At 65.9% G+C, this 104,452-nt stretch carries 90 protein-coding genes, 1 other RNA gene and 1 pseudogene (1 of these 92 cut by a window edge); 38 read left to right on the forward strand and 54 right to left on the reverse strand.

The features are described 5' to 3' along the window. Positions 1-100, reverse strand: partial view of a 50S ribosomal protein L13 gene (rplM, locus tag AC1DQ3_RS10805; RefSeq protein WP_017226025.1) — the 5' portion only. Its footprint begins 329 nt before the window's first position; the window shows 100 of its 429 coding nt (coding positions 1-100); it begins with the start codon at positions 98-100; its stop codon lies beyond the left edge, outside the window. A 726-nt stretch (positions 101-826) separates the two neighbouring features. Between rplM and AC1DQ3_RS10810 the strand changes: the two genes are divergently transcribed. After that, complete coding sequence (locus AC1DQ3_RS10810; RefSeq protein WP_441629166.1) at positions 827-1,249, forward strand: OsmC family protein; 423 nt, start codon at positions 827-829, stop codon at positions 1,247-1,249. A gap of 83 nt (positions 1,250-1,332) precedes the next feature. On the opposite strand, the gene rnpB is transcribed toward AC1DQ3_RS10810, so the two are convergent. From rnpB to AC1DQ3_RS10835, 5 genes and pseudogenes are all read right to left on the reverse strand, one after another. Next, positions 1,333-1,676, reverse strand: an RNA gene (rnpB, locus tag AC1DQ3_RS10815) — RNase P RNA component class A. Between the two features lie 82 nt (positions 1,677-1,758). Continuing rightward, positions 1,759-2,577: pseudogene (locus tag AC1DQ3_RS10820) on the reverse strand (DUF3025 domain-containing protein); the annotation flags it as partial. A gap of 77 nt (positions 2,578-2,654) precedes the next feature. Continuing rightward, positions 2,655-3,689, reverse strand: coding sequence for a dihydroorotase (pyrC, locus tag AC1DQ3_RS10825; RefSeq protein ID WP_477120183.1), 1,035 nt, complete (start codon positions 3,687-3,689; stop codon positions 2,655-2,657). 51 nt (positions 3,690-3,740) lie between these two features. Next, positions 3,741-5,081, reverse strand: coding sequence for a glycerate kinase type-2 family protein (locus AC1DQ3_RS10830; RefSeq protein WP_477120184.1), 1,341 nt, complete (start codon positions 5,079-5,081; stop codon positions 3,741-3,743). Next, positions 5,078-6,166 carry a tartrate dehydrogenase gene (locus AC1DQ3_RS10835; RefSeq protein ID WP_477120185.1) on the reverse strand — a complete coding sequence of 363 codons (1,089 nt, stop codon included), beginning with the start codon at positions 6,164-6,166 and terminating at the stop codon, positions 5,078-5,080. The genes AC1DQ3_RS10830 and AC1DQ3_RS10835 overlap by 4 nt, the downstream gene beginning before the upstream one ends. Before the next feature lie 143 nt (positions 6,167-6,309). Between AC1DQ3_RS10835 and AC1DQ3_RS10840 the strand changes: the two genes are divergently transcribed. From AC1DQ3_RS10840 to AC1DQ3_RS10850, 3 genes are all read left to right on the forward strand, one after another. Then, the gene (locus tag AC1DQ3_RS10840) at positions 6,310-7,140 is read left to right on the forward strand and encodes a class II glutamine amidotransferase (RefSeq protein ID WP_477120270.1); all 831 of its coding nucleotides are present in this window, start codon (positions 6,310-6,312) and stop codon (positions 7,138-7,140) included. Between the two features lie 123 nt (positions 7,141-7,263). Further along, positions 7,264-7,626 carry a DUF4160 domain-containing protein gene (locus AC1DQ3_RS10845; RefSeq protein WP_477120186.1) on the forward strand — a complete coding sequence of 121 codons (363 nt, stop codon included), beginning with the start codon at positions 7,264-7,266 and terminating at the stop codon, positions 7,624-7,626. Then, the gene (locus tag AC1DQ3_RS10850) at positions 7,613-8,035 is read left to right on the forward strand and encodes a DUF2442 domain-containing protein (RefSeq protein WP_477120187.1); all 423 of its coding nucleotides are present in this window, start codon (positions 7,613-7,615) and stop codon (positions 8,033-8,035) included. The genes AC1DQ3_RS10845 and AC1DQ3_RS10850 overlap by 14 nt, the downstream gene beginning before the upstream one ends. A gap of 177 nt (positions 8,036-8,212) precedes the next feature. Here AC1DQ3_RS10850 and AC1DQ3_RS10855 read toward each other — a convergent pair whose 3' ends face one another. The 6 genes from AC1DQ3_RS10855 to AC1DQ3_RS10880 all read right to left on the reverse strand — a co-directional run bounded on the left by AC1DQ3_RS10855 (position 8,213) and on the right by AC1DQ3_RS10880 (position 14,167). Continuing rightward, on the reverse strand, positions 8,213-8,947 hold the full coding sequence (locus tag AC1DQ3_RS10855; RefSeq protein ID WP_477120188.1) for an amino acid ABC transporter ATP-binding protein: 735 nt from the start codon (positions 8,945-8,947) through the stop codon (positions 8,213-8,215). After that, positions 8,944-9,627: a glutamate/aspartate ABC transporter permease GltK gene (gene gltK / locus AC1DQ3_RS10860; RefSeq protein WP_477120189.1), complete on the reverse strand. Its 684-nt coding sequence runs from the start codon at positions 9,625-9,627 to the stop codon at positions 8,944-8,946. The genes AC1DQ3_RS10855 and gltK overlap by 4 nt, the downstream gene beginning before the upstream one ends. An 11-nt stretch (positions 9,628-9,638) precedes the next feature. Next, entirely contained in the window at positions 9,639-10,367 is a 729-nt protein-coding gene (locus AC1DQ3_RS10865; protein WP_477120190.1) for an amino acid ABC transporter permease, read from the reverse strand. A 62-nt stretch (positions 10,368-10,429) separates the two neighbouring features. Further along, positions 10,430-11,329, reverse strand: a complete 900-nt coding sequence (locus tag AC1DQ3_RS10870) for a glutamate/aspartate ABC transporter substrate-binding protein (RefSeq protein ID WP_477120191.1) — start codon at positions 11,327-11,329, stop codon at positions 10,430-10,432. A 393-nt stretch (positions 11,330-11,722) separates the two neighbouring features. Next, the gene (locus tag AC1DQ3_RS10875; protein ID WP_477120192.1) at positions 11,723-13,054 is read right to left on the reverse strand and encodes a Glu/Leu/Phe/Val family dehydrogenase; all 1,332 of its coding nucleotides are present in this window, start codon (positions 13,052-13,054) and stop codon (positions 11,723-11,725) included. A gap of 141 nt (positions 13,055-13,195) precedes the next feature. Next, positions 13,196-14,167 carry a LysR family transcriptional regulator gene (locus AC1DQ3_RS10880; RefSeq protein WP_477120193.1) on the reverse strand — a complete coding sequence of 324 codons (972 nt, stop codon included), beginning with the start codon at positions 14,165-14,167 and terminating at the stop codon, positions 13,196-13,198. Between the two features lie 174 nt (positions 14,168-14,341). On the opposite strand from AC1DQ3_RS10880, the gene AC1DQ3_RS10885 reads away from it, so the two are divergent. Together AC1DQ3_RS10885 and AC1DQ3_RS10890 are read left to right on the forward strand one after the other, a co-directional pair. Then, the gene (locus AC1DQ3_RS10885) at positions 14,342-14,938 is read left to right on the forward strand and encodes a cysteine dioxygenase family protein (protein WP_477120194.1); all 597 of its coding nucleotides are present in this window, start codon (positions 14,342-14,344) and stop codon (positions 14,936-14,938) included. Positions 14,939-14,995: 57 nt separating this feature from the next. Next, positions 14,996-15,454 carry an Lrp/AsnC family transcriptional regulator gene (locus tag AC1DQ3_RS10890; protein ID WP_477120195.1) on the forward strand — a complete coding sequence of 153 codons (459 nt, stop codon included), beginning with the start codon at positions 14,996-14,998 and terminating at the stop codon, positions 15,452-15,454. 139 nt (positions 15,455-15,593) lie between these two features. On the opposite strand, the gene AC1DQ3_RS10895 is transcribed toward AC1DQ3_RS10890, so the two are convergent. Continuing rightward, on the reverse strand, positions 15,594-17,489 hold the full coding sequence (locus AC1DQ3_RS10895) for an ABCB family ABC transporter ATP-binding protein/permease (RefSeq protein ID WP_477120196.1): 1,896 nt from the start codon (positions 17,487-17,489) through the stop codon (positions 15,594-15,596). A gap of 200 nt (positions 17,490-17,689) precedes the next feature. Here AC1DQ3_RS10895 and AC1DQ3_RS10900 point away from each other — a divergent pair, with 200 nt between their 5' ends. Then, positions 17,690-18,109 (forward strand): acyl-CoA thioesterase, encoded by a 420-nt coding sequence (locus AC1DQ3_RS10900; RefSeq protein WP_477120197.1) that lies wholly within the window; start codon positions 17,690-17,692, stop codon positions 18,107-18,109. Positions 18,110-18,270: 161 nt separating this feature from the next. On the opposite strand, the gene AC1DQ3_RS10905 is transcribed toward AC1DQ3_RS10900, so the two are convergent. The 7 genes from AC1DQ3_RS10905 to clsB all read right to left on the reverse strand — a co-directional run bounded on the left by AC1DQ3_RS10905 (position 18,271) and on the right by clsB (position 28,214). Beyond that, positions 18,271-19,047, reverse strand: a complete 777-nt coding sequence (locus AC1DQ3_RS10905) for an enoyl-CoA hydratase (protein WP_477120198.1) — start codon at positions 19,045-19,047, stop codon at positions 18,271-18,273. A gap of 66 nt (positions 19,048-19,113) precedes the next feature. Continuing rightward, positions 19,114-20,070 carry a DegV family protein gene (locus AC1DQ3_RS10910; protein WP_477120199.1) on the reverse strand — a complete coding sequence of 319 codons (957 nt, stop codon included), beginning with the start codon at positions 20,068-20,070 and terminating at the stop codon, positions 19,114-19,116. Positions 20,071-20,305: 235 nt separating this feature from the next. Continuing rightward, positions 20,306-21,505 carry an acetyl-CoA C-acyltransferase gene (locus AC1DQ3_RS10915; protein ID WP_477120271.1) on the reverse strand — a complete coding sequence of 400 codons (1,200 nt, stop codon included), beginning with the start codon at positions 21,503-21,505 and terminating at the stop codon, positions 20,306-20,308. A gap of 18 nt (positions 21,506-21,523) precedes the next feature. Beyond that, entirely contained in the window at positions 21,524-23,950 is a 2,427-nt protein-coding gene (locus tag AC1DQ3_RS10920) for a 3-hydroxyacyl-CoA dehydrogenase/enoyl-CoA hydratase family protein (RefSeq protein WP_477120200.1), read from the reverse strand. A gap of 101 nt (positions 23,951-24,051) precedes the next feature. After that, positions 24,052-25,839, reverse strand: coding sequence for an acyl-CoA dehydrogenase C-terminal domain-containing protein (locus AC1DQ3_RS10925; RefSeq protein WP_477120201.1), 1,788 nt, complete (start codon positions 25,837-25,839; stop codon positions 24,052-24,054). 73 nt (positions 25,840-25,912) lie between these two features. Further along, on the reverse strand, positions 25,913-26,503 hold the full coding sequence (locus AC1DQ3_RS10930) for a TetR/AcrR family transcriptional regulator (protein WP_477120272.1): 591 nt from the start codon (positions 26,501-26,503) through the stop codon (positions 25,913-25,915). Between the two features lie 373 nt (positions 26,504-26,876). Then, positions 26,877-28,214 (reverse strand): cardiolipin synthase ClsB, encoded by a 1,338-nt coding sequence (clsB, locus tag AC1DQ3_RS10935; RefSeq protein WP_477120202.1) that lies wholly within the window; start codon positions 28,212-28,214, stop codon positions 26,877-26,879. Between the two features lie 125 nt (positions 28,215-28,339). Here clsB and mobB point away from each other — a divergent pair, with 125 nt between their 5' ends. After that, positions 28,340-28,915, forward strand: coding sequence for a molybdopterin-guanine dinucleotide biosynthesis protein B (gene mobB, locus AC1DQ3_RS10940; protein WP_477120203.1), 576 nt, complete (start codon positions 28,340-28,342; stop codon positions 28,913-28,915). Between the two features lie 87 nt (positions 28,916-29,002). Here the strand turns inward: mobB and AC1DQ3_RS10945 are convergent, their stop codons facing one another. The 17 genes from AC1DQ3_RS10945 to AC1DQ3_RS11025 form a co-directional block, all read right to left on the reverse strand. Continuing rightward, positions 29,003-29,791 (reverse strand): endonuclease/exonuclease/phosphatase family protein, encoded by a 789-nt coding sequence (locus AC1DQ3_RS10945; RefSeq protein WP_477120204.1) that lies wholly within the window; start codon positions 29,789-29,791, stop codon positions 29,003-29,005. Further along, positions 29,788-30,261, reverse strand: coding sequence for a dihydroneopterin triphosphate diphosphatase (gene nudB / locus AC1DQ3_RS10950; protein WP_477120205.1), 474 nt, complete (start codon positions 30,259-30,261; stop codon positions 29,788-29,790). The genes AC1DQ3_RS10945 and nudB overlap by 4 nt, the downstream gene beginning before the upstream one ends. 168 nt (positions 30,262-30,429) lie before the next feature. After that, positions 30,430-31,344, reverse strand: a complete 915-nt coding sequence (locus AC1DQ3_RS10955; RefSeq protein ID WP_477120206.1) for a hypothetical protein — start codon at positions 31,342-31,344, stop codon at positions 30,430-30,432. Between the two features lie 239 nt (positions 31,345-31,583). Further along, positions 31,584-33,389 (reverse strand): aspartate--tRNA ligase, encoded by a 1,806-nt coding sequence (aspS, locus tag AC1DQ3_RS10960; protein ID WP_477120207.1) that lies wholly within the window; start codon positions 33,387-33,389, stop codon positions 31,584-31,586. A gap of 42 nt (positions 33,390-33,431) precedes the next feature. Beyond that, complete coding sequence (locus AC1DQ3_RS10965) at positions 33,432-34,130, reverse strand: DUF502 domain-containing protein (RefSeq protein ID WP_477120208.1); 699 nt, start codon at positions 34,128-34,130, stop codon at positions 33,432-33,434. A gap of 14 nt (positions 34,131-34,144) precedes the next feature. After that, complete coding sequence (locus tag AC1DQ3_RS10970) at positions 34,145-34,483, reverse strand: FmdB family zinc ribbon protein (protein WP_477120209.1); 339 nt, start codon at positions 34,481-34,483, stop codon at positions 34,145-34,147. A gap of 196 nt (positions 34,484-34,679) precedes the next feature. After that, a complete protein-coding gene (locus tag AC1DQ3_RS10975; RefSeq protein ID WP_477120210.1) occupies positions 34,680-36,116 on the reverse strand; it encodes a high affinity choline transporter 1 in 1,437 nt (478 codons plus the stop codon). 321 nt (positions 36,117-36,437) lie between these two features. Next, entirely contained in the window at positions 36,438-37,073 is a 636-nt protein-coding gene (locus tag AC1DQ3_RS10980) for a methyltransferase domain-containing protein (protein ID WP_477120211.1), read from the reverse strand. 69 nt (positions 37,074-37,142) lie between these two features. Next, positions 37,143-38,720: a ubiquinone biosynthesis regulatory protein kinase UbiB gene (ubiB, locus tag AC1DQ3_RS10985; RefSeq protein WP_477120212.1), complete on the reverse strand. Its 1,578-nt coding sequence runs from the start codon at positions 38,718-38,720 to the stop codon at positions 37,143-37,145. A gap of 73 nt (positions 38,721-38,793) precedes the next feature. Then, positions 38,794-39,498, reverse strand: coding sequence for a ubiquinone biosynthesis accessory factor UbiJ (locus tag AC1DQ3_RS10990; protein WP_477120213.1), 705 nt, complete (start codon positions 39,496-39,498; stop codon positions 38,794-38,796). Positions 39,499-39,784: 286 nt separating this feature from the next. Then, a complete protein-coding gene (locus tag AC1DQ3_RS10995) occupies positions 39,785-40,789 on the reverse strand; it encodes a Tim44 domain-containing protein (protein ID WP_477120214.1) in 1,005 nt (334 codons plus the stop codon). Positions 40,790-40,840: 51 nt separating this feature from the next. Continuing rightward, entirely contained in the window at positions 40,841-41,572 is a 732-nt protein-coding gene (ubiE, locus tag AC1DQ3_RS11000) for a bifunctional demethylmenaquinone methyltransferase/2-methoxy-6-polyprenyl-1,4-benzoquinol methylase UbiE (RefSeq protein WP_477120215.1), read from the reverse strand. Between the two features lie 37 nt (positions 41,573-41,609). Beyond that, positions 41,610-42,023, reverse strand: coding sequence for a gamma-butyrobetaine hydroxylase family protein (locus tag AC1DQ3_RS11005; RefSeq protein ID WP_477120216.1), 414 nt, complete (start codon positions 42,021-42,023; stop codon positions 41,610-41,612). A 52-nt stretch (positions 42,024-42,075) separates the two neighbouring features. Next, positions 42,076-43,941 (reverse strand): ABC transporter ATP-binding protein/permease, encoded by a 1,866-nt coding sequence (locus AC1DQ3_RS11010; protein ID WP_477120217.1) that lies wholly within the window; start codon positions 43,939-43,941, stop codon positions 42,076-42,078. Positions 43,942-44,100: 159 nt separating this feature from the next. After that, positions 44,101-44,535: an HIT family protein gene (locus AC1DQ3_RS11015; protein ID WP_477120218.1), complete on the reverse strand. Its 435-nt coding sequence runs from the start codon at positions 44,533-44,535 to the stop codon at positions 44,101-44,103. 67 nt (positions 44,536-44,602) lie between these two features. Further along, on the reverse strand, positions 44,603-48,577 hold the full coding sequence (locus tag AC1DQ3_RS11020) for a DUF3683 domain-containing protein (protein WP_477120219.1): 3,975 nt from the start codon (positions 48,575-48,577) through the stop codon (positions 44,603-44,605). A gap of 157 nt (positions 48,578-48,734) precedes the next feature. Continuing rightward, positions 48,735-49,313: a YqaA family protein gene (locus AC1DQ3_RS11025; RefSeq protein ID WP_477120273.1), complete on the reverse strand. Its 579-nt coding sequence runs from the start codon at positions 49,311-49,313 to the stop codon at positions 48,735-48,737. A 326-nt stretch (positions 49,314-49,639) separates the two neighbouring features. On the opposite strand from AC1DQ3_RS11025, the gene AC1DQ3_RS11030 reads away from it, so the two are divergent. From AC1DQ3_RS11030 to AC1DQ3_RS11065, 8 genes are all read left to right on the forward strand, one after another. Next, entirely contained in the window at positions 49,640-50,122 is a 483-nt protein-coding gene (locus tag AC1DQ3_RS11030; RefSeq protein ID WP_477120220.1) for a (2Fe-2S)-binding protein, read from the forward strand. Positions 50,123-50,133: 11 nt separating this feature from the next. Continuing rightward, on the forward strand, positions 50,134-52,515 hold the full coding sequence (locus tag AC1DQ3_RS11035) for a xanthine dehydrogenase family protein molybdopterin-binding subunit (protein WP_477120221.1): 2,382 nt from the start codon (positions 50,134-50,136) through the stop codon (positions 52,513-52,515). A 15-nt stretch (positions 52,516-52,530) separates the two neighbouring features. Continuing rightward, positions 52,531-53,331 carry an FAD binding domain-containing protein gene (locus tag AC1DQ3_RS11040; protein WP_477120222.1) on the forward strand — a complete coding sequence of 267 codons (801 nt, stop codon included), beginning with the start codon at positions 52,531-52,533 and terminating at the stop codon, positions 53,329-53,331. A gap of 91 nt (positions 53,332-53,422) precedes the next feature. Then, positions 53,423-54,319, forward strand: coding sequence for an AAA family ATPase (locus tag AC1DQ3_RS11045; RefSeq protein WP_477120223.1), 897 nt, complete (start codon positions 53,423-53,425; stop codon positions 54,317-54,319). Positions 54,320-54,322: 3 nt separating this feature from the next. Continuing rightward, positions 54,323-55,618 (forward strand): vWA domain-containing protein, encoded by a 1,296-nt coding sequence (locus AC1DQ3_RS11050; protein WP_477120224.1) that lies wholly within the window; start codon positions 54,323-54,325, stop codon positions 55,616-55,618. Further along, positions 55,609-56,190: a CoxG family protein gene (locus tag AC1DQ3_RS11055; RefSeq protein ID WP_477120225.1), complete on the forward strand. Its 582-nt coding sequence runs from the start codon at positions 55,609-55,611 to the stop codon at positions 56,188-56,190. Before AC1DQ3_RS11050 ends, AC1DQ3_RS11055 begins: the two co-directional genes overlap by 10 nt. Continuing rightward, positions 56,163-57,191: an XdhC family protein gene (locus AC1DQ3_RS11060; RefSeq protein WP_477120226.1), complete on the forward strand. Its 1,029-nt coding sequence runs from the start codon at positions 56,163-56,165 to the stop codon at positions 57,189-57,191. The genes AC1DQ3_RS11055 and AC1DQ3_RS11060 overlap by 28 nt, the downstream gene beginning before the upstream one ends. Next, positions 57,188-57,805 carry a nucleotidyltransferase family protein gene (locus tag AC1DQ3_RS11065; RefSeq protein WP_477120227.1) on the forward strand — a complete coding sequence of 206 codons (618 nt, stop codon included), beginning with the start codon at positions 57,188-57,190 and terminating at the stop codon, positions 57,803-57,805. Before AC1DQ3_RS11060 ends, AC1DQ3_RS11065 begins: the two co-directional genes overlap by 4 nt. Positions 57,806-58,124: 319 nt before the next feature. On the opposite strand, the gene AC1DQ3_RS11070 is transcribed toward AC1DQ3_RS11065, so the two are convergent. From AC1DQ3_RS11070 to otsB, 5 genes are all read right to left on the reverse strand, one after another. Next, the gene (locus AC1DQ3_RS11070; RefSeq protein WP_477120228.1) at positions 58,125-58,445 is read right to left on the reverse strand and encodes a type II toxin-antitoxin system PemK/MazF family toxin; all 321 of its coding nucleotides are present in this window, start codon (positions 58,443-58,445) and stop codon (positions 58,125-58,127) included. Beyond that, positions 58,439-58,687 carry an AbrB/MazE/SpoVT family DNA-binding domain-containing protein gene (locus AC1DQ3_RS11075; protein ID WP_477120229.1) on the reverse strand — a complete coding sequence of 83 codons (249 nt, stop codon included), beginning with the start codon at positions 58,685-58,687 and terminating at the stop codon, positions 58,439-58,441. The genes AC1DQ3_RS11070 and AC1DQ3_RS11075 overlap by 7 nt, the downstream gene beginning before the upstream one ends. 132 nt (positions 58,688-58,819) lie before the next feature. Continuing rightward, positions 58,820-60,211, reverse strand: coding sequence for an alpha,alpha-trehalose-phosphate synthase (UDP-forming) (gene otsA, locus AC1DQ3_RS11080; RefSeq protein WP_477120230.1), 1,392 nt, complete (start codon positions 60,209-60,211; stop codon positions 58,820-58,822). A gap of 46 nt (positions 60,212-60,257) precedes the next feature. After that, on the reverse strand, positions 60,258-62,096 hold the full coding sequence (locus AC1DQ3_RS11085) for a glycoside hydrolase family 15 protein (protein WP_477120231.1): 1,839 nt from the start codon (positions 62,094-62,096) through the stop codon (positions 60,258-60,260). A gap of 12 nt (positions 62,097-62,108) precedes the next feature. After that, positions 62,109-62,900, reverse strand: a complete 792-nt coding sequence (gene otsB, locus AC1DQ3_RS11090; protein ID WP_477120232.1) for a trehalose-phosphatase — start codon at positions 62,898-62,900, stop codon at positions 62,109-62,111. Positions 62,901-63,121: 221 nt separating this feature from the next. Between otsB and ilvA the strand changes: the two genes are divergently transcribed. Then, positions 63,122-64,648, forward strand: a complete 1,527-nt coding sequence (ilvA, locus tag AC1DQ3_RS11095; protein WP_477120233.1) for a threonine ammonia-lyase, biosynthetic — start codon at positions 63,122-63,124, stop codon at positions 64,646-64,648. 55 nt (positions 64,649-64,703) lie between these two features. Beyond that, on the forward strand, positions 64,704-65,537 hold the full coding sequence (gene queF, locus AC1DQ3_RS11100) for an NADPH-dependent 7-cyano-7-deazaguanine reductase QueF (RefSeq protein ID WP_477120234.1): 834 nt from the start codon (positions 64,704-64,706) through the stop codon (positions 65,535-65,537). Between the two features lie 77 nt (positions 65,538-65,614). Here queF and AC1DQ3_RS11105 read toward each other — a convergent pair whose 3' ends face one another. Further along, on the reverse strand, positions 65,615-67,024 hold the full coding sequence (locus tag AC1DQ3_RS11105; RefSeq protein ID WP_477120235.1) for a carbohydrate porin: 1,410 nt from the start codon (positions 67,022-67,024) through the stop codon (positions 65,615-65,617). 210 nt (positions 67,025-67,234) lie between these two features. Between AC1DQ3_RS11105 and AC1DQ3_RS11110 the strand changes: the two genes are divergently transcribed. The 5 genes from AC1DQ3_RS11110 (at position 67,235) to AC1DQ3_RS11130 (ending at position 72,659) form a co-directional block, all read left to right on the forward strand. Beyond that, positions 67,235-67,933, forward strand: coding sequence for a TetR/AcrR family transcriptional regulator (locus AC1DQ3_RS11110; RefSeq protein WP_477120236.1), 699 nt, complete (start codon positions 67,235-67,237; stop codon positions 67,931-67,933). A gap of 100 nt (positions 67,934-68,033) precedes the next feature. After that, a complete protein-coding gene (locus tag AC1DQ3_RS11115; protein WP_477120237.1) occupies positions 68,034-68,972 on the forward strand; it encodes an HlyD family secretion protein in 939 nt (312 codons plus the stop codon). Continuing rightward, positions 68,969-69,976 (forward strand): ABC transporter ATP-binding protein, encoded by a 1,008-nt coding sequence (locus tag AC1DQ3_RS11120; RefSeq protein ID WP_477120238.1) that lies wholly within the window; start codon positions 68,969-68,971, stop codon positions 69,974-69,976. Before AC1DQ3_RS11115 ends, AC1DQ3_RS11120 begins: the two co-directional genes overlap by 4 nt. Continuing rightward, complete coding sequence (locus AC1DQ3_RS11125; protein WP_477120239.1) at positions 69,973-71,151, forward strand: ABC transporter permease; 1,179 nt, start codon at positions 69,973-69,975, stop codon at positions 71,149-71,151. The genes AC1DQ3_RS11120 and AC1DQ3_RS11125 overlap by 4 nt, the downstream gene beginning before the upstream one ends. A gap of 11 nt (positions 71,152-71,162) precedes the next feature. After that, on the forward strand, positions 71,163-72,659 hold the full coding sequence (locus AC1DQ3_RS11130) for an efflux transporter outer membrane subunit (protein WP_477120240.1): 1,497 nt from the start codon (positions 71,163-71,165) through the stop codon (positions 72,657-72,659). A 13-nt stretch (positions 72,660-72,672) separates the two neighbouring features. Here the strand turns inward: AC1DQ3_RS11130 and AC1DQ3_RS11135 are convergent, their stop codons facing one another. The 6 genes from AC1DQ3_RS11135 to AC1DQ3_RS11160 form a co-directional block, all read right to left on the reverse strand. Next, the gene (locus AC1DQ3_RS11135; RefSeq protein ID WP_477120274.1) at positions 72,673-73,818 is read right to left on the reverse strand and encodes a pyridoxal phosphate-dependent aminotransferase; all 1,146 of its coding nucleotides are present in this window, start codon (positions 73,816-73,818) and stop codon (positions 72,673-72,675) included. Positions 73,819-73,925: 107 nt separating this feature from the next. Beyond that, positions 73,926-74,444, reverse strand: coding sequence for a GNAT family N-acetyltransferase (locus tag AC1DQ3_RS11140; RefSeq protein ID WP_477120241.1), 519 nt, complete (start codon positions 74,442-74,444; stop codon positions 73,926-73,928). Next, positions 74,410-74,745 carry a type II toxin-antitoxin system TacA family antitoxin gene (locus tag AC1DQ3_RS11145; RefSeq protein WP_477120242.1) on the reverse strand — a complete coding sequence of 112 codons (336 nt, stop codon included), beginning with the start codon at positions 74,743-74,745 and terminating at the stop codon, positions 74,410-74,412. The genes AC1DQ3_RS11140 and AC1DQ3_RS11145 overlap by 35 nt, the downstream gene beginning before the upstream one ends. A 219-nt stretch (positions 74,746-74,964) precedes the next feature. Next, positions 74,965-75,258: a hypothetical protein gene (locus tag AC1DQ3_RS11150; protein WP_477120243.1), complete on the reverse strand. Its 294-nt coding sequence runs from the start codon at positions 75,256-75,258 to the stop codon at positions 74,965-74,967. Positions 75,259-75,454: 196 nt separating this feature from the next. Then, positions 75,455-81,313 carry an excinuclease ABC subunit UvrA gene (gene uvrA / locus AC1DQ3_RS11155; protein WP_477120244.1) on the reverse strand — a complete coding sequence of 1,953 codons (5,859 nt, stop codon included), beginning with the start codon at positions 81,311-81,313 and terminating at the stop codon, positions 75,455-75,457. Between the two features lie 278 nt (positions 81,314-81,591). Beyond that, positions 81,592-82,941, reverse strand: coding sequence for a cytochrome-c peroxidase (locus AC1DQ3_RS11160; RefSeq protein WP_477120245.1), 1,350 nt, complete (start codon positions 82,939-82,941; stop codon positions 81,592-81,594). A gap of 227 nt (positions 82,942-83,168) precedes the next feature. On the opposite strand from AC1DQ3_RS11160, the gene acpA reads away from it, so the two are divergent. Further along, positions 83,169-85,316 carry an acid phosphatase gene (gene acpA / locus AC1DQ3_RS11165; RefSeq protein ID WP_477120246.1) on the forward strand — a complete coding sequence of 716 codons (2,148 nt, stop codon included), beginning with the start codon at positions 83,169-83,171 and terminating at the stop codon, positions 85,314-85,316. A 403-nt stretch (positions 85,317-85,719) separates the two neighbouring features. Here acpA and AC1DQ3_RS11170 read toward each other — a convergent pair whose 3' ends face one another. Then, a complete protein-coding gene (locus tag AC1DQ3_RS11170) occupies positions 85,720-86,478 on the reverse strand; it encodes a GntR family transcriptional regulator (protein WP_477120247.1) in 759 nt (252 codons plus the stop codon). A gap of 173 nt (positions 86,479-86,651) precedes the next feature. Here AC1DQ3_RS11170 and AC1DQ3_RS11175 point away from each other — a divergent pair, with 173 nt between their 5' ends. Genes AC1DQ3_RS11175 through AC1DQ3_RS11195 form a run of 5 tightly spaced genes read left to right on the forward strand, consistent with a single transcriptional unit; the run spans position 86,652 to position 91,138 of the window. Beyond that, positions 86,652-86,933 (forward strand): UxaA family hydrolase, encoded by a 282-nt coding sequence (locus AC1DQ3_RS11175; protein WP_477120248.1) that lies wholly within the window; start codon positions 86,652-86,654, stop codon positions 86,931-86,933. Between the two features lie 46 nt (positions 86,934-86,979). Beyond that, positions 86,980-88,155, forward strand: a complete 1,176-nt coding sequence (locus tag AC1DQ3_RS11180; protein WP_477120249.1) for a UxaA family hydrolase — start codon at positions 86,980-86,982, stop codon at positions 88,153-88,155. Continuing rightward, complete coding sequence (locus AC1DQ3_RS11185; RefSeq protein ID WP_477120250.1) at positions 88,155-89,090, forward strand: hydroxyacid dehydrogenase; 936 nt, start codon at positions 88,155-88,157, stop codon at positions 89,088-89,090. Before AC1DQ3_RS11180 ends, AC1DQ3_RS11185 begins: the two co-directional genes overlap by 1 nt. Next, complete coding sequence (locus AC1DQ3_RS11190) at positions 89,087-90,094, forward strand: Ldh family oxidoreductase (RefSeq protein WP_477120251.1); 1,008 nt, start codon at positions 89,087-89,089, stop codon at positions 90,092-90,094. The genes AC1DQ3_RS11185 and AC1DQ3_RS11190 overlap by 4 nt, the downstream gene beginning before the upstream one ends. Positions 90,095-90,154: 60 nt before the next feature. Next, positions 90,155-91,138: a tripartite tricarboxylate transporter substrate binding protein gene (locus AC1DQ3_RS11195; protein ID WP_477120252.1), complete on the forward strand. Its 984-nt coding sequence runs from the start codon at positions 90,155-90,157 to the stop codon at positions 91,136-91,138. 48 nt (positions 91,139-91,186) lie between these two features. Here the strand turns inward: AC1DQ3_RS11195 and AC1DQ3_RS11200 are convergent, their stop codons facing one another. Further along, a complete protein-coding gene (locus tag AC1DQ3_RS11200) occupies positions 91,187-92,119 on the reverse strand; it encodes a LysR family transcriptional regulator (protein ID WP_477120253.1) in 933 nt (310 codons plus the stop codon). A 210-nt stretch (positions 92,120-92,329) separates the two neighbouring features. Here AC1DQ3_RS11200 and AC1DQ3_RS11205 point away from each other — a divergent pair, with 210 nt between their 5' ends. The 4 genes from AC1DQ3_RS11205 to AC1DQ3_RS11220 all read left to right on the forward strand — a co-directional run bounded on the left by AC1DQ3_RS11205 (position 92,330) and on the right by AC1DQ3_RS11220 (position 94,803). Then, positions 92,330-93,043 (forward strand): succinate dehydrogenase/fumarate reductase iron-sulfur subunit, encoded by a 714-nt coding sequence (locus AC1DQ3_RS11205; protein ID WP_477120254.1) that lies wholly within the window; start codon positions 92,330-92,332, stop codon positions 93,041-93,043. Then, the gene (locus tag AC1DQ3_RS11210; protein ID WP_477120255.1) at positions 93,040-93,393 is read left to right on the forward strand and encodes a succinate dehydrogenase/fumarate reductase transmembrane subunit; all 354 of its coding nucleotides are present in this window, start codon (positions 93,040-93,042) and stop codon (positions 93,391-93,393) included. The genes AC1DQ3_RS11205 and AC1DQ3_RS11210 overlap by 4 nt, the downstream gene beginning before the upstream one ends. Beyond that, positions 93,390-93,743 carry a succinate dehydrogenase, cytochrome b556 subunit gene (gene sdhC, locus AC1DQ3_RS11215; RefSeq protein ID WP_477120256.1) on the forward strand — a complete coding sequence of 118 codons (354 nt, stop codon included), beginning with the start codon at positions 93,390-93,392 and terminating at the stop codon, positions 93,741-93,743. The genes AC1DQ3_RS11210 and sdhC overlap by 4 nt, the downstream gene beginning before the upstream one ends. A 64-nt stretch (positions 93,744-93,807) precedes the next feature. Then, a complete protein-coding gene (locus AC1DQ3_RS11220) occupies positions 93,808-94,803 on the forward strand; it encodes a Bug family tripartite tricarboxylate transporter substrate binding protein (protein ID WP_477120257.1) in 996 nt (331 codons plus the stop codon). Between the two features lie 105 nt (positions 94,804-94,908). Here the strand turns inward: AC1DQ3_RS11220 and AC1DQ3_RS11225 are convergent, their stop codons facing one another. Further along, the gene (locus AC1DQ3_RS11225; RefSeq protein ID WP_477120258.1) at positions 94,909-96,042 is read right to left on the reverse strand and encodes an RNA-guided endonuclease InsQ/TnpB family protein; all 1,134 of its coding nucleotides are present in this window, start codon (positions 96,040-96,042) and stop codon (positions 94,909-94,911) included. A gap of 113 nt (positions 96,043-96,155) precedes the next feature. Between AC1DQ3_RS11225 and AC1DQ3_RS11230 the strand changes: the two genes are divergently transcribed. The 5 genes from AC1DQ3_RS11230 to AC1DQ3_RS11250 are packed head-to-tail and all read left to right on the forward strand — an operon-like array spanning position 96,156 to position 102,030. Further along, entirely contained in the window at positions 96,156-97,031 is an 876-nt protein-coding gene (locus AC1DQ3_RS11230; RefSeq protein ID WP_477120259.1) for a fumarate hydratase, read from the forward strand. A 2-nt stretch (positions 97,032-97,033) separates the two neighbouring features. Then, positions 97,034-97,648, forward strand: coding sequence for a FumA C-terminus/TtdB family hydratase beta subunit (locus tag AC1DQ3_RS11235; RefSeq protein WP_477120260.1), 615 nt, complete (start codon positions 97,034-97,036; stop codon positions 97,646-97,648). After that, on the forward strand, positions 97,645-99,372 hold the full coding sequence (locus AC1DQ3_RS11240; RefSeq protein WP_477120261.1) for an L-aspartate oxidase: 1,728 nt from the start codon (positions 97,645-97,647) through the stop codon (positions 99,370-99,372). The genes AC1DQ3_RS11235 and AC1DQ3_RS11240 overlap by 4 nt, the downstream gene beginning before the upstream one ends. Positions 99,373-99,397: 25 nt before the next feature. Next, the gene (locus tag AC1DQ3_RS11245; protein WP_477120262.1) at positions 99,398-100,396 is read left to right on the forward strand and encodes a Bug family tripartite tricarboxylate transporter substrate binding protein; all 999 of its coding nucleotides are present in this window, start codon (positions 99,398-99,400) and stop codon (positions 100,394-100,396) included. Positions 100,397-100,404: 8 nt separating this feature from the next. Beyond that, a complete protein-coding gene (locus tag AC1DQ3_RS11250) occupies positions 100,405-102,030 on the forward strand; it encodes a thiamine pyrophosphate-binding protein (protein WP_477120263.1) in 1,626 nt (541 codons plus the stop codon). 21 nt (positions 102,031-102,051) lie between these two features. On the opposite strand, the gene AC1DQ3_RS11255 is transcribed toward AC1DQ3_RS11250, so the two are convergent. Both AC1DQ3_RS11255 and AC1DQ3_RS11260 read right to left on the reverse strand, forming a co-directional pair. Next, on the reverse strand, positions 102,052-102,843 hold the full coding sequence (locus AC1DQ3_RS11255; protein ID WP_477120264.1) for a sulfite exporter TauE/SafE family protein: 792 nt from the start codon (positions 102,841-102,843) through the stop codon (positions 102,052-102,054). Between the two features lie 153 nt (positions 102,844-102,996). Next, complete coding sequence (locus AC1DQ3_RS11260) at positions 102,997-104,289, reverse strand: MFS transporter (RefSeq protein ID WP_477120265.1); 1,293 nt, start codon at positions 104,287-104,289, stop codon at positions 102,997-102,999. Positions 104,290-104,452 lie beyond the last annotated feature (163 nt).

Consider the following 104,452-nt stretch of genomic DNA (forward strand, 5'->3'; position numbering starts at 1 on the left):
GTGCCACTTCGCTGGCAACACGGCCGAGGACTTTGTCCGTCGCGTCAATCACGTACCAGTCGCGCTTAACCTCTGCAGGCTTTGCGGAAAAGGTCTTCATGATTTTTCCTGAGACTTTGTAGAACCTGCCCGAAACATGACTTGCGTCGTCGGTCGACCCTTAGGATCTGACCTTCCTGCTTGTATATGCAGGCTCTCCCTGAATTCTTTCTCCGCGGGCATGACGGAAAAGCCGACGAGTATACTGCGGATTCCGGCACATGTACAAGCAAAGTTGGGGAAGGACACCAAGATGGTGACGCCGTTCGCATGGCTTGCCCGCCCGCGGCTGTCGAAAGCTGCACATGACGCACTCGACTGGCGCTTGGAAGGGGCTCCGCGCGGGCGCGGGATAAAAAAAACCCAAGCTATTGAGCTTGGGTTTGAATCCACCAAAGGAGGAGGTGGAGGAGACACTGGGAGATCGACGGGGCTGCATCGTGGTGCGGTTCGATTTCGCACTCTGCGACGCCTTGTGCGCCGTCGTTCAATGATTGAAATTATACACGAGCGCCTTCGCAGCGCAAGGGAATTTGCAGTGCGAAATGCCATCCCGCATTGTAAAAAATGACAGTGACATTTGGCGAGATTTTTTATGATTAAAAATCAGACACTTAGGATGAAAGTGCACTATCGCCGTGCCGTCATTTTAGAGGAAAGCTTCAGTTTTCGGCAAAATGGCCGATCCGCGGCGCCTCCTTGCAAGTGCCCTATACTCAAAAAGCAAGTTTTGAAATCGCGTGTTCTTGATTGAATGCGCACTCACCAGAACACAGGAACGAACAAAATGGAATGCAAAGTGACATGGATGGGCACCGACGGCATGAGCTTCGTGGCCGAGACGGGCAGCGGCCATATCGTGGCCATGGACGGCGCGCCCGAGGGCGGCGGCCACAACCTGGCGCCGCGTCCGATGGAAATGGTACTGCTGGGAACCGGGGGTTGCACCGCCTATGACGTGGTGCTGATCCTGAAGCGCGGCAGGCAAGACGTGCGCGGCTGCAGCGTGAAGCTGGAAGCCGAGCGCGCCGGCGAGGATCCGAAGGTGTTCACCCGGATCAATTTCCATTTCACGGTCAGCGGCAAGAACCTCAACCCCGCCACCGTCGAGCGCGCCATCCAGCTGTCGCACGACAAGTATTGCTCGGCCTCGATCATGCTGGCCAAGACGGCGGAAATCACGCACACGATGGAAATCGTCGAGGCGTAAGCCCCGTACGCTAGCCCCGGACAGCCGGCCCGGCCAGTGCGCGCCCATGCGGATGGGCGGCTGGCCATGCCGGGAAATTCGAGAAGCAAAGCAGGCCGATAAGCCGGATTCTGTGCGCACCGGGTTCCTTGCGGTCGCCGGCACGTGACAATCATTCCTCTAGGCCGGCCGTTACCGACCGGCTCAAGCTCCCTACCCGCAGGCTCAGCGGGCCGCCTCAATGCCTGCCTATTTGGGATTGCTCCGGGTGGAGGTTACCGCGTTTCACCCTTCCCATCGGGCGAACCCGATGGCAAGACTCGTCTCTGTGGCCCTATTCCGCACGTTACCGTGGATGGTCATTAGCCAACACCCTGCCCTGTGGAGTCCGGACTTTCCTCCCCTTGCACACCTTGCGGGTGCAAGCAGCGATTGTCTGGCCTGCTTTGCGGCCCGCAGTCTAACACCGATTTCACACCGATTGGCAGGGAAACGGCCACCCGCATGCGTGTTGCCCGCCAGGCGGCCTGGGCGCGGCGTCCGCGGCGGAACACGCTGGTATCCGCGTAGTAGGCCGGATCGCGATTGGCTTCGCACCAGCCCGGAATGCCCAGCACCGGCAGGGGCGCAAAGCGGCCGCTGTGCAGTTCGGCGGCCTCGAGCGACGCGCACACGGCGTCGTCCAGCGAGCCCGGCAGCGCCGCGCCGGCTTCCGGCGGCACAGCCAGCGGCCAGGCGTGCGCGGTCAGGGCTTTGTAGGGCCGCACCAGTTTTTCCAGCAAGGCGTGCCCGAACGGCACCACGGTGCAGCGGGCGCCCTCCCCCTCGCCGCCCGTCTCTGCGCCACCCACCCAGACCGAACGCCGGGCCACGAACAGATGCTCCCAGCCAAAACCACGCAGCACGGATTCCAGGCCGCTGTCGGCACTCAGGAACAGGATGGCGTTTTCGTCGAACAAGGTAGCGGCGTCGCGCAGGCTGCCGCGCCGGCTTTGCACGCCCGTCGCGGCGATGGCGTGGGCCTGCAGCCGGTTCAGTACCCGCTTGGAGCGGGGGAAATGCAGCCAGACCAGCGCATTGAAGAAGTCGTGCAAGTTGTCACGCGTCGRCACGGCGCCGGTGGCGAAGATATGCGACTCATACGCGGTGCCGGCTGGCAGTTCGGCCTGCGGCACGAAGCGCAAGGGCACGCCGCAGGCGTTGCGCAAGGCGAGCCGCGCGGCCATGTCACCGAGGCTGGCGCGCAAGTCGGCGCCACCCTGCAGTGCCGCGGCGAGGGCCGTGCCGTACGGGGCGAACGGGCGGAACCAGGGCTGCGCCCAGTCGATTTCCGCCACCGAAGCGGCCAGCCGTGTCCCGGTTGCCGCATCATGCGAAACTGGCACAATCCGGCCCTTTTTGCTGACTTCCACTACGCCAGCGCGGCTTAGCGAGCCTTCCAGCGCAGCGTCTCGCCGCCGCGCAGCGGTACCAGGGTGGTATCGCCGAAGGGCAGTTCGGCCGGCAGTTCCCAGTCCTCGCGGCTCAGGGTCAGCGTGCCGCTGTTGCGCGGCAGGTTGTAGAAAGCCGGGCCGTTGAAGCTGGCAAAGGCTTCCAGCTTGTCCAGCGCGCCGGCAGCTTCGAAAGCCTCGGCATACAGCTCCATGGCGTGCAGCCCGGTGTAGCAACCGGCGCAGCCGCAAGCGTGCTCCTTCAGGCCGCGCGCGTGCGGGGCGCTGTCGGTGCCGAGGAAAAAGCGCGGGCTGCCCGATACCGCCGCGGCCACCAGGGCCTCGCGGTGGGTTTCGCGCTTGAGCACCGGCAGGCAGTAGTAGTGCGGGCGGATGCCGCCGGTGAAGATGGCGTTGCGGTTGTAGAGCAGGTGGTGGGCGGTGATGGTGGCGGCGACCGGGCCTTCGGCGTCGCGCACATAATCGGCGGCGTCCCTGGTGGTGATGTGCTCGAACACCACCTTGAGGGCCGGGAAGTCGCGGCGCAGCGGGGCCATCACCTGGTCGATGAAGACCGCTTCGCGATCGAAGATGTCGATCGCCGGGTCGGTCACTTCGCCGTGCACCAGCAGCGGCATGCCCACGCGCTGCATGGCTTCCAGCGCGGCGGCGCAGTGGCGCAGGTCGGTCACGCCGGCGTCGCTATTGGTGGTGGCGCCCGCCGGATACAGCTTGACCCCATGCACGAAGCCGCTGGCCTTGGCCGCAACGATTTCCTCGGCGCTGGTCTTGTCGGTCAGGTAGAGCGTCATCAGCGGCTCGAACGCCAGTCCCGCCGGCAGCGCCGCCAGGATGCGGTCGCGATAGCCCGCGGCCTGCGCCACCGTGGTCACGGGCGGCTTCAGGTTGGGCATGATGATGGCGCGGGAGAACTGGCGGGCGGTGTCGGGCAGCACGGCGGCCAGGGCGGTGCCGTCGCGCAGGTGCAGGTGCCAGTCGTCCGGGCGGGTGATGGTGAGGGTCTGGGTCATGGCTTTCGGGGGGAGCCAGCCGGCGGTTGCGGCTGGCTCTTTGCTTGAAGATTACAGAATCAGGATGGCGCGGTAGTCGTTCACATTGGTGCGCGTGGGACCGGTCACCACGAGATCGCCCGCGGCGTCGAAGAAGCCCCAGGCGTCGTGCGCGTCGAGCCGGGCCCGTGCCGGGGCACCGGCGGCCTGCGCACGGGCCAGCGTGGACGGGTCCAGCAAGGCGCCGGCATTGTCCTCGGAGCCGTCGATGCCGTCGGTGTCGGCCGCGATGGCATACACATTGTCCGCGCCGTCCAGCTCAAGCGCCAGCGAAAGCAGGAACTCCGAACAACGCCCGCCACGGGGCTTTGCCGCCGCCGCGCCACCGCCCTGCGGCAGCGTGACGGTGCATTCACCGCCGGAAATCAACGCCACCGGGGCCGCGAACGGCGCATTGTACGCGCGAATCTCGCGCACCAGCGCAGCGTAGACCCGCGCCACTTCCTGTGCTTCGCCGGTCACAGTGTCGCCCAGCACCACCGGCTGGATGCCCCGGGCGCGGAAGTGATCCGCAGCCGCCACCAGGCTGCCGTGGGCGGTGGCGATGACGCGGTTCTCGACCCGTGCGAACAGCGGATCGCCGGGCTTGGGCGTTTCCGCCACTTCGCCGCGGGCGCCGCGTTCGAGGTAATCCTGCACTACCGGCGGCACCACCGCACCGTAGCGGCGCAGGATAGCCAGCGCATCCCCATAGGTGCTCGGATCCGGCACGGTGGGGCCGGAAGCGATCGCGCTAGGGTCATCCCCCGCCACGTCCGATACGATCAGCGTGGTCACTGGCGCGCGGCTGGCCTGGGCAAGGCGTCCGCCCTGGATGCGCGACAGGTGCTTGCGCACGATATTCATATCCGTGATGGGGGCGCCGCAGCGCAGCAGTTCTTTCGTCGTTGCCTTGAGATCGGCCATGGCAATGCCTTCGGCGGGCAGCGACAGCAGGCTGGAACCGCCGCCCGATACCAGCACGACCAGCCTGTCGTCCGGGCCCAGTTCGCTGACCCGCGCCAGGATCCCGGCGGCGGCGCGCTCACCGGACTCGTCCGGCACCGGATGGCCGGCCTCGATCACGCGGACGTGTTTGGTCGGCAGGCCATGGGCGTAGCGCGTGACCACCAGGCCTTCGATCGCATGGCTGGGGTCAAGGCGCGCATAGGCTTGCTCCACGGCCAGGGCCATCGAGGCCGCCGCCTTGCCGGCACCAACCACCAGGGTGCGGCCGCCCGGCTGCGGCGGCGGCAGGTGCTCCGCCACGATGCACAGCGGATCGGCCGCCGCCACGGCGGCGTGGAAGGTATCCAGCAGCAAGGCGCGTGCTTCGGCAGCGCTGGCCGGAATCGTTGCTGTGGCCTGCCTCATAGGGCCTCCGCAATGGCTTGTCCGAGCTCGGCCGTACCGGCCGTGCCGCCGATATCGCGCGTCAGCGGGGCGTGTTCCGGCCCCGCCGCCAGCACTTTTTCGATGGCGCCGAGCACGGCCGCGCCGGCTTCCGGCTGGCCCAGGTGCTCCAGCATCATGGCGCCGCACCAGATCTGGCCGATCGGGTTGGCGACCCCGCGCCCCGCGATGTCCGGCGCGGAGCCGTGCACCGGCTCGAACAGGCTGGGGAAGGTACGGTCCGGATTGATATTGCCCGAGGGCGCGATGCCGATGGTGCCGGTGCAGGCCGGACCCAGGTCCGACAGGATGTCGCCGAACAGGTTGCTGGCAACCACCACGTCGAACCAGTCGGGATGCTGCACGAAGTGCGCGGTCAGGATGTCGATATGGTACTTGTCGACCTTCACGCCGGGGTAATTCGCGGCCATGGCCTCCACGCGCTCGTCCCAGTACGGCATGGTGATGGAGATGCCGTTGGACTTGGTGGCCGAGGTCAGATGCTTGCCCGGCCGCTTTTGCGCCAGCTCGAAGGCGAATTTGAGGATGCGGTCCACGCCGGTGCGGGTCATCACCGTCTCCTGGATCACCACCTCGCGGTCGGTGCCGGGGAACATGCGCCCGCCGATGCTGGAGTACTCGCCTTCGGTGTTTTCGCGCACCACGTAGAAATCGATGTCGCCGGGCTTGCGCGCATTGCCGTTGCGGTCCACCAGCGGGCTGCGGATACCGGGCATCAGCCGCACCGGGCGCAGGTTGACGTATTGGTCGAAGGAGCGGCGGAATTGCAGCAGCGAGCCCCACAGCGAGACATGATCGGGCACGGCGTCGGGCCAGCCCACCGCGCCGAAGTAGATGGCATCGTACCTGACCAGGGTGTCGAACCAGTCGTCCGGCAACATCTTGCCGTGGCGGGCGTAGTAGTCGCAGCTGGAGAAGTCGAAGTGATCGAATTGCATGTCGACGCCGAACCGGCGCGCGGCGGCGTCCATCACCCGCAGGCCCTCGGGCATCACTTCGGTGCCGATGCCATCGCCGGGGATGACTGCGATCTTGTATTTATTCATGTCTCGGAGACCCGCTGAACAGGTATTGAAATCGGGGGAACGCACACTGCAAGACGCGATGCGCTTGGCAGATAACCCGGGCAGGCCGGATAATGGAATATTCTATTGCAATCCGGCAGCCTGCTGCCGGTCCGGTGCCCGCCATGTGCCAGCTGCTCGGCATGAACTGCGCCACGCCGACCGACGTGACGTTCTCCTTTACCGGCTTCGCCGCCCGCGGCGGCGTCACGGATCACCATGCCGACGGTTTCGGCGTGGCGTTCTTCGAGGACAAGGCCTGCCGCCTGTTTATCGACAACCAGTCCGCCGGCACCTCGCCGGTCGCCGAGCTGATCAAGCGCTATCCGATCAAGTCCAAGAACGTCATCTCGCATATCCGCAAGGCGACGCAGGGCACGGTGCTGCTGGAGAACTGCCATCCCTTCATGCGCGAGCTGTGGGGCCGGCACTGGATCTTCGCCCACAACGGCGACCTGAAGAATTTCTCGCCCTTCCTGTCCGGGGTCTACCAGCCGGTCGGCGACACCGATAGCGAACTCGCCTTCTGCACGCTGATGCAGGGGCTGCGCAAGCGCTTCCCCGGCTCGCAGCCGCCGCTCAACGAGCTGTGCCACGCGCTGGCGGACATCACGCGCGAGATTACGCTGCATGGCGTATTCAACTACCTGCTGTGCAACGGGCAGGCGCTGTTCGCCCACTGCTCCACTCGCCTGTACTACATCGTGCGCCAGTGGCCATTCTCCACCGCCCACCTGATCGACGCCGACCTGTCGATCGATTTCGCCCAGGTCACCACGCCCGACGACCGCGTGGCGGTGATCGCCACCGCGCCGCTGACCGACAACGAGACCTGGACCGCCTTTGCCCCGGGCGAGCTGATGATGTTCGAGGAAGGCCGCTCGGTGATGATGCTGACCGTGCCGATCCCGCCGGAAATCCAGGCCAGGAACGCGGCCAATAGCGCCTGCACCTGAGCGCAGGCGCGCGGGATGGAAAAAGGGACGCCAGGCGTGCTGAATGCCCTGTCACCGGATCAGGGGCATTTTTTCATGGCCACGATCTCTCTCCCACAAGTTCGGGCATGCTAGCCGCCGCGCTTGCTCCGTCTGATGACTGCTGGGGGCATCCTGTCGCACCTGGTCGCGCCTGACGGAGCCTTGTATGATTCGATGGGACTAAATAACCCAAGCCGCTTAGGTTTGCTACAATCGATGCCGACAGTCCTGTCGATTTTTGGCCTGCGCGTGGTGATCTACCCCAACGACCATCGTCCGGCCCACGTGCATGTGATGGGCAAAGGCTGCGAGGCGGTGTCCATTCTGCATTGCCCGAGCGGTCCACCCGAGTTACGCGAAAACTATGGGTTTTCGGCCAAGGATCTGACGCGGATTGCCGGCGAACTGATCGCCAACCTGGCGGCGCTGTGCAGCGACTGGAGAGGCATTCATGGAAATTACTGACGACGTGCTGGCCGCCGCGAATCAGCGGGGGGCCGCCAGGAAGGCCGACTTTCCGGCGGTCGTGTCGGTACGCTATGATCGACGCGTCGCCCGTATCGTGATCGCGCTGGCGTCCGGGCTCGAGCTGGCTTTTTCGCCCAAGCATGCGCAGGGACTCGAGCGCGCGCATCCGGCCGATCTCGCTGACGCGGAAATCAGCCCATCGGGTCTGGGCATCCATTTCCCGCACCTGGACGCCGACCTGTATTTGCCGGCGCTGCTCGAGGGCTTGCTCGGATCGAAGCGGTGGATGGCGGCCGCGTTGGGCAAGCGCGGTGGCGCTGTATCGAGCGAGGCCAAGGCATCGGCCGCACGCCAGAACGGCAGGCTGGGTGGGCGCCCAAGAAAGCCGAAGGATCTGATCGCCTGAATAGGGCGTGGGAGCATGGTTTCGACCGCCTCCGGTCTGCTCGCACCCGCTTTCAAAGCAAATGTAGGGAAGCAGCAACATCAGGCTTGACCTGTGAGGTCCTCCGAACACGAATGCTGCCGGCGAATTCGCCGGCAGCCTCGGAGGAGAGACCGTGCCGCCCGAAGGCGGACTGCCTCAGTGATGCAGGATTTTCGACAGGAACTGGCGGGCACGCTCGGAGCGCGCCTCCAGATTGCCGAAGAACTGCTCCTTCTCGCAATCCTCGACGATCTTGCCCTGGTCCATGAAGATCACGCGGTTGGCGACCTTGCGGGCGAAACCCATTTCGTGGGTCACGCACATCATGGTCATGCCTTCCTGCGCCAGCTGCACCATCACGTCCAGCACTTCATTGACCATTTCCGGGTCSAGGGCCGAGGTCGGTTCGTCGAACAGCATGCAGATCGGATCCATCGACAGCGCGCGGGCAATCGCCACGCGCTGCTGCTGGCCGCCGGACAACTGGCCCGGATACTTGGCCGCCTGGGCCTTCAGGCCCACCCGGTCCAGGTACTTCAGGCCCTTGGCGGTGGCTTCCTCCTTCGAGCGGCCGAGCACCTTCATCTGCGCGATGGTCAGGTTCTCGGTGATCGACAGGTGCGGAAACAGCTCGAAGTTCTGGAACACCATGCCCACGCGCGAACGCAGCTTCGGCAGGTTGGTCTTGGGCGAACCCACCGAGGTGCCATCCACCGTGATGTCGCCCTTCTGGAACGGCTCGAGGGCATTGACGGTCTTGATCAGCGTCGACTTGCCGGAACCCGACGGGCCGCACACCACCACCACCTCGCCCTTGGCGACCTTGGTGGTGCAATCGGTCAGCACCTGGAAGGCGCCGTACCACTTGGAGACGTTGTTGATTTCGATCATACGGCCACCTTTTTCTGGTAACGCTTAACCAGCAGCGATGCGGAGAAACAGATTAGGAAATACACCAGGCCGGCAAACAGCAGCATCTCCACGATGCGGCCATCGCGCTCGCCGATGCCGTAGGCCTGGCCAAAGAAGTCCGCCAGCGCGCTCACGTACACCAGCGACGTATCCTGGAACAGGATGATGCCCTGGGTCAGCAGCAGCGGCACCATGTTGCGGAAGGCCTGCGGCAGGATCACCAGCCGCATCGCCTGCCCGTATGTCATGCCCATGGCCTGCGCGGCGAACATCTGCCCGCGCGACACGCTCTGGATACCGGCGCGGATGATCTCGGAGTAATACGCCGCCTCGAACAGGGCGAAGGCGATCAGCGCCGAGGTCATGCGCAGGTCCGAAGCCTGCGACAGGTTGAACGTCTTCTGCAGGACCTGCGGGATGATCAGGAAGAACCACAGCAGCACCATCACCAGCGGGATCGACCGGAAGATGGTGACATAGCCTTGCGCAAACCAGTTCAGCGGCTTGACGGAAGACAGCCGCATCATTGCCAGGATGGTGCCCCAGACGATGCCGACCACCACCGCGGTGACGGTGATCTTGAGCGAGACCAGCATGCCCTCGCCCAGCACTTCCAGCGTGGTCGGGTTGATCGAGCTGAAATCGAATGAATATGCCATGACGGGTTCCCTTACTTGCTGCCGATGAAGCCGGGCACGCGGGTGCGTCCTTCGACCCAGCGCATGATCAGCATGACGATGATATTGATCAGCGCGTACATCAACGTCACCGCAATGAAGGACTCATACGGGCGCGCCGTGTAGTCCACCAGCTGGCGCCCCTGTGCGGCCAGCTCCAGCAGCCCGATGGTCGAGGCCACCGCGGAGTTCTTGAAGATATTCAGGAACTCGGAGGTCAGCGGCGGCACGATGACGCGGAACGACATCGGCAGCAGCACGTAACGGTAAGTCTGGGCCAGCGTGAAGCCCATCGCCAGGCCGGCGTTGCGCTGGCCGGGCGGCAGCGAGTTGATCCCCGAGCGCACCTGCTCGCAAACCCGGGCCGCGGTGAAGGTGCCCAGGCAGAACATGGCTGCCAGGAACTGCTGGGCGAAGGGGTTCATCTGCTTGATGGTCTCGCCGCCGGGCAACAGCTCGGGCATGACGAAATACCAGATGAACAGCTGCACCAGCAGCGGAATATTACGGAAGATCTCGACGTAGGTGGCGGCCAGGCCGGACAGCCACTTGTTGGGCACCGTGCGCAGCACGCCGAGTACCGAGCCGATGACGAGCGCGATGATCCACGACGTGAGGCCGAGTGCAATGGTGACCTTCAGGCCGGAGATCATCCAGTCCAGGTAGGTCTCGTTCTGGGCCGCCTGCTCGAGGAATACACCCCAATGCCAACTGTAGTTCATGATGTGTCCTAAAAAGAAACGGAAGGACATGCCTTCCGTTTCACACAACCGGAATCCCAGTATCAGTCAAGCGCCTTGTCGTTCGGCGTCTTGAACAGCGCCTTCATGTCTTCCGACAGCGGGAAGTCCAGGTTCAGGCCCTTGGGAGGAACCGGTTGCTGGAACCACTTGGTGTACAGCGTGTTGATCGAGCCATCCTTCATCATGCCGGTGATGACATGGTCGGCCAGCTTCTTGAACGGTGCATCGTCCTTGCGGATCATGCAGCCATAAGACTCGCGCGATTGCGGCTTGCCCACCACGATCCAGTCGGCCGGGCTCTTGGCCTTGGCGCGCTCGCCGTACAGCAGCGCGTCGTCCATCATGAAGGCGACGGCGCGGCCCGATTCCAGCGTCAGGAACGACTGGCCATGGTCCTTGGTGCTGATGATGTTCATGCCCAGTTTCTGGTCATCGTTCATCTTGCGCAGCAGGCGTTCCGAGGTGGTGCCGGCGGTGGTCACCACATTCTTGCCCTTCAGGTCGGCCCAGTCCTTGATGCCGCCATCCTTCTTCACCATGATGCGGGTGCCGATGATGAAGATGCTGGTGGTGAACGATGCCTGCTTCTGGCGCTCGAGATTATTGGTGGTGGAACCACACTCGATGTCGATGGTGCCGTTCTGCAGCAGGGTGATACGGTTCTGCGAGGTAATCGGGATTTCCTTGACCTGCAGGTTAGGCAGCTTCAATTGATCCTTGACGGCTTCCACGATCTTGATGTTGATGTCGTAGGAATAGCCGACCTGGCGCACGCCGCCGAGGTTGTAATTGAACGGAATCGACGACTCGCGCACGCCAAGCGTAATCACACCGGTGTCTTTGATCTTCTGCAGCGTGCCCGTCAATTGCTCGGCCGCCTGTGCGGTTCCGCACAGCACGCCAGCAGCAATCATCAGGGAAGCCAACTTGGCAACATTCATAAACATCTCCTTGACCATGAAGAGAAAGGCGGGACTCTAACAAAAAACAGCCCGCCGACGAAATAGTATTGCGCACGCAAGCACTCAAGACAACGGGTTTTTCCCCTAACAGCGCCAATCAAGGCATGGTTTGCGGGATAAACCAAGGCATCCATCCATTCCCGCAAGGCCCTGGTTCCGCCGTGCCGCGGCGCCCTTCCGCAATGCCGCGCCAGGCGCGGAACCCCCTCCGGCACTCTCGCGCACTCTCTCGCACTCTCCGGCACAAAGGACGAGCACATACGACAACGCGGCTGCCGGGAGACCCGGCAGCCGCGTTACCAATGCTGAATCGTCTTACTGCACTGCAGCATCGCTATTCGGCGATGCCAAGTCCGCAAGCCGCGCCTGGCATCAGGGATAGAGGCCACGCATTTCGCGCGCCTGCAGAATCCGCGTGCAGGCCACGATAAACGCGGCCGTGCGCAAGGTAACCTTATTGTCCTGGGCGACCTGCCAGATCGCACGGAATGCCTCTTGCATGATTCGTACCAGGCGCTGGTTGATTTCCTCTTCGGTCCAGAAAAAGCTGGAAAAATCCTGTACCCACTCGAAATAGGAAACCGTCACGCCGCCGGCATTGGCGATGACGTCCGGCGCCACCAGGATATTGCGCTCGCGCAGGATGTCGTCGGCCTCGGGCGTGGTCGGGCCGTTCGCACCTTCGATGACCATGCGTGCCTTGATGTGGGGCGCGTTCTGGGCGGTGATCTGCCCTTCCAGCGCGGCCGGGATCAGGATTTCGCAATCCACCTGCCAGAATTGCTCGGCGGAAATGGTTTCGCCCTGGAAGCCTTCGATGGTGCCGCTATGCGAGGCATATTCCATCATGGCGGGCACGTCCAGGCCAGCCGGGTTGTACAGCGCGGTGCGGTGGTCCTGCACCGCCACCACCTTGGCGCCTGCCTCATGGAACAGCTTGGCGGCCACGGCGCCCACATTGCCGAAGCCCTGCACCACCACGCGCGCGCCCTTGATCTCCAGGCCCAGGTTGCGGGCAGCTTCCGAGCCCACCACGAAGACGCCGCGGCCGGTTGCCTCGCGCCGTCCCAGCGAGCCGCCCAGCGAGATCGGCTTGCCGGTGACCACGCCGGTGGAGGTGCTGCCGGAATTCATGGAGTAAGTGTCCATCATCCACGCCATCACCTGCTCGTTGGTGTTGACGTCGGGCGCCGGGATGTCCTTGTTGGGCCCGATGATGATGTTGATCTCGCTGGTGTAGCGGCGCGTCACGCGCTCCAGCTCCGAGCGCGAGAGGGAGCGCGGGTCGACACGGATGCCGCCCTTGGCGCCGCCGTAGGGCACGTTGACCGCGGCGTTCTTGACCGACATCCAGGCCGACAGGGCCATCACCTCGGACAAGGTCACGTCCTGGTGGAAGCGCACGCCGCCCTTGCCCGGGCCGCGCGACAGGTTGTGCTGCACGCGATAGCCTTCGAAGTGGGCAATGGTGCCGTTGTCCATCTCGATCGGCACGTCCACCACCAGCGCACGCTTGGGGCGCTTCAGGGTCTCGACCCAGCGGGCCAGCGAACCCAGGTAGGGCGTGACGCGATCGACCTGCTGCAGGTAGATGCCCCACGGCCCGAGCGCTTCGGGGTTCAGGTAGGACGGCAGGATATGGGACGAAGCGGGGGACGAAGCGGGGGACGGGCTGGCGGGCTTGAACGCTGCTACGGAAGACATCGTTTGGTTCCGGTGTGAAGGTGCCGCCAGCTTAGGGGAGGCGGCACTGCCGAAGCCAATGCCGTTTGATCATCCCGTTATGCACAGATTGCATAACCTTGTCGGCAGCGTTGTGCCTGCCTTCGCGGGAGAAGCGGGGCGTCAGGTGCCTGGTTGCGCGGGCAGGCCCTGGGCCGCGAGCGACGACCAGACGCGGTCCACCAGCTGGCGTTTGCTGCGCACCTGCGCGCTACGCCGCTCGCTGATGGCTTCGCCCGGCTTCTCGCGGTAAAGGCGGATTTCCATATCGATCGACAGCGGCACCCCGCGTGCCGCCTCCGCCCGCACCAGCCGGTGCTGCGCCAGCTCCTCGCGCACCGCGCTCTCCGGCAGGAAGGCCATGCCGTGCCCGGCGAGCGCCATCACCTTGAGCGCCTCCGCCATATCGGTCTCGTAGCATTTGTCCAGCTTGAGCGCGTCCGTGGTTTCCGACAGCAGCATGTCGACCATGCGGCCAAGGAAGGCGTTGGGCGTGTAGCTGAGGAAAGGCACCGGCTTCTTGTCGGTTCCCGGCAGGCGGTACAGCGGTTTGCCGGCGGCGTCCGGCACGCTGTAGGGCGACAGCCGCTCGGTGCCGAGCACCAGCATGTCGTAGTGCGCCGGGTCGAGCTGAATGGCCTGGCGGGCGTGGTGGTAGACCATCACCAGGTCGCAGCCTCCGTCCACCAGCGCCAGCACCGCGTCGTGCACGTTGAGCGCGCGCAGGCGGCATGGCAGCGTACCGATCTCGCGCTCCACCGCCTTGAGCCATTCCGGGAAGAAGGTCAGCGACAGCGTATGCGGCACGGCAAATTCCAGCACCTGGGCATTGGCCGAGCGCTGTCCGCGCATCAGCGCCCGGGTTTCGCTGACCTGGGCCAGCATGGCCAGCGCCTGCTCGTAGAACACCTTGCCCGCCGGCGTCAGGCTGGTGGGATAGGTGGAGCGGTCGATCAGCTCCGTGCCCACCCAGGACTCCAGCGACTGGATCCGGCGCGAGAACGCAGGCTGCGTTACATGACGCTGCTCGGCGGAGCGCGAGAAGCTGTGCGTCTCTGCCAGGCTGACGAAGTCTTCAAGCCACTTGATTTCCATGAGGCGGCATTATCCACCGCCTTCCCGCGTTTTCGCCACCGTCAGGAATGAAATTCCACTATCTTGCTATTTATTGGAATCAGATTACACTTCGAGTCAGATTTGCACGACAAAACGCACGCGTTTGCTAGAGGCTGGAAGCTATGATGGTCGCAGACCAACAAGGAGCCCCTCATGGCCACCCAGCAAGCCAGCGCCGCCGATATAGCCAGCCATGCGCGTCGCGCTACCGTCCTTGGCACTCTCGACGCGATCGATGGCCAGCCGGACCTCTTCGCCCAGTTCTCCGACGGCATGTCGTCGGCCTTTGCCGCGAGCGCGCGCATGGTGGCGCAAGGCATCGAGGCCGGCCTGCCGGATGCGGCCAGGCTGCTGGCGCTACTGCCCGAAGCATTGCGCGAGGGCTCGGCCCAGGGCTATGTGCGCCATCTGGTGCACGCCGATCCGCTGGCACGCTACTCCGCCATGCTGATCGTCTGGCGGCCTGGCCAGCACAGCCCGGTGCACGGGCACCAGACCTGGTGTGCCTACCGGGTGCTGCGCGGCACGCTGCATGAGCGCCACTACCGCTGGGACGCACAGGACCGGCAGGCGCGGCCGTGTGGCGAGATCACGCGCACGGCGGGAGATACCTTCAGCGTGCCGGCCGGGTTGGGCCATATCCATGCGCTCGGCAACGACGGCGACGACGTGGCAGTGTCGCTGCATATCTACGGGGTGGACCAGGAACACATCCGCAGCGGTGTGAACCTGCTGGTAGACGCGGCCTGAGTTTGCGAGGCGTGCGGCCAGCCACTGGAAACACGCTGCGCGCTACAGGATTCAGCCATGGACCGTTACGACCGCCAGATACTTGCCGCACTTCAGGAAGACGCTACCGTGCCGGTGGCCGAGCTGGGCGAGCGGGTGGGGCTCACGTCCACGCCATGCTGGCGGCGTGTGCAGAAGCTGGAGGAAAGCGGCGTGATACGCAAGCGCGTGGCGTTGCTGGATCCCGTGCTGCTGAATGTGGGGGTGACGGTGTTTGTTTCGGTTCGCACCAGCCAGCATAGCGTCAAGTGGCTGAAGACCTTCCACGATCTTGTCGCATCGATTCCCGAGGTCACGGAGTTCTACCGGATGGCGGGCGATACCGACTACTTGCTGCGCGTGGTGGTGCCGGATATCGCCGCCTATGACGGCGTGTACAAGAAGCTGATCCAGGGCGCCGAACTGGCCGACGTGAGTTCGAGCTTTGCGATGGAGCAGATCAAGTACACGACGGCGTTGCCGTTGCATTACGTGTAGGTGGCTATTACATCACCTATTGTTGGCTGGAATATTGCTGGCTGAAATCTTCGCAACCGGATCTGCCGGAGCCGATTGCCGGCGCAAAATTGCCAACGATTTATCCGGGCGCCCGTGCAATCGAACCCGGTAGCGCGGGTCAGGCGTCCTGCGTGGCGTCGCCTGCCTCGATGGCCAGCGAGGCATCTTCAACCGGCGCCTCGCCCTCGGCCGCGCTGCGCGCCTGGATGCGCCACATCTCGGCGTAGCGGCCATCCAGCCGCATCAGGTCGGCATGGGTGCCGCGCTCGACGATGCGGCCATGATCCATCACCAGGATCTGGCCGGCATGCACCACGGTGGAAAGCCGGTGCGCGATCAGCAGCGTGGTGCGGTTCTGCGCCAGCCGCATCAGCTCGGCCTGGATGGCCTGTTCGGTGCGCGAGTCCAGCGCCGAGGTGGCTTCGTCGAAGACCAGGATCGGCGGGTTCTTCAGCAGCGTGCGCGCGATCGCCACGCGCTGCTTTTCGCCGCCCGAGAGCTTGAGGCCGCGCTCGCCCACGGGCGTGTCGTAGCCCTGCGGCAACTCGCGGATGAAGGCGTCGATCTGGGCCGCGCGCGCCGCCTCGATGACCTCGTCGCGGCTGGCGTCGGGACGGCCGTAGGCGATGTTGTAGTAGATGCTGTCGTTGAACAGCACGGTGTCCTGCGGCACGATGCCGATGGCGCGGCGCAGGCTGTCCTGCGTGATCGAGCGGATATCCTGGCCGTCGATCTCGATGCCGCCGCTGCTCACGTCGTAGAAGCGGAACAGCAGACGCGCCAGCGTGGACTTGCCCGAGCCGCTGTGGCCCACCACGGCGGTGGTGGTGCCGGCGGCGATGGTGAAGTCCACATCGTCCAGGATCACGCGGTTGCTCTCGTAGCCGAAGCCCACATGGGCAAAGCGAACCTCGGCGCCGCCCACGCGCAAGGCAGCCGCGCCCGGCGCATCTGCGACTTCGCGGTTGGTGCCCAGCAGCACGAACATGCGGTCCATATCGGTGGTGGCCTGCTTGATCTCGCGGTAGATCACGCCGAGGAAGTTCAGCGGAATGTACAGCTGGATCATCAGCGTGTTCACCAGCACCAGGTCGCCCAGCGTGAGCTTGCCGGCCGCCACGCCCACCGTGGCACGCCACAGGATCAGGATCAGCCCGGTGGCGATAATGGCCTGCTGGCCGAAGTTCAGGAACGACAGCGAGTTTTGCGAGCGGATCGCCGCGGTGCGGTACTTGCGCAGGTTCTCGTCATAGCGGCCGGCCTCGTACTCTTCGTTGCCGAAGTACTTGACGGTCTCGAAGTTGAGCAGGGAGTCGATCGCCTTCTGGTTGGCGCGCGAATCCAGGTCGTTCATCTTGCGCCGGAAGTGCGTGCGCCACTCGGTCACCACGATGGTGAAGATGATGTAGCTCACCAGCGCGCAGCCCGTGATGGCGGCGAACCAGATGTCGTAGTGCAGGATGAAGAAGCCCATCACCAGCCCCATCTCGACCAGGGTCGGCAGGATGCTGTAGAGCGAGTACGAGATCAGCGACTGGATACCGCGCGTGCCGCGCTCGATGTCGCGGCTCATGCCGCCGGTCTGCCGCTCCAGGTGAAAGCGCAGCGACAGCGCGTGCAGGTGGCGGAACACCTGCAAGGCGATCTCGCGCACTGCGCTCTGCGTGACCTTGGAGAACAGGATCTCGCGCAGCTCGGTGAACAAGGTGCCCGACAGCCGCAAGACCCCATAGGCCAGGATCAGCCCGACCGGCACCACCAGCAGCGCGGTGGCGCTGCCGGCGGGCACGTTCATGTTGTCCACCAGCTTCTTCATCAGCACCGGCACGCCCAGGTTGGCCACCTTGGCCGCCACCAGGCACACCAGCGCCAGCATCACGCGCCATTTGTAGTGCCAGACATAGGGCAACAGGTTGCGCACGGTCTGCCAGTCGCTGCGGGGAACGTTGGACTTGCCGAAGAGGGAATTTGGCTGGGCGGGGGACGGCTCGGCCGACGTGGAGTAGCGTCGCATACGTTAGAATTCGCTCGAATATGCGATTGTGGCAGAGATCGGCTTTGTTAGCCGGCGCCATAGCGCCTATCCTCGTCACGGAGCCTTCGCGACGCCCCGGACCGCGCGGCGGCAAGGTCACTCCGGCAAGCGCCTGGCCGCGCCGGCACCCTGCCGCGGCCCTGGCTACCCGCCCCAACCCTATCCAGCATCAAGCGATCATGAATCAAGCCGAAGTCCTCCCCTGCCTGCCCGCTGGCAAGAATCCCGCCTTGCGCGTCGTCCCCATGCCGGCGGACGCCAATGTGCACGGCGACGTCTTCGGCGGCTGGATCATGGCCCAGGTGGATATTGCCGGCTCGATCCCGGCGGTGGAGCGCGCCCAGGGCCGCGTGGCCACCGTGGCGGTGAACTCGTTCCTGTTCAAGCATCCGGTCTTTGTCGGCGACCTGGTGAGCTTCTACGCCGATATCGAGAAGACGGGCCGTACCTCGATCACCGTGTCGGTGGAGGTCTACGCGCAGCGCATGCGCCACAGCCACGAGATCGTCAAGGTGACCGAAGCCACCCTGACCTATGTCGCCACGGACGATTCGCGCCAACCGCGCGTGCTGCCGCAGGAAAAGGACGCGCGTTGTTAGTATCCTGAATCACAAATTCGTTGAATAAGTGTGCCGAGAAGACGCGCGATCCGTCGTCACAAATGCTCGCAAGGCTCCAGCCTTGCTGCGCTTCGTTCCTAGGCTCGCACGCCTTCTCGGCACACTTATTTTCTCAACGAATTTCAGATTCAGGATACTAATTAATTGAACTGCGAGAAGTCCGGGCGGCGCTTCTCGAAGAATGCCGTGAAGGCTTCCCTGGCTTCCGGCGCCTGCAGCATGCGCCGGAACACTTCGCCCTCCTCCGCCATCTTCGCCTGCACGGCAGCCTTGTCGCTGCCCTTTATCAGCCGCTTGGTCTCACGCAGCGACGAAGCCGGCAGCGCGGCCAGCTTGCGCGCCTGTTGCAGCACGAATTCGTGCAACTCCGCCACCGGCAGCACGCGCGTGACCAGGCCGATCTGCAGCGCTTCCTGCGCACCGAAGGCCTCGCCCAGCAGCAGCTTCTCGGCAGCACGCTGGTGGCCCAGCAGGCGCGGCAACAGCATGCTCGATGCCGCTTCGGGGCACAGGCCCAACTGCACGAACGGCAGCGACAGCTTCGCTGTCTCGGAGGCATACACCATGTCGCAATGCAGCAGCATCGTCGTGCCCACGCCGACCGCCGGACCGCTCACCGCCGCCACCAACGGCTTGCTGGCCTGGCTGATCTGCTGCAGGAACTGGAACACCGGCGGGGGGTGATCGCCCTCGCCCGCAGTGGGCGGGCGCTGCATGAAATCCTCAAGGTCATTGCCCGCGGTGAACACTTCCGGCTTGCCGCGGATCACGATCACGCGCACGGCGGGGTCGCTATCGGCGGCGCGCAGCGTATCGGCCATGGCCTGGTACATCGCCGCGGTGATGGCGTTCTTCTTGTCGAGACGATCGAACTCGATGGTCAGGATGCCTTGTTCGAGGGTGGTCAGGATGCTCATGAAATGGTCTTCTCCTTACTGCCTGGTTGACTTGTCTGCCTTCCCCTGCACGGGAACATAAGCCGGCTATTCGAGCAGCGGCGGATCTTCGCAAAGGTAGCTCATCCCGAACGCCTTCGCTCCGACGTTGAGCGCCACCGTCAGGCTCATCGGCGCCAGCATCAGTTCCACGTCATGCTGCCGCGCCGTGCGCGCGAGCGACTGGAAAGCCGGCAAGGCCTGTATCAACTCCGGTGGTCCCGCGTAGCTCAGCGACACCGCCGGGCTCAGCAATCGCCCGCTGCGGATGCATTGCTCCGCGTGCGCCATCACCCGGCGCATGCCTTCGTCCGCGCCGCGTACCTTGGCCGCCGGCTCGGTCCGGCCGCGATGCATATGCACGATGGGGCGGATATTGAAGGCGCTGCCGAGCATATAGCGGCCCCAGGTGATGCTGTTCTCACCCTTGTGCCTTGCGCGCGTGTACATGTAGAGCAACTCGTCGGGCACCAGGAACATGTGCGCGGCGTCGCGCAGACGCGTCTCGACGGCCTCCACCACCGCCTGCGCGCCGGCGCCGCCATTGAGCATGCGGGCGGCCTCGCGCACGATCAACGCCTGGCCCGGACCGATCGCGCCGGTATCGATCACCGTCAGTTCGAACAGTCCCGTGCGGCCCGCGTCCTTGCGCGGCTTGAAGCTCTTGGCCACGGTGCCGACCACCGCGCCGCTGGCATGCGCGTACAGCTTGCTGCGGCTGCTGGCGATGGTGAGCAGCAGCGCGCGGTCGCATGAAGTCACCACATGCTTGAGCATATGGTCTTCGATCTCGCGCTCGAGCAACGGAATGGATTCGGCGTAGTGGTCCTGCTTGCCGACCAGGTATTGCTCGTATAGCGACGGCAACGCCGGCTCGTCGCGCACATCCGCCACGAAGCGGTCGCCCGCGCGGATGCGGAACGGCACCGTGTGTATCCCGAGTTCGGCCATCAGCGCGCGCGGCATATCGCACGCGGCGTCGGCCAGAATGACTGTCTCCTGCATGTTGCTGTCTCCTCCGTGTCAGGTGGGCCGCGTCGGGGCGGCAGCTGTCTCCTTGTCATGGCGCTGCTTTCTTCACCTGATAGAGGGTCGGGGGATGTCAGGGTGCCGGCGCTTTCCTGATGCCCGCCCTCTCCCCCGCCCCTTCCCCGCAAGCGAGCGCAGCGGAGGAGGGGAGCAAGACGTCGACAAACGAGCCGTATCGCTGTCGTGACGTTGCTTGCTTTTTGTGGCGCGTTCAGACGCGCTCGAAGATACCTGCCGCGCCCATGCCCGTACCGACGCACATGGTCACCATGCCATACTTCAGGTTGTTACGGCGCAGCGCGTGCACCACGGTGGCCGAACGGATCGCGCCGGTGGCGCCCAGCGGGTGGCCCAGGGCAATGGCGCCGCCCATCGGGTTGACCTTGGCCGGGTCCAGCTGCAGGTCGCGCATCACCGCCAGCGACTGCGCGGCGAAGGCTTCGTTGAGTTCGATCCAGTCGATCTGGTCCTGCGTCAGGCCGGCTGCCTTCAGCGCCGCGGGAATCGCCTCCTTGGGGCCGATGCCCATGATCTCGGGCGGCACGCCGCGCACCGCGAACGACACGAAGCGCGCCAGCGGCACCAGGTTGAACTGCTTGAGGATCTTTTCCGAAACCAGGATCAGCGCGCCGGCGCCGTCGGAGGTCTGCGAGCTGTTGCCGGCGGTGACGCTGCCCTTGTTGGCGAACACCGGGCGCAGCTTGCCCAGGCCTTCGATGGAGGTCTGCGGACGCGGGCCTTCGTCGAGCGAGATCGTGCGCGTCTTCACGTCGACCTGGCCGCTGGCCAGGTTGGGGAACTTCTCGACGATGTCCACCGGGGTGATCTCGTCCTTGAACTCGCCGGCCTGCTGCGCGCGGATGGCCTTCTGGTGCGAGGCCAGCGAGAAGGCGTCCTGGTCTTCACGGCTGACCTGCCATTGCTGCGCGACCTTCTCCGCGGTCAGGCCCATGCCGTAGGCAATGCCAATGTTCTCGTCGCGCTCGAAGATCGACGGCGACATCGACGGCGAGTTGCCCATCATCGGCACCATGCTCATCGATTCCACGCCGGCGGCGATCATCACGTCGGACTCGCCCACGCGGATGCGGTCGGCCGCCATCGCCACCGCCGACACGCCGGAGGCGCAGAAGCGGTTGACGGTGATGCCGCCCACGGTGTTCGGCAGGCCCGACAGCAGCGCGCCGATACGTGCCACGTTCAAGCCTTGCTGGGCTTCGGGAATCGCGCAGCCCACGATGGCGTCTTCGATCAGCCTCGGATCGAGATTCGGCACCTGCGCCACGGCCGCACGCAGGATGGTGGCCAGCAGGTCGTCCGGACGGGTGTTCTTGTACGCGCCCTTGGGGGCCTTGCCGATCGGCGTGCGGGTCGCGGCAACGATGTATGCGTCTTGCAGTTGTTTCATGATGTCGGTTCCTCGCCTGCCTTAGTTGCGCACCGGCTTGCCGGTCTGCAGCATGCCCATGATGCGTTCCTGGGTCTTGCCCGTGCCGAGCAGGTCGACAAAGGCCTGGCGCTCCAGCGCCAGCAGCCACTCCTCGCTGACCAGCGAGCCGGCTTCCACGTCGCCGCCGCACACTACCTCGGCAATGCGGCTGGCGATCAGGAAGTCGTGCGCGGAGATAAAGCCGCCGTCGCGCAGATTGGCCAGCGAAGCCTTGATGGTGGCAATGCCCGAACGGCCCGCCACCGGCACCAGCGTGCCCGGCACCGGCGCGCGGTAGCCGGCGTTGGCCAGCGCGCGCACTTCATTCCGGGCGACATAAAGCAACTCATGCACGTTGAACACGATGATGTCCGACGGTTGCAGGTAACCCATCTTCTGCGCGTCCAGCGCCGAAGCCGAGACCTTGGCCATGGCCGCGGCCTGGAAGCGGTTGGTGAGGAACTGCAGGTAGTTGGTGCTGCCCGCGGCTTGTGCCGCGCGTGCTGCTGCCAGCGCGGCTTCCTTCAGGCCGCCGCCCGCCGGCACCAGGCCCACGCCCACTTCCACCAGGCCGATATAGGTTTCCAGCGCGGCCACRCGCYTGGCCGAATGSAGCATGAGTTCGCAGCCGCCGCCCAGCGCAATGCCGGACGCCGCCGACACCACCGGCACGGCTGAGTACTTAACGCGCATCATGCCGTCCTGGAACTTCTTGACGAAGGGCTCGATGCCCTTGGCGCCGCCCATCATGAAGGCCGGCATCGCGGCTTCCAGGTTGGCGCCCGCGGAGAACGGACCGCCCGGCGCGCCCAGTCGCAGCGAGGTGGGCTGCCATACCACCAGGCCCTTGTACCCGGCTTGCGCCAGGTCGATGGCTCGCGTCAGGCCGTCGATCACGTCCGGCCCGATGGTGTTCATCTTGCTCTTGAACGAGACCACCAGCACATCGTCCTGGCCTTCGCCCACCCAGATGCGCACGGCATCGTTTTCTTCCACGGTGCGGCCGGCCTTGCGCGGGTCGGCAGCCGCCGTGCCCTTGACCGCGGCGCGGAACACCTGGCGCTCGTACACCGGCAGCGCGTTGCGCTGCACGAACGCCTGCGCGGCCGGCGACCACGAACCCTGCTCGCCATGTACGCCCTGGTTCGTTGCAACCGGGCCTTCGAACACCCACGCCGGCAGCGCTGCGTTTGACAACGCCTTGCCTGCATCGATGTCTTCCTTCACCCACTCGGCCACCTGCTTCCAGCCTGCGGATTGCCAGTCCTCGAAGGGACCGGAATTCCAGCCGAAGCCCCAGCGGATCGCCAGGTCAATGTCGGCTGCCGAGCCGGCGATCTGCTCGAGGTAGACGCCGATGTAATGGAATACGTCGCGGAACACCGCCCACAGGAACTGCGCCTGCGGGTTGCTGGATTCGCGCAGCAGCTTGATGCGTTCGGCCGGCTCCTTCTTCAGCATGCGCACCACGATCTCGTCGGCCTTCTTGCCGGATTCGACGTACTGGCCCGTCTTCGGGTCCAGCACCTTGATCGCCTTGCCTTCCTTTCTGTAAAAGCCGGCGCCGGTCTTCTGGCCGAGCGCACCTGCGTCCACCAGGCCCTTGAGCACCGCGGGCGTCTTGTACACCGGCGCGAACGGATCGTCCTGCAGCGTGTCCTGCATGGTCTTGATCACATGGGCCATGGTGTCCAGGCCCACCACGTCGGCGGTGCGGAAGGTGGCGGATTTGGCGCGGCCCAGCTTGGAGCCGGTCAGGTCATCGACCACGTCAAAGGGGATGCCGTACTTCCCGGCCTCGGCGAACACCGCCAGGATCGAGAAGATGCCAACACGGTTGGCGATGAAGTTGGGCGTATCCCTGGCCCGCACCACGCCCTTGCCGAGCGTGGAGGTCAGGAAGGTTTCCAGCCGGTCCAGGATCGCTGGCTGCGTGGTGGCGGTCGGGATCAGTTCCACCAGGTGCATGTAGCGCGGCGGGTTGAAGAAGTGCACGCCGCAGAAGCGCGACTTCAGATCCGCATCGAAGCCATCCGATAGCGCGGTGATCGACAGGCCCGAGGTGTTGGTGGCGAAGATGGTGTGCGAAGCCAGGTGCGGCGCGACCTTCTTGTACAGGTCGTGCTTCMAGTCCATGCGCTCGGCAATTGCCTCGATCACCACGTCGCACTCCCTGAGCAGCGCGAGGTCGTCTTCGTAGTTGGCGGCCTGGATCAGGCCGGCTTCGTCCTTGATGCTAAGCGGCGCCGGCGAGAGCTTCTTCAGGTTCTCGATGGCACCCAGCGAGATGCCGTTCTTGGGGCCTTCCTTGGCGGGGAGGTCGAACAGGACCACAGGCACGCGGGCATTGACGAGGTGGGCCGCGATCTGCGCGCCCATGACGCCGGCGCCCAGTACCGCGACCTTCTTGACGATGAAATTGGACATGCGCGCTCCCAGGAAAATGAGCGTTGAGATGAGGTGGGTTGGCTGCGCGCCGGCGCACGGCGCCAGCGCGAAGACAACCGTATGAAGTCAGAACCGCTGCGTCAGAACAGATCCGCGTCCAGCGCCATCAATGTCGCCGAACCGGCACGCGCCATGCGGATCTGCGATGCGGTCTCCGGCAGCAGCCTGGCAAAATAGAAGCGCGCGGTAGCCAGCTTGGTGGTGTAGAACTTGTCGCCGCCGGCTTCCTTCTCCAGCGCGATCCTGGCCATGCGGGCCCAGAAGTACGAGAACACCAGGTGGCCCACCACGCGCAGGTAAGGCACCGCGGCAGCGCCGACTTCGTCGGGGTTGGCCATGGCCTTCATGCCGATTTCCATGGTGAGCTTCTGCACCTTGTCGCCCAGGTCGGCCAACGGATTGACGAACTCCTGCATGGCTTCGTTGGTGCCCTCTTCCTCGACGAACGCCTGCACGATCTTGCCGAAGGCCTTCATCTTGGCGCCCATGTCGCCCAGGATCTTGCGGCCCAGCAGGTCCAGCGCCTGGATGGTGTTGGTGCCTTCGTAGATCATGTTGATGCGCGCGTCGCGCACGTACTGCTCCATGCCCCACTCGGCGATGTAGCCGTGGCCGCCGAACACCTGCATGCCTTCGTTGGTGGCAGTGAACGCGTTGTCGGTCAGGAAGGCCTTGATCACCGGCGTCAGCAGCGCGACTAGGTCGCCCGCTTCCTTGCGCACGGCTTCGTCCGGATGCGACAGCTCACGGTCGATCTGCAGCGCGGTCCAGTAGCTGAACGCGCGGCCGCCTTCGGCGAAAGCCTTCTGCGTCAGCAGCATGCGGCGCACGTCCGGGTGCACGATGATCGGGTCAGCCGGCTTGTCCGGTGCCTTCGGGCCGGTCAGCGCGCGCATCTGCAGGCGGTCCTTGGCGTAGGCCAGGGAGTTCTGGTAGGCCACTTCGGTCAGGCCCAGGCCCTGCATGCCCACGCCCAGGCGGGCGGCGTTCATCATCACGAACATGGCGTTCAGGCCCTTGTTGGGCTCGCCCACCATCCAGCCGCGCGCGCCGTCCAGGTTCATCACGCAGGTGGCGTTGCCGTGGATGCCCATCTTGTGCTCGATCGAGCCGCACTTGATGCCGTTGCGCTGGCCCGGGTTGCCGTTGGCATCGGGGACGAACTTCGGCACCACGAACAGCGAGATGCCCTTGGTGCCCTGTGGCGCGTCCGGCAGGCGCGCCAGTACCAGGTGAATGATGTTGGCGGACAGATCGTGCTCGCCGGCCGAGATAAAGATCTTGGTGCCGCTGATGCTGTAGGAGCCGTCGCCCTGCGGCTCGGCCTTGCTGCGCAGGATGCCCAGGTCGGTGCCGCAATGCGGCTCGGTGAGGCACATGGTGCCGGTCCATTCGCCGGACACCAGCTTGGGCAGGTACAGCTTCTGCAGCTCGGGCGTGCCGTGCGCGTGCAGTGCTTCGTACGCGCCGTGCGACAGGCCGGGGTACATGGTCCACGCCTGGTTGGCCGAGTTCAGCATCTCGTACAAGGCGTTGTTGACCAGGATGGGCAGGCCCTGGCCGCCGAATTCCGGGTCGCAGCCCAGTGCCGGCCAGCCGGCTTGCACATACTGCTGGTAGGCTTCCTTGAAGCCCTTGGGCGCGGTCACCACGCCGTCGCCGACGTAGGTGCAGCCTTCGCGGTCGCCGCTCTGGTTGAGCGGGAATACCACCTCGGAGCAGAACTTGCCGGCTTCCTCGAGCACCTGGTTGATGGTGTCCGCGTCGATGTCGGCGTGCTTCGGCAGCGCCTTGAGTTCGGCTTCCACGCCGAGCAATTCATGGAGCACGAACTGCATGTCGCGCAACGGTGCGGTGTACTGGCCCATCAAAGACTCCTTGGAGGTTTGCAAAGCCGCTACGCCGCCCGTGCACGATCCGGCACGGGACGCCACGGCGGCATCAGGTACGGTAGGACTGAATCAACTTGTTTAGCGCGACCATGGCCAGCTCCGCACTGGCGGGCAGGCGCAGGAAACGGGCGTCATGATGCAAGCCTAGTTCAAGGCTGTACATTTCAAACAGCATCAGGCGCGGATCGCAATCCGCGCGCAGGTGCCCCTCGTCCTTGGCCTGGTCGATGGCACGGTGCAACGCGGAGCGCCAGATGGTGACGCTCTTGACGAGTTCGTCACGCACCGGGCTTTCCGCGCGGTCGTCGTACTCCACGGCCCCGCTGATGTAGATGCATCCCGTGGTCACTTCCTGGATGCGCTTTTCCATCCAGCGGCGCACCATGGACTGCAGGCGTGGCAAGCCGCGCGGTTCGTGCAGCGAAGGATAGAACACCTCCTGCTCGAATCGGCGGTGGTACTCGCGCACCACTTCCACCTGCAGATCCTCGCGCGAACCGAAATGCGCGAACACGCCGCTTTTGCTCATCTGCATACGTTCCGCCAACAAGCCGATGGTCAAGCCTTCGAGCCCGTCGCGGGACGACAGCTCCAGCGCGGCATCCAGAATCGCCACGCGCGTCATTTCCCCCTTGCGCATGGGCGCGGGGGACGCGGATGTGGCGGATTCGAGACGAGCTGAATGGTGTCGCATGATTTTTTCTCCGTTCTTCGCCGCGCGATCCTGATCGCGCGGCGTTTGACCCTGACCTGATGCTTTTTCGCTGCCTGACTGCCTTGCTGTGACCACCCGGCAGACGCGAATTCACGCAGTCTAAGTCAAAAAAGAACGATCGTTCAGATTATTGTGATGACGACCGCCGGCAGCAAGCTTTTTATTAGATCGGGGTTTCTAAACGCGGTGGCCGCGCCTCTTGCGCTGCAACATGCCACCGCGCAGCGCGACAGCGATATTTTCCGCCTCTCGTGCCGCATAGCAGCATGGCCGCGCGCCCCGGCGCATTGTCCCGCGGTCAGTAGCGCCCTGTCACGCCCGCGATGATCACGCCCACGCGCATCACCATGTACGCGGCCCAGCTCCCCATCCGGCGCAACGCCGAGCGCCGCGCATGGGTGGCGGCCTTGACCTCCTTGCTGCGCGAGGCAATGGCAAGCTCCAGTTCCTGGCGCAGTTCGGCGCAAAAGCCGCCATCGTAGACCACCACATTGGCCTCGCGCGCCAGCAGCAGGCTGAACGGATCCATATTGCTGGAGCCGACCGTGGCCCAGGCATCGTCGACCACCGCCACCTTGGCGTGCAGGAAACTCTCCGCGTATTCGTAGATCTCCACGCCGGCGTCGAGCAAGGCCGCATAGAGCGCATGCGTCGCGTAGTGCTGCAAGCGGTACTCGACCATGCCCTGCAGCAGCAGCCGCACGCGCACGCCGCGCTTGCGGCACGCCAGCAAGGCGCGGCGCATCTTGTGCCCGGGCAGGAAATACGCATTGGCGATGATGACCTCCCGCCGCGCGCCGCCCAGCGCCTGCAGATACTGGCGCTCGATGGCACGGCGGTTGCGCAGGTTGTCGCGCAGCAGCAGCGCGGCGCGCATGCCGCCGGCGTGGTCCTGGCGCGGCAGCGGCAGATCGGTGATCAGCGGGAATTCCGCCGCCACGCCCGCCAGGCCGACGCTGCGCATCTCGCCGCGCAGGGACAGCTGCCACCACAGGCGTTCGGCGCTCAGCGCGACCTGGTTGACCAGCGGGCCCCGCACCTCCACGGCGAAGTCATAGCGCGGGCCCAGCCCCTCGCTCTCGAACGGCCCGTGGTTGTGGTCGTCGATGATATTGATGCCGCCGACGAAGCCGATCTGCTGGTCGATCACCGCCAGCTTCCGGTGCAGCCTGCGCAGGTTGCGCCGCGCCAGGCTGAAGCCGTGCAAGGGACGGAATATCCTRAGGCATACCCCGCCCTCGCGCAGACGCTCGGCAAGCGCGGCCGGCATGTCGCCGGCGCCGAAGCCATCCACGACCAGATGCACGGTCACGCCACGACTGGCGGCGCGGATCAGGGCCTCGCTCACTGCCGTGCCGACCTCATCGTCGGCATAGATGTAGGTTTCCAGCGAAACCGAAAACCCCGCCTGGTCGATGGCGGCGATCAGTGCCGGGAAAAATTCCTTGCCGCCGCGCAGCAAGCGGACGGCGTTGCCTCCCGTGGGCTTGCCGCGGCGCCATTCGGAACGCAGCGGGCCTGCATGCCGTGGCGCGTGCGGGGTCGCCGATGCGTCGGCATCGTCGGCATCGGCGCGCGAAGCGGCGATGCCGACATGTGGCGCGTATGGCTGGCGTAGGAACGGATTCAGCGTCATGAGGCACATTATCAGCCACGTCGCCGGCCTGTGCGTGCATCCGGCGACGCTCGCGGCGCACCGGTCCGGCCTTTACCGCCGTTCTTCTGCTATCGTCGGCGCTTTATCCCCTCATTCCGCACATCGTGAAGGTCTTCGGCATCTCAGGCTCGTCCGGCAGCGGCAAGACCACGCTGCTGGATCAATTGATCCCGCGTTTCGTCGCCGCCGGGCTGCGCGTGGCAGGCGTCAAGCACACCCACCACGGCTTCGACCCCGACACCCCCGGCAAGGATTCGTGGCGCATGCGCCAGGCCGGCTGCGCCAATGTGGTGCTGGTGGGCGCGCGCCACCTGACGTTGATGCGGCACTACCCCGAGTCCGAGGCCTCGCCCGAACTGGCCGACGCGCTCGCCGTGCTGCCAGCCGACACGGACCTGGTGCTGGTGGAAGGCTACAAGCGCAGCGATTTCCCCAAGCTGGAGGTGTTCCGGCCGGACTTGGGCATGCCGCCGCTATGGCCCGAGGTGCAAAGCATCGTGGCCGTTGCCAGCGACAAGCCGGACGCGGTGGCCGCGCTCACCACCCTGCCTGTGCTGGACCTGTCCGACCTCGACGCCCTCTGCCAACTGGTCCGCGATGGCGCGCTCGCACTCACGCCGGCGCTGGCCGTCAACCTGGCGCAGCCTCGCCAGCCTCGCCAGCCTCGCCAGGCGCGATAGACGCGATAGACGCGATCGACGCGATCGACGTGGCCGCTACGCGGTCCACGTTGCTGCGCAGGCCGCGCTCCAGTTCCGGCGCCGCGCTCAGGAAGATATATCGGCGTTGACCTTGCGGGCCACCGGCCGTTCCGGGACGGAAATGCGGGCCAGTTCGGCCATCAACGGCACGTGGTCCGAGCGCTGCGCCCAGTCGCGGCCCGTGAGCGCGCTGGCGCGCTCGATCTCGAAACCACGCACATAGATGCGGTCGAGTTGCCACCACGGCATGTGGCTGGGAAAAGTGTGCAGTCGCGCGCCGCCCACGTGTGAGACTTCCGTCGCCCCCAGTGTGTTGCAGATCAGGTTGTCGAGGCGGTGGTTCCAGTCGTTGAAGTCGCCGGCGATCACCAGCGGCGCGTCGGCCGGCACCACGTCGCACACGCGCTTGACCAGCGCATCGGCCTGCCGCGCCCGGCTGCGCGCGAATAACCCGAAATGCACGCAGATCAGGTGGGCCTCGACGCCGTTCATATCGGCCACCGCGTGCAGCAGGCCGCGCTGCTCGAAGCGGTGATCGGAGATGTCGAGGTTTTCCGACATCAGGATCGGATGGCGCGAGAGGATGGCATTGCCGTGATGCCCGTGGTCGTACACCGCGTTGCGCCCATACACCGAATGCGGATAGGCATCGGTGGCCAGGTAGTTGAGCTGGGTATAGTCCGGGTCGAACAAGGCGGCTGCCACCAGGCGGTCATTGCGGTCCTGCACTTCCTGCAGGAAGACGATGTCGGCATTGACAACGTGCAAGCCGTCGCGCACGTTATGGATGCGCGACGTGCCCTTGATCCCGGTCACGCCCTTGTGGATGTTGTAGGTAACGACGCGCAATCTCATGAGCCGGCTCCGCAGGCCGAGCGCTGTCCCTGCACGCGCCAGTCCAGTTGCAGCACCGCCTCGGCATTGCTCGACGAGAAGCAGAGCGCGGCGGCCTCGCGCCACGGCAGCCATTGGTATTGCAAGTGCTCGCGTGGCGCCAGCGTCACCGGCACCGGACGCACCACCCGCAGGCCGAACCAGTGCTCGGTATTGCGCGTCACGCCGGGCGCATAGCGGTGGCGCCACTGCGGGTAGATTTCGTAATCGATGGCGTGCTGCCAGTCGTCCAGCCGGTGCTCGGCGGCGATGATGCCGGTTTCCTCGGCCACCTCGCGAGCGGCCGTCAGGGGCAGCGGCTCGTCGGGCGTGTCCAGGCTCCCGGTGACGGACTGCCAGTAACCCGGCCGGTCGGCGCGTTCAATCAACAGCACTTGCAGGTCCGGCGTGTGGATCACGACCAGGACGGATTCGGGAATTTTGTAGGACATGGGAATAGGACAAACGGCGTCCCCAAGCTTACCGCAGATGTGCCCGGCCGCCATGGGAAACATGGTCGGCGGCACGGTCTCGCGGCCTGCATGCATGATGATTGGGGCGGCTTCGGTTCGGCTGGGTTCTGGCGACGCCTTCCGCGGTTGCCGGCGCCGAAACGACACTCAGGCAGCGTGCACGCTGGATTGCACCGGCGCCTCGCGCAGCCAGGTCTCGAAGACGCCGGGAGAGTCGCCATGGCCCCAGGCGGCACGCAGTTGCTGCATCAGCGGCGTGAGCGCCTCGGTGTACTCGCGCGAGGCCGCGTGCGCATGCGCGGCAAGGCGGTCGGCGCATTCCCGGACCTGCGCCTGCAACTGCGCACGTTCCTGCGCGATCTCCTTTTCGCGCACGCCGAGCGCGTTGTACTTCTGGATCAGGAAGCGCTGGTAATCGCTCCCTTCCACGCCCTGGGCCGCTTGCGCGTTGACTTGTTCGAAGCGCATCACGATGCTGCCGGTTTCCTGCTCGATATGCGTGGCCTCCGCCACCAGTGCCTGCAGCCCGTCCTGGAGGCGCAGGGCCTCGCGCCGCTCATCGCGCAAGCGCGCCGCGTGCTCGCCGAAGGTCCGCTGGGCTGTCAGGTAAGCCTGTACCACCGGCTGAGGCGCGACGACAAGCAGCGGGTCCGCGCCGCCGGCGCGGCTGCCCTGCACCAGGGCGTCGTCGGCCAGGCGCAGATTGCCCAGGTCTTCCAGCCAGCGTCCGCGCGCCATCACAGTGCCCACTGTATCCAGCGCCACCCGGCGCAGGGCCTCGGCACGCTGTGTCTCGACCGGCTCCAGCAACGGCACGGCGCCATTGCCGCCATTGCCGCCATGGCCGCCATGGCCGGTCTGCGCCGCATGCGCGATATCCGGCACGCAAGCCGCCACCGTGGTTGCCACGGATTCCGACATGGCCACCGCCGAGCGGCGCACCGCGCGCCGCAGTTCGAAACGCGCCAGCAGCATCATCACCAGCCCGGCCACCAGCCAGGTGACGATGGTTTCGGCATGGGCCAGTAAAAACTGGCGAATCAGTTCTACATCGAGGGACACGGCAAATTTCTCCCGCGCGGCCGACGTGCCTTCGAAATGGGCTTGCGGCTTGGCGCTATAAAGGGAGAAGACTGGACGGGAGGGAGCTTCGTTCCGCGATGTAACAATTGGAAACCAGACCCTGTGCCGAGTGGCACACTTGGCGCGCGCAAGGGACCGCGGCGAGCGTTCAAGGCCACCCGTAAAACAAAAAGGCCGCGCTCGCGCGCGGCCCTTCTTCAAGCTGGCAAGAAACCGGCTCAGGCGGTCTTCTGCTCCGCAGCGCGCAGTCGAATATGCAACTCGCGCAGCTGCTTCTCATCCACCGTGCTCGGCGCCTGCGTCAGCAAGTCCTGCGCGCGCTGGGTCTTCGGGAAGGCGATCACGTCGCGGATCGAATCGGCGCCGGCCATCATGGTGACGATGCGGTCCAGGCCAAAGGCCAGGCCGCCGTGCGGGGGCGCGCCGTACTGCAGTGCGTCCAGCAGGTAGCCGAACTTGGCACGTGCTTCTTCCTCGCCGATCTTCAGGGCGCGGAACACCTTGCTCTGCACGTCCTCGCGGAAGATCCGCACCGAGCCACCGCCCATTTCCCAACCGTTCAGGACCATGTCGTAGGCCTTGGCAATGCACTTGCCCGGATCCGTCTCCAGGTATTGCAGGTGCTCGTCCTTGGGGCTGGTGAACGGGTGGTGCATGGCAACCCAGCGGGCATCGTCTTCGTCGTACTCGAACATCGGGAAATCGACCACCCACAGCGGCTTCCACACGTCCTCGAACAGGCCGTGGGTCTTGCCGAACTCGGAGTGGCCGATCTTCAGGCGCAGGCCGCCGATGGCGTCGTTGACGACCTTGGCCTTGTCCGCGCCGAAGAAGATGATGTCGCCGTCCTTGGCGCCGGTGCGCTTCAGGATCTCGGCAATGGCCGCGTCGTGCAGATTCTTGACGATCGGCGATTGCAGGCCGTCGCGGCCCTTGGCCACTTCGTTGACCTTGATCCAGGCCAGGCCCTTGGCACCGTAGATGGCGACGAACTGGGTGTAAGCGTCGATCTCGCTGCGCGAGATGGCGGCGCCGCCCGGCACGCACAGGCCGACCACGCGGCCGTTCTCACTGTTGGCGGGGCCGGAGAACACCTTGAAGTCGACGTCCTTCATGGCGTCGGTCAGTTCGGTGAATTCCAGGTTGACGCGCAGGTCAGGCTTGTCCGAACCGAAGCGGGCCATGGCCTCGCGGAATTCCATCACCGGGAAGCTGGCGTCCAGGTCGACGCCGATGGCGTTCTTGAACACCGTGCGCATCATGTCCTCGAACAGGTCGCGGATCTCCTGCTCGTTCAGGAACGAGGTTTCGCAGTCGATCTGCGTGAACTCCGGCTGACGGTCAGCGCGCAGGTCCTCGTCGCGGAAACACTTGGTGATCTGGTAGTAGCGGTCGAAGCCCGACACCATCAGCATCTGCTTGAAAATCTGCGGCGACTGCGGCAGCGCGAAGAAGTGGCCCGGATTGGTCCGCGAGGGCACCAGGTAGTCGCGCGCGCCTTCAGGCGTGCTCTTGCCCAGCATCGGGGTCTCGATGTCGATGAAGCCTTGCGCGTCCAGGTACTTGCGCACTTCCATGGCCACCTTGTAGCGCAGGCGCAGGTTGTACTGCATCTGCGGGCGGCGCAGGTCCAGCACGCGGTGCGTCAGGCGGGTGGTCTCGGAAAGGTTGTCGTCGTCGAGCTGGAACGGGGGCGTGACCGACGGGTTGAGCACGGTCAGCTCATGGCACAGCACCTCRATCTTGCCGGAGGTCAGGTTGGCGTTCTCGGTGCCTGCAGGGCGGGCGCGGACCTTGCCCGTGACGCGGATGCAGAACTCGTTGCGGATCTCTTCCGCGGCCTTGAACATCTCGGGGCGATCGGGATCGCACACCACCTGCACCAGTCCTTCGCGGTCGCGCAGGTCGATGAAGATCACGCCACCGTGATCGCGGCGGCGCTGCACCCAGCCGGTCAGGGCCACTTCCTGGCCCGTCAGTTGTTCGGTCACGAGACCGCAGTAGTGAGTACGCATGGAGGACATAGGAGAATTCCAGGAATAACGCGGCCGCCGATGCGGCCGCGCTCAATTTGAATGCGAGGAGTCCGCGGACTCGGCGAGGGCTTGGGAATCCGCATCGCCGGCGCGCACCTGACCGCTCTTGCGCGGCAGCTCGGTGGGCGCCACCACGCCCATCGAGACGATGTACTTCAGCGCCGCGTCGACGGTCATGTCGAGTTCGATGGTATCGGCCTTGGGCATCATCAGGAAGAAGCCCGAGGTCGGATTGGGCGTGGTCGGTACATAGACGCTGACGTACTCGCCCTGCAAGTGATTCTGCACGTCGCCGCCGGGCCGGCCGGTCAGGAAGGCGATGGTCCACGAGCCCTCACGCGGATACTGCACCAGCAAGGCCTTGCGAAAGGCATTGCCGGACGAGGACAGCAGCGTGTCGGAGACCTGCTTGACGCTGGTATAGATCGGCCCCACCACCGGGATGTGGCGCAACAGCGCTTCCCACCACCGCACCAGCCGCTGGCCGATGAAGTTGTGGGCCAGCAGCCCGACCAGCAGGATGAACAGCAGCGTCAGGATGGCACCCAGGCCCGGGATGCGTACCTTGAACAGTTGGACCGGCTGCCAGGCTTCCGGCAACAGTGCCAGGCTCTGGTCCATGGTGCCGATGATGAGATTCAGCACCCAGAGCGTAATGCCCAGCGGCACCAACACCAGCAGGCCGGTCAGGAACCAGGTCTTGAGGGCGGACGATTTCTTCGCTGCCACGATGCGTTCTGCTTTCAATGGCTGGCGCAAGCACTGCCGCAAGCGCCGGCAGCGCTTGTGGAGGCTGTGCTGGCGGGGGCGGACGAATCGCCGGAGGACGGCGCGGCCGCGGCTGCGCTGCCGCTATCGGCAGTCGCACCGTCGGCGGCCGGGGCGGTGGCGCTGCTACCGCCACGGAAATCGGTGGCATACCAGCCCGAACCCTTGAGCTGGAAGCCCGCGGCGGTCAGTTGTTTCTTGAACGTGCCCGTAGCGCCGCAGGATGTGCAGTCGGTGAGCGGTGCATCGCTCATTTTCTGCAGCACATCGCGCCCGTGGCCGCAGGCGTCGCAACGATAGGCATAGATCGGCATAGTGGCTCTCCGCGAGGATTCTGGAACGGAAAATGGGGGAACCGCGGGGTCGCGCCGACGGGGAGGTTGCCACTCCCGTGCGCCACCTTGCGGTGCAAAGCCTTGAATTATAAACCGTTCTGGGAATGCCGGGCCGGCGGAAAAAGGGCCGGAAATGCAGCCATAGGCACGCGCGCCACACTCGGCCACGCGCCGGTCAGGCCAGATGCACTTCCTTGACCCGCGGATGATCGCCGATCCACTGCGGCAGCAGCGAACCGAAGACCATGCCGCTGATGGAGAACAGCAGACCGAACATCTGCGGCGGCACCGCCGCGTCGGCGAAAGCGAACTCGCAGCACAGCCAGGACGCCAGGCCAAGAATAATGGAGGCCAGCCCGCCCTGGCGTGTCGCCGGTTTCCAGAACATGCCGAAGGCCAGCGGGACGAACGACGACACCAAAGTTACCTTATAAGCATTTTCCACCATATGGAAGATGGAAAGATGCGAGTTCAGCGCGAACAGCGTCACCAGCACGGCGAACACCAGCACCACCGCCTGCATCACGCGCAGGAAACGGCGGTCGTCGAGATGGCGGAAATAAGGCCGCAGGATGTTCTCGGCAAAGGTGACCGAAGGCGCCAGCAGCGTCGCCGAGGCGCAGCTCTTGATGGCGGACAGCAGCGCGCCGAAGAACATCACCTGGGCGAACATGGGCGCGTGGGCCAGGATCAGCTTGGGCAGGATCAGCTGCGAATCGGTATTGATGTACTTCTGCACCATTTCCGGATCGATCATGGTGGCCGAATAGGCCAGGAACATCGGGATAAAGGCAAAGCAGAAGTACAGCACGCCCCCCAGCACCGAGGCGCGCCCGGCAATCTTCTCGGTGCGCGACGAGGTGACGCGCTGGAACACGTCCTGCTGCGGGATCGACCCCAGCATCATGGTAAACAGCGCCGCCGCGAAGCCGATGATCTGGACCAGGTCCAGCGAGGGCAGGAACTCGAACTTGCCGGCCGCCGCCGCGTGCGACACCACCGCCGCCACGCCGCCGGCCTGGCCGCTGACCTCGTAGCCGATATACAGCATGCCGATCACGATGATGATCATCTGCAGGAAGTCGGTCACCGCCACCGCCCACATGCCGCCGAACAGGGTGTAGACCAGCACGCTGGCGGCGCCGATCATCATGCCGGTCTCCTGCGACAGCGCGCCGTCCGAGACGGTGAAGAACACCAGCCCGAGGGCCTTGATCTGCGCGGCGACCCAGCCCAGGTAGGACAGCACGATGCACAGCGTGGTCAGTACCTCGGCCAGCCGGCCATAGCGGTTATGGTAGTAATCGCCGATGGTAAGCAGGTTCATCCGGTACAGGGGACGTGCGAAGAACAGGCCGACCAGGATCAGGCAGAGCGAGGAACCGAAGGGATCGGACACCACCCCGGACAGGCCTTCCTTGAGGAAGACGGCGGGGATGCCCAGCACCGTCTCCGAGCCGAACCACGTGGCGAACACGGTGGCGGTGACGATATAGAACGGCAGGCTGCGGCCGGCCACCGCGAAGTCGGTGGCGTTGCGCACGCGCAGCGCGGCCCACAGGCCGATGCCGACAGAGATTACCCAATAGATGACGACGAACCAGATCAGCATGCTGCTGCCTATCCCAAGAATGCCCTTGCGGCGAAAAACCGGTTGCCGGTGAGCGGGATATTTCCCCTGCCCTGCCCGGAGTCCAATTCATCGGTCGGGGCCGCATGGGTGGCTGATCTAGCCTGCGGTCGTAGCCGAATCAAAACGCGGATTATAGCGATGCCGCCCGCCCGGGGGCGAAGAAAAATCCCGGCCGTGCGGAAATTGGCGGGGCGATGCAGCGCAGGCGCCACAGGTGAAGTGCCGCTTGCGACAGCCGGGCGCTCTAGCACGACAAGCACAACGCCCGCGTGCGCGCCAGGCCAGGGAAGAAAGCGGCGCCTAGGCCCGGCGCCGCCAGACCTGCCAATGCTCGTGGCCGGCGAACACCGGCAGCGAGCCCGTGGCGGGCCGTGACTCGACCAGTTCGAACGCCGGCGCGAGCAGCGCGCCGAGTTCCGCCTCGGGCATCGCGAAAGGCGGCCCGCCACGCATTTCATCGAGGAAGAAGTAGCCGGCCAGCAGGCCACCCGGCGGCAGCAACTGCGCCACGCGTTCGGCATAGGCCGGCCGCAGGGCTGGCGGCAGGGCGCACAGGAAGGCCCGTTCGTAGATCAGCTGGCAGGCCGGCTCGGGCGCGAACGCGAAGAAGTCCGCCTCATGCACGATGGCGCCGGCGGGCCCCAGCGCGCGCCGCGCGCTCGCGACGGCCTCCGGCGAGAAGTCGATGGCGGTCACTGGCCAGCCGCGAGCATGAAGCCAGCCCGCTTCCCAGCCGTTGCCGCAGCCGGGAACCAGCGTCGGGCAAGGCGCCATCGCACTGGCGAAAGCCTCGAATTCGGCTGGCACGCCGCCCAGGTCCCACGGCATGAACCCTTTCTCGAAACGCTCATTCCAGAAGGCCGGATCCCCCGCGTCGCGGGTGGAGAAGGCTGGCGTGGCAGCCGCCTTGTCTGCGGTGTCATCGGATTTGGTCATTGGTCATTGGTCAATTGCACCTCGACTGTCTCAACGTTCGTCCATCCATGCGGTCAGCGCGAAACCCGGCTACCAGTATCCCACCCAGGCCAGCAATTCGGTCAGCACGATGCCGCCGACAAAGCCGCCCACCAGCAGCAAGGCCGTACCGATCAGGCGGTTGGTGCGGCGCTGCTCGGTGATCAGGGCGGTCAGCAGCTTCTCCTGGTGGCTGTTGTCGATCAGCGCGCGGCGCTCCAGGAACTGATGCGCCAGGCGCGGGAAGTCGGGCAGCATCTTGGCCCATTGCGGCGCCTCCACCTGGATCCGCTCCCAGGCGCCCTTCCAGCCCACCTGCTCGTGCATCCATTTTTCCAGGAAAGGCTTGGCGGTCTTCCACAGGTCCAGGTCCGGATCGAGCTGGCGCCCCAGCCCTTCGATATTCAGCAAGGTCTTCTGCAACAGCACCAGTTGCGGCTGGATCTCGACATTGAAGCGGCGCGAGGTCTGGAACAGGCGCATCAGCACCAGTCCCAGCGAAATTTCCTTGAGCGGCTTGTCGAAATAGGGCTCGCAGCAGGCGCGCACCGCGCTTTCCAGTTCCTCCACCCGGGTAGTCGGCGGCACCCAGCCGGATTCCACATGCAGCAGGGCCACGCGATGGTAGTCACGCCGGAAGAAGGCGATGAAGTTCTGCGCCAGGTAATTCTTGTCGAACTCGGACAGCGCGCCGACGATGCCGAAGTCCAGCGCGATATAGCGGCCAAAGCTCTGCGGCGCCACCGACACCAGGATGTTGCCCGGGTGCATGTCAGCATGGAAGAAGCCGTCGCGGAACACCTGGGTGAAGAAGATCTCCACGCCCTCCTCGGCCAGCAGGTGCATGTCGACGCCGGCCGCCCTGAGCGATTCGGTGCGCGAGATGGGGATGCCGTGCATGCGCTCCATCACGAAGACCTCGCTGCTGCAGAAGTCCCAGAACACCTCGGGCACCAGCAGCAGCTTGGTATCGGCGAAATTGCGGCGCAGCTGGCTGGCGTTGGCCGCCTCGATCATCAGGTCGAGTTCGTCGTGCAGGTATTTATCGAACTCGGCGACCACCTCGCGCGGCTTCAGGCGCTTGCCGTCGGCCCAGAAGCGCTCCATCCAGGCAGCCAGGTCGCGCATCAGCGCCAGGTCGCTGTCGATCACCGGCAGCATGCCCGGGCGCAAGACCTTCACCGCCACTTCGCGCCCCTCGCTGGGACCACCCTTCAAGGTGGCGAAATGCACCTGGGCGATCGAGGCACTGGCCACCGGCTTGTGGTCGAAGCTTTCGAACAGCGTGGCCAGCGGTCGGCCGAGCGAACGCTCGATGATCCTGACGGCCACCACTGGGTCGAACGGCGGCACCTGGTCCTGCAGCTTGGCAAGCTCATCGGCAATATCCTCGGGCATCAGGTCGCGCCGGGTCGACAGCACCTGGCCGAACTTGACGAAAATCGGCCCGAGCCGCGTCAGCGCCAGCCGCAGCCGTTCGCCGCGCGGCATGTCGAGCTTGCGGCCGATGGTGATGACGCGCACCAGGAAACGGATGCGGCGGCTCTTGAAACCGGACAGCACGAGCTCGTCGAGGCCGTAGTAGAGAATGACGAAAACGATCTTGCAAAGGCGCAGGAAGCGGGTCATGCAGGTTCTTCAGTATTGGGGGCGGTGCGAATTGGCCAGTGGCGGCTGGCGGATGATCAGTCGCGTGCGGAGATCAGCGGTGGGCGGAAGGCAGCGTGCCGGAGCCGCCTGCCGCGCCGGGTCCGGACCGGCTGCGTTGCTCCAGCTTCTCCAGCTTCTCCAGCTTTTCCAGCCGCTTTTCCAGCCGGGCCAGACCATCGCGCAGCGCGCTCACGCCGGTGCTGAACTCGTCCAGCGCGACATGCCGCACCAGGGTTGGCTGCTCGTCCAGCAGGTATTCGGTCACATTTTCCACCAGCGTACGGCCCAGCCTTGTGGCTTGCGCGTGCACCTGCTGCGCGCCGTCCACCACGCTTTGCGCGACGCTGTCGCTGACCGGACCACCCAGCAGACCGCGCAAGGCGCGCGACAGGTCCTCGGCCGCATCCCAGCGCAGGCTGCGCGCCAGCGTCGATACCGTGTTGGCCAGCTCGGCATCGCCCTCGATGCGCACGTGCTTCATTGCCGCCGCCTGGCCGCCGCCTGCCACGTCCGACGCCACCAGTGGCCACTGCTGCAGCGGCACGATCAGTGTGACAGCCGGGATGTCTTCCGCTCGCGCCAGTTCAGTCAGGCCTTGCTCCGTCACCTTCAATGCCAGCGTGAACGCGGCGGCGTCGAAGCGGATGACGCGGCCAGCGAAGGGCTGGAGCATGGAGGTGGCCCAGGGTTCCTGTTCCAGGAGATGGTTCAGGGCGGTGACGGGGGGCTTGGCCAGGAGGGTGGGGAGGGTGGTCATGGGTGGGTGAGGCTGGGGGCGGGCCTTTCAGGAGGTATTGGTGGTTGGTCGGTCTTAAAATCAACATCAACGTGACTGCCTGACGGCAAAGTCAAGGGCAGTAAGCGGGAGAGCCAGCCAAGGGGCGTTCAAACCTCGCGGGGTGTAGCTCGTCAGCAGGCAAAAAGAGCGGAAGCCTTTGCGCTTTCTCCCCACCCCACAGACGAAAAAAGCCCACGTTTTGACGTGGGCCTCCATTCTATGCCACCTGCCGGCCATGCAGCGGCCGGCAAGGCACTCCGTGCAATCAGGAAACCTGCTGAATGCCGGCCAGCAGCCAGCCACCGCTGCCAGTCACCGGCTTGGCCAGGTTCCATACCTCCGCGAAAGGCTGCGCGGAATCGCCAGCCTTTTCGCGGATCATGCCGGAGAAGCGCACGCTGGCCAGATGCTGGGCCGGGCTCTCCTCGATACCGAGCAGTTCGGCTTCCAGCGTGACCACGTCGGTCTTGTTGACCTCGGTGCCGCGCTCGGACAGGTCCATCTTGATCTCGGCGAACATTTCCGGCGTGGTGAACTCGCGGATGTCCTCGAGATTGCCGGCGTCCCAGGCAGCTTGCAGACGCACATAGTAAATCTTGGCGTTGCGCAGGAAGGCTGCCGTGTCGAAGTCGGCCGGCACGCCCCAGGGCTGGGCAGCAACGGCGGCAGCCGCGGCGCCGGCCATCACCGGCGCGGCGGATTGCTCCTGGTAGGTGGCGCCAGGCGCGGGCATCACGGGATTCGGTGCGCCGGCAGGCACTTGCTGGCGCAGCGTCGGTTCGTTGCTGCCGCCACCCAGGCCGCTACCGGCACCCGCGCCGGCGTAGGCGGGTTGCTGCGGACGGCTCGCGCCGCCACGGAACTTGCGGATCAGCCAGATCGCGGCGAAGGCCACCAGGGCGATCAGGATTAGGTTCGACAGGAAGCCCATGGCGGCGCCGCCCAGGCCGAAGTGCGACAGCAGCCAGCCGATGCCGAGGCCGGCGGCGATGCCGCCGAGCATGCCGCCCCAGTTGCGCTTGGGTGCGGCAGCGGCAGCTGCGCCGGCTGCAGCGCCGGCCGGTGCGGCCTGCTGGGCCGGTTGCTGCTGCGCCGGCGTCTGGTTCGGCGATTGCTGTGCCGGTGCCTGTTGACGCTGCGTCACACCGGACGATTGCTTGCCGATGCTGCGCGACCCGCCAAGGCGTTTGGCATTGGCGTCCAGCGCCATGCCGAGGGCAAGTGTGCCGACCAGCACACTTGCCATGAATTTTGTGCGAAATTGCGACATGTCAGTGCTTCCCCTGTCAAGTTCACTCATTTTCAGTGAGCGTATATCAGTCTAGTACTTTCGCCCGACGTGGAGTGCCACCACTCCTGCAGTCAGGTTGAAGTATTCGACACGCTCCAGGCCAGCATGTTCCATAAGACGTACAAGTGAAACCTGGTCCGGATGCATTCTGATCGATTCAGCCAGATAGCGATAGCTATCGGAATCCTGTACTACCCGCTGGCCCAGCCAAGGCAGGAACTTCAGGGAATACAAATCGTAGGCTTTTTCCAGCGGCTTCCACACCTTGGAGAACTCCAGCACCATGACCTTGCCGCCCGGCTTGATCACCCGGCGCATCTCGGCCAGCGCCGCGTCCTTGTGGGTCATGTTGCGCAGCCCGAAGGACACGGTAACCACGTCGAAGTAGTTGTCGGGAAAGGGAATATGCTCCGCATCACACAGACAGGTGGGGGTGACGATGCCTTTATTCAACAGGCGGTCGCGGCCAACCCGGAGCATCGACTCATTGATGTCGGTCAGCCAGACTTCGCCCGCAGGTCCGGCCTGGCGCGCGAAGGCCTTGGCCAGGTCGCCGGTGCCGCCGGCGATGTCGAGCACCTTGAAGCCCGGCCGCACACCGGCCTGGGCAATGGTGAACATCTTCCACAGCCGGTGCATGCCGCCGGACATCAGGTCGTTCATGACGTCGTACTTGTTGGCCACCGAATGGAAGACTTCGGCTACCTTGCCGGCCTTCTCTTCTTCCCTGACCTTTTCGAACCCGAAGTGGGTTTCGCTCATGACTCGCTCCAGAATTCAGTAATGGCCCGCGGGGCGCTCAATGATTGCCGCAGGCATGGCCCCCGGCGGCCACCATCGGGGTGTCGCGGTCGACCCCGGCCGCCTCCAGCCGCTGCAGGTAGCCCTGCCAGATGGCGTCCTGCTCCGCACCCAGGCGGTAAAGCAGTTCCCAGGAATAGATGCCGGTATCGTGACCGTCGGAAAACCGGATCAGGATGGCGTAGTTGCCGACCGGCTCGACCGCGGCGATGGTGACATCGCGCTTGCCGGTCTGCAGCACTTCCTGGCCCGGGCCGTGGCCCTGCACCTCGGCCGAGGGCGAGTTGACCCGCAGGTATTCGAAGGGCAGCCGGAAGCTGGAACCGTTGTCGAAGCCCACCTCCAGCACACGCGACTGGGTGTGCACGGTAAGTGCGGTGGGGTGCGGAGTATCTTTTTCGAGGCCGGCCATGATGGGTGGCGCTTGGCTGTTGGCGGGCCGCAGGTTGCGGCCACGCCCGCCTTCACGCTTCGTGTACGACCCGATAGCTTACCGCAGCCGCCTCGCCTTGCCCATCTTGGTCTGCCACCCAGTGCGCTCCGTCCGCGGCCACATAGCGCAAGCGGCGATCGTGGAAGGCGGCCACCGTGCTGCGGTGGGCAATGCTGACGATGGCCGCGCTGGGCAGGGATTCCACCATGATGCGGTACATCTCGCTCTCGGTTTCCTCGTCGAGCGCGCTGGTGGCCTCGTCCAGGAACAGATAGTCGGGCTTTTGCAGCAGGGCCCGGGCAAAGGCAAGGCGCTGCTGCTCACCCGGCGACAGCCGCAGCGACCAGTTGTCGAACATATCGAGCTGCTCGGTCAGGGCGCCGAGCCGGGCCTGGCGCAATACCTGCTGCAGGGTCTCGCGGCTGTGCGCGGTGCCGGCGTCCGGATAGGCCAGCGCATCGGCCAGCGAGCCGATCGGCAAATAGCTGCGCTGCGGCAGGAACAGCATGCGGGCCGCGCGCGGCATGGCTACCGTGCCGCTGCCATAGGGCCAGATGCCGGCCAGCGCGCGGAACAGCACGCTCTTGCCGCAGCCCGAGGGACCGCTGACCAGCCAGCGTTCGCCGGCACTGATCTCCAGCGAGAACGCCGCCACCAGCGGCCGCTGGAGGATCTCGCCGCCCTGCCCGGTGCACACCGGCAACGCCAAGGCGAGGGTGTCGATGCGGATGCCGTCGGTATCGGCCTGATCCACCGCGATGTCGCGCACGCCGGTGTGCTCCTGGTCCTGGCGCTCGGCCACCCGGATGGCGTCGCGGAAATCGATCAGCCGGTTGGCCGCGGCCTTCCAGCCCACCAGCGTCGCGTAGTTATCGACGAACCAGGACAGGGCCCCCTGCACCTGGCCGAATGCCGAACTCACCTGCATCAGGCCGCCCAGCGTCATCTTGCCGGCGAAGTAGCGCGGTGCGGCCACGATCAGGGGGAAGATGATGGCGAACTGGCTATAGCCGGAATTGACGAAGGTCAGGCGCCGCGTATAACGCATCAACTGGTTCCAGTTGGCGCGAATGCGGTCGAAACGGGAGCGCAAGCCAGCCTGCTCGGTGGGTTCGCCCCGGTACAGCGCCACGGGCTCGCTGTTCTCGCGCAGGCGCACCAGCGTGAAGCGGAAGTCCGCCTCGTACTGCTCCTGCTGGTAGCTCAGCCCGATCAGCGGCCGGCCCACCACGTGGGCGATCAGCGACCCGATCAGCGCGTAGCCGATGGCGAACCAGACCATATAGCCGGGAATAATGATCGCGTTGCCGCCCAGCATGAAACTGATCGGCCCGGACACTGCCCACAGGATGCCGACGAACGACAGCAGCGTCACCACCGAATTGAGCAACCCGAGCGACAGCGTCAGGGCGCCGTCGGTAAACGAGCGCAGGTCGTCGGCCAGCCGCTGGTCGGGGTTGTCGGTGGTACGGGTCTGCTCGATGCGGTAGTACGCCTGATGATTGAGCCAGTGGTCCATGAAGCGCCCTGTCATCCACGTCCGCCAGCGCATCTGCAGCATCATGGTGTAGTACTGGCGCGAGATGGCCGCCACGATGAAGAAGCCGGCGATCCAGGAAAAGCGGATCAGCAGGGTCTGGAAGGAGGCGAAATCGCGCTGCTCCAGCGCGTTGTAGAACACGCGGGTCCAGTCATTGAGCAGCACATTGATATAAACGATGCCGAGATTGAGCGCCACCACGAAGGCCAGCAGCCCGAGGCCGGCCTTGCGGTCCTCGGATTTCCAGTAGGGCTTGATCAGGTCCCAGGTCTCGGCCATCCGCAGGCGGCTCTGGACCTTGAGGGCACGGGCCGGCACGGCCGGGCCTGGAACGGTAACGGAAGTCGGTGTGGACATGGCACCTTTCGCGCGGGCGGGCCATGGCTGATCCACCGGCCCCGCTCTTGTGTGAATAAAGACAACGGGTGTTAGAAGACGGCGCTGCCCGGCTGGTTCCGGGATTTCAAAAAAACCGGCAGTCATGCAGGCGCGGCTTGCGTCAGCCCGCGCCGTGCTTCAGCTTACCTCGTCCAGTCGCGCCAGTGCCGCGCGCAATCCCGGCAGGCGCTGTGCCAGCCCCGCCAGGCGCGCCGCATCGGGCTCGCGCTGCGGGGCGGCCCAGACAGCTTCGGGAAAATGCGTGTCCCAGCGATAGCGTGGAATGATATGCCAGTGCAGGTGCGGCACCATATTGCCGAAGGCGGCCAGGTTGACCTTGTCGGGCGACATGGTCTCGCGCACCGCGCGCTCCACGCGCGCTACCAGGCGCATCAGCCAGGCCTGGTCGTCCTCGGACAGGTCGGTCTGCTCGGCCACGTGGCCGTTCCAGACCACCCGGCAGAAACCCGGAAAGCGCTCGTGTTCGACCAGGATGACGCGGGCACGCTCGCCGCGCCAGGCCAGTTCGCCGCCGTCGGTTTCGCACAGGGGGCAGTTGGGGACGAGCTTCATGCGAACGCTCCCGGGATGCCGAAGGCGTCGGCCCACTGCCCGGGGTTGGCTCCCCTCGCCCCCAACATCACACCAGCACCCGCTCGATGCCGCCCGAATTGGCTTTGGCCACGTAGTCCGGCATCCAGTTCTCGCCCAGCAGGTGCCTGGCCATTTCCACCACGATGTAGTCCGCCGTGACCGTGGCGTCTTCCTTGTAGCGCGACAAACCCTGCAGGCAGGACGGGCAGCTGGTCAGGATCTTGACGTCGCCCACGAAACCGTCGGTGCGCAGCTTGTCCGCGCCCTTGGTCATCTCCTCTTCCTTGCGGAAGCGGATCTGGGTGGAGACGTCCGGACGCGACACCGCCAGGGTGCCGGACTCGCCGCAGCAGCGCTCGTTTTTCTCGATCCTGCTGCCGCCCTCGTTGCCGCCCATCAGCTCGTTGACGAGCCTGGTCGGGTCCATGGTCTTGATCGGGGTGTGGCAGGGGTCGTGGTACATGTAGCGCGTACCGGTCACGCCCTCCAGCCTGACGCCCTTCTCCAGCAGGTATTCATGGATGTCGATGATGCGGCAGCCCGGGAAGATCTTGTCGAATTCATACCCGGCAAGCTGGTCGTAGCAGGTGCCGCAGCTCACTACCACGGTCTTGATATCGAGGTAGTTCAGCGTGTTGGCGACCCGGTGGAACAGCACCCGGTTGTCGGTGACCATCTTCTCGGCCTTGTCGTACTGGCCATTGCCGCGCTGCGGGTAGCCGCAGCACAGGTAGCCAGGCGGCAGCACGGTCTGCACGCCCACATGCCACAGCATGGCTTGCGTGGCGAGGCCGACCTGCGAGAACAGCCGCTCCGAGCCGCAGCCCGGGAAGTAGAACACCGCCTCGGTCTCGGCCGAGGTCCGCTTCGGGTCGCGGATGATCGGCACGATCTCGTTGTCTTCGATATCGAGCAGCGCGCGCGCGGTCTTCTTGGGCAGGTTGCCCGGCATCTTCTTGTTGATGAAGTGGATCACCTGCTCTTGCACCGGCGCCCGGCCCACCGTGGCGGGGGGATGCGCGGTCTGCTTCCGGGCGAACTTCTTGAGCACGTCGTTGCCCAGGCGCTGCACCTTGTAGCCCCAGTCGATCATGACCTTGCGGGTCATGTTGATGGTCTGCGGGTTGGTGGCGTTGAGGAAGAACATCGACGCGGCGGTGCCGGGATTGAATTTCTTCTGCCCCATCTTGCGCAGCAGGTTGCGCATATTCATCGACACGTCGCCGAAGTCGATCTTGACCGGGCACGGCGTCACGCACTTGTGGCAGACCGTGCAGTGGTCGGCCACGTCGGAGAACTCGTCCCAGTGCTTGATGGAGATGCCGCGGCGGGTCTGTTCCTCGTACAGGAATGCCTCGATCAGCAGCGAGGTCGCCAGGATCTTGTTGCGCGGGCTGTACAACAGGTTGGCGCGCGGCACGTGGGTGGCGCACACCGGCTTGCACTTGCCGCAGCGCAGGCAGTCCTTGACGCTGTCGGCAATGGCGCCGATATCGCTCTGCTGCATGATGATGGACTCATGCCCCATCAGCCCGAACGACGGCGTATAGGCATTGCGCAGGTCGGCGCCGGGCAACAGCTTGCCCTTGTTGAAGCGGCCCTGCGGGTCCACGCGCTGCTTGTACTCGCGGAACTCGCCGATCTCGTCCTCGGTCAGGAACTCCAGCTTGGTGATGCCGATGCCGTGCTCGCCGGAAATCACGCCGTCGAGCGAACGCGCCAGCGCCATGATGCGGGCCACCGCGCGGTGGGCGTCCTGCAGCATGTCGTAGTCGTCGGAGTTGACCGGGATATTGGTGTGCACGTTGCCGTCGCCGGCGTGCATGTGCAGCGCCACGAAAACGCGGCCGCGCAGCACCTGCTTGTGGATTTTCTGCGCTTCTTCGAGGATGGGCTTGAACTCGCCGCCATTGAAGATATTGCGCAGTTCGGCGCGCACTTCGCTCTTCCACGACACGCGGATGGTGCGGTCCTGCAGCAGGTGGAACACGGTGGCGTCCGGCTGCAGTTCGAGGCGGGCCTCGAAGGCCTGGCCGAGCAGGCCCAGCCCGTGACCGATCAGCGCGGCGCGGGCGATGGCCAGCGGCGTGTCGAGATGGTTCTGCAGGTAGGTCCAGCGCGAGCGGATCTCGCGCAGCAGCTGCAGCGCGTGCTGCACGCGGTCTTCCAGCAGTTCGGCGCTGGGAATCTCGTTGGCGTCGTCGCTGCGGCCCAGCGGCAGGTTGCCGCGCGCGAAGAAGGCTTCCAGCGCATCGGTCAACTGGAGCTTGTTCTTGATCGACAGCTCGATATTGATGCGTTCGATGCCGTCGGTGTACTCGCCCATGCGCGGCAGCGGGATCACCACGTCTTCATTGATCTTGAAGGCGTTGGTGTGCCTGGCGATTGCGGCGGTGCGGGAGCGGTCCAGCCAGAACTTCTTGCGCGCCTCGGGGCTGACCGCGATAAAGCCTTCGCCGCTCTTGCCGTTGGCCATGCGGATGACTTCCGAGGTGGCGCGGGCTACCGCGTCCTGGTCATCGCCGACGATGTCGCCGATCAGCACCATCTTGGGGAAGGCATTGCGCTTGCTCTTGGTGGCGTAGTCCACCGCGCGCAGGTAGCGTTCGTCCAGGTGCTCCAGGCCCGCCAGGACGGCGCCGCCAGGGGTGCGCGTTTCGGCGTCGAGGTAATCCTTGATCTCGACGATGCTCGGAATGGCGTCGCGCGCCTGGCCGAAGAACTCCAGGCAGACCGTGCGCACATGCGCCGGCATGCGGTGCAGGATCCAGCGCGCGCTGGTGATGATGCCGTCGCAGCCTTCCTTCTGGATGCCGGGCAGGCCCGCCAGGAACTTGTCGGTGACGTCCTTGCCCAGGCCTTCCTTGCGGAACTTGCGCCCTTCGATGGCGAGGGTTTCCGTGCGCAGCGGCTTTTCGCCGGGCGCGCGGTCGCCGTCCGACCACTTCAGCTCGAAGGTGGCGACCGGCACGTCGTGGATCTTGCCCAGGTTGTGGTCCAGGCGCGTGACTTCCAGCCAGTTGCCTTCCGGGTCCACCATGCGCCACCAGGCCAGGTTGTCCAGCGCGGTGCCCCACAGCACGGCCTTCTTGCCGCCGGCGTTCATGGCCACGTTGCCGCCGATGCAGGAGGCATCGATCGAGGTCGGGTCGACCGCGAACACCAGCCCTGCCTTGTCGGCGGCATCCGCCACGCGGCGCGTCACCACGCCGGCCCCGGAGAAGATGGTCGCGACCTTGTGCGAGACGCCAGGCAGGTCGGTCTGCTCGACCGGCCCGAGCTGTTCGAGCTTCTCCGTATTGATCACGGCGCTCATCGGCGTCAGCGGCACGGCGCCGCCGGTATAACCGGTGCCGCCTCCGCGCGGGATGATGGTCAGGCCCAGCTCGAAACAGCCCTTGACCATGCCGGCGATCTCTTCCTCGGTGTCCGGGGTCAGGACCACGAAGGGGTATTCCACGCGCCAGTCGGTCGCGTCGGTCACATGCGAGACGCGCGACAGGCCGTCGAACTTGATGTTGTCCTTCTGCGTGATCCGGCCCAGCACGCGCTGGGTGCGCTTGCGCAGGTCGTAGGCGTCGGCGAACTCCTGCTTGAAGTCCTCGATCGCCTGCTTGGCGAAGCTGACCAGCTGTTCGACCCGGTGGGAGCGGTCCTCGGCGGCCGGCTCGGCGTGCTCGGCACGGTCGGCGGCACGGCGCTTTTCCACCTCGGACAGCCGGTGGTGCAGCGCGGTCACCAGCATCTGGCGGCGCTTGGGATTCTCCAGCAGGTCGTCCTGCAGGTAGGGATTGCGGCGCACCACCCAGATATCGCCCAGCACTTCGTACAGCATGCGGGCCGACCGGCCGGTGCGGCGTTCTCCTCGCAACTCGTGCAGGATGCGCCAGGCTTCCTCGCCTAGCAGCCGGATGACAATCTCGCGATCCGAGAATGACGTGTAGTTATAAGGGATCTCACGCAGGCGCGGGGGCGCATCCTGCGAGGCGAGTTTGGCATCGAGCACGAGTGGGGCGTTCATGGGGAGGGACCGCTTCCTGTAGCGCACGGGGACGGTGCGCCGGATCGTCTTTAAAGGGCAATTGTACTTCAATGCCTGCTTTCGCCGCACTGCAACATAGCAGAACCTTGCTTGGGCAAGGGTTGCTTCACACGGTGCGCGGTGCCCGCAGCCGGTACTAGAACAGGCTTTTGAGGCCGGTGGCGATGCCGTGCCAGAAACTGTTGGGGATCCATAGCAGGGCGAAAGTCATGGCAAGGTAGCGTAGAAACTTGCCTATCGCCATATATATCAGGCTATGCCAGAAAGGGAGCCGGAGCCAGCCCGCCAAAGTGCACAAAGGATCTCCAATGCCAGGTAACCATGATGCAAGCAGGGTCGGCGGCCCCAGCCGGCGCATCCAGCGGAAATAGCGCGCGTCCAGCGCCGGCTTGCGCGGCTTGCGGGGATGCTTCCGATGTTCGGCGTGCTCTTCCTCGTGCTGGCGCTGCTGGCGCCGCTTGCGGTAGCGTACCAGCGCCAGCTTGGCCGCGTAGCCCAACCACCAGTCGATGGCGCCGCCCGCCGTATTGCCGACGGTGGCCACGATGATGGCGGGCCAGAACATATGCGGATTGAGCTTGATATAGCCGAACACCGCGGGCTCCGAGCCCAGGGGCAGCAAGGTGGCGGACACCAGGCTGACCACGAAGATGGCCGGCAGCCCTACCTTGGGCAGGGCGGCGGTTTCGAACAGCCAGTTGATGATGCCTTCCATATAGAGAGAATCGGTGCCGGTGCAGATTGGCGGTCGGGGGCGAACCATTCTAGCAGCGCCCCTGGCGGCGCCGGGTGCCGGAGGGGCAACCCGCATGGCACGTACCGGCGATTTGTGATTAACTGATAGAGCCTGCTGCGCCCAAAGGTTCGCGGCCCGGCCGTCTTGGCCTTACCGGTCTCACCCGCAGCACCGTAGTACCGCAGTGCCAACATCACGAAATAGCCGTCACACCAACAAACGGCAGTAAAGCGTCGTGGCCAGTCCCGCGCATTTTCGGGATTCATGGATTGGTCATGCACGTGTCCACCCACATGGAGACAAGCATGGCGATTTCTGTCCGCCTGACCGTCAACGGCCGCGCCGTCGACGCCCAGGTAGAACCCAACACCCTTCTGGTCCAGTTCCTGCGCGAACAGCTGCGCCTGACCGGCACCCATGTAGGCTGCGACACCGCCCAGTGCGGCGCCTGCACCGTCCATATGGATGGCCGTGCGGTCAAGTCGTGCAATGTGCTGGCACTGCAGGCGGATGGTGCGAGGATCACCACCATCGAAGGGCTGGCCCCCGAAGGCCAGCTCCATCCCATGCAGGAAGCTTTTCGCAATTGCCATGGCCTGCAATGCGGCTTCTGCACACCTGGCATGGTCATGAGCGCCACCGCGCTGGTCCAGGCCCAGCCCAACGCCGACGCCACCGCCATCCGCGAACAGCTCGAGGGCAACCTGTGCCGCTGTACCGGTTACCACAACATCGTGCGCGCCGTGCAGGAAGGCCAGGCCGCGATGCATGGCGTCAGCGCCGAATAAGGGGGACCGCCATGAACGCACCTGAAAACCAGCACCTGATCGGCGCCCCCGTCAAGCGCAAGGAAGACTATCGCTTCCTCACCGGCATCGGCCAGTACACCGACGATGTCGTGCTGCCGCAGCAAAGCTACGGCTTTTTCCTGCGCTCGCCGCACGCGCATGCGCGCATCGCTTCGATCGACAAGACCGAGGCACTGGCCTCGCCCGGCGTGATCGCCATCTTCACCGGCGACGACATCGCCGCCGACAAGGTCGGCGGCCTGCCCTGCGGCTGGCTGATCCACAGCATCGACGGCAGCCCGATGAAGGAGCCGCCGCACCCGGTGCTGGCGCAGGGCAAGGCCCGCCACGTGGGCGACCAGGTCGCGCTGGTGGTGGCCGAGACGTTGCAGCAGGCCAAGGACGCCGCCGAGAAGATCGACGTGGAGTACGAGGAACTGCCCGCCGTGGTGAACACCGCGCGGGCCGCCTCCGCCAGCACGCTGGTACACGACGAAGTGCCGGAGAACACCAGCTACGTCTGGGGCCACGGCGACCGCGCCGCCACCGATGCCGCCTTTGCCAAGGCGGCGCACGTGACCACGCTGGATATCATCAACAACCGCCTGATCCCCAACGCGATCGAGCCGCGCGCCGTCAATGCCAGCTATACCCGGCAGGACGACAGCTACACGGTCTACGTATCGAACCAGAACCCGCACGTGGAACGCCTGCTGATGGGCGCCTTCGTACTGGGCCTGCCCGAGTCGCGGCTGCGCATCATCGCGCCGGACGTGGGCGGCGGCTTCGGCTCCAAGATCTTCCTGTACGCGGAAGACGTGGCGCTCACCTGGGCTTCGAAGAAGGTCAAGCGCCCGATCAAGTGGACCGCCGAACGCTCGGAATCCTTCCTGACCGATGCGCACGGGCGCGACCACGTCACCAGGGCCGAGCTGGCGCTCGACGCCGACGGCAAGTTCCTGGCGATGCGGGTGCACACCACCGCCAATATGGGCGCCTACCTGTCGACCTTCGCGTCCAGCGTGCCCACCATCCTGTATGCCACGCTGCTGGCCGGGCAGTACACCACGCCGGCCATCTACGCCGAGGTGCGCGCCGTGTTCACCAACACCTCGCCGGTGGATGCCTACCGCGGCGCGGGCCGCCCGGAAGCCACCTATGTGGTGGAAAGGCTGGTGGAAACCGCGGCGCACGAGCTGAAGATGGACCCGGCCGAACTGCGCCGCAAGAACTTCATCCACGACTTCCCCTACGCCACCCCGGTCGGCCTGACCTACGACACCGGCGACTACGAGCCGTGCCTGGCGCGCGCGCAGGAACTCGCCGACGTCAAGGGCTTCCCCGCGCGGCGCGACGAAGCGAAGCAGCGCGGCAAGCTGCGCGGCCTGGGCTACTCCTGCTATATCGAGGCGTGCGGGCTGGCGCCGTCGAATATCGCAGGCGCGCTCGGCGCGCGCGCGGGCCTGTTCGAGGTTGGCGAAGTCCGCGTGCATCCCACCGGCACCGTGACCGTCTTCACCGGCTCGCACAGCCACGGCCAGGGGCATGAGACCACCTTCGCGCAGATCGTGGCCGAGCGCCTGGGCATCGCCCTGGACGCGGTGGAAATCGTGCATGGCGATACCGGCCGCGTGCCGTTCGGCATGGGCACCTATGGTTCGCGTTCGCTCTCCGTGGGCGGCTCGGCCATCATGAAGGCGCTCGACAAGATCGAAGCCAAGGCAAAAAAGATCGCGGCCCACCTGCTGGAGGCCTCGGACGCCGACATCGAGTTCAGGAACGGCGTGTTCAGCGTGGCCGGCACCGACCGCAGCAAGACTTTCGGCGAGGTGGCGCTGACCGCCTACGTGCCGCACAACTATCCACTCGACAAGCTCGAACCTGGCCTGAACGAAAACGCCTTCTACGACCCGACCAACTTCACCTACCCGTCCGGCGCCTATATCTGCGAGGTGGAGGTCGATCCCGACACAGGCGAAAGCAAGGTGATCAAGTTCACCGCGGTGGACGATTTCGGCAACATCATCAACCCGATGATCGTCGAGGGCCAGGTGCACGGCGGCATTGGCCAGGGCCTCGGCCAGGCCATGCTGGAGCAGTGCGTCTACGACGACGAGAGCGGCCAGTTGCTGACCGGCTCCTATATGGACTACGCCATGCCGCGCGCGGGCGACCTGCCCGACTTCACCGTGGAGACCGCCAAGGGCACGCCCTGCACGCACAACCCGCTGGGCGTGAAGGGCTGCGGCGAAGCCGGCGCGATCGGCTCGCCGCCGGCCTTCATCAACGCGCTGGTGGATGCGCTCTCGCCGCTGGGCGTGCGCGACCTCCAGATGCCCGCCACGCCGCATCGCGTGTGGCAGGCGATCCGCCAGGCGCAGACCCCCAACTGATATCGGAGGCACACCATGTACGCATTCAATTACGAACGCGCCGCCGATGCCGGGTCGGCGGTGGCCAGGCTCAAGGCGGACAGCGACGCCAAGTTCCTCGGCGGCGGCCAGAGCCTGCTGGCCGCGATGAAACTGCGGCTGGCCGCGCCGTCCGCGCTGGTCGATGTAGCGCGCATTCCCGGCATGGCGGATATCCGTGTCGAGAACGACGAACTGGTGATCGGCGCCGCGGCCCGCCACGCCGACGTGGCGTCGAATGCCGACGTCCTCAAGCGCATTCCCGCGCTGGCCGCGCTGGCAGACGGCATCGGCGACCGGCAGGTGCGCGCGATGGGCACGCTGGGCGGCTCGCTCGCCAACGACGATCCGGCCGCTTGTTACCCGGCGGCGGTGCTCGGCCTTAACGCCACGGTGGTGACGGACCGCCGCAATATCGCCGCCGACAGCTTCTTCAAGAGCCTCTATGAAACGGCGCTGGAGCCCGACGAGCTGATCACCGCGGTGCGCTTCCCCACGCCGGATAAAGCCGCCTACATCAAGTTTCGCAACCCGGCGTCGCGCTTTGCGCTGGTGGGCGTGATGGTGGCGCAATTCGGCAAGGTCGTGCGGGTGGCGGTCACCGGTGCTGCCGACAGCGTATTCCGCTGCGCACCTCTGGAGCAGGCGCTGGCGGCGAGCTTCACACCGGCGGCAGCGCGCGCCGTGGTGGTGGATGCAGGCAGACTGAACACCGACCTGCATGCCTCGGCCGAGTACCGCGCGCACCTGATCCCGGTGCTGGCGGCCCGCGCGGTGGAACAGGCGCTGAAGGGATAGGCGCGCCAGCCGGGGGAGAGGGCGGGCGCCGGCAACGGCGACGGCTCTCTCCCCCCCAAGTTCTTTCGCACAGGATCGTCCGCCGACCTTCATGCTTCCCCAGTCCATCGACCAAACCGCCACCCTGCTGGAGGCGCAGCAGTATTTCGCCGACCGCGAGACCGCCACCGTGCTCTACCTGGCGCTGCGCATGCAACGGCCTCTCTTTCTCGAAGGCGAGCCCGGCGTGGGCAAGACCGCGCTCGCGCGGGCCGTGGCCGACGCGCTCGGCACGCGCCTGCTGCGCCTGCAATGCTACGAAGGGCTCGACGCCTCCAGCGCGCTTTACGAGTGGGACTACCCGCGCCAGATCATGGCGCTGCGCCTGGCCGAAGCGCGCGGCGAGCGGCCCGACACGCAATCGCTGTACCACGACGACTTCCTGCTCAAGCGGCCCTTGCTCGAAGCGCTGCTGCCCGACCCCGCCGCGCCGGGCATTCCGCGCGTGCTGCTGATCGACGAGATCGACCGCGCCGACGAGCCCTTCGAGGCCTTCCTGCTGGAGGTGCTGTCCGAATTCCAGGTGTCGATTCCCGAGATCGGCGTGGTGCGGGCCGAGCAACCCCCGCTCATCATCGTCACCTCCAACCGCACCCGCGAAGTGCATGACGCGCTCAAGCGCCGCTGCCTGTACCAGTGGATGGGCTATCCGCAACGCGAGCGCGAACTGCAGATCGTGGCCGCGCGCGCCTCGGAAGCCGCTGCCGCGCTGCAGCACCAGGCCATCGACTTCATCCACCGGCTGCGCGGCATCGACCTGTTCAAATCGCCCGGCATTGCCGAGGCCATCGACTGGTGCCGCGCGCTGGCCGCGCTCGGCTTCACCGAACTCGATCCGCAATCGGTGCGCGACACGCTCGGCGTGCTGCTCAAGTACCAGGACGACCTTGCCCGCGTGGACGGTCCCACCGTGGCGGAGTTGCTGGCCAGCCGGGCACCGGGAGGCTGAGACATGCCGAAGCGGCATCCGGACGGCCCCCTCGCCGCCGCGCAGCCCGCCGGCACGCTGCCCATGCTCGCGCGCAACGTCACGCACTTCGTGCGCCTGCTGCGCGCTGCCGGCTTCGCGCTCTCCCCCGCCCAGGCCGTGGACGCGCTGCTGGCGCTGCAGTACGTGGATATCGGCAGGCGCGACGAGGTGCGCGCGGCGATGGCCGCCCTGATGGTGAGCGGGCCCGACCAGCGCCCGCTGTTCGACGCCGCCTTCGACCTGTTCTGGCGCGACCCCGACTGGGAAGGCAAGCTGCGCGCCCTGCTGCTGCCGCGCGTCGACGCCGGCGCCCCGCCGCCCCCGCGCAGCAACCGCCTGGCCGATGCGCTCGCCGCCCAGCGGCCGCCAGCGTCCGGCAAGCGCGGCGAAGACCATGTCGAGCGCTTTACCGCCCCGCTGACCTTCTCGGCGCAGGAGCGCCTGGCCCAGCGCGATTTTGAAACGCTGGGCGCGGAGGAATGGCGTGCGCTGCAGCATATGATCCGTGCCCGGCACGCGCGCCTGGCCACCGAGCGTACCCGCCGCCTGCGCGCCGCGGCCAGCGGGCCCCGCGCCGACCTGCGCGCCAGCGCCCGGCTGGCGGTGCGCCAGCAAGGCGAATGGCTGCGCTGGAAATTCCGCCGCCACGCCGAACGGCGCCCGCCGCTGGTGCTGCTGCTCGACATCTCCGGCTCGATGAGCCAGTACTCGCGCGCGGTGCTGTACTTCTGCCATGCGCTGATGCAATCGCGCGAGCGGCTGTCCGTGTTCCTGTTCGGCACCCGGCTGACCAATATCACCCGCTCGCTGCGCGAGCGCGATCCCGACGAGGCGGTCTGCGCCATCACGGAGCAGGTGCGCGACTGGGCCGGCGGCACCCGCATCGGCGCCGCGCTGGCCACCTTCAACCGGCAGTGGGCCCGCCGCACGCTGTCCGGCCGCGCCACCGTACTGCTGGTCACCGACGGGCTCGACCACGAAGACATCGATCTGCTCGGCACCGAAATGGCTCGCCTGCGCCGCTTCGCGCATCGCATCGTCTGGCTCAACCCGCTGTTGCGCTATGCCGGCTTCGTGCCGCAGGCACGTGGCGTACAAGCCATCCTGCCGCATGTGGATGCGCTGCGCTCGGCGCACAACCTGGACAGCCTGTTCGCGCTCGAAGCGCTGCTGGGCGCGCGCGAACCGCTGGCCATGCCCATCTTCCCTGCGGCATCCGTGCCCAGAGACATCAAGAACATGAAGCACACCCAGGAGACTCCCGCACCATGGAAATGACACAGACACGGCAACTGCCGGTAGCGCAGCAAACCGCCTGGGAAGCCCTGAACGACACAGGGCTGCTCAAGCAATGCATCCCGGGATGTGAGAGCATCGAACCTGACGGCGACAACGCCTACCTGGTGGCGCTGACCGCCGCGGTGGGCCCGGTCAAGGCGCGCTTCAAGGGGCGCATGGCCTTGAAGGACATCCAGGCGCCCGGCAGCTACACCATCCAGTTCGACGGACAAGGGGGTGTCGCCGGCTTTGGCAAGGGCACCGCGCAGGTCACGCTGGCCCCCGACGGCGAGCAGACGGTGCTGACCTATACGGTCAACGCCCAGGTCGGCGGCAAGCTCGCGCAGATCGGCTCACGCCTGGTCGACGCCGCCGCCCGCAAGATGGCCGATACCTTCTTCGACCGCTTGACGGCGGCGCTGGGCGGACCCGGCGAACAAGGTGACGAAGCGGGCACCGGCGAGGATGTCGCCAAGGACGGAGCGGCGGCCGGCGATGGCAGTACGCCCGATGAACAAACTGTGGAAACAAAGCGGAAACGATCATGGACAGCGTGGATCTCGAAGTCCTGAAAAGCAGTGTGCGCTGGCTGGCCGAAGGCCACCGCACGCTGCTGGTGACGGTAGTCAGAACCTGGGGCTCCTCGCCCCGGCCCGAAGGCGCCATGCTGGTCGTGCGCGACGACGGCCTGGTAGTGGGCTCGGTCTCGGGCGGCTGCATCGAGGACGACATCATCGACCGGGTGCGGCGCGAAGGCATTGCCAGCGGACACCCCGAAGCCGTCAAGTACGGCATCAGCGCCGAGGAAGCGCACCGCTTCGGCCTGCCCTGCGGCGGCACCATCGAACTGGTGACCGAACCCCTCGGCGCGCAGAGCCACCTGGACGAACTGCTGGAGGCCGTGGAGAACGGCAGGCTGGTGACGCGCACGCTCGACATGGCAACCGGCCGCGCCACGCTCGGCCCGGCGCAAGCCACCGATGGGCTGGCCTTCGACGGCAGCACCCTGCTCACCATCCACGGGCCGCGCTACCGCATGCTCGTGATCGGCGCCGGGCAATTGTCGAAATACCTGTGCCAGATCGCCGTCGGCCTGGGCTTCCAGGTGACCGTGTGCGATCCCCGCGAAGAATACACCGAGACCTGGGACATTCCCGGTGTCACCATGGTGCGCACCATGCCGGACGACACCGTGACCGACATGAAGCTCGACGAACGCAGCGCGGTGATCGCCGTCACGCACGATCCCAAGCTCGACGACCTGGCCCTGATGGAAGCGCTGCGCACGCGCGCCTTCTACGTCGGCGCGCTCGGCTCGCGCCGCAACAACCAGGCACGGCGCGAACGGCTCAAGGAATTCGATCTCAACGACTTGCAGCTGGCGCGTCTGCATGGCCCGGTGGGCATCTATATCGGCAGCCGCACGCCGCCGGAGATCGCGATCTCGATCCTGGCCGAAGTCGTGGCCGCCAAGAACCATGTCTCGCTGCCCGACATCCTGCAAGTGGAAGGCGCCAAGGCCGCCCGCGAAATGGCGGCCAGTGAAGGCAGCACGTGTAGCCCCGCACCGTGACCGACGCGCTGACCGGCCCCATCAACGGCCCCATCGACGCCGCGGTGCCGCCCACCGGCATCCTGCTGGCAGCGGGCTACGGACGCCGCTTCGATGCGGCCGGCCAGCGCAACAAGCTGCTCGCCACGCTGCCCGACGGGCAGACGGTAGCTGGCCGCAGCGCGCGAACCCTTGCCGGCGTACTGCCCGGCGCGCTCGCCGTGATCCGGCCGGGCAATGCCGCGCTGGCAGCGGAATTGCGGCTGGCAGGATGCCGGGTGCTGGAAACCGCCGCCGCGCAAGCCGGCATGGGCGCCGCGCTGGCTGCCGCGGTGGCCGCCACGCCGGACGCCAGCGGCTGGGTGGTGGCACTGGCCGATATGCCCTGGCTGCCAGCCGAACTGGTCCGCGCGGTGGCGTTGACGATCACCACGCGCGACGCCATCGCCGCGCCGTGGCGGGACGGGCAACGCGGGCATCCGGTCGGATTTGGCTCCGCCTGGCGCGAAGCGCTACTCAAGCTCGATGGGGATGAAGGCGCACGTGAATTGCTGAAGACGCAGCCGGTGATGCGGATTCTTACCGACGATGAAGGCGCGTTCAGGGATGTCGATACGCCGGGGGATCTGGCGTAGCGCGTTTTTCGCACCTGCGATTGCGAGCCGATCCGGCAATCGAACCAAGGGTTGTTCAAACCTCGCAGGTTGTAGCCGTGTTTTCCGCCCGTGGGGCGGCAAACACCGCCCCGCGATGCTTGGCGCCTGCCACGATTTCACGCAGCAGCATCCGCGCAATGGTTTCTGCGGACGATCCTCCAACCTGGGTTGATCCCGAACCATATGGAGATTCGACGGTGACCACCTTCGAACTGACCGAGTACTTTCCTTCGTGAACGGTCCCGTCCACGTCGACCGAGACATTAAATATCGCCAGTTGTGTTTTTATTTTCTTTTCCTATTCCGCGAAGACCTCCTGCAACGTGTGCATTGCGCTCAACAGGGTCTTATCGGCAACCACGCCGGCTTTCTTGACCAGCCGTACCTTGTCTACCGCGCGAATCTGGTCCAGCAAAATTAGCCCGCTTTTTTTCATGAAGGTGATCGGCACCCGGAACGGCGCGGGCCGGCCCTTAGTCGTCATCGGCGCGACGATGACCGTTCGCAGATGGTCGTGCATTTCGGGCGGAGAGACGACCACGCACGGCCGTGTCTTCTGAATCTCACTGCCCTTCGTCGGGTCCAAGGCTACCAACCAGATTTCACCGCGCGCTACCACACCAGTTCCGCGTCGTCAGCGTTGGGAAACTCGCCCATCACCAGCGCATCATCGCTGGCGGCCGCAACCGCTTGGCTGGCCTCGGCCCAGCCTTCGCGAGCCTTCTTTTGCGGCTTGCGAATCACCAAAGTGTCGTCCTCGACAACCATGTCCACTTCATCCTCAAAACCGAGCTGGGCAAGGATCGGCTTGGGGATCAGCACCCCTTGCGAATTGCCCATCCTGCGAATCGTCGCTTTCATAACTTCACCGTAAGCACAATGTTATACCATAGCGCGGCGTATGGTAATACAATGTTATTACATCTGCGGGGCCATGTCGCCCCCTTTGTGGTCACCAAAAGCACGTAAGCAGTTGCCGTCAACCCCCACCCCCTACCCCCCCTCCGTCTCCGCCAGCGTCCTCAAATACTCCTCCCGCCACCAATGCACATCCTGCGCCCGGATGCGCTCCAGCAACTTCTGATGCCGCGACTGCCGCTCGGCCAGCGGCATATGCAACGCCTGCTGGATCGCCTGCGCAGTCGCATGGACATCATAGGGATTGACGAGCAAAGCCTCCCGAAGCTGCTCGGCGGCGCCGGCAAACCGCGATAACACCAGCACCCCCGGATCATCCGGATCCTGCGCAGCCACAAACTCCTTGGCCACCAGGTTCATCCCATCCCGCAACGGCGTAACCAGCGCCACGCGGCAGGCGCGGTACAGCCCGGGCAACCGGCGCCGCGCGGTAGTGCGGTGGATATACCGCACCGGCATCCAGTCCAGTTCCCCATACTCCCCATTGATCGCGCCCGACAACCCTTCCAGCTCGCGCCGCAGATCCGCATAGGCATCCACCGTCTCCCGCGACGGCGCGGCAATCTGGATCAGCGTGGCGCTGCGCCGGTTCTCCGGATACTGTGCCATCAGCTCCCGCACCGCCTTGAGCCGCTGCGGCAGCCCCTTTGAATAATCGAGACGATCCACACCCAGCAGCAGCCTGCGGCTTGCATACTGGCCCCGCATCATCTCGTAGGTCTCGCGCGATTCCTCGCACTTTCCCAACTCGGCGAATTCGTCGACGTCGATGCCGATCGGGAACGCCTGCGCGCGCACGGTGCGGTGGAAGGCACGGAAGCGGTACTCGCCCATCGGCTCGGCCTGCGCCTCCCTTTGTACATAGCGCGAGAAGTGCTCGAGATCGAGCTGGCTCTGGAAGCCGACGAGGTCATAGGCAAACAACGCCCGCATCAGCCATTCGTGTTGCGGGATCGCTGCCAGGATCAGCGGCGGAGGCAACGGGATATGCAGGAAGAACCCCATGCGCTGCCCGCAACCCATGGCGCGCAGTTCCGAGGCGAGTGGGATCAGGTGGTAATCGTGGATCCAGATGACGTCGTCCGGGCGCAGCAGCGGCGCCAGCTTGCGCGCGAACAGCTGGTTCACGCGGCGATAGATGTTGAGATAGCCGGAGTCGAAATCCGCCAGGTCGATGCGGTAGTGGAACACCGGCCACAACACGCCGTTGCTGTAGCCCAGGTAGTAGGCGTCGTGGTCCTCGCTGCACAGGTCGACCGTGGCCAGCGTGACATTGCCGGCCTGCAGGATGTGCAGCTCGCCCTCGCCGGGCGTGCCGCCGTGGGCGGCGTCAACGACCTTGCCGCTCCAGCCGAACCAGACTCCGCCGGTCACCTTGAGCGCCTCGCCCAACGCCACCGCGAGACCGCCCGCGGCAACATTGCGCGGATCGGCGACGCGGTTGGATACCACCACTAGTCTGCCCATATTTTCCTTTGCTGGAACCTTGCCCTGCGCGCCCGATCCGAGGGGCTCAAATCACCGAATCCCATGGCGCGGACAGGCGCATGGCGCCGTTGATCAGCCCTACCATCGAGTAGGTCTGCGGGAAATTCCCCCACATCTCGCCGGTCACGGGATGGGTGTCCTCGGACAGCAGGCCAAGCGGGTTGCGCGCCGCCAGCATGGCCTCGAAAATCTCGCGCGCTTCCTCGCGGCGGCCCACGCGCGCCAGCGCATCGATACGCCAGAAGGTGCAGATATTGAAGGCGGTCTCGGGCTTGCCGAAGTCGTCCGGCGCCTCGTAACGGCGCATATACGGGCCGTCGCACAACGAGGCTTCCAACGCCTTGAGCGTCGCCATGAAACGCTCGTCCCGGGGTGCGATAAAACCGACCTCGGCCATCAGCAGCACGCTGGCATCGAGCTCGCGCCCGCCGAAGCTCTCGGCGAACGCCTGGCGTTCCTCGCTCCAGGACTCGCGCACGATGCGCTCCTTCATGGCATCAGCATGCTGGCGCCAGTATGCCGCGCGATCGGGCAAGTGCAGCGCATCGCCGATCTTGGCGAGGCGGTCGCAAGCCGCCCAGCTCATCAGCGCCGAGGAGGTATGCACCCGCGCCCGCGTGCGCAGCTCCCACATGCCGGCATCGGGCGTGCCGAACACGCGTACCGCCTGCTCGCCCACGGTTTCCAGTACTTGATATTCCGCCGCCCCGCCCCGGTGCAGCAGGCGATGGTCGTGGAAAGCCTGGGCCGCGCCCAGCACCACGTTGCCGTAGACATCGTGCTGGAAGTGCTCCTGCGCCTGGTTGCCCACGCGCACCGGGCCCATGCCGCGGTAGCCCGACAAGTGATCGAGCACGCTCTCCGGCAATTCGAGTTCGAGCCCGATGCCGTACAGCGGCTGGATATGGCCGCTCTTGGATTGCATCACCACGTTGGACAGCCAGCGCAGGTAGTCCTCCATGGTGCCGACCTCGGACAGGCTGTTGAGCGCGCGGATCACGAAGAAGGCGTCGCGCAGCCAGCAGAACCGGTAGTCCCAGTTGCGTCCGCTGCCCGGCGCTTCGGGAATGCTGGTGGTCATGGCGGCGACAATGGCCCCGGTCTCCTCAAAGAGCGACAGCTTGAGCGTGACGGCGGCGCGGATCACCGCGTCCTGCCATTCGCGCGGCACCGCGAGGCGGCGGCTCCACATCTTCCAGTAGGCGGTGGTTTCCTGCTCGAAGTCGCGCGCTATTTCCTCCACGCCGCCCTGCAGCGTTTCATCGGGCCCGAGGATGAAGTTGAGGTCGCGCGTCAGCAGGAAGGGGGTCTGCGACAGCACATAGGTCAGCGGTGCGTCGGTGGTCATGCGCAGCGTCRAGCCGTCGCCGACATAGCGCACATGGCTGCTGCCGCGCGTGATCTCTGGCTTGACTCTTCCCCAGTCGAAACGCGGCGCCACCGTCACCCGCACGCGCGGCGCGCCGTTTATCGTACGAATGCGCCGGATCAGCGTGGTGGGGCGAAAGTAACGGCCCAGCCGAAAAAAGCGCGGCGCGAAATCGGTGATTTCGAGGGCGTTGCCATGCTGGTCCGTCAGCCGCGTGCGCAGCACGGCAGTATTCGGCTCGTACCATTGATGCGCCTCCTGGAAATCCTCGATCTCGATAGAGAAGTGGCCCGCATTCTCGCCAGGATCGAGCAAGGCATTGAAGATCGGATCACCATCGAAACGCGGCAGGCAGCACCAGACGATGCGCCCGCGGCCGTCGACCAGCGCGGAGATCGCGCAGTTGCCGATCATGCCCAGGGATAGCGAGGGATCGGCATAGCGGCCGGCACCGTCGACACTGACCTGGATACCCTCGGTAGATGAGTTGGTCACAGCGAATCCCCCTCAAGACGTCGTTGTCGTTGTCGTTGTGGTTCCGGCCGCCGGCGATCCGTCCGCGGCAGACATGATTTCCAGCGCCTTGGCCGAGCGATGCAGCCAGCAGCGCAGCGCGGCCGGACCGGCCACGCTGACGGTGGCGGCGCTGGGCCGCTGGCCCACCAGCAAGCCGATGCCGCCCAGGCGCCGCACTGCGGCAAAGCCGGCCTCGTCGGTAATGTCGTCGCCGGCAAAGAGCGGCGTGCGGCGTGCAAATGGCGGGCCGCGCATCAGGGTGTCGATGGCGCCGCCCTTGTCGATGCCGGCCGGCTTGAGTTCCACCACCAGCTTGCCGTGCAGCACTTCGATGCCGGGTACGCCGCTGGCGAGCTCCGCCGCGAAGTTGCGCACCAGGCCTTCAAGCTGGGGGAGCGCGCGGTAATGCACCGCCACCGCGACCGACTTGCGCTCCAGCAGCAAGCCGGGATGCGCGCTCACCAGGGCTTCGAGGGGCGCCAGCAACAGGGCCACGCCGGGGTCCGGCTGGCGCAGCCGGTGGCCGGCCGCATCGCGCAATTCCGCGCCGTGCACGCCTGCCGCGGGCAATTGCAGCGGCTGCAGGAAGTGGTCGAGTTCGGCAATCGGCCGGCCCGAAACCAGCGCCACGGCACCGCCCAGATGCAGATGCAGGGCGCGCAGCGTCCCCACCAGTTCCGGTTCGACCCGTACGAGGTCCGGACGTGGCGCGAGGTCGGCCAGCGTACCGTCGAAATCCAGGAACAGCGCCGTGTTTGATTCGATAAGAGGCAGGTTGGGCATCGCGCTACACCGTATCACGAGTGTTCCCGCACCGTCCACAGGGCAACGTCCTACAAGGTGCGCGGCCGTCCGCACGATGCGCAGCGCTGGTGCCCGCAGCGCCGCGGTTCAGGTGGATCGGCCTGCCCTTGGCCGTCACTGGTTCCGGGGCGGCTGCATCGCCGCACCGCGCCATCCTTTATCATTAGCGGTTTCCGCCAATCCCCGCACCGGCTGTCCAGATGACCAGCAAACCCGATTACCTGAGAAAGATCCTGACCGCCAAGGTGTACGACGTGGCCCAGGAGACCGATCTCACCTACGCACACCAGCTCTCCGCGCGCACCGGCAACTCGGTGTGGTTCAAGCGCGAGGACACCCAGCCGGTGTTCTCGTTCAAGCTGCGCGGCGCGTACAACAAGATGGCCTCGCTGTCGCCGGAGGAACTCAAGCGCGGCGTGATTGCCGCCTCGGCCGGCAATCACGCCCAGGGCGTGGCGCTGTCGGCCGCGCGCCTGAAATGCAAGGCGCTGATCGCCATGCCGGTCACCACCCCGCAGGTAAAGATCGACGCGGTGCGCGAGCGCGGCGGCGAGTGGGTCGAGATCGTGCTGCACGGCGACTCATACAGCGATGCCTACGACCACGCGGCGGAACTGGAGAAGAAGCACAAGCTGACCTTCATCCACCCCTTCGACGATCCCGAAGTCATCGCCGGCCAGGGCACCATCGCCATGGAAATCCTGCGCCAGCACCCGGGCCCGCTGCACGCGGTGTTCGTGGCGATCGGCGGTGGCGGCCTGATTTCCGGCATCGCCGCCTACATCAAGGCAGTGCGTCCGGAGATCAAGGTGATCGGCGTGCAGACCGTGGATTCCGATGCGATGAAGCGCTCGGTGGACGCGGGCAAGCGCGTGGAACTCAAGGAAGTGGGCCTGTTCTCGGACGGCACCGCGGTCAAGCTGGTCGGCAAGGAAACCTTCCGCCTCACGCGCGAGCTGGTCGACGAGATCATCCTGGTGGATACCGACGCCATCTGCGCCGGGGTCAAGGATGTGTTCCAGGACACCCGCAGCATCCTGGAACCGGCCGGCGCGCTGGCCGTGGCCGGCCTGAAGCTGTATGCCGAGCGCGAGAAGCTCAAGGGCCAGCATCTGGTGGCCATTGCCTGCGGCGCCAACATGAACTTCGACCGCCTGCGCTTCGTGGCCGAGCGCGCCGAGGTGGGCGAGGCACGCGAGGCGATCTTCGCGGTCAGCATTCCCGAGGAGCGCGGCAGTTTCAAGCGCTTCTGCGAGCAGGTCGGCACGCGCAACGTGACCGAGTTCAACTACCGGATTGCCGACAACAGCATGGCGCACATCTTCGTCGGCGTGCAGATCGCGAGCCGCGCGGAGAACGACAAGATCGCCAACGGCTTCCGCCGCCATGGCTTCGACACGGTGGACCTGTCGAACAACGAACTGGCCAAGCAGCATATCCGCTACATGGTGGGCGGCCATTCGCCGCTGGCGCATGACGAACTGCTTTACCGCTTCGAGTTCCCCGAGCGTCCGGGCGCGCTGATGCGCTTCCTGTCGAGCATGAGCCCGAACTGGAACATCAGCCTGTTCCACTACCGCAACCAGGGCGGCGACACCTCCAATATCCTGGTCGGCATCCAGGTGCCCAGGAACGAGAAGCGCGCCTTCCGCGCCTTCCTCGCCACGCTGGGCTATGTACACTGGGAAGAGACCGAGAACCCTGTGTACAAGCTGTTCTTGTCCTGATCAATCCCGTGGCCCCCCAAGCTCCCCCAAGCGCGGGGCCACACGCGAGGCAACCATGAGCCTTCCCGAACAATCGCCGCTAGGCAAACCCTCGGCCTACAAGACCGAGTACGACCCCACCCTGCTATTCCCGATTCCGCGCCAGCCCAAGCGCACCGAGATCGGCCTGGCCGAAGGCCGCGCGCTGCCGTTCTTCGGCGTGGATATCTGGAACGCGTACGAGCTGTCGTGGCTGAACATGAAGGGCAAGCCGCAGGTCGCGCTGGCCAGCTTCATCATTCCCGCCGACACGCCGAACATCATCGAGTCCAAGTCGTTCAAGCTCTACCTGAACTCGTTCAACCAGAGCAAGATCGCCTCGCCCGAGGCGCTTCAGCAACTGCTGCACCACGACCTGTCAGAAGCCATCGGCGGCACGGTGCAGGTGCGGCTGGTGACCGAAGCCGACCTGGGTACGCAGAAGATGGGCGAACTGGACGGCGTGCTGCTGGACCGTCTCGACATCGAGACCGATATCTACGAGCCGGCGCCGCACTTGCTGCATGCCGCCCAGGACGAATCGCCGGTGGAGGAAACGCTGGTGTCGCACCTGCTCAAGTCCAACTGCCTGGTGACCGGCCAGCCGGACTGGGGCAGTGTGCAGATCCGCTACGTGGGCGCGCCGATCAACCAGGAAGCGCTGCTCAAGTACCTGATCTCGTTCCGCAACCACAACGAGTTCCACGAGCAATGCGTGGAGCGGATCTTCATCGACGTGATGCGCCAGTGCAAGCCCGTGAAGCTGGCGGTCTATGCGCGCTACACGCGGCGCGGCGGGCTGGATATCAATCCGTTCCGCACCAACTTCAACACGCCGTGGCCGGACAACCGGCGCAACGCGCGGCAGTGACGCCGCACCAGGATACGAAGCGAATGTAAAAGCCCCGGCACGCATGCCGGGGTTTTTTTCGGCCGGGCTCCGCTCGCTCAGAATTCCGCGTGCAGGCGCACGCCGTAGAACTTTGCCGGGCCGCGGTCGCGGTTGTAGCCGGGATTGCGGATGTACTGGAAGTCCGGGCTGATGCTCAGGTACTTGACCGGCTGGAAGCTGTAGAACACTTCCACGATCTGCTCGGGCCCGTACTTGAGCGCACCGTCGCCGAGGAAGGCGCCCTGGCCGCCCGCTGCCAGGTAAGCCTGGTGGCGCGAACCCAGCATATTCACCGACATGCCCAGCCCCAGCACATCGTTTGGCCGCCCCCAGGCGTTGCCGTTGAGCACGCCGCCGGCGGCCACCTGGCGGCCGATTTCGGTAAAGGCGTAGGTCTCGGTCTTGTCGTCGGACATATTGGCGCGCGCGAACACGCCGAGCGAGTCGTTCACCCGCTGCATCAGCGACAGGCCCACGCCGATCTTGGCGTGCTCCTCGCGCACATCGGCCACATCCGGCGTGGTGCCGTTGGCGGCACCGAACTGGAGCGCATCGCTGAACGCGCCCATGCGCGCCTTGTTACGCCAGAGCATCAGGCGCGCCACGCCGGGCTTGCCCGCCAGCTTGTAGCGCTTCTCGAATTCGAGGATGTCGCCATAGTGCTCGAACATGCGCGTATCGAGCTCAAGTCCGTTGGACTCCACCGGCTGCAGGAAGCGGCCAAGCCGCACCGACCAGCTATCGCCGATGTATTCGAGCGCCACGCCCCAGTCGTAGCCGCGCGCATCCGCCGGATAGTCGAAGGAGCCGTGCGTCAGGAACGACCAGTTCATGAACTGGGTGCGCGGGTCGGAACCGAATTCGTTCTGGTCGAAGATGTCGAGCACGCCGAAGTTGCCGGCGGTCAGCACCACGCGGCGCTTGTCGACGCTGCCGGCCAGCTGGTTGAAGTCAGCGTCCACTTGCTCGGTGCCGCCGCCCAGGCCCCAGGTCTGCCGGACAAAGGCGCGCGCGCGGTAGAACACCGGGTTGGTGCTTGACACCTTGGCCAACTCCCCGTTGGCCGGGCCGCCCAGGCCATGCAACTCGGAAAAGGGCACGCCTTGCGTCGCTTCCGGGTTGAAGTGGAACTCGGCGCCGCGCCACAGGCGCGCGCCGAGATCGAGCGTGGCGGTGAACGAATAACTCTTGGCGCGCTCCGGCGTCAGGCTGTTGGCACCGGAATAAGCCGCACCGAAGGATGGCTTGCGCTGCCAGATATAGGTGGCCTGCCCATGGAGGGCGAAGTTCTCGGGGACTTCTGCCTGCGCTTGCGCATCGCTGCCACCCTCGCCCGGCTCCTGCGCCATCGCCGGCATTGCCGCCATACCCCCAAGCCCGGCCAGCGACAAGGCGGCCGCAGCCAGGCGAGAGGCAAAAGGCAGGCAAGGCCGCGCCGTGGCGGCAGTGAAGCAACGAAGCAACATGAATATTCCGGGGGCAGCGGCGGACGGATGAAGGTTGAAGCCCGACTGATTGGCGCACGAAGCATAGCCAAGGGAAGATTACATGTCTACCTTGCGCCGCTGCAATGCAACATTTACTACCCCCACCCAGAATGGGCAATCCGACTTTGTAACAGTATTTGAATTAATTAATGCAACAATTAATATTGTTTGCGTAGTCCGGAGCCATCCATGCCAGCTGAAGCAGTCAACCCGCGCGCCGGCCGCCGTCCCGGCCGTCCCGCCGCAGGAAATACGGGCAGCGCAGGCCAGCGCGAGCAACTGCTCGATGCTGCCACCGAACTGTTCTCGCAGCGCGGTGTTGCCGCCACGCCGATCAAGGCCATCGCCACGCACGCCGGCGTCACACCGGCGCTGGTGCACTACTACTTCCGCGACCGCGACCAGTTGATCGATGCGGTGGTCGACGAGCGCCTTCAGCCCCTGGTCGAGAAGGTGTTCGCGCCGGCCTTGGCCGACAGCGCCGACCCGGCCGCCATGCTGGTGGGCATCGCCGGGCGGCTGATCCGCGCCGCCGCCGCCACGCCGTGGTTCCCCGGGCTGTGGATCCGCGAGATCGTCGGCGCGGACGGGCAGCTGCATCAGCGCGTGCTGCAAAAGATCGCGCTGCGGCGCGCCGGCCTGATCATCGCGCCCCTGGCAGCCGCGCGCGCGCGCGGCGAGATCAACCCGGGGCTGGAGCCGCCGCTGTTGATGGTGTCGCTGATCGGCCTGACGCTGCTGCCGCTGGCCACCACCCATATCTGGCGCCGCATGCCCGGCGCCGAAGCGATCGATAGCGAAGCGCTGGTGCGGCACGTCAGCGCGCTGCTGGCGCATGGCCTGGCGGCGTCGCAGCCGGGACCGTCCGCACCGCCGCCGTCCGCCTGAAGCCAGTCCGTCCGCCACGGAGCCCAACATGCTACGTCCCGCCTCGCCTGGTCCATTTCGATCCGTCCCGCATCCGCCAGCGCGGTCTTCATGGGCGGCCATGCCGGCTGCCCTGATCGGCGCCGCGCTGCTGTGCGCGTGCGGCGAAAAGGCGCCGCCGTCATGGCAAGGCTATGTGGAAGGCGAATTCGTCAGCGTGGCCTCGCCCTTTGCCGGCCGGCTGGACCGGCTTTCGGTCCAGCGCGGCCAGCAGGTCGCCGCCGGCGCGCCGCTGTTCGCGCTGGAAGCCGATGACGAACGCGCAGCGCGCCAGCAGGCCGAGGCGCAGATGCGCGCGGCCGAGTCGCAGCTTGCCGACCTGAAGACCGGCAAGCGCTTGCCCGAAGTGGACGTGAGCCGCGCGCAACTGGCGCAGGCACAGGCCGCCGCCGCGCGCAGCGCCGCGCAACGCAAGCGCGACGAGGCCCAGTATGCCATCGGCGGGATCGCGCTGGCGCAACTGGAGGAAAGCCGCGCTACCGCCGCCTCCGACGCCGCCCGCGTGCGCGAACTGCAGCGCGATATCGACGTGGCCCTGCTGCCGGGGCGCACCGCGCAGCAGGCCGCCCAGCAAAGCCAGGTGGCCGCCGCGCGCGCCGCCCTGGCGCAGGCCGAGTGGAAGCTGTCGCGCAAGACCGTGGGCGCGACCCAGGCGGGACTGGTGTACGACACGCCCTTTCGCCTTGGCGACTGGGTGCCGGCCGGCAGCCCGGTGGTGCGGCTGCTGCCGCCGGGCAATGTGAAGGTGCGCTTCTACGTGCCGGAGACGGTGGTTGGCGCATTCAAGAATGGCGAGGCGCTGCGCGTGCGCTGCGATGGCTGCGCTGCGCCGGTTGCGGCCACCATCAGCTATATCTCCAGCCAGGCCGAGTACACGCCGCCGGTGATCTACAGCAACGAAACACGCCGCAAGCTGGTATTCCTGGTGGAAGCGCGGCCCGCGCCGGCCGATGCGTCCAAGCTGCATCCTGGCCAGCCGGTCGAGGTGGCCAGGCCATGAACACGCCCGTGGCCGCCAGCGCATCGCCGAACCGCCAGCCGGGCGAGTCCGGCGGCCTGGCCATCGACGTGCGCGGGATCAACAAGCACTACGGCGACAAGCACGTGGTCAACAACCTCAGCCTGCAGGTGGCACATGGCGAGATCTTAGGCTTCCTCGGCCCCAACGGCAGCGGCAAGACCACCTCGATCCGCATGATGTGCGGGCTGCTGACGCCGGACTCCGGCACCGGCACCTGCCTGGGCTACGACATCCTGCGCGAGACCGCCGAGATCAAGCGGCGCGTGGGCTATATGACGCAGAAGTTCTCCTACTGGGACGACCTCTCCATCCGCGAGAACCTGGATTTCGTGGCGCGTGTATATGGCATGCTCCGGCGCCGCGAGGCCGTGGACCGGGCGCTCGAAGACCTTGGGCTCGCCAGCCGCGCGCAGCAGCTGGCCGGCTCCCTCTCGGGCGGCTGGAAGCAGCGCCTCGCGCTGGCCGCCTGCCTGCTGCACGAGCCGCGGCTGCTGCTGCTCGACGAACCCACCGCCGGGGTCGACCCGAAGGCGCGCCGCGACTTCTGGGCGCAACTGCACCAGCTCGCCGCGCGCGGCATCTCGGTCCTGGTCAGCACGCACTACATGGACGAGGCCGAGCGCTGCCACAAGCTCGCCTATATCGCCTACGGCAAGCTGCTGGCGCAGGGTACGGCGAGCGAAGTGGTAGCCAGCCAGAAGCTGGTCACCTGGAGCGTGCAGGGAGAACAGCTCTCCACGCTGTCGGACCAATTGCAAGGCGCGCCGGGTGTGGAGCAAACCGTCGTGTTCGGCAGCGCCCTGCATGTCACCGGGCACGACGCGCCCGCGCTGGAGGCCACGCTACGCCGCATCGCCGGCCCGCAGCACCGGATCGAGCCGATCGAGACCAGCCTGGAAGATGCTTTCATCCACATGATGGGCCGCGCCGAGGACAATATGCGCGCGGCCGGCCCAGGTATGGCCAGGGAGGCAAGGACATGAAGCGCGGCGATCCCAACAGCGAGCGCGCCCGCGACGGCGCCCGCTTCCCGTTCTCCCTGGACCGCTGGTGGAGCATCGTGCTCAAGGAGTTCCTGCAACTGCGCCGCGACCGCGTCACCTTCGGCATGATCGTCGGGCTGCCGATCATCCAGCTGATGCTGTTCGGCTTCGCCATCAACAGCGATCCGCGCCACCTCGCCACCGCGGTGATCGCCGCGGACCACAGCGAGTTCACCCGTTCCTTCGTCGCCGGCATGCAAACGTCGACGTATTTCGACGTGGTGCGCACCCTGCCCGACGAAGCCGCCGGGCGCGAGGCGCTGATGAAGGGCGAGGTGCAGTTCGTGCTCACCATTCCGTCCGATTTCACCAGCCGGCTGCTGCGCGGCGAGCGGCCCGCGCTGCTGGTCGAGGCGGACGCCACCGACCCTTCCGCCACCGGCATGGCCATCTCCGCGCTGGCGCAGCTTCCGCTCTCGGTGGCCGACAAGGACCTGCAGGGCGCGCTGGCGCACCTGGCGGGCGGCAAGCCACCCTTCGACGTGCAGGTGCAGCGGCTCTACAACCCCGAGGGCATCACGCAGTACAACATCATCCCCGGCCTGATGGGCGTGATCCTGACCATGACGATGGTGATGATGACAGGCCTGGCCATGACCCGCGAGCGCGAGCGCGGCACCATGGAAAACCTGCTGGCCACGCCGGTCATGCCGCTGGAGGTGATCACCGGCAAGATCATCCCCTACATCTTCATCGGCCTGATCCAGGCCACCATCATCCTGCTGGCCGCGCGCTGGGTCTTTCGCGTGCCTTTCGTCGGCTCGGTGGTGGCCGTCTACCTGTCGGCGCTGCTGTTTATCGCCGCCAACCTGACCGTGGGCATCACGCTGTCCTCGCTGGCGCAGAACCAGTTGCAGGCCGTGCAGCTGACCTTCTTCTATTTCCTGCCGAACATCCTGCTGTCGGGCTTCATGTTTCCGTTCCAGGGCATGCCGGGCTGGGCGCAGGTCATCGGCAACGTGCTGCCGATGACCTACTTCAACCGGCTGGTCCGCGGCATCCTGCTCAAGGGCAACGGCTGGATCGAGCTATGGCCGAACGTGTGGCCAATGGCGCTGTTCACGGCAATCGTCATGACCATTGCGGTACGTTTCTATCGCCGCACGCTGGACTGAGGGAGCCTGCCATGCAAGCCTCGCCACGACGCCCATTCACCTCGCACCGCACGGTCCTCGCCGTGCTCGCGGCAGCGGCACTGTCGGCCTGCGCGGTGGGCCCCGACTTCACCGTGCCGGCCGCGCCCGTGGTCCCGGCATACACCGCCGGCACGCAGCCGGAGCGCACCAGCGCCGCCGATGTGCCGCACGGCCAGGCGCAAACGCTGGAGCTTGGCGCCGACGTGCCCGCGCAATGGTGGGCGCTGTTCCACAGCCCGGCACTGGACCAGACCATCCGCGCGGCGCTGGATGCCAGCCCGACGCTGGCGCAGGCACAGGCCCGGATCGAACAGGCGCGCCAGGAACTGGCGGCCACCACCGGCGCGCGCTTGCTGCCTCGGGTTGACGCCAAGCTGAACAGCACCCGCGAGCAGGTCGATTTTTCCGCGCTGGGCATTACGGCATTCCCCAGCCCCGCGCCGTTCACGCTGTACGGCGCCAGCGTGGAGATTTCATACACGCTCGACCTGTTCGGCGGCCAGCGGCGCGAACTCGAAGGCCTGCGCGCGGCCGTGGACTACCAGCGCTTCGAGTTCGAAGCCGCGCGCCTGACGCTGGCCGGCAACGTGGCCACCGCCGCCATCCGCGAAGCCGGCTTGCGCGCGCAGATCGCCGACACCGAGGCCATCGTGCAGGCTCAGCAACGCCAGCTCGATATTACGGAGCAGCGTCTGCGCGCCGGCGGCGTGGCAAAGGTAGACGTGCAGCGCCAGCGCGACCAACTGGCGCAAAGCCAGGCCTTGCTGCCAGGCCTGTTGCAGCAGCTCGCGGCCACGCGCCATCAACTGGCGGTCTACCTGGGACAGCCGCCGGCCAGTGCCAGGCTGCCCGAATTCCGCCTGGCCGATCTCACGCTGCCCGACACCCTGCCGCTCAGCCTGCCCTCCACCATGGCGCAACGCCGCCCGGATATCCGCGCGGCCGAGGCGCTGCTGCACCAGGCATCGGCCAATATCGGCGTGGCCACGGCGCAGCGCTATCCACAGCTGACACTATCGGGCAGCGCCGGTTCGCAGTCCTTGTCCGCGCGCGATTTATTCGGCAGCCTCAACGTGTGGTCGCTCGCCGCGGGGCTGGTGCAGCCGGTGTTCCGCGGTGGCGAGCTGGTAGCCCGCCACCGCGCCGCCGAGGCCGCCTACGAGCAATCGCTGGCGGCCTACCAGCAAGCGGTGCTGCAAGGCCTGCGCGAAGTGGCCGATGCCTTGCGCGCGCTGGAGGCGGATGCCAATACCTTGCAGGCACGCGCCGACAGCGCCAGGCAGGCGGCCGATACGCTGGCCATCGTGTCGGGCCAGTATCGCCTTGGCGGCGTCAGCCAGCTTGCGGTGCTCGATGCGCAGCGGCAGTACCGGCAGGCGGCACTCTCGCTGGCGCAGGCCACCGCCAGCCGCTTCAGCGATTCCGCGGCGCTGCTGCAGGCGCTTGGCGGAGGCTGGTGGCAAGAGCCGGAGTCCGCAGCGCGATAGGCGGGACGCTCCCTCATCGTCCGAGGAAATCCCGCAACCGCCGTACCCCCTCATCCAGCCGCGCCGGGTCACAGGCATAGCACCACCGCACAAACCCCTCCCCCTCATCCCCAAACGCACTCCCGGGCGCCAGCCCCAGTCGCGCCTCGCGCACCAGTTGCTTGCAAAGCGCAAGGCTGTCGCCTGCCCCCGCCAGCCGGAAGAACACATACATCGCTCCCTCCGGCGCATGCACATCCACCCCCGGCACGGCAGCCAGCGCACCCACCAGGTGGTCGCGCGCCGCGCGCAGCCGCCCGACCAGTTCGCGGGTGAAAGCCTCGCCCTCGCGCACCGCCACGATGCCGGCTTCCTGCACGAAGGACGGCGCGCACGACGTGTTGTACTCGACCAGCTTGCCGAGATCGTCGGTGAGCGCCGCGGGCAGCACCATCCAGCCCAGCCGCCAGCCAGTCATCAGCCAGGCCTTGGAGAAGGAGTTCACGCAGATCACCCGCTCGTCGCGGCTGGCGATATCCAGGAAGGACGGCGCGGTCGCGCCTTCGCCGCCATTGCCGCCATTGCCGCCGTAATACAGCCGCTCATAGACTTCATCGGCAATGATCCAGATGCCGTGGCGGCGGCAATGCACCAGCACCGCTTGCTGGTCCGCGCGCGACATCACCCAGCCGGTGGGGTTGTTGGGCGAGTTGATCATCAGCAGCCGCGTATCGGGCGTCAGCGCCGCCAGCAGCTTGCCGAGGTCCAGGGTCCAGCCATGCGCGCCGTAATCGAGCGAGACGGTTTCCACCTCAGCGCCAAGGATCTTGGGAATCTCCACCAGGTTGGGCCACAGCGGCGTAACGGCGACGGCGCGGTCGCCGGGACCGGCCACCAGCTGCGCCGCCAGCATCAGCGCATTGACGCCCGCGCTGGTGACCACCACGTTGTCGGGCGCCGTGGCGCCATGCAGCGCGCTGACGTACCCGGCCAGCGCGCTGCGCAGCGGCGCGATACCCAGGTTGTGCGTATAGAAAGTGGCACCCCCGGCCAGCGCACGGCTTGCGGCATCGCGGATGAAGCCGGGCGTGACCTGGTCGGATTCGCCGAACCAGAACGGCAGCACGTCGGGCAGGCCGATGCCGGCGTTGGCCACCTCGCGGATGCGCGAAGCGCGCAGGTCATGGACGGTGGCGCGGGCTGCGGCCGGGGGGCAAAGCCGGTCGGGCTGACGGACATCTGGACTCCTTGTGGTGTGAGGGTCATGCTTGGCATTCCCGGCCCGCACTACACCTTCCCGCCGTTCTCGTCGTCCAGTTCCACCAGTTGGCGAACCGTATTGAGCGGCAGGAAGAGACGCCGCGGATCGGCAGTGAGGGGCACGAAGCCAAAGTACTGATAAAAGTCCGCAGCCTGCTTATCGATTGCATCGACTACGACACACTGCACGCCAACAATCGCGGCGGCGGTGACCACCTTGTCCAGCGCATGCATCAAGAGATATCCGCCGAGGCCCTGGCCTTTATTCTTCTTGTCAACGGCAAGCCGTGCCAAGAGCACTGCGGATACATCCCTGGGAAGCTTCTTACCCTGCATCCCCTCAGTCAGTACCTGGGTTGCTGCCAGGGCGTAGTACCCGACGATCCTTGTCGGATCGTCGGGATAGACCGCGACATACGTCCGCGACAAACTCTTTTCCTGGTGCTGCCTGGCCGTCTTCTGCAGCCAGTCGTTCAACGAACTCGTCCCACAATCAAACGTGCCGCGGTCTTCATTCGAGCTCAAAGACTGAATCTTTACTTTCACCTTTTGCTTTCCTAAAGCGCGCCATCGTGCGTCTCAGGGCCTCATTCGGCTTCGCCGGCTCATCGAGCAGCGCAAAAAAGCGCCTGGATTCCTCCACCGTCAGCTTGATGGCCTGGATGGTTTCTTCCTGCTCGATCACCCGCTCGGCTGCACGTAGCGCTGATTGCACAACGAACTGGTTAAGGGTACTGCCCGATAAATCTGCAGCCAGCTGCAGCAACTCTTGCTTGTCTGCACTCAATCGGGCTGTGATGCGCCCACGACCTGAAACTTCCAGGGCGCTTTCGTGCTTGGTAGCCATGCTTACTCTCCGTGGACTTCCTGAGCGCCTCTCGGCGTGCGAATTGGTTTGTCCATTTCACTGTTAGGGCAATTGCCCATCCAAGCGTCAATGACGCCTCCTTCACTTCAAAGGAAGCTTGCAGTATAGTTTCTTGGTGTCAAAATGCAACCATGTGGTGGCAAAATGGCACCGAAACCGAGTTCGCGAAGGAGACCAGGCGCCCGGCAGGCAGGCGCTTTAGCGGCCTGGATCGTCCTGCTGCCAGCCGGGTTTCATCCGCAGGCCGAAGCTGCTGCGCGGCTGGACGTCGCGCTCGGGGCGCAGCGCGTATTGGTCGTGATTGGCTGACGGCGCGTTGGGGGCTTGCTGGGCGGCCGGTGATGCCGGCGTGTGGCTCGCACGTGTGCCGGCCTTGGCCGGCGCGCGCACGCCGCTCGCGTCCGATGCGGCGGCGGGTGCCGCCAGCAGGGCCGGACTGGCCAGGCCGAGCCATAGCGCCACCAGGATGGGTATAAGAGTATTTTGGATCACACTATCACACGGCTGCGACGCATGGCCTGCCCGCCCGATATCCGATACATGGGCGAACGGCTGGACCGGCGGCGGCCACCAGTTGCTGAATCCGTCATTGTCTCAGCTACCGGGGCCGCCAGGTGAAAACCGCCCGCGGCCTCGCCTTCCGGCAGGCGAGAGCCGCCCGGGCCATATTGCGCTGCCGCCGGACGCCTCAGGCCGCCGCCTTGCCGGCCGGCCTGCCGCGCGCCAGGACAGGCCCCAGCGCCGCGCCGGTATGGCTGGCCCGCACCCGCACCAGCCCCTCCGGGTCGGTAGCGGCAACGATGCCGCCGCCCGCCACGCCGCCTTCCGGCCCCAGGTCCAGGATCCAGTCGGCCTCGGCGATCACGTCGAGGTCGTGCTCGATCACCACCACGCTGTGGCCGCCGTCCGCCAGCCGGTGCAGCACGCGGATCAGCCTGGCCACGTCGGCCATGTGCAGGCCCACCGTGGGTTCATCCAGCACATACAAGGTGTGGGGCGCCTGCTGCCCGCGCCGCGTGATGTCGTCGCGCACCTTGGACAGCTCGGTCACCAGCTTGATGCGCTGCGCCTCGCCGCCGGACAGCGTGGGCGATGGCTGCCCCAGCGTCAGGTAGCCCAGGCCCACATCCTTCATCAGCTGCAGCGGGTGCGCAATATTGGACATGGCGGAGAAGAATTCCACCGCCTCGTCGATCTCCATCGTCAGCACGTCGCCAATATTCTTGCCGCGCCAGGTGACCGCCAGCGTTTCCGGATTGAAGCGCTGGCCATGGCAGACGTCGCAATGCACCTTGACGTCCGGCAGGAAGCTCATGCCGATGGTGCGCACGCCCTGGCCTTCGCACGCCGGGCAGCGGCCGTCGCCGGTGTTGAACGAGAAGCGCGAGGCGGAATAGCCGCGCGCCTTGGCTTCCAGCGTCTGCGCGAACAGCTTGCGGATGGTGTCCCACACGCCGATATAGGTGGCCGGGCAGGAGCGCGGCGTCTTGCCGATCGGGGTCTGGTCGACCTCCAGCACCCGGTCGATGCTCTCGAAGCCGGTGATGCTGTCGCAGCCCAGCCAGTTGTGCGTGACCTCCGGCTTGCGGCGCGGTTCGGCGCGTGCCGTGGCCTGCGAGCGCGCGGGCGCTTCACTGCCGGCGGCCTTGCGCGCGCGCCGCGTGGCCGGAGACGCCATCACCGAACGGCCTACCGCATCGAGCAGGTTGGCCATCAGCACATCGCGCGCCAGCGTGGACTTGCCTGAACCGCTGACACCCGTGATGGCCACCAGCCGCCCCAGCGGGATGCTGGCGGTGACGTTGCGCAGGTTGTGCTGCCTGGCGCCGTGCACGGTCAGCCAGCGCTCGGGCACGGGCACGCCGTTCCCGTGCTCCGGCTGCACCGCGCGGCGCGGCTGCAGCGGATGCAGGATCGGCTGGGCGAGGAACTGCCCGGTCAGCGAATCCGGGCTGGCCGACAGCGCAGCCACGCCGCCCTGCGCCACCAGCGTGCCGCCACGCTTGCCGGCGCCGGGGCCGATGTCGATGATGTGGTCGGCGCGGCGGATGGTGTCCTCGTCGTGCTCCACCACCACCAGCGTATTGCCCTTCTCGCCGAGCTTGCGCAGGGCGTCGAGCAGGATCTGGTTGTCGCGCGGATGGAGGCCGATGGTGGGCTCGTCGAGCACGTAGCACACGCCTTGCAGGTTGCTGCCGAGCTGGGCCGCGAGCCGGATGCGCTGCGCCTCGCCGCCGGAGAGGCTGGGCGCGGCGCGGTCCAGGCTGAGGTAGCCCAGGCCGACTTCCTCCAGGAACTGCAGGCGGCTGCGGATCTCGCTCACCACGTCGCGCGCGATCTCGCCCTCGCGACCGGCCAGGCGCAGCCCCTGCACCCAGCGGTGCGTATCGGAGACGGTCCACTGCGCGACTTCCACGATGGGATGCGCGTCAAAGGTTACCGCGCGCGCCACCGGGTTCAGCCGCGTGCCGCCGCAGTCGGCGCACGGCGTATCGGCCACGTCGTCGGGCTCTTGCTGCTCGGACGGCAAGGTCTGCTCGCGTCCGCGGTTGTCGTCGGCCATCACGGTATCGTCGTAGACCGCGCGCTGCTCGCGCGTGAGCGTCACGCCGGTGCCGACGCAACTGGTGCACCAGCCGTGCTTGCTGTTGTAGGAGAACAGGCGCGGGTCCAGTTCCGGATAGCTGGTGCTGCAAACCGGGCAGGCGCGCTTGGTCGAGAACACGGTGGTGGTGCCGACGCGGGCGGTGCCGCCGTTGCCCATCGCGTGCTGCAGGCCATCGAGCGGCGCCAGCAGGTGCATCACGCCCTTGCCGGCTTCCAGCGCCCGGCCCAGCATGGCGCGCAGGGCGGCTTCGTTGTCCGCGGACACCACGATATCGCCGACCGGCAATTCGATGGTGTGCTCGCGGAAGCGATCCAGGCGCGGCCACGGGTCCACCGGCAGGAATTCGCCGTCGACGCGCAGGTGCGTGTTGCCACGCGCCTTGGCCCATTTGGCCAAATCCGTATAGACGCCCTTGCGGTTGACCACCAGTGGCGCCAGCAGGCCGACATGCTGGCCCTTGTAGTCGCGCAGCAACTGCGCGGCGATCGACTCCGGGCTTTGCGACGTCACCGGCGTACCGTCGTGGATGCAGTGCTGGATGCCCAGCTTCACATACATCAGCCGCAGGAAGTGCCAGACCTCGGAGGTGGTCGCCACGGTGCTCTTGCGGCCGCCGCGCGACAGGCGCTGCTCGATGGCCACCGTGGGCGGAATGCCGTACACCGCATCCACCTCCGGCCGCCCCGCCGGCTGCACGATGGAGCGTGCATAGGCGTTGAGCGATTCGAGGTAGCGGCGCTGCCCTTCATGGAACAGGATGTCGAAGGCCAGCGTGGACTTGCCCGAACCCGACACGCCGGTGATGACGTTGAACTTGCCGTGCGGGATATCGACGTTGAGCGCCTTCAGGTTGTGCTCGTGCGCGTTGACGATGCGCACCACATCCTCGCCCTCGATGGCACGGCGCGCGCGGGCAGCGCGCAGGGCGGCCTGCAGCGGCACACCGTCGTCTTGCGCGACGAAAGCATGGCCGACTGCGCGGTCGTACTGCAGCAGCGCCTTCCCGGTATGCGATCGAGCGCAGCGCCTGACGTCTTCCGGCGTACCCACGCACAGCACTTCACCGCCCGCGTCGCCGCCCTCGGGACCGAGGTCGATGATCCAGTCGGCGGCGCGCACCACATCGAGGTTGTGCTCGATCACGATCAGCGAATGGCCGCCGTCCAGCAGCTTGCCGAAGGCGCGCATCAGCTTGGCGATATCGTCGAAGTGCAGCCCGGTGGTGGGCTCGTCGAACATGAACAGCTTGCATTCGTACGGCATCGGCTTGATACGCGTATTGCCCGCCTGCGCGGTCTCGGCCAGGTAGCCGGCCAGCTTCAGGCGCTGCGCCTCGCCGCCCGAGAGCGTCGGCACCGGCTGGCCGAGCTTGACGTATTCCAGACCCACGTCGACGATCGGCTGCAGCACGCGCAGCACCGCCGCATCGCCGGCGAAGTACGCCACTGCCTCGCTCACGGTCAGCTCCAGCACATCGGCCACGCTGAGCGCGCGCGGTGCCTGGCCCGGCAGCGCGCGTTCGATCTTCACTTCGAGGATCTCGGCGCGGTAGCGCCGGCCATCGCAATCCGGGCAGCGCAGGTAGACGTCGGACAGGAACTGCATCTCGACGTGCTCGAAGCCCGAGCCGCCGCAGGTGGGGCAACGCCCGTCGCCGGAGTTGAAACTGAACATGCCGGCTGTATAGCTGCGCTGCAACGCCGTCGGCGCCCTGGCGAACAGCTTGCGGATCTCGTCGAAGGCGCCGACATAGCTGGCCGGGTTGGAGCGCGCGGTCTTGCCGATGGGCGACTGGTCGACGAACACCACATCGGCCACCTGTTCCGCGCCGCTCAGGCTGCGCAAGGCGCCGGGCGCATCCGTGGACTTGCCGAACTGGCGCGCCATGGCGGGATAGAGCACGTCCTGCAGCAAGGTGGACTTGCCCGAGCCGGACACGCCGGTCACGCACACCAGGCGCTGCAGCGGGATCTCCACGGTGACGTCGCGCAGGTTATGCTCGCTCGCGCCTTCCAGCACGATGCGCGGCGTGGCGCCGTCCACCGCGCGCGGGGTCCAGCGGGAGAGATCCGTGACCTGGCGGTGCCCGGCAAGATACTCGCCGGTCAGCGTGCCCGAAGCGCGGATATCGGCCGGCGTGCCGTCGAAGACGATGTTGCCGCCGCGCTCGCCCGGGCCGGGGCCCATGTCGATCAGCCGGTCGGCGGCGAGCATCACCGATGGGTCATGCTCCACCACCACCAGCGTGTTGCCGGCATCGCGCAGGCGCTGCATGGCTTCGACGATGCGGCCCAGGTCGCGCGGGTGCAGGCCGATGCTGGGCTCATCGAGCACGAACAGCGTCTTGACCAGCGAGGTCCCCAGCGCGGTGGTGAGGTTGATGCGTTGCACCTCGCCGCMGGACAGCGTGCGGCTCTGGCGGTCCAGCGTCAGGTAGCCCAGGCCCACGTCGCACAGGTACTTCAGGCGCGTGCGTACTTCGGCCAGCAGCAGCTTGAGCGCATCGTCGAGCATCAGGCTTGGCAGCGTGAGTTCGTCGAAGAACCTGCGGATGCGTTCGATCGGCATCAGCATCAGGTCGTGCAGGGTCAGGCCCGGCAGCGCTTCGAGCTGCGAGCGGTCCCACTCCACGCCGCGCGGCAGGAAGCGCTTGCCTGGCGCGCATACGGCGTCGGCACCCGGCTTGCTGCCCAGGCGCCACAGCAGCGCCTCGGTCTTCAGGCGCGCGCCGCCACAGGTCTCGCAGGGCGTATAGCTGCGGTACTTGGACAGCAGCACGCGGATATGCATCTTGTATGCCTTCGACTCCAGGTAGTCGAAAAAGCGCTTGACGCCGTACCAGTGCGTATTCCACTTGCCGTTCCAGTCCGGCGAACCGTCGATGACCCAGGCGCGCTCGGCCGGGGTCAGGTCCGACCAGGGCACATCGCGGGGAATGCCCGCCTTGGCGGCGTAGCGCATCAAGTCGTCCTGGCACTCCTTCCAGGCCGGCGTCTGCATCGGCTTGATGGCGCCGGCGCGCAGCGTCTTGCGTTCGTCCGGGATCACCAGCCCGAGATCAACGCCGATCACGCGGCCAAAGCCACGGCAGGTCTCGCAGGCGCCATAGGCGGAGTTGAAGGAGAACAGGGCCGGCTGCGGATCGGCATAGCGGATATCGCTCTCCGGGCTATGCAAGCCGGTGGAAAAGCGCCACACCTGCGGCTGGGCGCCGTCGTCCGCCGCGTCGAGCACGTAGACGTTGACCCGGCCGGCGCCGCGCTTGAGCGAAGCCTCGATGGCTTCCAGGGCCCGCACCTTCTCGGTATTGCCCAGGCGGAAACGGTCTGCCACCACGTCGAGCACCTTGCGCAGCCCGGTAGGCGACGCCACCACCCGCTGCGCCTGCACCCGCGTGTAGCCGCTGACGGACAACCATTGCTCGATCTCGGCGTCGGTGGTGGCTTCGGGCAATTCCACCGGGAAGGTCACCACCAGGCGCGGATCGCCCCCAGGCGCCTGTGCGGCGCGTGCCCGCAGCTCGGCATAGATGGTCTCCGGCGAGTCGTGCCGCACCGGCTGCGCGGTCTTGCGGTCGAACAGCTCGGCGGCGCGCGCGTACAGCAGCTTCAGGTGATCGTTGAGCTCCGTCATCGTGCCCACCGTGGAGCGCGAGCTGCGCACCGGGTTGGTCTGGTCGATGGCGATGGCCGGCGGCACGCCGTCGACCCGATCCACCTGCGGCCGGTCCATGCGGTCCAGGAACTGGCGCGCGTAGGCGCTGAAGGTCTCGACATAGCGCCGCTGCCCTTCGGCGTACAGCGTATCGAACACCAGGCTCGACTTGCCCGAGCCCGACGGCCCGGTCACCACCGTCATTTCGCCGGTGTGCAGGTCGAGGTCGAGATTCTTGAGATTGTGCTGACGGGCTCCGCGGATACGGATGACACCGGATGACATGGGTTGCGTCCTTTTGATGCGGGTGGCTGGCTGAATGCTTGCAAGCGGGGGGCGATCCGCGCGCGGCGGCAGGCCGGGCCCGGGTGCTGCCCACGGCACCGCCCGGCCCCGGAGGGCGCGTCGACGGCCGCCGCAAGTCGCGGTATTGGTTCGCTCAGGCCGCTATCGTATCCCGAAGGGCGGCGGCGTGCCGCGCGACGAAGTGTGGTGCTGACATCTCCTGACAGTAGGGTGCCAGGAGGAAATGGGGACCGATCGGGGAAAAGGAAGGCCGCGCCTCAGTGCGGCGCCGGCACCCGGTAGCCATCGTCGAGCGTCTTCAGGAACGCGATGACATCGCGGATCTCCGCTGCCGACAAGGCGGGCTTGCTGCCCGGCGCACCGCCGAAGGGCGGTTCCATACTGACGTTGCCGCGGTAGCGCGCGGGCAGGTCGTCGAACTTGTCGATGCCGCCATCGGCCTTGCGCGGGTACCACTTGCCTGGCCGGCTGTCGCGCTCCACGTAGAAGCGCAGCACGTCTTCGAGCGAATGCAACGCCCCGTTATGGAAGAAGGTCCTGCGCTGCGCCACGTTGCGCAGCACCGGCGTGCGGAACAGCCCGCAGTATCCGGCGCGGTCCTTCAGGTCGGTGCGATCCGGCCCGCACAGTCCCAGGTCGAAGAAGGCAGGGTCGGCGTTGGCCGCCAGCTTGCGGTTGCGCGGCACGCCCAGCGCGATAAAGCCAAAGTCGCTGAAGGCGGGAAAGACGCCGTCGGCGCTGATCGCGCTGGGATGGCAGGACGCGCAGTTGCCTTTGGCGGGATCGTTGAACAGGCGCAGGCCGCGCGCTTCCTGAGCGGTCAGCTTGACCTGCCGCCGCAGGAACGCATCGTACTTGCTGGTGTAGGGGTAAAACTCGGATGGCGTTTCCTGGAATACCTCCAGCACCATCAGCGCTGCCTGGAAGGCAGGCTCGTCGCGCGCCAGGATATCGGCGCCGAACACCTCGCGGAACGTTTGCGCGTGCTTGCCGCCGCGCAGCCGGGCCGCCACCGCGGCAGCGTCCGCGTTCGCCATCTCATGGGGAGACAGCAGCGGAATGCCGGCCTGCTCGTGCGTGGAAGATGCCCTCCCGTCCCAGTTGTGGCCGCCTGTCGGGCCCTGGTCTTCGCTGTCGTTGCCGTCGTTTTCGTGGAAGTGCTCGGAGAACGGCGGCACATTCTGCACATAGCGCAGCGAGGGTGCCGCGCGCGCGCCGGTGCGCAGCATATCGACGCCGCCCAATTGCACGGAAAGATCGTTGCCCGGGCCATAGGCGTGGTCCGGGCTATGGCAACTGGCGCACGCGAGCCGGCCCGATGCGGACAGCGCGGGATCGAAGAACAGCGACTTGCCGAGCGCCGCCATCGCCGGCACCGAGGGCCGGCGCGTCGCCATCAGGTTGTAGAACGCATCGGCATAAGCTGGCCGCGCGGGCGTGTCCCCGACTACGGCCGGCGCCGATGCGGCAGACGCGGGCGCGGCCGCCGCTTGCTGCCCGGACTTGCCGCAGGCCGACAATGTCAGCGCGAATGCAAGCAGCAAGGCACTGGCGGCGAATCGGGGAAGTGGGCAAGGAAGTGGCGGCAAGACGGAGCGCGGTGGCATCTCTGCGGGGCAGCGGCATGGCGAGGGCGTGGATGGCGCGGCAGCCCAGGCGCAGTGGTTCAGGAGTGGCCCGCAAAGCTAGCACCCACGCATGACATTGGTGTGTCAGACGCCGCTTTGTGCCGGCTTTCCGCTCGGCAGCCATCATCAATCTGACACGGAGCAGCGCGAGAATCGCGCAGAAGTCCGAAAAAAACCGCCGCACAAAAAACTGAAGAGGAAAATCCATGCGCCAGGCTCTGAGGCTCTTTCCCCTTGCCGCGCTGGCCGCGGCCGCGATGACCGCCTGCGGCGGCAGCGACTCCGGTATCACAGGTACGCCTGTCACCACCTCCGGCGTCGTGACCGGCAGCTACTTCGAACATGCCAAGGTCTGCCTCGATGCCAACAATGATGGCAAGTGCGAGAGTACCGAGACCAGCACATACACCGACAAGAACGGCGCCTTCACGCTGTCCGGACAGGGCGCGATCGCAGCGGAGATCGGCGGCGATGCATTCCGCAACGACGACACCGGCGGCCACGCGGCCGTGACCAGCCCGCTGCTGTTCCGCGCGCCGGCCGGCGCCAACGGCGTGATCAGCGCGATCTCGACCGAACTCGTGGCGCTCATGGAATCCAACGGCGGCGACATCGACGCGGCCAAGACCCGACTGGCCACCCGCATCGGCGTTACCGAGGACAAGCTGCTGGCCGACCACAACAAGGAAACCGACAAGACCACCAAGGCGACCCTGCAGGCGGAGATCGACCAGGCCATCGACCTGATCGCCGACTCCGTTGCCGGCGGTGGCGACATCGCCCAGGCCCTGCGCGACGGCGTGACCAGGCGTCTTGCCCTCGACAACATCAAGACGGTAGTGGTGATCTATGCCGAGAACCGCGGCTTCGACAACCTTTACGGCCTGTTCCCGGGCGCCAATGGCGTTCCCGGCGTGAACCCCACGTCGACGGGCACCGCCGCGCCGCAGAAAGACTTCGATGGCTCCGTGCTGCCGGTGCTGCCGCCCACCTGGGGCGGGCTTACCGCGGCAGGACAGGCCATCCAGCTGCCGCAGGCCAACACCGCCAACTGGCCCAACAAGCCCTTCCGGATCGACACACCGGCCGCCTCCGGCGGCGTCAACGAAAGCGGCGTGGAGATCTCGCAATCGGTCATCACGCGCGACCTGGTGCATCGCTTCTACAACAACCAGATGCAGATCAACGGCGGCAAGAACGACAAGTACGCCGCATTCTCGGATGCCGGCGGCCTGTCCATGGGCTACTACGACGGCAGCAAGATGGCGATGTGGCAACTCGCGCAGCAGTACGTGCTCGCCGACAACTTCTACATGGGCGCATTCGGCGGCTCGTTCCTGAACCACCAGTACCTGATCTGTGCCTGTGCGCCGCAGTACCCGAACGCGGACGCCGCCGGCTCGCCCGCCAAGGGCTCGATCTCGGCAATCGATGTCGATGCCAACGGCGACTTCGTGCGCCTGACCCCCGGCACCGGCAATCCCACCTCCGTCCTCACCGGCAAGGCGGTGTACCAGAACGACAGCACGCTGACACCCAAGGACGCCAGCGGCATGTTCTACGCCGTCAACACCATGCAGCCGGACTACCAGCCGAGCGGCAACAAGCCCGCAGCCACCGATACCACCGGGCTTTACGCTGACCCGACCAAGGCGACCACGCTGCCGCCGCAGACCCAGGCCACCATCGGCGACCTGCTGAACGCACGCGGCATCAGCTGGGCCTGGTATGCCGGCGCCTGGGCCAAGGCCACGCAGGATCCGACCGCCATCTACAACAACACCGTGCCCAACTTCCAGGCGCACCACCAGCCGTTCAACTACTACGCAAGCTTCGATCCGGTCACGCAGGCCGCCAACCGCAGCGCGCATCTGAAGGACTTCGACAGCCAGTTCCTGCAGGACGCCGCGGCCGGCAACCTGCCGGCGGTCACGTTCTACAAGCCACAGGGCAACCTGAACCAGCACCCCGGCTACGCGAGTGTAACCGACGGCGACGCCCATATCGCCAGCGTGATCGCGCAGTTGCAGAAGAGCCCGCAGTGGAAGAACATGCTGATCCTCGTCACCTACGACGAAAACGGCGGCTTCTACGACCACGCGCAAGTCCCGACCGGCGACCGCTGGGGCCCGGGTACCCGCATCCCTGCCATCCTGATCTCGCCCTACGCGAAGAAAGGCTTCATCGACCATACGCAATACGACACGGCCTCGGCCCTGCGCTTCATCACCCGCCGCTTCGTGCTGCCGACCCTGCCGGGCCTGCGGCAACGCGACACCGCCCTGGTTGCCAACAAGGGCAAGGCGATGGGCGATCTGACCAACGCGCTGGATTTCACCGCGATGCCGCACTGAGCGCGCCGGCGGGAACCTGAGGCGGCTGCGTGTTCGTAATGAACCGCAAGCGTGGTCGTGGACGCGTTTAATGTCCGGCCGGCTTGTTCGGGTGGTATCGCTCGACGACGCTTCCGGCAGCCGGTGTTCCATTCCGGAGCGCGGACGCGACAGCCTCGACGACTGCCCGGAAAAATCGATTTCGAGACGGGCCTAGGAGTCACTGCTCGATTACGAGTGCGCAAAATCGATTATAAAACGACGAATTTGCACAAAATCAATTTTGCGCGTTGCCAGATGCGCACATGAGCCCCGGTTGTTGAGGGCCGTAACTCATCCGCGGGCTCAAAGCTAGCCAGGTCAGGTTGCTCATACTGCGCGACGGTGTCAGTAGGCTGCTGCACGCTGCGAATGGAAGGACCGGTTAACGGCTAGCCTCTTCCTTCGGCATCTGCGACACGATGAACTCATGCTCCGCAGTGTTCAACGTCGACACCCGCCACTCCACCGGCTGCCGGTGATAGGTGAATGCCAGGCGATGGATGCGCATCAATGGCGCGCCCGGTTCCACCCCAAGCAGCGCCTGCTCCCGCTCCGTCGCCAGCACCGATCGCAGCCTCTCCTCGGTCTGGATCACATTGACCCCAAAGGACTCCTGGTAGAAGTTGTACAGCGTATTGGGCCGGCCCCGTAACTGCGCCTCGGTCAGCCCCGCGAACAGCTTCTCCGGCAGCACGATCTCATCGATCATCACCGGCCGCTCGTCCAGGGACAGCACATTGGTCAGCTGGAACGCCCGCGCCCCGGCCTCCAGTCCCAGCAGCGCGCACACGCTCTTGTCGGCCTTGATCTTGCGGAACGATTCCAGCTCCATCGTCGGATAGACGCGATGGCCATCCTGGTGGGCTACCTTGAAGAAGCGGAAAAAATGGTCGTCGCGCCGGTGCGTGGCCACGAAGGTGCCCCGTCCCTGATGCCGGATCAGCAGGTTTTCCGCCACCAGTTCGTCGATGGCCTTGCGCAGCGTGCCGATCGACACGCCGAAGCGCTCGACCAGTTTCCTCTCCGACGGAATCGCCTCGCCGGGCTTCCATTCGCCATCGGCCAGCGCCTGCAATGCATGCCGTTTGACGTCCTTGTACAGGACGCCGCCCGGCGGAGGGATCTCTCTTAGGTTGCTCATGGCTGGGTGCTTATTCTGAATGACCGCAATGTACCAGAGATTGGCTCCCAGATATCAGCTCATGCAACTCATACATATGACATAGTTGACATGGATGCATTCAGAACCTATTCTTGGTTCCATCGGTTGCCGCTCATCGCATGCTGCGCCGTAACAAAACCCAAGGAGGAGCAATGATTCATGTAGTGCTGCACGATGCAAAAGACACGGTCGCCGTGGCGGTGGTCGAGGGGATCGAGGCCGGGACCGAGCTGAACGCCTGGATCATGGATGAGGACAAGGTCATCACGGTGGTTGCCAAGCAGCCCATTCCGATCGGCCACAAGGTAGCGCTGCGCGACATGGAAGTGGGCCAGACCGTCTTCAAGTACGGCGTCGACATCGGCAAGGTGGTCGCGCCCATCAAGGCCGGCGACCACGCCCACGTCCACAACATCAAGACCAAGCGCTGGTAAGCCGCACCCGCCCCCGTCCCCCATACAACACACCGAGAGAACATCCATGTCCGTCATCGACAACCAGACCACCTTTTGGGGCTATCGCCGCGACAACGGCCGCGTCGGCGTGCGCAACCACGTCATCATCCTGCCGCTGGACGACCTCTCCAACGCCGCCGCCGAGGCCGTCGCAGTGGCCATCAAGGGCACCATGGCAATCCCGCACCCGTACGGCCGCCTGCAGTTCGGTCCCGACCTCGACCTGCACTTTCGCACCCTGATCGGCGCGGGCAGCAACCCCAACGTGGCGGCCGTGGTGGTGATCGGCATCGAAGATGGCTGGACCAAGAAGGTGGTGGACGGTATCGCCAGGACCGGCAAGCCGGTGGTAGGTTTCGGCATCGAAGGCCACGGCGACCACGACACCATCATGCGCGCCTCCAGGGCCGCCAAGGAATTCGTGCAGTACGCCACCGCCCTGCACCGCGTGGAATGCCCGATCGGCGACCTGTGGGTCTCCACCAAGTGCGGCGAGTCCGATACCACCTCCGGCTGCGGCGCCAACCCGACCGTGGGCAACGCCTTCGACAAGCTGCATCCGCTCGGGACCACGCTGGTATTCGGCGAAACCTCGGAACTCACCGGCGGCGAACACATCGTGGCCGCGCGCTGCGCCAACGACAAGGTGCGCCAGGACTTCATGAAGATGTTCAACCGCTACCAGGGCATGATCGACCGCTGGAAGACCACCGACCTGTCCGAGTCGCAGCCGACCAAGGGAAATATCGCTGGCGGCCTAACCACCATCGAGGAAAAGGCGCTCGGCAACATCCAGAAGATTGGCAAGAAATGCACCGTCGACGGCGTGCTGGACAAGGCCGAAGAGCCCACCGGCCCCGGCCTGTGGTTCATGGACTCGTCCTCGGCCGCGGCGGAAATGGTCACGCTGTGCGCTGCCTCCGGTTATGTCGTGCACTTCTTCCCGACCGGCCAGGGCAACGTCATCGGCAACCCGATCGTCCCCGTGATCAAGCTGTGCGCCAATCCGCGCACCGTGCGCCTGATGAGCGAGCATATGGACGTGGACTGCTCGGGCCTGCTGCAGCGCGAACAGACGCTGGACCAGACCGGCGACAAGCTGCTCGAATGCATGATGGCCACCATCAACGGCCGCTGGACCGCCGCGGAAGCGCTGGGCCACCGCGAGTTCGTGCTCACGCGCATCCACGAGTCCGCCTGATGAGACAGGTCTGCATCTGCGAGTTCATGGATGCCGATGCCGTGGCGGCGCTGGACGCTTGCGTCCGGCTACGCTACGAGCCGGGCTGGGTCGACCAGCGCGACGCCCTGCTCGGCGCATTGGCGCAAGCCGATGCGCTGATCGTACGCAACCGCACCCGGGTCGATGCCGAGCTGCTCGACGCCGCGCCCGCGTTGCGGGTGGTCGGCCGGCTTGGGGTGGGGCTGGACAATATCGACGTCAAGTCCTGCGAGGCGCGCGGCATCCGCGTGATTCCGGCCACCGGCGCCAACGCGCGCTCGGTGGCCGAGTATGTGGTCACGACCGCGCTGATGCTGTTGCGGGGCGCCTATCGGAGCCGCGCCGCCATGGTGGCGGGAACGTGGCCGCGCGCCCGCTTGTCGGATGGGCACGAGGCGCTCGGAAAAACGCTTGGCCTGATCGGCTTTGGCGATATCGGCCGCTTGACCGCACGGCTGGCGCAGGCGCTGGGCATGCAGGTGGTGGCGCACGACCCGGCACTGCCTGACGATCATCCGGTGTGGCGTGAATCCAGCGTGGCCCCAGTGAAGCTGGAGGCGCTGCTGGCCACCGCCGACGCGGTGAGCCTGCATGTGCCGCTGGTGCCCGCCACGCGCCATCTCATCAATGCGGAGCGCTTGCGTGGCATGAAGCGTGGTGCGGTGCTGATCAATACCGCACGCGGTGGCGTGGTCGACGAGGCCGCGCTGGCCGCGGCGTTGCACGAGGGATCGCTGGCGGGCGCGGCGCTCGATGTCTTCGAAACCGAGCCGCTTGCCGCGGGCGGTATCCTGGCGGACGCGCCGAACCTGGTGCTGACGCCGCATATCGCCGGCGTCAGTCATGAGGCCAACGTGCGCGTTTCCATGATGATTGCGGACGCTGTAAAGGACGCCTTGGGAGTGCATGCATGACCACCTTTCACGCAGAAGAACTGGAACGACTTGCCGCGAGCGCGCTGAGAAACGCAGGCGCCAGCGCAGCGCAGGCAGGCCCCACCGCGCACGCGCTGGTGCAGGCCGACCTCGCCGGCCTGCCCTCGCACGGCGTGTCGCGCGTGCCCATGTATGCGGCGCACCTGCGCCACCAGCGCGTGAACGGGGATGCCGAGCCCACCGTCGCGCGGCAGACGCCAGGCACCACGCTGATCGATGCGCAATCGGGCTTTGCCTTCCCTGCCTGCGCGCAGGCGGTCTCGGCTGCCATCGCCAGCGCCCGCGCGTGCGGCATCGGCGCAGGCGTGGTGACCAACAGCCACCATTTCGGCGCGGCGGCGCTGCATCTCGATCCGGTGGCGCAAGCCGGCATGATCGGCATCGCGATGGGTAACTCACCGGCTGCGATGCCGGCCTGGGGCGGCCGCACGCCGCTATTCGGCACCAATCCGATCGCTGCCGTGTTTCCGCGCCGGGATGCCGATCCGCTGGTCATCGACCTGTCGCTGTCGGAAGTCGCGCGCGGCAAGATCATGGTGGCCGCCAGGCAAGGCAAGCCCATCCCGCCGGGCTGGGCGCTCGATGCCGACGGCAACCCGACCACCGACGCGCAGGCCGCGCTGCGCGGTTCGATGCTGCCCGCGGGCGGTGTCAAGGGTGCGATGCTCGCCCTGCTGGTGGAAACGCTGATCGTGTCGCTGGCTGGCGCGCACTTCGGCGCGGAAGCCGATTCCTTCTTCGAAGACGCCGGCAACCAGCCACGTATCGGCCAGTTGTTCCTGGCCTTCAATCCGCGCGGCTTCGCAGGCGATGCGGCTTACCACGCCCGCCTCGAAGCCCTGATCGCCGCCATGCTGTCGGACAGCGGCACCCGCCTGCCCGGCGCGCGGCGCATCGACGCGCAGGCCAAGGCGCGCGAGCACGGCATCGATATTCCCGAAGCACTGGAACAGGAGTTGCGCAAGCTAGACAGAATGTATTGACCTGCCGCACCGCATCCACGGCGCCCGCCAGAAGGCGCCGGTCCCACCAAAGGAGACACCATGCACTGCACCTTCCTCCGGCCCATCGCCGGCTCGTTGCTGCTATCGCTCGCGCTGCTGGCCGGACCGGCCGCAGCCACCAGCGCCCCCGCAGCCTTCCCGGCCAAGCCGGTCCGCTATGTCGTTCCGTTTGCCGCCGGAGGCCTCACCGATATCTCGGCGCGGCAGGTCGGCCAGTACCTGGCCGAGGAATGGAAGCAGCCGGTGGTGGTGGAGAACAAGCCCGGCGGCAATGCGAATATCGGTGCCGAGCAGGTGGCGCGCGCCAGCGCGGACGGCTACACCTGGCTGGCGGTGACGCTGGCGCATTCGTCCAACGTCACGCTGTTTCCGCGCCTGGCCTTCAATATGCAGAAGGACCTGGTGCCAGTGGCGCGCATTGCCTCGTCGCCGATGATGGTTGTCGTGCCTGCCAGATCGCCGATCAAGTCGCTGAAGGATCTGGCGGAAGCGGCACGCAAAGGCCACCTGACGGCCGGGTCCAGCGGCAACGGCACGCCGCCGCACCTGGCGCTTGCCTTGTTCGAGCGGCTCACCAGGACCACCATCACCCACGTGCCCTACAAGGGCGGCACACCGTCCATGACCGACCTGATCGGCGGCCAGATCGACGTGGTGTTCTCGAACTTCCCGGAATCGCTGCAGAACGTGAGAGGCGGCAAGCTGCGCGCATTGGCTGTGACGACGCGTGAGCGCCATCCGCTGATGCCGGATGTGCCGACGGTGGCCGAAGCCGGCTTTCCCGATCTCATCGTGGAGAACTGGACCGGCCTGATGATGCCCGCCGGCACGCCGCAGGCCGTGATCGACAAGGTCGGCAACTCGGTGACCAGCATGCTGGAGGTGAGGGGCGTGCGCGAGCGCATTATCGCCAGCGGCTTCACGCCGGCACCGATGGCAAGCGCTGCGTTCACCACCTACTTCAATGGCGAAGTCGCACGCTGGGGCAAGCTGATCAAGGAACAGGACATCCACGCCGACTGAGACGGCGGCGCTGCCGCCTGGTCCTTCAGTCCTTCAGTCCTTCAGTCTTCAAGAGGCTGCGCGCCCGTCGCGCGCGGCCTCCGGCTGCCTGCCGCCGCGAATTGCACCGCTCTGCCGGAAGTATCCCTTGATGACATCCGTAAATGCCTGGCGCGCATGCGTCGAGCGTTCCAGCAGGCCAACGCGGCGCCGCACGTCGATGCCGTCGAGCGGCACGAGGCGCAACAGGCTGTCGCCGGCCCAGGTGACGTTGGCCAACTGCGGCACGATGGAGACGCCGAAGCCCTGCCGCACCAGTTCGATGATCGCCTCGTTGGAGTTCAGCTGCATGCTCTCGTTCACGGTCACGCCGCACTGGTCCAGCACTTCCTGCACCAGGTTGCCCGTCCAGGTGCCCGGCTCGAAGCGGATGAACGGGGCTTCGGCAAGGATCTCGCGGCTCTCGTCGGGCAATGGGAAATGCGGGTGGCGCGGCACGATCAGCACCATCGGCTCGGTATATAGCTCGGTCCACACCAGGTTTCTGGCAAGCGGGCGCGGCGAGCGCGTGACCACCGCCGCATCCAGCTCGCCGTGCTCCACCTTGACCGCGAAATCCGCCGAGAGGCCGGCAAAGAGCCGCACGTCCAGGCGCGGATGCTCCTGCTTGATGGCCCACAAGGCATCGGCGAAAGCGCCCATCAGCACGGACACCAGGGCACCGATCGCCACCGTTCCCGAGAGGCTATCCTCGCGTCCGGCGGCAAGCGCCTCGTATCGCTGCACCAGCGCCTCCAGTTCCGGCACCAGGCTGCGTCCCGCGGGATTGAGGATGGCCGCGCGCGCGTTGCGGTCGAACAGCTGGCAGTTCAGGTCTTCCTCCAGCGCGCGGATCTGCAACCCGACCGCGGCGGGCGTCAGGCCGATCTGCTTGCCCGCCGCGGCGAACGTGCCGCACCGTGCCACAGCCAGGAAGGTCTTGAGGGTGCGGATGGACGGCATGGCGGCTCCGGGAAGGCGATGCGGGGGTAACGACCGCGCAAGGACTGCCACTGACGCGCGCGGGGAGAGAAAGGAATTCTTTATCTCGACAAGAGAATTACTAGCTTTTTGCTTGCCGTGCAATCCGGAACAATACGAGCGGACTGCCCGTATCGACCAGCCCCGCAGACATCGCAGCGGCGCACCGAAACCCCTCCCCCAATCGACCCCATGACTACTCTCAACGTTCGAGTATGGCGCGGCAATGAGGACGGCGAATTCGTCTCCTACGAAGTGCCGCGCAACGCAAGCCAGACGGTGCTGGACGTGGTGACCTACATCCAGCGCCACCTTGAGCCGGACCTCGGCTACCGCTTTGCCTGCCGCGTCGGCATGTGCGGCTCATGCGCCATGAGCGTCAACGGCAAGGCCCGCTGGAGCTGCCGCACGCACGTCGCCAAGGTCGTGCAGGGCAATGCGCTGGAAATCGCCCCGCTGTCAAACCTGCCCGTCATCAAGGACCTCGCCACCGACATGACGGCCTTCTTCGACAAGTGGGCAGCCGCCAAAGGACAGTTCAAGGGCGCCACCACGCGTCACGACCCCTTCGCCAGCGTCGAGCCCGCCTCTGCCGCGCGCCAGGCCGCCGATGCCGGCATCGAGTGCATCGGCTGCGGGGTCTGCTACGCCTCTTGCGATGTGGTCGGCTGGCGCCCCGACTATCTAGGCCCGGCCGCGATGAATCGCGCGTGGACGCTGGTCAACGATGTGCGCGACGTGGTGGGCACCGAACGCTTGCGCGCCGTTGCCGGTGACGCCGGGTGCCACAGCTGCCATACGCAGGGCTCCTGCACCGAGCGCTGTCCCAAGCAGCTTGCGCCCACAGCGGGCATCGCCGGGCTCAAGCGCATCGTCGCCAGGGCCGCGATCAAGGGGGAGCTATGAACAAAGCCATCCCGATTGCCACCCAGGCCAGGCTCTGGTACTGGCAGCGCATCAGCGCCATGGTGCTGGCGCTGTGCGTGGTGGGCCATCTCATCGTCATCCTGATCGCCGTGCGCGGCGGACTCTCCGGCTCGGAAGTGCTGGCGCGCACGCGTGGCAACTGGGCCTTCGGCGCCTTCTACGCGTGTTTCGTGCTGGCCTGCACCGTGCACGTGCCGATCGGCCTGATGCGGATCGCCGAGGAATGGCTGGCATGGCGTTCGCGCAGCGTGGTCGCCGCGGCCTGGCTGTTCTCCGCCGTGCTGGCCGCCGCCGGCCTGCGCGCCGTCTACGCGGTGGTGATGCCATGAAGAAGAACGATATGCGCGCGCGCAACCATGCGGCTTATTGGGCCTTCGTGATCCACCGGCTTTCCGGGCTCGGCCTGGCGCTCTTCCTGCCGGTCCATTTCTGGGCGCTCGGCCACGCCATCCAGGGCGAGGCGGCGCTCGACGGGTTCCTGAAGCTCACCGACAACCCGCTGTTCAAGGCCGGCGAGTGGGGCCTGGTGATCCTGCTCTCGCTGCACATGATGGGCGGGATCCGGCTCTTGCTGATCGAGTTCCGGCCGTGGACCGGCCTGCGCAAGGACTGGGTCGCAATCAGTCTCGGCGCCGGCTTGTGTACTGGCCTGGCTTTCATGCTCTCGCTGTATGCATAGGCGCGCATCGATGAGCGCCGCTGCCTGAAGCAGCGCCATTCCCACTACATCAAAGGAGACCACCATGACCCATTTCCCGAAGTCCAGGAGCCGCCGGCGTTGCCTGGCGCTCTGCCTCGGCGCAACCGCGGTGCTTGTGGCCGGCGCCGCGCAGGCAGATCCGTGGCCGACCCGCCCGGTCACGCTGATCGTGCCGTTCGCCGCCGGCGGCAGCACGGATGTGCTCGGCCGCGTGATCGCCCAGAAGCTAAGCGAGATATGGAAGCAGAGCGTGGTGGTCGAGAACCGTCTCGGCGCGGGTGGTGCCGTGGGCGCGCAGGTCACCGCGAAGTCCGCGGCCGACGGCTATACGATGATGCTGGCCTCGGGCAGCATGTTCACCGTCAATCCCTTCATCTACCAGCGGCTGCCATACAGCGCCAAGGATTTCACCTTTATCACCAACGTGGCCAGCGGCCCGATGCTGGTCGTCGTCAATTCCGAGTTGCCTGCCAGGAACCTGAAGGAACTGATCAGCCTGGCGAAGTCCCAGCCCGGCAAGCTCAATTTCGGTTCGGCCGGCACTGGCAGCCAGGTGCACATGGCGGGTGAAGCGTTCGCCGATGCGGCAGGCATCAACATCACCCACGTGCCCTACAAGGGCGAATCGCTGGCCTACAACGACCTGATGGCGGGACAGCTCCAGCTGATGGTGGGCAATATCGCGGCAGCCTCGCAGTTCGTGAAGGGCGGCAAGCTGCGCGCGCTCGCGGTCACGGGCAACGAACGCTCGCCCATGCTGCCCGACGTGCCGACCGTGGCGGAGGCCGGCCTCACCGGCCTGGAAAATGTAACGGGCTGGTTCGGCTTCGTGATGCCGGCGGGCACGCCCCCGAGGGTCGTCGCCAAGGTGCAGCAGGACACGGTCAAGGTGCTGGCGGACCCCGACACCCAGGCGCGGCTGCTCGCGCAAGGCATGAAGCCGGTCGGCAATACGCCGCAACAACTAAGCACGGCCATCGCCACGGAATCGCAGCGATGGGAAAGGATCGTCAAGAACCGCAACCTGGCCGCCAACTGAGCGCGCGCCAGACACATCCGAGCCGAGCATCGAGGACAGGCTTGACTGCTCCCCTCCCTAAAGGAAAGGGGATTCCCACTTCACAGACGGCAACCCTAAATCATCTCAGAGAGACATGGGACTTACGCTTTCTCCATGGGCTGACACCGCCAGTCCAGCGGCCAAAACATTGCGCGCAGCGTTGATGTCACGGTCGTGGATCGACCCGCACTCCGGGCACGCCCACGAGCGCACATTCAACGGCATCTTGGCAACGGTATGCCCGCAATCGCTGCACCGCTTGCTGGATGGGTACCAGCGGTCGATGCCAACCAGCGTGCGCCCGTACCACTGCGCTTTGTACTCAAGTTGCCTGACGCATTCCGTCCAGCTCGCATCGCTGATTGACTTCGAGAGGCGCTTGTTCTTCACGAGATTTTTGACGGCAAGGCTTTCGATGGCGATCACTTGGTTTTCGTTTATCAACCGGGTCGAAAGTTTGTGCAGGAAGTCCCTGCGGGAATCTGCCGTCTTCGCGTGCATGCGTGCAACTTTGAGTTTCGCCTTCCTGCGATTGGCGGAACCCATTTCCTTCTTTGCAAGACGCCGTTGCAGCTTGGCGAGCTTGGCTTCGTTTTTGCGAAACCCATTCGGCGCGGCGATCTTCTCGCCGGTCGAAAGAATGGCGAAATGCGTAAGCCCCAGGTCGATACCGACCTTGCTGGCCGACTTCGGCTTGGCGGCTACAGCAGCGTCGCACAACATCGAGACGTGGTATCGCCCCGCTGTGTCTTTCGACACCGTGACTGTCGTTACCTTCGCGCCTTTGGGGATCATGCGCGACCAGCGGATAACCAGCGGCGCATCCATCTTCGCCAGCTTCAGCGAAGCGCCATCCCACTTGAATGCGCTCGTCGTGTACTCGGCAGATTGCACACCGTCTTTGCGGCGGAAATTCGGGTACTTCGCACGTTTGGCGAAGAAGTTCGCAAACGCCGCTTGCAAGTGGCGCAACGCCTGCTGCACCGGAACCGAACTGACTTCGCTCAACCACGCATGTTCTGGCGTTTTCTTGAGCGCAGTAAGTGCTGCGGATGTTTCGTGATAGCCGACCCGTTCCTGACGCTGATACCAGGCATCGGTACGCAACCGCAGCATGTGGTTATAGGCAAAGCGCGCGCACCCGAACGTCCTGGCAAGAATCACTTCCTGCTCGGGCGTTGGGTAGAACCGGAATCGGTATGCACGCTTAATTTCCATGCCTCACACAATATCAAACATTGTGTGAGCACTCAACCGCAGGAGAAGCAGCCTTGCGGCTGCGCTCCTACCACTCCCCGCCCTGAAGGACGGAGTTTCTCGGAGCAAATCTGATGAACATTGATCTCTCACTACTGGAAGACGCGGCCAGGGAACTGTATATCCGCGCACTGAAGATACTGCCGCCCGACGTCAAGGACGGCATCGCGCGACTGCATGAACATGAAACCTCCGCTACCGCGCGCAGCGTCCTGGCCACCATGAGCCAGAACATCCGCATCGCGCAGGAGACCGACAACCTGCTTTGCCAGGACACCGGTGTGCCGATCTACAACATGACGATAGGCGCCGGGATCGCGGTCGACGGGCACGCCTTCAAGCAGGCCATCCGCCGCGGCTGCGAGCGCGCCACGCGCGAGCATCCGCTGCGGTCTTCCGTGGTGCATCCGCTGACGCGCAAGAACAACCACACATCCTGCGGCATCGAGGTGCCGGTGATCCATATCGACTTCGACGACACGCCGGGGCGCATGACGCTGGAGATGGTGCCCAAGGGCAGCGGCTCGGAGAACAACTCCTTCCTCAAGATGGCGATCCCCGCCGAAGGCATCGATGCCATCAAGACCTTCGTCATCGACAGCGTGATCGCCGCCGGCGGCAAGACCTGCCCGCCGACCATCGTCGGCGTGGGCCTGGGCGGCACCTCGGACCTGTGCGTGGCGCTGGCCAAGCGAGCCGCCACGCGCGCGCTCGGCACGCAATGCGCCGATCATGACGGCGCGGCGCTGGAAGTAGAACTGTCGCGCGCCGTGAACCAGCTCGGCATCGGCCCGCAGGGCCTGGGCGGCGATGCGACCGCCTTCGCGGTGCATGTCGAGCTGGCCTCGACGCATATCACGATGAACCCCATTGCCGTCAACATGCAGTGCCATTCCGCGCGGCGCGCGAGTGCCACGTTCACCGCTGACGGCGTCAGCTACGGATTCTGACCATGGCGCACTACGAACTCTCCACGCCCGTGACGGAGGCACAGATCCGTCAACTGCGCGTCAATGACACCGTGACCCTGCAGGACACCCTGTACGGCATCCGCGACGCCACCCAGATCCACATGTTCGACCGCGGCCGCAAGACGCGTTTCGATCTCCGCGGTCATGCGGTGATCCACACCGCGCCCAATGTGCGCAAGGTGCCGGCCAGCGCCGAACATCCCGCCGGCTACCAGCCGGTCTGCATCGGCACCACCACCTCCGACCGCATGGAGCGTTTCACCCGTCCCTTGATGACGCAGAACGGCGTGCGCATGATCGTCGGCAAGGGCGGCATGCGCGAAGGCTCGCTGGCGGCATTCCAGGAACTGGGCGGCGTGTACCTGGCAATCATCGGCGGCACGGCGGCGCTGGAGACCACGTGGATCGAGCGGATCGAGGACGTGGATCTCGACGATCTCAATCCCGAATCGCTGTGGCGCTTGCGCATCCGCGATTTCGGCCCGCTGCTGGTGGCCATGGACAGCCACGGCAACAGCCTCTACACGGCGGTCAAACAGAACACCGCAGACCAGCGCGCCGCCGTGCTGGCCAGCCTGGGAGTGGCAAAGCCATGAAGACCATCAAGCGACTGCAGACCGATGTGCTGATCCTCGGCTCCGGCGGCGCGGGCCTGTTCGCCGCGCTGCACGCGCACCAGCAGGCTCCCGAGCTATCGATCACCGTGGCCGTGAAGGGGCTGCTGGGCAAATGCGGCTGCACCCGCATGGTCCAGGGCGGCTACAACGTGGCGCTGGCGCAGGGCGATTCTGTCGAACGCCATTTCATGGACACCGTGGAAGGCAGCAAGTGGCTGTCTGACCAGGAACTGGCGTGGACGCTGGTCACCAAGGCGGTCGAGCGCATCCACGAACTGGAGAACGAGCTCGGCTGCTTCTTCGACCGCAACCCGGACGGCACGGTCCACCAGAAGGCATTCGCCGGGCAGACCTTCGACCGCACCGTGCACAAGGGTGACCTGACCGGCATCGAGATCATCAACCGCCTCGCCGAGCAGGTCTGGAGCCGCGGCATCAACCGGCTGGAAGAACACCGCGCCGTCGAGCTGATCAAGACGCCGGACGGCCAGTCGCTGTCAGGCGTGCTGATGATCGACATGCGCAGCGGCGAATTCGTGTTCGTACAGGCCAAGGCCGTGCTGCTGGCCACCGGCGGCGGGCCGACCATGTACAAGTTCCACACACCCTCGGGCGACAAGAGCTGCGATGGCCTGGCGATGGCGCTGCGGGCCGGCCTGCCGCTGCGCGACATGGAGATGGTGCAGTTCCACCCCACCGGGTTGCTGGCAGGCAAGGACACGCGCATGACGGGCACCGTGCTCGAGGAAGGTTTGCGCGGTGCCGGTGGCTATCTGCTCAATGGCGACAAGGAGCGCTTCATGCACAGCTACGACGCGCGCGGCGAACGCGCCACGCGCGACATCGTTTCGCGCGGGATCTATGCCGAGATGCGCGCCGGACGGACTTCGCCCAATGGCGGCGCGTATATCCAGATGCGCCACCTCGGTCCCGACAAGGTGCGCAAGCAGTTCAAGGGCATGGTCGAGCGCTGCGGGGACTGCGGCTTCGACCTCGCCGGCGATCTCGTCGAGGTGGTCCCCACCGCGCACTACATGATGGGCGGTCTGCAGTTCCGCCCCGACTGCAGCACGGAACTGCACGGCCTGTTTGCCGCCGGCGAAGATACGGGCGGCGTACACGGCGCGAACCGCCTCGGCGGCAACGGCGTGGCCAACTCGACCGTGTTCGGCGGCATCGCCGGCGACAGCATGGCCGCCTGGACGCGGCGCCACAATACGCTGCGCGCGCCCGACGAAGCAGCGATCGCGGCTGCCATCACCTTCATGGAAGCACCGTTCGGCAAACCGGCGGGCAGCCTCGAGCCAATCCGCGAGGCGCTGTTCGACTGCATGTGGGATGACGTCGGCATCATGCGCACGCGCGACGGCCTGCTGCGGGCTCGCCAACGCCTGGCGGAACTGGAGCAGGCGCTGAAGGCAACCGGCGTGGCAGACGGCCATCGCGCGTTCAACGTCACCTGGCACGACTGGATGAACCTGAGCAGCCTGATCGGCGTGAGCCAGGCCATCGTGGAAGCCGCGCTGTCCCGCGAGGATTCGCGTGGCGCGCATTTCCGCGAGGATTTCCCGGCTACGGGCGACCTGCCCGGCTCCAGCTTCACCGTGGTGCGCCAGCGCGACGGCAAGCTGCAGCTGACCCGCTCCCCCGTGCAATTTACCCGCGTCGCTCCGGGGCAGACGATCCTGGAAGAGGCGGCCTGATGTAGTGCGCAGGTGGAGGAGACTCATGAACATCCTGGACAAGAAACAGAATGGTTTCCGAGCGGCGGCGCTCGCCGCGATACTGCTCTGCACCGGGGGCCTTGCTGCGGCCGATAGCGTCACCGGGCGGCCGATCACCGTGGTGGTGCCTTACAGTGCGGGTGGCGATGCAGACCTGTCCGCGCGCAACCTCAGCGCCGGGGTAAGGAACGTGACTGGCGAAACCCTGGTGGTCGTCAACAAGGCCGGGGCCGGCGGCGCCATCGGCTCGCAGTTCGTGCGCGACGCCAGGCCAAACGGGCAGACGCTGTTGCTTGGACGCGTCGGCGCGCAGGCGATCCTGCCGGCGCTGCAGCCCGACCTGGGCTACAAATGGAATGAATTCACGCTGCTCGGGTTGCTGGAGCTGAACCCGGTGGTCTGCGTGGTCAGGGCGGCATCCACCTACAAGACGCTGGACGACCTGCTTGCCGCCGTCCGCAGCCAGCCCGGCAAGCTGAACTACAGCACCTCCGGTCCGGGTACGGTGTTGAACCTGACCACGCAGGCCTTGCTGCAATCGGCCCGGCTCGACAAACAGGCCGTGGTCCAGGTTGCCTACAAGGGCGGCGGCGAGGCCACTGCGGCGGTGCTCTCCAGCGAGGTCGATTTCACCTGCAACAATCTGACCGCGTTGATCGGTAATATCAAGGGCGGGAAACTGCGCGCGCTGGTGACCACCTCGCCGCAGCGCCTGCCGGACCTGCCCGACGTGCCGACCGCGAGCGAGGCCGGCCATCCCCGGCTCGAAGCGCTCAACGGCTGGAGCGCGCTGTACGGGCCTCCGGGCATGGATCCCGCATTGGTGGAGAAGTGGGCCACGGTGCTGCCGAAAGTCGCAAGCGATCCGCAGTGGAGGACCGGGGTCCTCACCATTGCTTCGATCCCCACGGTCATGTCGCCGTCCGAGACGCGCAGGTTTGTCGAAGCCCAGGTGACGATGTACGAACAACTGGGCAAGTCCCTCAACATCCAGCTTAAATAGGAACTCCCATGACGAAGTCCCATCGCGGCGCCGATGCGCTGGCAGGCGCACTGGCCAAGGCCGGCGTCAGGCGCATATTCACCTTGTCGGGCAATCACATCATGCCGGTGTTCGATGCCTGCCTCGACGCGGAAATCGCGTTGATACACACGCGGCATGAAGCCGCCACCGTGCACATGGCCGATGCGTGGTCGCGCATCACAGGCGAAGTCGGCATCGCGATGGTCACCGGCGGGCCGGGCCACGCCAACGCGGTATCCGCGCTCTATACCGCGCAGATGTCGGAGTCGCCGCTGGTACTGCTGTCGGGCCATGCGCCGAACAGCCAGCGCGGCTTTGGCGCCTTCCAGGAAATGCGGCAGGCCGAGATGGCGGCGCCGGTCACCAAGGCGTCGTGGGCCTGCGCCAGCGCGGATACGGTTGCCGCGGACATCGCACTGGCAATGCGTATCGCGGCATCCGGACGGCCCGGTCCGGTGCACCTGAGCCTGCCCACCGATGCGCTGGAAAACGCCGTGGCCCGCGCCGGCGAACCGGCCTCGATCGCTACGCCGGCGCAGGCACCTGCACTCGATGCGCAGACGGCGTCCGAGGTGCTGGCGGCACTGGCAGCGGCCAAGCGCCCGCTAATCCTCGCCGGCCCCGCCTGGCTCACCGCGCGCGGGCGCAGACACACGGTGGAGCTGGAAGCACGCACCGGTATTCCGGTAGTCGGCATGGAAAGCCCCCGTGGCAATAACGATCCGAGCCTTGGCGCATTCGGGCAGATGCTGGCACAGGCCGACTGCGTACTGCTGCTGGGCAAGCGTCTCGACTTCACACTGAAGTTCGGCCAGTCTCCCGCCTTCTCGACCGACTGCAAGTTCCTGCAGATCGATGCGGACAATGCCGAACTGGAGCGCAGCCGCCGTGCGGCTGGCGCCCGCTTGCTGCTCGCGCGGCACGCGCAAGCCGGCAGCGCCATCGCGGAGCTGATCGCCGGCGCGGCCGGACGGGACCAACATCACGCGTGGCGTGAGGAGGTGAAGGCTGCCATCCGCTACCGTCCTGAACCGTGGAGGACGGCATCGTCGAAGGGCGCGCTGCACCCGGTCCAGGTGTGCAGTCCCCTGCAACCGATCCTGGCCAGCCATCCGGAGGCGGTGCTGGTCTCCGACGGCGGCGAATTCGGGCAGTGGGCGCAAGCCTGCCTGCAAGCGCCGCACCGCGTCATCAACGGTCCGGCCGGCGCCATCGGCAGCGCCCTGCCCATGGCGCTGGCGGCACGGCTGGCCAAGCCGGAGGCACCCGTCATTGCCATGATGGGTGACGGCACCACCGGCTTTCATATCGCAGAATTCGATACCGCGGTGCGCTACGGCCTGCCCTTCGTCGCCGTGGTCGGCAACGACGCGCGCTGGAACGCGGAGTACCAGATCCAGCTCAACAGCTACGGCAAGGACAGACTGGTGGGATGCGAACTGCTGCCCACGCGATACGACCAGGTCTGCGCGGCGTTCGGCGGACATGGTGAATTCGTGCAGGCGCCGGAGCAGTTGCTGCCCGCCGTGCGGCGCGCCATTGCATCGGGCCGGCCGGCTTGTGTCAATGTGCAGATGGAAGGTGTGCCCGCGCCGGTCGTGGCACGCAGGTGAGCGGCGCGATGCGCCGCAGCCCTATCCCAGTGCGCTGCGATAAACCAGGCCGAGTCCGGCAGCGATCAGGATGGTCCATACGACGCGTATGACCTTGGCCGGCGCAATGCGCCGGTGCAGCCAGCCGCCCATGACGTAGCCCGCAATGGCGCACGGCATCAGCAATGCCGCCAGCGTGAAGATGGCGGCATTGGCATACAGTCCCGCTACCGCGAACAGCACCAGCCGCCCGAACGCCGTCAGCACGATCAGTGTGCTGGTGGTGGCCCGCAACTGCGCGGGATCGCGCAGCCGCCCCGCGAGGTAGATCGTGTAGAGCGGTCCGCCGGTACCGAACATTGCGGTCAACATGCCCCCCACCGCGCCGAAAGGCACCGACAACCTGGGATCCAGCTCGCTGAAGCCGCGCTTGAACAGCAGGTTCCACGCGGAATACAGCAGCACGAACAGGCCGAGCAGGAGCAGCAGCGGACGCTCCGGCGCGAACATCAGCAGCGCCAGGCCTGCAACCATGCCGGTCAGCACGCTCGGCATCAGCCTGCGCAGTTCGCCCACATGTACATGGCTGCGGCTGCGCATGCCCAGCAGCGTCCCGGCAACGAGATCGAAGAACAGGATCATCGGCACGGCGGTGCGCAGCGGAACGATCTGCGTAAGCAGCGGCATCGCCATGATGGAAGAGCCGAACCCGGTCAGCCCGAAGATCGTATAGGCCCACAGCACGATGGGCGCCAGGCAGGCGAGTTCGAGGGGAGTCAGCCGGGTCTGCGACAGGAGGGTTTCGATGAGCAAAATGAGCGGGCGAGGAGCCATGTGGGGGCAGCCTCATCATAGGAGGCAATCCCTTGCCAAGTCAATCATCTCAACCATCTCAACTATCTCATCTATATGAGCTACCCAGCCGCGCGCGAATGGCGCCACGTGCCACGCCAGAGTGAGTTGCGCGCGCGCTTGCAAAAAGGCCCCCTATGCGTTCGCCGTTGAAGGCACCTGGCGTTCCCGCGCCTGTACCCGGGGTTTCACCAATGTCCAAAGCAATACCATCCCGATCAGATCGCCACAGCCGAGCGCGACAAAGAACGGGGTGTAGCCCGTGCGGCTGACTAGCCAGCCGATCGTCAGGGTGAAGCAGAGGTTGCCGATCCCCGCAACGAATCCTGCCAGCCCGGTGACGGTAGCCACCTCCCGGCGCGGAAACAGATCGGCCGAAAGCGAGATCACGGAGATCGACAGGGTCTGGTGCGCGAATCCGCCGAGGCACAACAGGAAGATGGCCAGGCCCGGGCTCTTGACGTAGCCCACCCCCGCCATCCCGATCATCAATATGGCGCCCAGCGAGAACGCCACGCGTTTGCCGTCGAGGATCGAGGTGCCAAAACGCCTGTTCAGGTAAGCCGAGATGGTGCCGCCCATCATGCAGCCCAGGTCCGCGGCCACAAACGGCAGCCACGCCGTCAATGCAATCGTCTTGAGATCGAATCCACGAGCCTGATAGAGATAGAGCGGCATCCAGTAGACCAGCGTGCCCCAGACCGGATCGGCAAAAAAGCGAGGTAGCGCAATGCCCCAGAAATTGCGCTGCGAGAGAATCTTGCGGATAGTGGGTTTCTCTCCGGTGCCGTCACCTTGATCGCCCTCCTGCCCCGCGGCAATGAACGCGGCTTCCTCCTTGCCGAGCGCCGGGTGCGCGTCAGGGTGGCGGTAGCACACGAGCCACAGCAGCGCCCAGCACAGGCTCAGGCCGCCGGCGATGATGAACGCCATCTCCCAGCTATACATGAGGATCGACCAGGCGATCAGCGGCGGTGCCATGATGGCGCCGACCGAAGCGCCAAGGTTGAACACGCCGGCGGCGAATCCGCGTTCACGCGCGGGAAACCAATACGCGGTAGCGCGCATCCCGGCGGGGATGAAGGCCGCTTCCGCCAGTCCGAGCAGCCCTCGCAGGACGAAGAGGCCGATCCAGCCTGTCACGAAGCCGTGCGCAATGCAGATCAGCGACCACGCCACGCCGCAGATCAGGAAGCCGACCCGCAGGCCAATCCGGTCCATCAGGTAGCCCGTAAGCGGCGCGCCGATCGGATACATGACCAGGAACGCACCGGTAATCCACCCATACTGCTGCATGTCGATGTGCAAGTGCTGCATGACGGTGGGCGCCGCGACCCCCAGCGAGCTGCGCGCCAGGTAGTTCATGATCGTGCCGAGCGTCAGCAGCCCGATCATCCACCACCGCAGTCCTCTTATCTTGATTGTCATATCCATCTTCCTATTACTACTGTGTTAAAAAATAAGGCATTATTTGCTTATCTTCAAGTGAGTTACGAGGAAAGCGATGGAAGCCTCTACGAAACGGTTCGAGGAGTACGTGTCTCTAATGGCCCAGTCGCTTGGGCATGCTGATCGCGTGGAGCCGTTTCGT

Source organism: Cupriavidus sp. 01T418 (assembly GCF_056398885.1).

What these genes read in the sequence shown, in the direction of transcription:
- AC1DQ3_RS11230 (WP_477120259.1), top strand. Translation starts at nt 96,156, where the DNA reads ATGAACATTGATCTCTCACTACTGGAAGACGCGGCCAGGGAACTGTAT.
- AC1DQ3_RS11130 (WP_477120240.1), top strand. Translation starts at nt 71,163, where the DNA reads ATGCAAGCCTCGCCACGACGCCCATTCACCTCGCACCGCACGGTCCTC.
- AC1DQ3_RS11040 (WP_477120222.1), top strand. Translation starts at nt 52,531, where the DNA reads ATGTACGCATTCAATTACGAACGCGCCGCCGATGCCGGGTCGGCGGTG.
- AC1DQ3_RS11115 (WP_477120237.1), top strand. Translation starts at nt 68,034, where the DNA reads ATGCCGGCTGCCCTGATCGGCGCCGCGCTGCTGTGCGCGTGCGGCGAA.
- AC1DQ3_RS10830 (WP_477120184.1), bottom strand. Translation starts at nt 5,081, where the DNA reads ATGAGGCAGGCCACAGCAACGATTCCGGCCAGCGCTGCCGAAGCACGC.
- sdhC (WP_477120256.1), top strand. Translation starts at nt 93,390, where the DNA reads ATGAAGAAGAACGATATGCGCGCGCGCAACCATGCGGCTTATTGGGCC.
- AC1DQ3_RS10880 (WP_477120193.1), bottom strand. Translation starts at nt 14,167, where the DNA reads ATGGAAATCAAGTGGCTTGAAGACTTCGTCAGCCTGGCAGAGACGCAC.
- AC1DQ3_RS10875 (WP_477120192.1), bottom strand. Translation starts at nt 13,054, where the DNA reads ATGTCTTCCGTAGCAGCGTTCAAGCCCGCCAGCCCGTCCCCCGCTTCG.
- AC1DQ3_RS10975 (WP_477120210.1), bottom strand. Translation starts at nt 36,116, where the DNA reads ATGCTGATCTGGTTCGTCGTCATCTATTGGGTAATCTCTGTCGGCATC.
- AC1DQ3_RS11060 (WP_477120226.1), top strand. Translation starts at nt 56,163, where the DNA reads ATGGACAGCGTGGATCTCGAAGTCCTGAAAAGCAGTGTGCGCTGGCTG.
- AC1DQ3_RS11035 (WP_477120221.1), top strand. Translation starts at nt 50,134, where the DNA reads ATGAACGCACCTGAAAACCAGCACCTGATCGGCGCCCCCGTCAAGCGC.
- AC1DQ3_RS11105 (WP_477120235.1), bottom strand. Translation starts at nt 67,024, where the DNA reads ATGTTGCTTCGTTGCTTCACTGCCGCCACGGCGCGGCCTTGCCTGCCT.
- AC1DQ3_RS10885 (WP_477120194.1), top strand. Translation starts at nt 14,342, where the DNA reads ATGGCCACCCAGCAAGCCAGCGCCGCCGATATAGCCAGCCATGCGCGT.
- AC1DQ3_RS11025 (WP_477120273.1), bottom strand. Translation starts at nt 49,313, where the DNA reads ATGGAAGGCATCATCAACTGGCTGTTCGAAACCGCCGCCCTGCCCAAG.
- AC1DQ3_RS11225 (WP_477120258.1), bottom strand. Translation starts at nt 96,042, where the DNA reads ATGGAAATTAAGCGTGCATACCGATTCCGGTTCTACCCAACGCCCGAG.
- AC1DQ3_RS10895 (WP_477120196.1), bottom strand. Translation starts at nt 17,489, where the DNA reads ATGCGACGCTACTCCACGTCGGCCGAGCCGTCCCCCGCCCAGCCAAAT.
- AC1DQ3_RS11180 (WP_477120249.1), top strand. Translation starts at nt 86,980, where the DNA reads ATGTCCGTCATCGACAACCAGACCACCTTTTGGGGCTATCGCCGCGAC.
- AC1DQ3_RS11205 (WP_477120254.1), top strand. Translation starts at nt 92,330, where the DNA reads ATGACTACTCTCAACGTTCGAGTATGGCGCGGCAATGAGGACGGCGAA.
- AC1DQ3_RS10930 (WP_477120272.1), bottom strand. Translation starts at nt 26,503, where the DNA reads ATGCGCAAGGGGGAAATGACGCGCGTGGCGATTCTGGATGCCGCGCTG.
- AC1DQ3_RS10925 (WP_477120201.1), bottom strand. Translation starts at nt 25,839, where the DNA reads ATGGGCCAGTACACCGCACCGTTGCGCGACATGCAGTTCGTGCTCCAT.
- AC1DQ3_RS11170 (WP_477120247.1), bottom strand. Translation starts at nt 86,478, where the DNA reads ATGAGCAACCTAAGAGAGATCCCTCCGCCGGGCGGCGTCCTGTACAAG.
- AC1DQ3_RS11250 (WP_477120263.1), top strand. Translation starts at nt 100,405, where the DNA reads ATGACGAAGTCCCATCGCGGCGCCGATGCGCTGGCAGGCGCACTGGCC.
- nudB (WP_477120205.1), bottom strand. Translation starts at nt 30,261, where the DNA reads ATGTCCTACAAAATTCCCGAATCCGTCCTGGTCGTGATCCACACGCCG.
- AC1DQ3_RS11255 (WP_477120264.1), bottom strand. Translation starts at nt 102,843, where the DNA reads ATGGCTCCTCGCCCGCTCATTTTGCTCATCGAAACCCTCCTGTCGCAG.
- AC1DQ3_RS11050 (WP_477120224.1), top strand. Translation starts at nt 54,323, where the DNA reads ATGCCGAAGCGGCATCCGGACGGCCCCCTCGCCGCCGCGCAGCCCGCC.
- AC1DQ3_RS11030 (WP_477120220.1), top strand. Translation starts at nt 49,640, where the DNA reads ATGGCGATTTCTGTCCGCCTGACCGTCAACGGCCGCGCCGTCGACGCC.
- AC1DQ3_RS10910 (WP_477120199.1), bottom strand. Translation starts at nt 20,070, where the DNA reads ATGCAGGAGACAGTCATTCTGGCCGACGCCGCGTGCGATATGCCGCGC.
- AC1DQ3_RS11160 (WP_477120245.1), bottom strand. Translation starts at nt 82,941, where the DNA reads ATGCCACCGCGCTCCGTCTTGCCGCCACTTCCTTGCCCACTTCCCCGA.
- AC1DQ3_RS10995 (WP_477120214.1), bottom strand. Translation starts at nt 40,789, where the DNA reads ATGTCGCAATTTCGCACAAAATTCATGGCAAGTGTGCTGGTCGGCACA.
- AC1DQ3_RS10865 (WP_477120190.1), bottom strand. Translation starts at nt 10,367, where the DNA reads ATGAACTACAGTTGGCATTGGGGTGTATTCCTCGAGCAGGCGGCCCAG.
- AC1DQ3_RS10980 (WP_477120211.1), bottom strand. Translation starts at nt 37,073, where the DNA reads ATGACCAAATCCGATGACACCGCAGACAAGGCGGCTGCCACGCCAGCC.
- pyrC (WP_477120183.1), bottom strand. Translation starts at nt 3,689, where the DNA reads ATGACCCAGACCCTCACCATCACCCGCCCGGACGACTGGCACCTGCAC.
- AC1DQ3_RS10890 (WP_477120195.1), top strand. Translation starts at nt 14,996, where the DNA reads ATGGACCGTTACGACCGCCAGATACTTGCCGCACTTCAGGAAGACGCT.
- AC1DQ3_RS11020 (WP_477120219.1), bottom strand. Translation starts at nt 48,577, where the DNA reads ATGAACGCCCCACTCGTGCTCGATGCCAAACTCGCCTCGCAGGATGCG.
- gltK (WP_477120189.1), bottom strand. Translation starts at nt 9,627, where the DNA reads ATGGCATATTCATTCGATTTCAGCTCGATCAACCCGACCACGCTGGAA.
- AC1DQ3_RS11005 (WP_477120216.1), bottom strand. Translation starts at nt 42,023, where the DNA reads ATGGCCGGCCTCGAAAAAGATACTCCGCACCCCACCGCACTTACCGTG.
- AC1DQ3_RS11110 (WP_477120236.1), top strand. Translation starts at nt 67,235, where the DNA reads ATGCCAGCTGAAGCAGTCAACCCGCGCGCCGGCCGCCGTCCCGGCCGT.
- AC1DQ3_RS10900 (WP_477120197.1), top strand. Translation starts at nt 17,690, where the DNA reads ATGAATCAAGCCGAAGTCCTCCCCTGCCTGCCCGCTGGCAAGAATCCC.
- AC1DQ3_RS11200 (WP_477120253.1), bottom strand. Translation starts at nt 92,119, where the DNA reads ATGCCGTCCATCCGCACCCTCAAGACCTTCCTGGCTGTGGCACGGTGC.
- AC1DQ3_RS11120 (WP_477120238.1), top strand. Translation starts at nt 68,969, where the DNA reads ATGAACACGCCCGTGGCCGCCAGCGCATCGCCGAACCGCCAGCCGGGC.
- AC1DQ3_RS11195 (WP_477120252.1), top strand. Translation starts at nt 90,155, where the DNA reads ATGCACTGCACCTTCCTCCGGCCCATCGCCGGCTCGTTGCTGCTATCG.
- AC1DQ3_RS11190 (WP_477120251.1), top strand. Translation starts at nt 89,087, where the DNA reads ATGACCACCTTTCACGCAGAAGAACTGGAACGACTTGCCGCGAGCGCG.
- AC1DQ3_RS11245 (WP_477120262.1), top strand. Translation starts at nt 99,398, where the DNA reads ATGAACATCCTGGACAAGAAACAGAATGGTTTCCGAGCGGCGGCGCTC.
- otsA (WP_477120230.1), bottom strand. Translation starts at nt 60,211, where the DNA reads ATGGGCAGACTAGTGGTGGTATCCAACCGCGTCGCCGATCCGCGCAAT.
- AC1DQ3_RS11220 (WP_477120257.1), top strand. Translation starts at nt 93,808, where the DNA reads ATGACCCATTTCCCGAAGTCCAGGAGCCGCCGGCGTTGCCTGGCGCTC.
- AC1DQ3_RS11175 (WP_477120248.1), top strand. Translation starts at nt 86,652, where the DNA reads ATGATTCATGTAGTGCTGCACGATGCAAAAGACACGGTCGCCGTGGCG.
- AC1DQ3_RS10835 (WP_477120185.1), bottom strand. Translation starts at nt 6,166, where the DNA reads ATGAATAAATACAAGATCGCAGTCATCCCCGGCGATGGCATCGGCACC.
- queF (WP_477120234.1), top strand. Translation starts at nt 64,704, where the DNA reads ATGAGCCTTCCCGAACAATCGCCGCTAGGCAAACCCTCGGCCTACAAG.
- AC1DQ3_RS11240 (WP_477120261.1), top strand. Translation starts at nt 97,645, where the DNA reads ATGAAGACCATCAAGCGACTGCAGACCGATGTGCTGATCCTCGGCTCC.
- AC1DQ3_RS10850 (WP_477120187.1), top strand. Translation starts at nt 7,613, where the DNA reads ATGGAAATTACTGACGACGTGCTGGCCGCCGCGAATCAGCGGGGGGCC.
- AC1DQ3_RS11185 (WP_477120250.1), top strand. Translation starts at nt 88,155, where the DNA reads ATGAGACAGGTCTGCATCTGCGAGTTCATGGATGCCGATGCCGTGGCG.
- AC1DQ3_RS11125 (WP_477120239.1), top strand. Translation starts at nt 69,973, where the DNA reads ATGAAGCGCGGCGATCCCAACAGCGAGCGCGCCCGCGACGGCGCCCGC.
- AC1DQ3_RS11145 (WP_477120242.1), bottom strand. Translation starts at nt 74,745, where the DNA reads ATGGCTACCAAGCACGAAAGCGCCCTGGAAGTTTCAGGTCGTGGGCGC.
- AC1DQ3_RS11075 (WP_477120229.1), bottom strand. Translation starts at nt 58,687, where the DNA reads ATGAAAGCGACGATTCGCAGGATGGGCAATTCGCAAGGGGTGCTGATC.
- AC1DQ3_RS11010 (WP_477120217.1), bottom strand. Translation starts at nt 43,941, where the DNA reads ATGTCCACACCGACTTCCGTTACCGTTCCAGGCCCGGCCGTGCCGGCC.
- otsB (WP_477120232.1), bottom strand. Translation starts at nt 62,900, where the DNA reads ATGCCCAACCTGCCTCTTATCGAATCAAACACGGCGCTGTTCCTGGAT.
- AC1DQ3_RS10810 (WP_441629166.1), top strand. Translation starts at nt 827, where the DNA reads ATGGAATGCAAAGTGACATGGATGGGCACCGACGGCATGAGCTTCGTG.
- ubiE (WP_477120215.1), bottom strand. Translation starts at nt 41,572, where the DNA reads ATGAGCGAAACCCACTTCGGGTTCGAAAAGGTCAGGGAAGAAGAGAAG.
- AC1DQ3_RS10990 (WP_477120213.1), bottom strand. Translation starts at nt 39,498, where the DNA reads ATGACCACCCTCCCCACCCTCCTGGCCAAGCCCCCCGTCACCGCCCTG.
- AC1DQ3_RS10840 (WP_477120270.1), top strand. Translation starts at nt 6,310, where the DNA reads ATGTGCCAGCTGCTCGGCATGAACTGCGCCACGCCGACCGACGTGACG.
- ilvA (WP_477120233.1), top strand. Translation starts at nt 63,122, where the DNA reads ATGACCAGCAAACCCGATTACCTGAGAAAGATCCTGACCGCCAAGGTG.
- AC1DQ3_RS10905 (WP_477120198.1), bottom strand. Translation starts at nt 19,047, where the DNA reads ATGAGCATCCTGACCACCCTCGAACAAGGCATCCTGACCATCGAGTTC.
- AC1DQ3_RS10945 (WP_477120204.1), bottom strand. Translation starts at nt 29,791, where the DNA reads ATGAGATTGCGCGTCGTTACCTACAACATCCACAAGGGCGTGACCGGG.
- AC1DQ3_RS11045 (WP_477120223.1), top strand. Translation starts at nt 53,423, where the DNA reads ATGCTTCCCCAGTCCATCGACCAAACCGCCACCCTGCTGGAGGCGCAG.
- acpA (WP_477120246.1), top strand. Translation starts at nt 83,169, where the DNA reads ATGCGCCAGGCTCTGAGGCTCTTTCCCCTTGCCGCGCTGGCCGCGGCC.
- AC1DQ3_RS11210 (WP_477120255.1), top strand. Translation starts at nt 93,040, where the DNA reads ATGAACAAAGCCATCCCGATTGCCACCCAGGCCAGGCTCTGGTACTGG.
- ubiB (WP_477120212.1), bottom strand. Translation starts at nt 38,720, where the DNA reads ATGACCCGCTTCCTGCGCCTTTGCAAGATCGTTTTCGTCATTCTCTAC.
- AC1DQ3_RS11015 (WP_477120218.1), bottom strand. Translation starts at nt 44,535, where the DNA reads ATGAAGCTCGTCCCCAACTGCCCCCTGTGCGAAACCGACGGCGGCGAA.
- AC1DQ3_RS10970 (WP_477120209.1), bottom strand. Translation starts at nt 34,483, where the DNA reads ATGCCGATCTATGCCTATCGTTGCGACGCCTGCGGCCACGGGCGCGAT.
- AC1DQ3_RS11260 (WP_477120265.1), bottom strand. Translation starts at nt 104,289, where the DNA reads ATGACAATCAAGATAAGAGGACTGCGGTGGTGGATGATCGGGCTGCTG.
- AC1DQ3_RS11055 (WP_477120225.1), top strand. Translation starts at nt 55,609, where the DNA reads ATGGAAATGACACAGACACGGCAACTGCCGGTAGCGCAGCAAACCGCC.
- AC1DQ3_RS10870 (WP_477120191.1), bottom strand. Translation starts at nt 11,329, where the DNA reads ATGAATGTTGCCAAGTTGGCTTCCCTGATGATTGCTGCTGGCGTGCTG.
- AC1DQ3_RS11235 (WP_477120260.1), top strand. Translation starts at nt 97,034, where the DNA reads ATGGCGCACTACGAACTCTCCACGCCCGTGACGGAGGCACAGATCCGT.